Here is an 84,110-nt window from a genome sequence, read left to right as displayed (position 1 = left end):
CGACGTACTGGGCATCGGCCTCGACGCCGACGACGAAGCCGGAGCCCGGGGTGAACTGGTAGTTGTAGCCGATCTGACCACCGCCGACGAAGCCGTCGTTGGTGCTGCCGTTGCTGAAGGCGATCGCCTGGGTGGTGCCCGGACGGACCAGGGTGCTGGCGCCGTTGACGCCGATGACGGTGGGCGCGTTGTTGCTGGAGGCGTCGAAGCCGTAACCGGCGTTGAAACCGGCGTAGAGACCGGCACGAACACCGGCGGGGCGGCGCGGCGCGGAAGGTCGGCGGCCGAGGCGGCGCCCACGAGGAGGGCGGCTGCGGTGCTGGCGAGGAAGAGCGTCTTGAACATCGGGGCGGCTGCCAGAAAAGTGAGACGCACTCTCGGTGCGGTGTGACCTGGACTTAGCAAAGCTTGCCGTAACGCTCCTAGTGTATTTAGGCCACATCGAGACTAGATCGTGCGAACGGTGGATAAGACCGGATTTTTACTTTGCGTTTAGGTTTGATGTTTGGGCGATATCCGTAACGCGCCGCGGGCGCTTTTGTTCCCGAGATATGGTCGATTGCGTCGATGCCGGCGCGACGCGGCACTCCATCACGGTCCTGGACACCGAATGTCCCTCGCAAAACTCCGGCTGCACCGGCGTGCTCAGGGCGGGCGCCGGCAGCGAGCAGGCGTTTTGTGAGGCACTCCGAACCTCACCGGGGCGCGAACACCGTGATGTTGCTGTTGATCTGGTAGGCGGCGGCGGGCGGAGTGTTGACGAACCGCAGGCGAATGGGGCTCTCGCCGAGGATCGCTCCGAAAGCCGGCGTGACGGAGATCGGAAAGCATCGCGATAGGGCTTCGGCAGCGGCGTCCTCGTAGCGCTTGCGGGCATCTCCGTCGCCGTTCAACCGGCGGGCGGTGACGAGGGGCGGACCGCGCAGGGCGCCGGTCTTGTCGAGGCCGAAGCGGAACGCGATCAGCGACCCGTCCGTTTCAGGCGGCACCGACCAGCACGCGGTGAGGGCGGTGCGGAACTCGGCCCAGTTGTCGATGGGCGATGCGGGCTGAGCACGGGCCGCTGCGGACAAGGTCACGCACGCTCCGGCGAGAAGCGCCCGGACGAGGGGGCCGCGCGATGGCAGCCGGAGGATGCATCGGATTCGCATGCCCGGCATCCTATGCCCCGGTTCGCGCCCGTGTAAAATCGCGGACGCTTCGCCCTCAACGGCCCCGATCAAGCGGCGCGACGTCGGCCGGAATCCGTCTCGGGTCGCCGTAGAGGTCGTCGAGGGCGCCGAGCACCGCTTTGGTCCAGCGTCCGGTTCCGTCGTCGCTGGGATGGCCGCCGGCATACGTCTCGATCCAGAAGTCGATCTCCTCGTCGCCGAGATGGATCGTCCTGATCCGCTGGCGAAGGCTGATGAGGTCGGTGCGTGCGCGCAACTCGACTTCGTCCTCGCGCAAGTCGTCCCGCGCCTCCCGGACGGAGACGAGCTGTGTGGCCGAGGACAGGGTCGCGCGGTCGAAGGCCAGGACGGCGCCTTGCCTGGGAACGCTGCCCCGCCGGACATCCAGCGCCACCAGGGCGGGCGGCGCCTGCCGGTCCCATCGATCCTGCATCTCCTGAGCGACGACGCCAGCCAAGGCGCGGTTGCGGAAGAAGCGCAGGCTCGGCCGGTCGCCATCCCCGGTCGGGGCAACGGAGAGCCGATCGAGGACCCAGGCCTCGACCAGGGTCGGCACGATAAGGGGATGATGCAGCTGCATCCCGGACTCAGTCCCGCGTCCAGACCTGCCCGTGATACACGAACACGTCGGGCCGGCTCGCCAGGGCGGCGAGGCCCGACAGGGCCGGATCGTGGATGGCGATGACGCTGGTGGGGATCGCCTCCATCTGCGCCACGAAGGGCGGCTTGTGCTCGAAGGCCACGCGAAAACCGCCTTTGTGGAGCACATCGATGATCCGGGGGGCGATGCCGCCGCCGATATAGACCCCGCCGGTGGCGAGGAAGGTCAGGGCGAGGTCGCCGCAGACCCGGCCGAGCAGCTTGGCGAAGAGCGCGAGAGCGGCGACGGCGTCCGGGTCGGCCCCGGCGAGACCGGCCTCGGTGACGGCGGCGGGATCGAGCTTCGGTCCGCCCTCACCCGTGCGCAGGCGGCGCAGGCCGGCATGCAGCCGCGACAGGCCGGGGCCCGAGAGCAGCGCCTCCACGGTGATCCGCCCCTCGATCCGCTCCAGATGCGGCCACAGGGCGTGCTCTTCGGCGTCGCTCGGGCCGAAATCCACGTGCCCGCTCTCCGTCGAGACGATGGCGAGGCGGTCCCCCACGGGCAGCAGGGCCGCCGCGCCGAACCCCGTGCCGGGGCCGAGGACGAGGCGCGCACCCTGATCACCCTTGATGCCGCCCTCCCGGTGCGGCCCCACCGGGGTCAGCTCGCCGGGGCTGATTTCGGCCGCCCCCGCCGCCACCGGCACGTAGTCGTTGACGATCACCGCCCGCGACAGGCCGAAATCACGGCCGATCCGCGCGCCCTCGATCACCCAATGGGCGTTGGTGAGCTGCACCGCGGGACCGTCGACCCGGGCGGCCACCGCCAGGATGGCCGAGCGTGGTGGGGGGCCGTCGCCCTTGGCCAGCGCCACCCGGATCGCCGCGCTCGGGTCGGCATGGCCGGCGGTCTCGACATGGGCGAGGAGGTTGGGCGACGCGCCGGCCTCTGGCACCAGGGCGAAGCGCGCGTTGGTGCCGCCGATATCGCCGACGAGGACCGGAAATTCGAACATGAACGCACCATCCGTCGAGGAAAGTCGGGTCTGCCGTCAGGCGGGCGGCAGGGCATCGGGGTCGATGGGCGCCCCGTCGGCCCAGGCATAGAGCAGCCGGCGCACCTCCTGCGGGGTCGAAAGCCGTCGCGCGGCGATGGTCTCGGCCGCGCCGATGCGGACGCTGACGCCGCCGGTCTCGTTGACGACCGCGAAGGCCTTCTCGTCGGTGAGGTCGTCGCCCAGGAAGATCGACCGGCGGCCGGCATAGGGCGGGGCGCGCCCGAACGCCCGGATGGCGTGCCCCTTGGTGGCCGAGGCCGGTACGATCTCGCCCACCGCCTTGCCGAGCTGGAGTCGGTAGGCGCCCCCGAGGGCGTCGGCGGTGATCCTGACCGCTGCCTCCGCGCGTGCCGCGTCGGCCGGGGTGGCGAGGCGCCAGTGCACGGCCACCGACGCTCCCTTGTCCTCGATGAGCACGTCGTCGAGGCCGGCGACGGCCGCCGTCAGGCCGGCGACGCGGGCGCGCAGCTCCGGATGGTCCTCCGCCCCGCCGCCGCTCACCACGCCGTCGACCCGCCGCTCGACCCCGTGCAGGCCGGCGACATCGAAGCGGACCGGCGCCAGGAAGTCGTCGATCACCCCGATGGGCCGGCCGGTGACGATGGCGAGCGCCCCGCCGAGGCGCAGGCGCAGGCGCTCCAGGGCCCCGGGCAGCGCCGGATCGACCCGGACCTCGTCGGGCCGGGGCGCGATCTCCACCAGGGTGCCGTCGAAGTCGAGGTAGAGGGCGAAGTCGGTCGGCTCGGTCACGCTGGGCGTCCCTCATCGGATTTCGCCCTGCGCTAGCATGACGCGCGCCAGGGGAAAACGGGGCGCGGCGCACGGCCGTGCCCTAACTCACGATCACTATGCTTTCGCAGGAGCTTCGACGCGCATGTGGCCGACCCCGATCCCGCCCGGTCCCGACGAGGAGAGCGTCTGGGCCTATCCCCGCCCGCCCCGCCTGGAGCGCGTCGCCCTGCGCCTGCGGGTGGTGTTCTCGGGGGAGACCATCGCCGACACCCTGTCGGGCTGGCGCGTCCTCGAGACCAGCCACCCGCCGACCTACTACTTCCCGCCCGCCGACGTGGCTTCCGGCGTGCTCGGCCCCCCGCGCCGGGCCGGCCTCTGCGAGTGGAAGGGCCGCGCCGTGCTCCACGACGTCTCGGTCGGCGGCCGCCGCGCCGAGGGGACGGCCTGGGCTTATCCCGACCCGACGCCGGATTTTCGTGCCATCGCCGGGTATTGCGCCTTCTACGCGGGACCGATGGATGCCTGCTTCGTCGGCGAGGTCCGCGCCACGCCGCAGCCCGGCGGGTTCTACGGCGGCTGGATCACGCCGGGCCTCGTCGGCCCGTTCAAGGGCGGCCCCGGCTCCATGGGCTGGTGAGATGGGCCGGTGAGCCGGAACGGCTTTGCGTCCCCATCCCGCCCCGCTACATGCCGATGGACCATGAAGCGACGGAGTGGATGAGCATGCAGGGTGAGATCGACGCCGCGCCGCGGGCGGTGGGCCTTTGCCCGGACCGCCTGGGGCGCATCGACGGCTGGATGGAGCGCCTCGTCTCCGACGGGAAGCTCGCCGGCCTCTCGGTGATGATCGCACGCGCGGGCAAGACCGCGTATTTCCGCACCCACGGTCGCGCCGACATCGCCCGGGAAAAGCCGTTCGCCCCCGACACCATCGCGCGCATCTACTCCATGACGAAGCCGCTGACCTCCGTGGCGGTGATGATGCTCTACGAGGAGGGCCGCTTCCAGCTCGACGACCCCATCACCCGCTTCCTGCCGGACTTCGCCGACATGCGGGTGCTCACGGGTGGCAATCGGGTGAAGTTCGACAGCGAGCCCGCCCGGCGCGCCATCACGATCCGCGACCTCCTCACGCACACCGCCGGCCTCACCTACGGCTTCATGGAGGCGACCCTCGTCGATGGCCTCTACCGCCAGAACGGCGTCGATTTCGGCGAGGCGCAGACCGACAGCCTCGCCAGCGTGGTGGAGCGCCTCGCGCGCCAGCCCCTGCTGGCCCAGCCCGGCACCGAGTGGAACTACAGCGTCGCCACGGACGTCCTCGGCCACCTCGTCGCCGTGGTCTCGGGGCAGGACTTCGCGGATTTCATGCGGGAGCGCATCATCCGGCCGCTCGGCATGATCGACACGGACTTCTTCGTTCCACCTGAGAAGATCGAGCGGTTCGCGGCCAATTACAGCCTGTTTCGCGAGCGCAGCCTCAAGCTCTACGACGATTGCGTCGGCAGTCGGTTCGCGTCGCCCCCGGTGGTGGCCTCGGGCGGCGGCGGCCTCGTCTCCACGGCGGGGGACTACATGCGCTTCTGCCGCTTCCTGCTCGGACGCGGGGAACTCGACGGCGTGCGGCTCCTGGGGCGCAAGACCGTCGCGCTCATGCTCGCGAACCACCTCGACGGCGATCTTGCCGCCATGGGCCAGCCGCGCTTCTCCGAGACGGCCTACACGGGCATCGGCTTCGGCCTCGGCTTCTCTGTGATGCTCGATCCGGCCCGGGCGCAGATCGTCGGGACACCGGGCGAAGCCGCCTGGGGCGGGCTCGCCAGCACCGCGTTCTGGGTCGACCCGGCCGAGGACCTCGCGGTGGTTCTCCTGGCCCAGCTCATCCCGTCCTCGGCCCTGCCGATCCGGCGCGAATTGCGGGTGCTGACCTACGCGGCCCTGGTGGACTGATCCAGATCCGAAAAAGCCGGCTCCGCGGGGCGAAGCCGGCTCGAATCTGTCCGCCTGACCTTGTCGCCCGATCCGGACGACGCGAGAGCCTACTCCGCGGCGGGCGCCGCGGGCGCGGCGCCGGGGGCTGCGGCCGGCTTTGCTCCGGGCTTCGGAGCCGCGGCCTTGGGGGCCCATTCCGCATCGGACCGGGGTCCGCCCGGCTGGTTCGTCGCCGCCGTGAGCTGGCCCGGAACGACGTCGTTGACCTTGCTCCAGGTCTGCGATCCGCACAAGAAGCCGAGCATGCAGCCGCGCACGGACAGCTCGGTGGGCTGATCGGCCCACATGGTCACGTCGTAGAACTTGCCCTCGTCGGCATTGTAGATCTTGCCGGCGTAGCGCGCATCGGCATCCGGCTTCAGGCCCATGATGAGCTGGTGACCGAGCGACGGGCGGGCCTGCTTCTTGGTGTCGGGATTCTTAAAATCGACGCGGGGCTGGCCCTTGTCGTTCAGGGGCACCTTCAACCAGACGACGTAGCCGCACAGGTTGGTGTTCTGCGGGCCGCACTTCTCGACACGGATGCGGGCACGGCCATCCTCTGTGAGGTAGGTCCCGGTCGCGTCGTTGGGCGTGGCGGCCAGGGCGGACCCGGGCAGCGCGGCCAGGGTCAGGCCGGCCAGAGCGGCGAGGGTCGATCGGTCGATCATGCGTTGGGTATCCTCAAACTTCGAAAACCTGCCGGGGGGCGCCATGAAGCCGATGCCGTGCCGACCCGCCGGAGCCGCCTGAAGGAGCGCCACCGGGCCGCACGCGGTCGTCGCCCCGTGCCGTGATGCTTCGCCATCGGATGCGAAGGTGACCGGATCATGACCGCCGCGCATCACCGCCGCGGGAATCCGGCTCCCGCGACTCCGGCCCGGTCCCGAACGCAAAAAGCCGGTGCTCTCGCACCGGCTCCAGGCTGCGTGAGGGAGAACGCGCCTATTCGGCGGCGGTCATCTCGGCGGTGAAGTGACCGCACCAATCCTTGGAGGCCACCACCGGCCACAGGCCCGGGGACTTCGGCTCGGGCTGGCTCACGGGCGGGTTGAAGCGGCACAGACCCGCGTCGCCGGCCGCCACGCCGCCGTTGAGCTTGTGGTCGTCGAAGAAGCGGCAGCTCTCGCAGGCGGCGCTGTGGTTGCTCGGCATCGTGTCTCTCCCGGTCGGATGGGCAGCCCAGCTGCCCGCTCCGTTCTTAATTAGAATAACTCTAATCAGAGGTCAATCACCGATTCCATGTTCGTTCGGTTCCCATTGCAGGGACCCCCTTCAGGATCGCCGACCGGATGCACGGTGGCAGTCCGAAGCTCATTGATGCCCGTGGGATCGGCCGCAGGCCTGACGATCGCGCAGGCCGATCACATCGTGGTCGTGGCGGACGCCTGCTCGTCGACAGCGGCAGGCCGACGGAGCTTGCGTCGTGGGGTGACCGCTACAACGACCTGTGGTCCGCTTACCGTGACACGACCCATTGGCGCCTCCAGGACCGGCTGGCTGCCGATGCCGGAAACGGTTCCGTCCCCTGAGACCCTGTGCCAACGAGCGCCTTGCGTGGCAGCCGTGTCTCCGAGTCCGTGCAGAGGCCTTGCCGCGCTCGGGTTGACGGGATGTCCGGCCCCGGCCTAGCTTGAGGGCGACGGTTCCTCCCCGGAGGATCAAAAGGGAACGCGGTGAGGGGCTTTGCCCCGATGCCGTGGCTGCCCCCGCAACTGTAAGCGGCGAGCCCATCATCAACACGTCACTGGACCCGCGAGGATCTGGGAAGACGATGAGAGGGCGATGACCCGCGAGCCAGGAGACCTGCCGTCAGTCGTGGTCACACGCGAAACGCATCGGGCGGGGTGTCCTGGTGGGTGTCGAGGCGTCCGCCGTGGGCGGAGTGCATCGGCCCAGTTCGCGGTGACGTGCCACATCGCGCCTTCGCGCGCGCACGCCGTTTCCGCATGTGCCTGCCCGCGCCACCGCCCCAACTGCCCGTCGACCGTGATCGCGTGCCGCTTCCCAGCGGTCATAGCGTTCGCGCGTCGCAGCACGGTCAAGCGATGCCGGGACAAAGCGATTGTAACATTATAACATTCGTTTTAGGTGTCGTCGGAGCGTCGGTGCGAGCGACGCGTACCCTCGGACTGTCCTCACCCTCATGTCGTTCTTCCCGCGTTCCGCCCTGCCCTCCCTCCGTCCCGGTCACGGGGGCATCGGGGCAAGCTTTCTCGTTCTCGCGCCCATTGTCGTTCTTGCGCCCCTCGCCGCTTCGGCACAGGAGCCCGCCGTCACCCTCGACACCCTGTCGGTGGCGGGCTCCGGCGTCGCGCCCACCGGACTGAACCTGCGTAACGTGGATCGCGGCGCCAGCCGCCTCGGCCTCACGCCCCTGGAGACGCCCGCCAGCGTCGATGTGATCTCAGGCGAGACCGCACGCCGACGCGGCCAGAACACCGTCGCCGAGGCCGTGACCGAGAACGCCACGGGCATCACCACCGTGGCGGCCCCCGGCAACGGCAACGGCGCCTTCACGGCCCGCGGGTTCGCCGGCCCGAACTCGATCCAGCAGCTCTACGACGGCACGCGCCTCTACGTGGGGGCCGGCACCGTCACCTTCCCGTTCGACACCTGGAACGTCGAGCGCATCGAGGTCCTGCGCGGCCCGGCCTCGGTGCTCTACGGCGACGGGGCCATCGGCGGCGTCGTCAACGTGGTGACGAAGAAGCCGGTGTTCACGCCCCTCAACGAGGCCCGCGCGGCGGTTGGGTCCGATGGCCTCGCCCGCCTCGCCCTGGATTCCGGCGGTCCCATCGGCGAGGCCCTGGCATACCGCTTCAACATCAGCGGCAACCGCTCCGGCGGCTGGATGCAGCCCGACGGAGACTTTCGCAACCTCGCGGTCTCGGGCGCCCTGACCCTGCAGGCGGCCCCCGACCTCGCTTTCACCCTGAGCCATGACCTCGGCTATCAGGAGCCGGCCCGCTACTGGGGCACGCCGCTCGTCAACGGTCGGATCCTCGATTCCATCCGGTTCAACAACTACAACGTCCGCGACGCCAAGATCTTCTGGACGGACAACTGGACCCAGCTCAAGACCGAGTGGAGCCCGAGCGCTGACATCACCGTGCGCAACACCGCCTACCGGCTCCAGAGCCGGCGCCAGTGGCTCGACGTCGAGCAATATGCGTTCAACCGCTCCACCGGCCGCATCGACCGCTCGGACTACCTCGAGATCTACCACCAGCAGGAGCAGGTCGGGAACCGCCTCGACGCCACGGTCCGGGGCACCGTGTTCGGGTTCCGCAACGAGTTCCTGGCCGGGTTCGACGTCAATCACATCGCCTTCCGGCACACCAACAACTTCTCGTCCGAAGGCGGCGGCCTCACCACGAGCGTGGACCCGTTCACCTACGACCCCGGCCTGTTTCCGGCCAACGGCCGTGCCACCCCCGCCTACGCCACCAGCACGAACCAGGCCTCGGTCTTCGCCGAGAACCGCCTGATCCTGTCGGATCAGGTCTCCCTGCTCACGGGCGTGCGCTTCGACGCCCCGACCCTGAACCGCCGGAACCTCGTCACCGGGGACAGCTTCCAGCGGGATTTCCAGGCCCTGAGCTACCGCTTCGGTGCCGTCTACGCCCCGAGCCCGGACCTCTCCCTCTACGCGCAATACGCCACCGCCACCGATCCGGTGGGCAGCCTCATCACCCTGTCGCAGAGTCTGGCCAACTTCCGGCTCTCCACGGGCGAACAGGTCGAGGTCGGCGCCAAGGGCATCGCCTTCGGCGGCCTCGCCGAGTGGACGCTGGCCGGCTACCGCATCGTCAAGGACAACCTCGTCTCCACCGTGCCGGGCCAGCCCACGGTCTCGACGCAGGTTGGCCGGCAATCCTCGCACGGCGTCGAGGCGGCCGTGTCCCTGCACCTGTTCGACGCCTGGCGGGTGGATGCCAACGTCGCCCTGCTCCATGCCCAGTACGACGACTTCAACCAGACCGTGGCCGGCGCGGTGGTGTCCTATGCCGGGCGCCAGCCCATCGACGTGCCGGAGCGCGTCGCCAACCTCTGGGTGAACTGGGCCTTCGCCCCGGCCTGGGAGGCGCGCATCGGCGTGCAGTATGTCGGCGAGACCTTCAGCGATTTCGGCAACACGGCCCGGCGCCCGGACTACGCCCTGCTCAATGCCGGACTCGACTATCAGGTCGGGCCGGCCTCGCGCCTGTCGCTACGGGCCTACAACCTCGCCGACACGGTCTACGCCATCAGCGGCAACGCCGTGAACGGGGTCGGCACCAACTGGCTTCTCGGCCGGCCGCGCTCCTTCGAGGTCGCCTACAACGTCAGCTTCTGAGCCGGCATGTCCCGTTTCCCAAAGCCCTTGAAGCGGTGGCTGATCCTCGGCCACCGCTGGCTCGGCATCGGCACGGGGCTGTTCTTCGCCACCTGGGTCCTGTCGGGCCTAGTGATGATGTACGTCCCCTTCCCCAATCTCACGGAGGCGGCGCGCCTCGCCGGCCTGCCCGCCATCGCCTGGGAGCGGGTGCGGCTCGGCCCCGACGCGGCGCTCGGGTTCGTGCAGCTGCCCCCGGACCTGTCCCTCGGCATGCGCGGCGACGCGCCGGTCTACCGGGCCACCCTGGATACGGGCGAGCGCCGCGTCGTCTCGGCCGAGACCGGCGCGGTGCTCGGACCCCTGTCGGGCGCGGAAGCCCTGGCGCTGGTCCGCGCCCGGGGTGGGACCGGTCCGAACCCCACCGTGACCACCATCCATCGCGACCAGTGGACGGTGACGGCGCGCTACGATTCCCTTCGCCCGTTCCACGTGGTCGCCCTCGACGATCCCGCCGGCACCGAGCGCTCCGTCTCGCAGGTCACCGGCGCCGTCGCCCTGGAAACGACGCGGTTCGCGCGCGGCTGGAACTGGCTCGGGTCGATCCCGCACTGGATCTACCTCACGCCCCTGCGCGCTCGGGCCGATCTGTGGCGCGACGTGCTCCTGTGGATCTCCGGAATCGCCGTGGCCGGGGTCCTGAGCGGCCTCGTCCTCGGGATCTGGCGCTTGCGCCTGCGTCGGCCCTACGCCGCGGGGGTGACGCCCTATCGCGGGATGGCGCGCTGGCACCACCTGTTCGGGATCGTCGGCGGCGTGGCGCTCCTCACCTTCGTCACCAGCGGCTGGCTGTCGATGAACCCGAACAGGTGGTTTTCGGGGCCATCCGCCACGCCGGCCATGCGGACCGCCCATGCGGGGCAAGCCTCCCTGCCCGGCCTCGACGCCCTGCGCGGCCTCGCCTCGCCCGGTGTCGTCGAGGTCCGGTTCATCGGCCTTGCCGGGCAGGTCCACGCCGTCGCCACCGATGCGGAGGGGCGGCGCAGGGTCGAACCGCCCGTATCGCCGGACTCCTTACGCGCGGCAGCGGCGCGTCTCCTGCCCGAAGCGCGGCTCGTGGCGGCCGAGACCCTGACGGCCTACGACGCCTACTGGTATCCGCACCACGAGATCCGGATGCTGCCGGTGGTGCGCGTTCGGTTCGACGACCCGGCAGCGACCTGGGCCTACCTCGACCCGGAGACGGGCGAGATCCTGATGCGTCTCGACCGCAGCGGCCGGTTGAACCGCTGGCTGTTCTCAGGCCCCCACCGCCTCGACTTCGCGATCCTGACCCGCCACCGCCCGGCCTGGGACCTCGTCCTGTGGACCCTGAACGGCCTCGGCGCCGGTGTTGCGCTGACCGGGATCGTGCTGGGCTGGCGGCGGCTGCGCCGATCCGCACCGTCCCGCTGAAGCGCCTCACACGTCGAGGTTGGCCACGCTGAGCGCGTTGTCCTGAATGAATTCGCGGCGCGGCTCGACCACGTCGCCCATGAGCTTCACGAACAGCTCGTCGGCGTCCTGGGTGTCCTTGACCTTCACCTGCAGGAGCGAGCGCACGTCGCGATCGAGGGTGGTCTCCCAGAGCTGCTGGGCGGTCATCTCGCCGAGACCCTTGTAGCGCTGGAGCTGGAGGCCCTTGCGGCCGAAGGCCATCACCGCCTCGAACAGGCCGACGGGGCCGTGAAGGGTCGTCTCGTCGCCCTTGCGGGCGTAGGTCACGGGCTCGTGGTAGATCTCGCGCAGGGCCTCGGCCCGGTCGGCGAGCCGCGTCGCCTCCTGCGAGGCGATGAGCCCCGCATCCAGGGTCGCGACCTGGCGCACGCCCCGCAGGGTGCGGCTCATGACGTAGCCGCCCTCGCTCACCGCGCCTTCCCAGCCCTGCTCGATGTCGTCGGCGATCCGGTCGAGGCGCCGGGCCACCCGGTCGGCCAGCACCTCGGCCTCCGTCGCGTTCTCGTCGACGTTGACCCGGAAGGCCCCGGCGATCATGGCCTGCTCCACCACGGCGCGGTCGTAGCGGGTGTGGAGCGCCTGCATCAGGCCCCGGAACTGGCGTGCCTCCTCCACCAGCGCCTTCAATTGCGGCCCGCCGAACTCGACGCCGGAGGCGAGGCGCAGGACGGCGCCGTCAACGCCCGCATCAATGAGGTAGTCCTCCAGGGCCCGCTCGTCCTTGAGGTACAGGTCGCGCTTGCCCTTGGAGGCTTTGTAGAGGGGCGGCTGAGCGATGTAGAGGTGCCCGCGCTCGATCACTTCCGGCATCTGCCGGTAGAAGAAGGTCAGCAGCAGGGTGCGGATGTGCGAGCCGTCGACATCCGCGTCGGTCATGATGATGATGCGATGGTAGCGCAGCTTCTCCGGGTTGAAGCCTTCGCGGTCCGTCGACGAGCGGCCGATGCCGGCGCCCAGCGCCGTGATCAGCGTGCCGATTTGGTCCGAGGACAGCATGCGGTCAGCGCGCACCCGCTCGACGTTGAGGATCTTGCCCCGCAGGGGCAGCACCGCCTGGAAGGTCCGGTCGCGGCCCTGCTTGGCCGAGCCGCCGGCGGAATCGCCCTCCACCAGGAGGATCTCGCATTTCGATGGGTCGCGCTCCTGACAATCGGCGAGCTTGCCGGGGAGGGACGCGATGTCGAGGACGCCCTTGCGGGTCACCGTCTCGCGGGCCTTGCGGGCCGCCTCGCGGGCGGACGCCGCCAGGATCACCTTGCCCATGACGGATTTCGCCTGGGTGGGGTTTTCCTCCAGCCAGTTCGACAGGCCCTCGTTGAGGACGTTCTCCACGGCCGGGCGGACCTCCGACGAGACGAGCTTGTCCTTGGTCTGGGACGAGAACTTGGGGTCGGGCACCTGCACCGAGATCACGGCCGTGAGACCCTCGCGACAATCCTCGCCGGTGAGCGAGATCTTCTCGCGCTTGGCGATGCCCGAGGACTCGGCATAGCCGGTGATCTGGCGGGTGAGCGCGGCCCGGAAGCCGGCCATGTGGGTGCCGCCGTCGCGCTGGGGGATGTTGTTGGTGAACGGCAGCACGGTCTCGTTGAACGACTCGTTCCACCACAGGGCGACCTCGACGCGGATGCCCTCGCGTTCGGCCCGGACGAAGACCGGCTTGGTCACGCCGTCGATGGGTTTGCGCGACCGGTCGAGGTAGCGCACGAATGCTTCGATGCCGCCCTCGTAGTAGAGTTCCTCGCGCTTGTGCTCGGCGTGGCGCGCGTCGGTGAGCACGATGCGCACGCCGGAATTGAGGAAGGCGAGCTCGCGCAGGCGCTTTTCCAGCGTCGCGTAATCGAACTCGATCATCGTGAAGGTGTCGGTGGAGGGCAGGAACGACACCTCCGTGCCGCGCCGTCCGTTGCCGTCGCCGACGATGACCAGGGGGGATACCGCGTCGCCGTGGCGGAACTCCATGGCGTGCTCCTTGCCGCCCCGCCAGATGCGCAAGCGCAGCCATTGCGACAGGGCGTTGACCACCGACACGCCGACGCCGTGCAGGCCGCCCGAGACCTTGTAGGAATTCTGGTCGAACTTTCCGCCGGCATGGAGCTGGGTCATGATGACCTCGGCCGCCGAGACGCCCTCCTCCTTGTGGATGTCGGTGGGGATGCCACGCCCGTTGTCGGAGACCGTCACCGAGCCGTCGGCGTTGAGGATCACCGTGACGAGGTCCGCGTGGCCGGCGAGCGCCTCGTCGATGGCGTTGTCCACCACCTCGTAGACCATGTGGTGGAGCCCCGAGCCGTCATCGGTGTCGCCGATATACATGCCCGGCCGCTTGCGCACGGCATCGAGTCCCTTGAGGACCCGGATGGATTCCGCGCCGTAGGCATCGGAGGCGAGGGCATGGGTGGCGTCGGAGCTGTGGGGCGTGTCGGACATGAAGTTCCTCGGGCAGGCGGGTCGTCGCGTGATCCTTCGTGTCCCGGCTCGAGCCCCGGACACGCCTGCGGTGCGTCAAGGGCCTTTATAGGCCCTCCGCCTTCAAAAAGCATTGCTTTCGGCTGTTCCGGGCGGGGACGGACGGCTCTCCGTCCCCTGCGGTGTGAACCGGGCTCAATCCTGCAGGAACGGGTTCGTCATCCGCTCCTCGCCGAGGGTGCTCGTCGGGCCGTGGCCGGGGATGAAGGCGATGTCGTCGCCCAGTGGCAGAACCTTCTCCTTGATGGCGCGGATGAGCTGGTCGTGGCTGCCGCCCGGCAGGTCGGTGCGGCCCACCGAGCCCTTGAACACCACGTCGCCCACCAGAGCGAAGCGCGCATCGCGGCTGACGAACACCACGCTGCCCGGCGAATGGCCCGGCGCGTGCAGGATGTCGAAGGCGAGGCCGCCCACGGTCACGGCGTCGCCCTCCACGAGCCAGCGGTCGGGCGTCACCGCCCGCGCCCCGTCGATCCCGTAATTGGCGCCCGTCTCCGGCAGGCTGTCGAGGAGGTAGCGGTCGGCCTCGTGCGGGCCCTCGATGGGCACGCCGAGCCGTTCACGCAGTTCGTCGGCCCCGCCGGCATGATCGATATGGCCGTGGGTGAGCAGGATCTTCTCGATGGTGATGCCCTGGGCCTGGATCGCCGCCTCGATCCGGTCGAGGTCGCCGCCCGGATCGACCACGGCGCCGACCTTGGTCTCGTCGGACCAGATCAGGGTGCAGTTCTGCTGGAAGGGCGTCACCGGGATGATTCCGGCGCGGGGCGTGCCTGGCATCGCGTCTCTCGTACGAGCGCCTCGACGGCGCGGATTTGCACATGCGCCCCGAAGGCGCGGGAAGCCGCCTGTCTAGCGCGAGACGGGGCGCGGTGCGAATCGCCGCGCGGCGGCGCCCGCCAAACTTCGGCCTCGCCATACCGTTAGCCGAACCTTACCACGCCCAGGCTCGTTGTCCGGGCGCCATCTCCTCCCCAGCCGGGTTCCGATCTCACATGCTGAAAACAGCCTTCGTCGCCGCGCGCGACCGGCAACGCCTCGGCGAGATCGCCTCCGTCCTCATCGGCTACGGGGTCACCAAGGTGGTCGAGCGCCTCGGCATCACCCACGTGGCACGCTTCGCCAAGCGGCGGACGCCCCGGGTCGACATCGCCCGCCTGTCGCAGCCCCAGCGCGTGCGCCGAGCCATCGAGGCCCTCGGCCCGACCTTCGTCAAGCTCGGGCAGATCCTGGCGAGCCGGCCCGATCTCCTGACGCCGGAATGGACCGAGGAGCTGGAGAAGCTCCACAGCCAGGTCGCGCCGATCCCATGGGAACGCATCCAGCCGCAGCTGGAGGAAGACCTCGGGGCGCCGGCTGACGAGGTCTTCGCCGAGTTCGACAAGGTGCCGCTGGCCGCCGCCTCCATCGCCCAGGTCTACCGGGCCCGGCTCCACACCGGCGAGGAGGTGGTGGTCAAGGTCCTGCGTCCCGGCCTGCGCAAGGTCATCGAGGCCGACCTGCGGCTGCTCGGCCACGCCACCCGCATCGTCGTCAACGAGTGGCCGGAATTCGGCCGCTACCAGCCGCAGGAGCAGATGCGGCACCTAGCCAGCGGCCTCTACGGCGAGCTCGACCTCATCAACGAGGCCCGCAACTGCGAGACCATCGCGGCGATCTTCGCCGACCGGTCGGACATCGTGGTGCCCAAGATCCACTGGGAATGGACCTCCGAGCGCGTCCTCGTGCAGGAATTCATCCACGGCATCCCGCCCAACGACCACGCCCGCCTCGACGCGGCCGGCATCGACAAGGTGGTGCTGGCCCAGAAGGGCACCGACGCCTTCCTGCAGATGGCCCTGATCGAGGGCGTGTTCCACGCCGATCCGCACCCGGGCAACATGCTGGTGATGACCGGCGACCGCATCGGCTTCATCGATTTCGGCATCATCGGCCGCCTGTCCGAGCGCCGCCGCACCCAGCTTCTCATGCTCATCGGCTCGATGCTGAAGGAGGATGCCGACGGGCTCATGGCCGTGCTCCTCGACTGGACCGGATCGAGCAACCCGGATCTCACCAAGCTCGAAGCCTCGTCGCAGGCCTTCATCGCGCGCCACACCGGCGCGTCCCTGGATTTCGGGGCCCTGCTCACGGACTTCATGACCATGGCCCGCGAGAACGACCTCGCCATGCCGACCGACCTCGCCATCCTGTTCAAGGGGCTGGTCACGGCGGACGGGGTGATGCGCCAGCTCGATCCGAACTTCGATCTGTTCTCGGCCGCCGGCCCCACGGTGAAGCGCAAGCTTCAGGCGCAGTTCTCCATCAAGGGCCTCACCCGCAAGGTCGAGGCCGTCGGCGCCGGCCTGTTCGGCGCGGCCTCCGAACTGCCGACCCTGATCCACCTCATGCTGGTGCGCCTGAAGCAGGGCCGCGTCACCGTCGAGATCGAGCTGAAGGGCATCGAAAAGCTCACCCGCGGCATCGAGCGCGCTGCCGCCCGCATCGCCGTGGCGCTCATCGTCGCCGCCTTCGCGACCCAGCTGGCGCCCCGGTTCATGGATCTCGGCACCCCGGCCTTCGTCACCGTCGGCGCCATGGTGTGCGTGATCGGGATCGGCTGGCTGGTGCTGCTCGGGCGCAACAAGTAGGGGGCGTCCGTGCGTCCGTCTCCCGCCGCGGCGGGGTCGGAGGATACGGTCGCCACCTTAAATCAGCCGCGTTGTGCGGCGCATCTTCGGGTGCCTTTGCGCCCCGACCGGGGGCGCCTGAAGAACCCCGTTGCCCCGGCCTAAATGAACATCATCCTGATCAAGCTGTTCGCGACGGCGCTGACCCTCAGTCAGGTCACGACGCGGCCGGATGCGGTGAAGACGCAGTTCGATCCCGTGGCCGACAAGGGTCAGGTGGTGCAGATCCTGCGCGACGGCTGCGCCCACATGCGCAAGGCCTTCGACATCGAGGACATCAACCTTGACGAGCTCATCTCCACGGCGATGGAGGACCCCACCGCCATCGCGGGAGCGAGCGCGCCCAAGCTCCTGCACGGCCTCGACATCGGCGAGCTCAACGTCAGCTACCGTCAGTTCTGCAAGGGCGAGAGCCCCAAGGACTCCCCCTTCGACGCGGGCGAGGTCATCGCCTTCTACAACAAGGCCGTCCTCGACCTGCCCTCGGCCGAAGCCCTGAAGGAGCGCAAGCTCCCCGGCGCCAGCCTCATCCTCGACGGGGCGGGCAAGCGCTACGCCGAGGCCTTCGAGGCCAACGGACGGCGCCTCAGCGTACCCATCGCGGAGGTACCGACGATGGTCCAAAAAGCCTTCGTGGCAGCGGAGGACAAGCGCTTCGAGACCCACCACGGCATCGACGAGCGCGGCGTGATCCGCGCCTTCATCGGCAATCTCGCCTCGCCGGGCCGGCCAGCCGGCGGCTCGACCATCACCCAGCAGGTGGTCAAGAACCTGTCGGTCGGCGACGACGTCACCTACGAGCGCAAGATCCGCGAGATGATCGTGGCCTCCCGGCTGGAGCGCATCCTGCCGAAAGCCGGCATCCTCGAACTCTACCTCAACGGCATCTACCTCGGGCGCGGCGCCCACGGCATCGAGATGGCCGCCCGCAGCTACTTCGGCAAATCCGTCGGCCAGCTCACCGTGCCGGAGGCGGCCCTGCTCGCCGGCATGCCGAAGGGGCCGAACTTCTACAATCCCGACAAGTACCCCGACCGGGCGCGCGAGCGTCGCGCCTACGTGCTCGCCCGGATGAAGGAAGAGGGCGTCATCACCGACGCCGAACTCACTCAGGCGGCCAACGCGCCGCTCGGCCTCGCCTCCATCGAGACGGCGCGGCGCGACTCTGGCTTCTACTTCGTCGATCACCTCACCCGCGAGACCCGAACCTTCGCGGGTATCGATTCCCTGACCTCGGCCTCGCACACGGTGCGCTCCACCCTCAATGCCGGCCTCCAGACCGCCACGGAAACGGCGCTTCAGGACGGGCTCGCCAACTACGAGCGCGCCACCGGGCGCCAGCGCTACGAGGGTCCGGAGCTCAACCTCGCCGAGGCCGTGCGCAAGCTCGACGGGGCGGGGGCCGCCCCCGAGGCCTCGTCGCTGTCCGTGCCGCTCCTCGTCGGCGGCGAGACCAAACCCGCCGAGGCCCCCAAACCCGCCGAGGTCCCCAAGCCCGCGCCCACGGGGACGAAGGCCGAGCGCAAGGCGGCACGGGCCGCGGCCGCAGCGGCCGCCAAGGCCGTACCACCGAAACAAGCCGGTCCCAAGCCGACCTGGCAGCGCGCCCTGGAGAACGCCCGGCCCGTCCTCTACGACGTGCACTGGCCCCTCGCCGTGGTGCTCGATCCCGGTCGCGGCGGTACGGCGAAGGCAGGGCTCGCCGATGGCCGCACCGTCAGCCTGGAGCCCGGCCCGGCGCGGGGACGGCTCGCCCTCTACGACGTGGTCCGGGTCAAGCTGCGCGATCCCGCGGCCAAGACCCCGCGCGCCGACCTGCGGGTGCGCCCGAGCGTCCAGGGGGCGGCCCTGGTGCTGGAGAACCGCACCGGGCGCATCCTCGCCATGGCGGGCGGCTTCTCCTACCCGGTGAGCCAGCTCAACCGGGTGACCCAGACCGTGCGCCAGCCGGGCTCGACCCTGAAGCCCGTGACCTATCTCGCCGCCCTCAACGCCGGCCTGCAGCCCAACACCCTGGTGATGGATGCCGCCGTGACGCTCCCGCCCATCGGCGGGGTCGGCGATTCCTGGTCGCCGAAGAACTACGACGGCGGCGGGGCCGGGGCCACGACCCTGCGCCGCGGCCTGGAATTCTCGAAGAACCTCGTCACCGCGCGCCTGCTCCAGGGCGGCATCGCGGACAAGGCGCCGGCGAGCCTGCAGAAGGTCTGCGATCTCGCCCTCGAAGCCCAGCTCTACGCCGAGTGCGAGCGCTACTATCCCTTCGTCCTCGGCGCCCAGCCCGTGCGGATGGTGGATCTCGCCGCCTTCTACGCCGCCATCGCCAACGAGGGCGCCCGGCCCGCCCCCTACGCCCTCGAATCGGTGGAGCGCGACGGCAAGACCCTCTACACCCGCGGCCCCCGCGAGCCCGTGCGGATCGGCTCGGCCGACCGGGTGGCGTTCTACCAGCTCAAGACCATGCTCCAGGGCGTGACCCAGCACGGCACGGCGGCGGCCCTGAGCCGGTTCTCGTCCGCCATCGCCGGCAAGACCGGGACGTCGGAGAACGAGAACGACGCGTGGTTCGCCGGCTTCACCAACGAGATCACCATCGTGGTCTGGGTCGGCTACGACAACGCCGACGGCACGCGGAAGACCCTCGGGCGCGGCCAGACCGGCGGGCATCTCGCGGTGCCCATCGCCGGGTCGATCCTCCAGGCGGCCTGGGCCAACGGCGTGCCGCGCACCCCCCTCGCGCCGCCGTCGGCCGAGGCCCGGCCGTTCCTCGCCGACCTGCCCATCGACGCCCGCAGCGGCGAGCCCGTCCCCGGCGGCGGCTTCGTCGAGCATTTCCGCCTCGCCAACGGACGCATGGCCGACACCCAGTACAAGCTCCTGCCGCGCGAGACCCGGACCGCCCTGCGGCCCGACGCGGAGGATGGCGACCTCGGCGGCGCCGAGGACGGGGCGGACGTGGCCGGCGACCTCTTCGGCTCCGTGCCGGGCCGGCGCGCGGAGCCCGATGTGCTCGACCCGTTCGGAGAATCCCGGAGCCGGACACCGAGCCGTCGGGCCCAGCGCGACCCCGATCCGGTCTGGCCCGGCACCCAGCGCTCGCCCTTCGGCGACGACGAAGTCTATGCCCGTCCGCGCCGCCGCGATCCCGACTACCTGTTCGGCGAAGACTCGCGCTACTGACGCGCCGTTCGACCCGCTCTGCCCGACCGGCGATGCGCGCGCCTCCCTCCTCCCCTGATCGACCAGAGGCTTCGACGTGCCGATGCACCCCTCCGCGCTCCTTCGCTTTTCCGCCCTGCTGGCCCTGTCCCTCCCCGCGCAGGCGCAGGAGGGCATGAGGCAGCAGCCCGCGACCTCCGACCGGATCAAGGACGTGCCCTCCATCGAAGCGGTGGGTCTCGCCACCCTTAAGCCCGGCACCGTCCTGTTCACCGACCACCGCGACGATCCGGCCAAGCCCGAGAACGGCCTCGTGCCCTACCTCGACTGGGGCCGGGTCCGGCCGGCCGAGCGGGCGGCGCTCGCGCCCTACCCGGCCTATGCCGAGCCCGACTACATGCAGACCCTCAACGGGGTGGCCAAGCGCCGGCACGAAACCCTCAAGGTCTACGTGGCGCAGGGGCGCTTCGTCGTGCCGAGGGCGGCCGAATCCATCGATCTGGCGTCCTACGCCACCCTCGGATTCGTGGCGAAGATGGACCCGGTCATCAAGCACAAGACCCTGAATCCCGCCGACGTGGCTCCGACCAAGGACCCGGCCGCCGCCTTCGCCAAGCGCCCCGACCGGCCGTGGTGCGATCTCGGCACCGTCTGCATCGAGTCGCGCTACGACCTCGAGGGCAAGCTGCCCCTCGGGGTGAAGCTCGCCAACAAGCTCGAGGACGGGACGGCGAAGAAGGTGGCCGAGTTCGTCTCGTTCCAGAGCGAGGTGCGCACCCTTCCCCCCGCCGAGACCGCACCGCTCGCCGGACTCACGAAGATCGACGCGCCAGTGACCGGCGGCCTCGAACAGACGATCTTCTGGGTCAACCAGATCCTGCGCTTCGGCAAGTTCCTCGCCGTGTTCCAGCCGATGCCGGGCGATCCCGGAAAGACCGTGGTCACCACCTACATGGCGCTGGCCATCAAGGCCGACGTCCTCGACCGCAAGCAGGAATACGCCCGCGTGCCGGTGCTCAAGAACCTGCTGCCGGCCCAGGTGCTCATGGGCAATTCGTCGTTCAACACCGGCACCTCCATCAGTGCGGGTCTGCCGACCTACGCCCGCAACCGCATGACCGCTTTCGCGGACGCCCTCGCCAAGAACTGAACGGGACCCTCCCCGAGGGTTGCCCGTGCGACGGCTGGACGCCGGGCCTCATGGACGCCGGGCCTCGTGGATACCGGACACGGGTCCGGCTCCACGGGGATCGGGGTCAGTTGCCGCGGCTGGAGATCGAAGGCAGCGAGGGCTGGGTGTAGAGGCGGTTCACGTCGCGGCGGGTCTGTGTGCCGTTGGTGTCAGACGAGCGGCGGTAGTTGCTGGTGTCGAAGGTCTCGGCGATGCCGCTGCGGGAATTCGGGCCCTCGGCACTGTTGCAGGCGCACAGGCCGGCGACGAGGAGGGTGGAGAGGGCGAGGGGAAGAAGGCGCATCGAGAAGTCCGTCCTGAATGATCGCGTGGTCCGGAGGTGGAGCCTCCCCGGGCACCGGCGTCAAGCATCGGATCGGCGAACCGCGCAAGGATAACGAACCGTCGCCGCTTCGCCGCACAGTGATGCGATGGCGCCACGAAAACGCTCACCACCCCGCGCTTTGAGACCCGGACAAGTCGGCCAATCGTGTGAAATCACCCGTCGGACTCCTGGCGTCCGACGGTCCGCCACGCGAAACATCATGGCCATGAGTAACGTCATCCCCTTCCGCAGCCGCCCCTCCCCGCCCGCCCCGGCGGTGCACGACGTGGTGGCCGTCGCCGACGACCTCTTCGCGGTCCTCGAGCACCTCCAGGCCGTGGGCGTCCGCGCGGCGGCCATGAACCGGCCGCGGCGCGAGGTGGAGACCACGGTCCGGAACCTCTTCGACGCCGTCACGGCCGTGGAGCGCGCCCTCGACTGCATCGGCGAGGGCGACGAGGCCGGTCAGGCCTGAGCGGACGCGCGATCCGCCGCGAAGATCTCGACCGCCGGTCGCCGCCGCCGCACCGACGTCCGGTCGCGCTTTTCCCAACAAATGCTGGGAAATACCGATCCGCCCCATCAAAACGACAAAATTACTCGGACTACGTCTACTATTAGACAGACGCGCCGAGGGGCGTGCGCTAGTGGCCGGAAGACAGACCGTGAACGCAGTGCACGTCATGCCCTCGGCCGCCGATGCCCTGTTTCAGGGCAATCTCCTCCTGAAGACCTTGAGGGCCGAGGATCGTGCCCTGCTGGCACCTCACCTCGAACGGGTCACGCACCAGCGCGGCGAGATCCTGTTCGCGGCGGGTTCCGAGGTCACCACCATCGCCTTCCCGTGCGGCCAGACCGTGGCGACCCTGATCATCGCCATGCGGGACGGGCGCAGCGCCGAGACCGCCACCATCGGCCGCGAGGGCGCCGTCGGCGGCGTGGTCAGCCACGGCTATCTTCCCGCCTCCACCCAGGCGGTGGTGCAGATCGGCGGTCCGATCCTGCGGATGGACGCCGGCCGCTTCCAGGAGGCCAAGCGCCGATCCGAGAGCCTGCGCAACCTCTTCACCCGCTACGGCGACTGCCTGCTCGCGCAGGTGCTGCAATCGGTGGCCTGCAACGCCCTCCATCCCATCGAGGCGCGCTGCCTGCGCTGGCTGTTGACCCTGCAGGACCGGATCGCCAGCGAGACCCTGCCCGTCACCCAGGAGCTGCTCGCGGCGATGCTCGGCGTGCAGCGCACCTACCTCACCCGGATCCTGCGCACCCTGCAGCAGCAGGGGCTCATCGAGGTCGGACGCGGCCGCATCACGATTCGGGACCGTGCCAAGGTCGAGGCCGCCGCCTGCGAGTGCCACGGCGTCGTCCGGCACCATTACGAGACGGTGCTGGGCGCGGGCTATGACCGCCGCGGCCATCTCGTCCGGGTCGAGCCCCCCCATGAGGCGGCCTCCGCCGAGCGGATCCCTCAGCGGGAGTCGGCCTGACGGGCGGAGGACCCCGCCGAAGAAGATCATCCCGCCGACCCGCCACACCCGATCCGAGACGGACGCCGCCGCCCCCGACGATGACGAACCCCGCCGCCCATCCTTCGCCGCCGTCGCGCGCGACCGAACACCGGACGGGACCGGTCTCGACCGCCGTGGCGCCGCCGGACGGGACGGTGCCCGAAATGGCGGACCCGACCGAGAGCGCCGTCCTCCTGCGCCTGGCCGTCGAGGCCACGGGCATCGGCATCTTCGACTACGACCTCGCCACCACGACCCTGCGCTGGGATGCCCGCACCCGTGCCCTGTTCGGCGTGGCGCCCGACGGTGCGGTCACCTATGCGGAGACCTTCCTGCAGGGCCTGCATCCCGAGGATCGCGAACGGGTCGACGCCGCCCTGCAGGCCGCCCTCGACCCGGCCGGGACCGGCCTGTTCGACAGCGAGTACCGCGTCCTCCCGGCCGGGGGCGGCCCCTTGCGCTGGATCGCGGCACGGGGCCAGCTCATCGTCAGCGGGGGCTACGCCAGCCGGATGGTCGGCACCGTGCGCGACGTCACGCAGGCCAAGCGGGCCGAGATCGCCCTGCGGGCCACGGAGGAGCGCTATCGCCTCGTCACCCGCGCCACCAACGACGCCATCTGGGACTGGGACCTGACCACCGACACGGTCCTGTGGAACGAGGCCCTGGCCACCGCCTACGGATGGACGCCCGACCGCGTCGTGCCGAGCGGGGCGTGGTGGATCGATCATGTCCACCCGGACGACCGGGCCGCCGTCGAGGCCGACATCCACGCGGTGATCGCGGGCGAGGCCGGCGACTGGGACCACGAGTACCGGTTCCAGCGCGCCGACGGCACCTACGCCGAGGTGCTCGACCGCGGCTACATGGTCCGCGATGCCGCCGGCGCGCCCCAGCGGATGATCGGCGCCATGCTCGACGTGACCGAGCGCAACCGGGCTTCCGCCCAGTTCCGCGCGGTGTTCCAGGGCGCCAATATCGGCATCGTCCAGTTCGATCCGCGCAGCGTCCGGGCCCTCGCGGTCAATGCCAAGCTGTGCGAGATCTGGGGCGCGCCGGAATCCGAGATTCTCGGCCATTCCCTGGCGCGCTGGACACCCCCCGAGGACGATGCCGAGCGCGCCGACCTGCACCGGCGCCTCGCCAAGGGGGAGACCATGCAGGAGCGCCTGGAGAAGCGCTACCGCCGCCTCGACGGGCGCATCATCTGGGCCCGGGTCAACCTCGTGTCGCAGACCCTGGGCGACAGCGTCCATGCCACGGCGATGATCGAGGACATCACCAACGAGAAACTCGCCGACACCCGGCGCGAGGCTCTGATCGCCCTGGGCGACCGCCTGCGCGACCTCAACACCAATGCGGCGGTGGTGCGGGCCACGGCCGAGAGCCTCGGGCGCACCCTGGGGGTGGCTCGGGCCGGCTACGCCCTCGTCGATCCCGCCGGGAACCTGTCGGCGGTCGCGCCGGACTGGATCGCCGCCGGCCTCGGACCGCAGGCCGGAACGCAGACCCTGGCCACCGTGGCGGCGAGCGTCGTCCGCCTGCAGCGCGGCGAGACCCTGGCGGTGGCCGACATCGCCGCGACCCCCGAGCGGGTCGATGACGCGGCCGGCTATGCCCAGATCGGCATGCGGGCCGTGGTCAAGGTGCCGATCCTTCAGCGCGGGCGCCTCGTCGGCATCCTCTACGTCCTCGACGCGGTCGCCCACGACTGGACGCCGGGGGAAATCGCGTTCGCCCGCGAGGTCGCCGAGCGCGCCTGGGGCGGCCTCACCCGGATCGAGGCCGACGAGCAGCAGCGCATTCTCAACCGCGAACTCAGCCACCGGCTCAAGAACACCCTCGCGGTGGTCCAGGCCATCGTGTCGCAGACCCTGAGGAACGTCACCGACGTCGAGGCCGCCAAGGAGGCCCTGGCGGCGCGCCTCATCGCCCTCGGCAAGGCCCACGACATCCTGCTCTCCGGCGAGGGGGAGAGCGCGGATTTCGAGGCGGTGCTCGCCAGCGCCCTCGCCATCCACGACGACCGCCAGCCCGACCGGTTCCGTATTTCCGGGCCCCCCATCGAACTCGGCGCCAAGGCGGCCCTGTCCCTCGCCCTCATGCTGCACGAACTCGCCACCAACGCGGCGAAGTACGGCGCCCTGTCGGTGCCCGACGGCCGCGTCGCCGTGACGTGGGATGTCACCGCCCCGATGGGCGGCGAGCCCATGGTGCGGATGACCTGGCGGGAATCCGGCGGCCCGACGGTCGCGATACCCACGCGAAAGGGATTCGGCTCGCGGCTGATCGAGCGCGGTCTCGTCGGGGCCGTCGGCGGCACCGTCGGTCTCGATTACGATCCCGCCGGCGTGGTCTGCCGCGTCACCGCCCCCCTGGCGGGGTTCCAGGCCGGAAGCGTCTAAGCGGAGCGGTGCCGTGGCGCACCGGGCGCCGCTCCGCGCGCCCTGCCGGATCCTCGGCGAACCCTTCGGGACCCTTCGGAACTCTTCGGGACCCTTGCGCGCAACGCCCGCATTGCCGCTGCACCGCACCCTGGGCTAAATCCCGGCTCATGTGGACACGCCTCGCCCATCCCGGCCACTTCCTGCGCTGGACCGCCCCCCTGATGCCCTGGCTCGCCGGGCTCTCCGGGGTGCTCCTGGCCTTCGGCCTCTACCTGACCTGGTTCACGGTGCCGCCCGACTACCAGCAGGGCGAGACCGTGCGGATCATGTACATCCACGTGCCGGCGGCCTGGCTCGGGGTGTTCTTCTACGGGGCCATGGCGGTCTCGGCCCTCGGCACCCTGGTCTGGCGCCATCCCCTGGCGGATGTCGCCCAGCGCGCCGCCGCCCCCATCGGCGCGGCCTTCACCCTGATCTGCCTCGTCACCGGTTCCCTGTGGGGCAAGCCCATGTGGGGCACCTACTGGGTCTGGGACGCGCGCCTGACCTCCATGCTGGTGCTGTTCCTCATCTACTGCGGCATCATCGCCCTGTGGCGCACCATCGAGGACCCGAACCGGGCCGCGCGCGCCATCGCGATCCTCACCCTGGTCGGCGCCGTGAACCTGCCGATCATCAAGTTCTCGGTGAACTGGTGGTCGACCCTGCACCAGCCGGCCTCGATCATGCGCATGGGCGGCTCGTCCATCGATCCCTCCATGCTCTACCCGCTCCTCGAGATGATTCTCGCCTTCACCGTGCTGGGGATCACCCTGCATCTGACTGCCATGCGCACGGAGATCCTGCGCCGTCGCGTGCGGGCGCTGACGATCCGCGAAGCCGAGCGCCTCGATGCCGGCCTCCCCCTCGGGGCGGTCCAGGGCCTGTGACGATCATGACTCTCGGACCCCATGATCTCGGGCCCCATGCGGGTTTCATCCTCGGCGCCTACGCCTTCACGGCCCTCGTCATCGCCGGCCTGATCGGACATGCGATGCGTGACCGGCGGGCACAGACGCGGGCCCTGGCCGCGCTGCAGGATTCGTCCCAACCGGCGTCCCGGTCTTCGGCGGAACGGCGCGCGTGAGCACCTCCGAGCCGGCCCGGCGCTCCCTCCTCCTCATCGTCCCCCTCGTCGCCTTCGTGGCGCTCGCCGGATTGTTCTTCGTGCGCCTGCGTTCGGGCGCCGACCCGTCGGCCATCCCCTCCGCGCTGATCGGGCGGCCGGCCCCGGCCTTCGATCTGGCCGCCCTCCCCGGCCTCGCGGCCGATGGCGCGCCCCTCCCCGGCCTGTCCCGCGACGACTTCAAGGGGCGGGTCACCCTCGTCAATTTCTGGGCGTCGTGGTGCGCGCCGTGCCAGATCGAGCACCCGCAGCTCATGCGGCTCGCCCGCGAGCCCGGCCTGCGCCTCGTGGGCATCGCCTACAAGGATGCGCCCGAGAACGCCCGCCGCTTCCTGGCCCGCAACGGCGTGCCGTTCCGGGCGGTGGGGATGGATTCCACCGGCCGCACCGCCATCGATTTCGGAGTCTACGGCGTGCCCGAAAGCTTCATCATCGGGCCGGACGGCACCATCCGCGACAAGCTGGTCGGGATCGTCACCCCGGAGAACTACAGGGCCGTCCTCGACAAGATCCGCGCCGCCGGTGCCGTGACGGACGCCGCGCAGTGAGGCCGGGCCGCGTTGTCCAGGCCGCGTCGTTCCTGATTGCCACCATCGCGACCTGCAGGTTCCGAAGGGCGCTTTTCTATCCCTGTGGCCGGCCGAGGCCGGGGTTCCTGTAGGCGCACGTCATCCTGCGAAGCCCGTCCGACCGCGCTGCGTTGCCGATCCGCGTCGGACTCGGGCGCCGCAGGGCCGACCGGCAGCCCCGGTCACACGAGGGCGGCCATACCCGGGGCGGATGGGACTCCCATTCCCGTGTGATCCAAGGACAGCATCCGGGTGGGTCCGTCGGAAGTTTTTCATCCCCATTAAATTTAAGTCGAGTTCATCATTGCAGAGAATGGGACAGGAGGACTTTTTGTAAATAAAAAATCGGAGTCCTTGATGAAGGCTCGATATTCTATAAATTGTACGGTAGCGTACTTAGATGCGCAAAGATATTCCATTCACAGCTTTGTCTATCGGTGATATAGATGTCTGATCGCTCATTGGTGACAATGAGTCTCAGGTGTCGAGTTTCAGTTGCTCATGCCTGCAGATCGGCAGGGTCGTGGCGTCGTTCATCGTTCAACATGGAATTCGCAACCGCATCCTCGGGTTGTTGCCGCCGGATGAGTTCGCTCGCCTTCGGCCAGGACTGGAGCGATGCTCGTTCGAGCAGGGCGTCATCTTGGAGTCGCCCGAAACCGCGATCACGAAGGTCTGCTTTCCCGAGCCCGGAATGATCTCCGTGATGGCGCGCACGGCCGACGGAATGCAGGCCGAGGCCGGCATCATCGGTCCCGAAGGGATGACGGGCATCCCCCTCCTCCATGGAATCGACAGCTGGCCGCACGTGACCATCGTCCAGATCCCGTGCCGGGCCCTGTGCATCGGCGCGGATGCCTTCCGGACCGTGCTGCACGAGTGCCGCCCCCTGCACGACCGCCTGCTGCGCTACGCCCAGGTCTTCGCCGTCCAACTGGCGCAGGGCAGCCTGTGCAGCGGCCGCTTCACCATCGAGCAGCGTCTCGCGCGCTGGCTGCTCATGTGCCACGACCGCACCGACCGCGAAGATCTGCCGCTGACGCACGAGCTCCTGTCGATGATGCTCGGCGTCCGCCGGGCCGGCATCACCACGGCCCTGCGCAGCCTCGAGGATGCGGGGGCCGTCAAGACGCGGCGCGGCGGCATCGGCATCCGCGATCGGGACCGGATGCGCGACATCGCCGGCGATGCCTACGGCGTGCCGGAGGCCGAGTACGCCCGCGTCCTGGCCTGACCTCGGCGTTCGCTCGGGCCGCGCCTGTCAGGCGTGGCCGGCATCCTCGCCCTTGCGCTCGTGGCGCAGGAGCAAGGGCGTCTGCGCCAGGGCGAACAGGATCGTCAGCGGCATGATGCCGAACACCTTGAAGCTCACCCAGAAATCCTCCGTCTGCGTGCGCCAGACCACCTCGTTGATCACCGCGAGGAGGAGGAAGAACATCCCCCAGCGGAAGGTGAGCTTGCGCCAGCCCTCCTCGGTCAGGGTGAACATGCTGTCGAGCACCACCGAGAGCAGGGATTTGCCGAAGGCGAGGCCGCCAAGCAGCACGAGCCCGAACAGGGTGTTCACGATGGTGGGCTTCATCATGATGAAGGTCTTGTCCTGCAGGGCCAGGGTCAGGCCGCCGAACACCACCACCACCACGCCCGAGACCAGGGGCATGATCGGCAGGCGCCGCACCAGGGCGAAGTGGATGGCCAGGGCCACCACCGTCGCGGTGATGAACACGCCGGTGGCCACGAACAGCTTCTGCTCGGGGGCGACCCCGAACCGCTCGGCATAGGCGTTGCCGAGGAAGAAGATCACCAGGGGCCCGAGCTCGAGGGCGAGCTTGAGCAGCGGCGGCAGGTGGCGGCGTGGGGGAACGGCTTCGATCTGCATGGTGTCCGTCATAGAGAGCCGCGCGCGTCGCGTCGCGGTCTTTGAGGGGAGGGCTCGGTTCCGGCGGACGCGCCCCTAGTCCTTGTCCAGGCCCGCGATGGCGCGGGCGAAGTCGCGGGCCTCGAACGGCTCGAGGTCCTCGACGCCCTCGCCGACGCCGATGAAGTGCACCGGCAGGCCGAACTTGGCGGCGAGCGCCACGAGGATGCCGCCGCGCGCGGTGCCGTCGAGCTTGGTCATCACCAGGCCGGTGACCTGGGCGGCCTTCGAGAACAGCTCGACCTGGCTGAGGGCGTTCTGGCCGACGGTGGCGTCGAGGACGAGGAGCACCGCGTGGGGCGCCTCAGGGTCGATCTTGCGGATCACCCGCAGGATCTTCTCCAGCTCGGCCATGAGCCCGGCCTTGTTCTGGAGCCGGCCGGCCGTGTCGATGAGCAGCACGTCGGTGCCCTGCTGCTTCGCCGCCTCGTAGGCGTCGTAGGCGAGGCCCGCCGCGTCGGCGCCCTGCGCCCGGGCGATGACCGGCGTGCCCGTGCGCTGGCCCCAGACCTTGAGCTGCTCGATGGCCGCCGCCCGGAAGGTGTCGCCGGCCGCCAGCATCAGGGAATGGCCCTCCGCCTTCAGCTTCATGGCGAGCTTGCCGATGGTGGTGGTCTTGCCGGCGCCGTTGACGCCGATCATCAGGATGACGAACGGCTTCTTCGTGGTGTCGATGGTGAAGGGGATCGCCACCGGGGCGAGCGCGCGCTCGACTTCCGTCGCCAGGATTTCCCGTACGGCGTCGGGCGAGAGGCCCTTCTCGTAGCGGCCCTTGCCGACGGCCTCCGAGATGCGCGTGGCGGTCTCGATGCCGAAATCGGCCTGGATCAGGGCGTCCTCCAGCTCCTCCAGGGTGTCGGCGTCGAGCTTGCGCTTGGTGAACAGGCCGGTGACGCGCTCGGTGAGCGCCGAGGAGGTGCGCTTCATGCCTCCCGTGAGCCGGCTCCACCAGCCGCGCTTCTCGCCCTCGGGTTCGGCCTCCGGCTCCGGCATGAAGATCTGGGTCGCGACCTCCGGCTCCGGCGCCACGTCGGGCGTGAAGGCCCGGGAGGTGGTGTCGGCCGCCTCGGCGCCGCGCCCCGGATCGTCGCCCGCCGTGCCGGCGGGCGGGCGCTCCTCGGCCCCCTCGACGGGCTGGAGGTCGGCGCCCTCGATCGCGTCCGGGACCGCGTTCTTGCCGGGCGTCCCTTCCCCGGGCTCAGCCGGAGGGGCCGGCACGTGGGACACGTCCGTCGCGGCGGTGGCGAAATCCGGCTGGCCCTCGGAGAACGAGGCCGGGGATTCCGGCGGCGGGGCCACGGGCTCGTTCACCCGAGACTCGACCATCGAAGACTCGACTACCGGAGCCTCGATCACCGGAGACTCGGCCACCGGCCGGGGCGCGGGCGGCACCGGCTTCGGATCGGGCGGCTGCACGGGCACCGGCTCGGGGCGCGGCTCCTCCTTGGTGCCGAACATCTTGCGCAGCAGCCAGCCCGGCCTCTTGTCTTCGCTCATTCCCGCTTGCTCCCCGGACCCGGCATGGTAAGCGCCAAGGCCATGCCCCCAGCCGATGCCCTCGTAACAGACATAGGTGCGCGCCTCCTCTACCGCGATGCCCTCGTCCTCGTCATCGACAAGCCGGCGGGTTTGCCGGTCCATCCCGGCCCGAAGGGCGGCGAGACCCTCACCGATCACCTCGACGCCCTGCGCTTCGGCCTGCCCCGGCGCCCGGAGGCGGCCCACCGCCTCGACCGCGACACCTCGGGCTGCCTCGCGCTGGGGCGCCACGCCAAGGCGCTGGCCCGGCTGAACAAGCTGTTTTCCGCGAGCGGCAGCGTCGGCAAGACCTACTGGGCCCTGGTGGAGGGCGGCCCGGCCGCCGACACCGGCAGCATCGACCTGGCGCTTGCCCGCCGCTCCGACGATCCGCGCTCATGGTGGATGAAGGCCGACCCATCGGGCGATCCGTCCCTGACCCATTGGCAGGTGCTCGGACGCGGCGGCGGCCTCGCCTGGCTCGCCCTCACCCCCGTCACCGGCCGGACCCACCAGCTGCGGGTCCACTGCGCCGAATCCGGGTTTCCGATCCTCGGCGACCCGATCTACGGCTCGGGTCCGCGCAGCGGCGGACCGGGCCTGCAGCTCCATGCGCGGGCGCTCACCCTGCCGCTCTATCCGAAGAAGCCCCCCATCGTCGTGGAGGCGCCGGCACCCGCGCACATGCGGGCGGGTCTCGTGACCTGCGGGTGCGACGGGTCCGAGTAGGGCGGTTCCGTCTCCGTCCAGGACGAAGCGCTCCGCGCGCACGGCTGCGGCCCGCCGCCGGTGGCGCGGGGGATGGCCGGGAAACGGGAGACGCGGGACGCCGCGAAACCACGTTTTTGAAGTTTAAGCCGGTCCCCCGGCGTCCCCCGGCCCGGCCCGTTTCGGGGCCGGTCCGTTTCGTCACGATGTCTTCACGGCGTCGGCGACTCGGCTAGTGGCGGCCCTCCTCCGCTCGACGCGACGCCCCTTGCGGAAGCGCCGGTGCGGCAGCCGACTAATCAGGGCACGAAGCCCCGAGCCCGCCTCGTAGTGGGCGGACCGTCCGTTCTCTCGGTGCGCCCCAGGGTCCCGGAGCCAGCCTCAGCACGGCCTCCCCGTCCAGGGCACCTTGCGTCGCCGGCGCGGCCCGGGGGGGCGATGGCGACCGGGCCATCGACGCGGGGCACCGTCTCCTCCCCCCGAGCCCCCCGACCCGGTCCGCCGGGGGGCCTCCCGTGTGGGAGGCGAGTGAGCGGAGACAACCACGGAATAGGAATATTGTCAAGACATTTCGGCATTCTGACGCTGGCGTCGCGGCGAGAAATCCTTCTCCCCCCTGCGGGAGAAGGTGGCCCGCGTCAGCGGGTCGGATGAGGGGGAGCACTGCCATATCCTGGAAAGTCGCGCTGCCCCTCTCCCGCCTGCTCCGCAGGCACCCTCCCCCGCAAAGGGGGGAGGGTTCGTCAGGCCGCGATCAGCACCTTCCCGTCATGCCCGGCGATGGTGACGTCCCGCAGTTCTCCGGCCGCTGCGTCCGCCGCCAGCCGCACCGGGGTGAACCCCTCCGTGCGGCCGAGGCCGCCGCGCTCGGTCAGCACCCGGTGGGTGCGCCCGACCTGACCCTCGAGATGCCCCTCCAGGGCCGCCGCCCCCGCAGCCCGCAACCGCGCGGCGCGGGCGCGCACCACGTCCCCCGGCACCGGCGGCATCCGCGCGGCCGGGGTGCCGGGGCGGGGCGAGTACGGGAACACGTGGAGATGGGTCAGGCCGCATTCGGCCACGAGGTCGAGGGAGCGGGCGAACTGCGCCTCCGTCTCCGTGGGAAACCCCGCGATGAGGTCGGCGCCGAACACCACCTCCGGCCGCAGGCGGCGCACGGCGGCGCAGAAGCGGATCGCATCGGCGCGGCCGTGGCGGCGCTTCATCCGCTTGAGGATGAGGTCGTCGCCGGCCTGGAGCGAGAGGTGGAGATGCGGCATCAGCCGGGCCGCGCCGGCGATGGCGTCCATGAGGGCGTCGTCGGCCTCGATGGAATCGATGGAGGACAGGCGCAGGCGGGCGAGGTCGGGCACGCCGGACAGGATCGCCTGCGTCAGGCGTCCGAGGCTCGATGGGTCCGAAAAATCGCGGCCGTAGGCGGTGAGATCGACGCCCGTGAGCACCACCTCCCGCCCGCCATGGTCGACGATGCGGCGGACCTGATCGACCACGTCCGCCGGGGGCACGGAGCGCGAGTTGCCGCGCCCGAACGGGATGACGCAGAAGGTGCAGCGGTGGTCGCAGCCGTTCTGCACCGGCACGAAGGCCCGGGTCTGCCCGGCGATGGCGGCGATCCGGGTCGGCGCGGCCGTGCGGACGGCCATGATGTCGTCCACCGCCGCGCGGTCGGGGGGGACGCGGGCGGGTGCCCAGGTCTCTCGACGCGTCTTCGCGTCGTTGCCGACGAGGCGGGCGACCTCCGGCATGGCGGCGTAGAGGTCGGTCTCCACCTGCGCGCCGCAGCCGGTGACGACGATGCGCGCGCCCGGCCGGTCGCGGGCGAGGCGGCGGATCGCCTTGCGGGCCTGACGCCCGGCCTCCTGGGTCACCGCGCAGGTGTTGACGATGACGAGGTCGTCGCCCGCATGGGGCTCGGCGTGGCCGCGCATCACCTCCGCCTCGACGGTGTTGAGCCGGCAGCCGAAGGTGAGGGTCTCGACGGCCATTCAGGCGGCGCCCGCGAACAGGGCGGGATCGAAGGTGCCGTCCCATTCGAGCGCCACGGGGCCGGTCATGAGGACGTGGTCGTCGGCGCGCCACTCGATGACGAGGTCGCCGCCGGGCAGGGTCACGGTGGCGCCCCGGCCGATCATGCGCAGGCGCGAGGCCGCCACCATGGTGGCGCAGGCGGCGGTGCCGCAGGCGAGGGTCAGGCCGGCGCCCCGCTCCCACACCCGCAGGGTGATGGCGTCGGGGCCCGTCACCCGGGCGAGGGAGATGTTGGCGCGGTCGGGAAAGAGCGGATGGTTCTCCAGCATCGGGCCGATGCGGGCGAGGTCGTAGGTCTCCGGATCGCGATCGACGAAGAAGATCGCGTGCGGGTTGCCCATGTTGACCACCGCCGGCGAGTGCAGCACCGGCGCGTCGATGGGGCCGACCTGGAGCTCGATGCGCCGGGTGTCCTGGAACGGCTCGGCCAGGGGGATCTCGTCCCACTTGAGCCTGGGCCGGCCCATGTCGACGGTGAAGGACCGCTCGGCCATGCGCTTGACGCTCACTAGACCGCCCCGCGTCTCCAGGGTCAGGCGCCCGCTCTCGGCGGGGCGGGCCATGGCGGGATCGTCGAGCATGGCGTAGGCGACGCAGCGCGTGCCGTTGCCGCAGGCGCCGGCCTCCGAGCCGTCGGTGTTGTAGATGCGCAGGGCAGCGTCCGTGCCGGGGGTGCGCGCGTCGTGGATCACCATGAGCTGGTCGAAGGCGGACGTCGGATGGGCCGCGATGGCCCGGACCTCCTCGGCGGCGACCCGGATGTCGGTGCCGCGCAGGTCCAGCACCACGATGGCGTTGCCGGCGCCGTTCATCTTCAGGAACCGTCGGTGGGCGAGTGCGCTCATGTCTCTCGGGATGGCTGCCCCGGCGGAAGGGCCCGGGCCCCCGCATATAGGCGAAAGCCTCGGGCCGCGCACGCGGAGCCGCCGGGGGGCTGCGTTGCAGAAGCGCCGCGCCCGCTCACGTTCGTGCGCGCGGACACCCGATGCGCCTCGCGGGCGACCGGCTTCGTCACTACGTTGACATCCCATGCTTCGGCCTCCCCGGGAGGCCGCGATCCTCCGGAGCGCCCGCCGTGATTCGCTTTCGCCTGACGCTGCTCGCCGGATGCCTGGCTGCCGGCCTCGCCCACGCGGAAGAGGCGGTGCCGCCCGCCGTCGCCAATCCGCTGCCAACCACGACGACCCCCGGCCCGGCCGGTCCGGGCAGCCCCGACGTGCCGGTTCCGGCCCAGGCGGGCGCCGCCCCGGCCGCGACCCCCACGGCCGCCCCGCGAAAGACCCTGGTGGAGACGCCGGGCGACGCCAACGACGTCGATACCGTGTCCCTGCCGGCCAAGCCCGCCGCGATCCTGGCGGGGCGGGCGAAGTGGGAGGAAGCGGTGCCGAGCCTGAAGGCGGCGTTCCAGCGCATCGAGGCGGATCTCGCCAAGGCCGGGATCGCGCCCGTGGGCCGGCCGCTGGCGGTCTTCGCCAAGACCGACGACGACGGGTTCCAGTACGACGCGATGATCCCCATCGCGGCGATGCCGGACCCGAAGCCCGCCGAGGTCGACGGCCTGCGCTTCGGCACCACCCCGAGCGGCAAGGCCCTGCGCTTCCCGCACCGGGGCTCCTACGACGAGATCGACGGCACCTACGAGACCCTGACCGCCTACCTCGACGCCAAGGACGTGGTGGTGCAGGACCGGTTCATCGAGGAATACGTCACCGACCTCAACGACAAGGCCGACGAGAAGCTCGACGTGAACATCTACGCGCTGCCGAAGTAGGAGGGCTCCGCCCGGGCCGGGACCCCGCCCGGCGCCTCGGTCATCCGGCCGTCGTCCAGGTGGATCACCCGGTCGGCGGCGTCGAAGTAGCGGTCGTCGTGGCTGATGACGACGAGGGTCCGGCCCTCGCGCTTCAGGGCCGGCAGCAGGTCCGCGTAGAACAGGCGCCGGAAGGTCGGGTCCTGCTCGGCGGCCCACTCGTCGAGGACGAGGACCGGGCGTCCTTCCAGAGAGGCCTGGATCAGGGCGAGGCGCTTGCGCTGCCCCGCCGACAGATCCGTGGTCGAGAACGCGCCGTCCCGGATCGCGACCTTGTGGGCGAGATCGAGTTTTTCGAGGTAGGCGTCCCCCGCCCGTGCGCCCAGGCCGGCGGGCATCACGAGGTCGTCGAACAGGGTGTAGTCGAAGAACACCGCCGAGAAGTGCTGGCGATAGGCGTCGCGGGTCTCCCCCGTCACCGGCACGCCGTCGAGGAGGAGCGTGCCCGTCTGCGGCGGGTAGAGGCCGAGGATCAGCTTGATCAGGGTGGTCTTGCCCGAGCCGTTCTCGCCGACGATGAACAGGATTTCGCCCCGCCGGAGGGTCAGGTCGACGGGGCCGAGGGTGAAGGCCGGCCCGCCGTCCACGGACGGGAAGGTGTGGCTGACGCCACGCAGCTCGATGGTGTCGATGCCGGTGGATGCGGGCGGGATGGCGGGTGTGAGGAGATCGGGCTCGGCCATGTCCCGATCCGCCGAGAATTCGGCGATGCGCCCGTAGGCGACCTGCGCCCGGCCGATCTCGGGCAGGCAGGCGAGGATGTAGCTGACCGGCGTCTCCACGTAGAGCAGCACCAGCACGAAGCCCGACAGGACGGCATTGTCGATCCCGACGAGGGCCTTGTAGGCGATGATCGCCGCGATGGTGGCGAACAGGGCGAGCTTCTTGATCAGGTAGGAGAACTCGAACAGCGTCTGCGTCGTCCAGGCGTTGCGCCGCAGGCTCTCGATGCAGCCGGCCAGGGCCTCGTTGCGCACCCGCAGGCGGCGCACCTTGTTGAGGCGCAGTTCCCGGCAGCCCTCGGTGAGGGTCTGGTAGTGCTTCTGCTGTGTCTCCACGAGGGTGCGGCGCGTCCGGAAATGGACCATCGCCCGGCGGCGCAGGACGGCCTCGCCGTAGCTGCCGAGGCCGAAGCCGATGGCGGTGATCGCGAACAGGGGCGGTGAGAGGGTGAGCAGGTAGGCGAGGCAGCCGGTCAGCACGCCGATCTGGATGATCAGGCCCGACAGGAGCCCGATGACCCGCGAGAGGGTGCCGGCGTCCTCGTTCAGGGAGGCGAGGACGCGGTGGCGGCCGAGCCGTTCGATGCGGGAGAGCGGCGCGGTCAGGATCAGGTCCGCCAGATCCCGGTTCAGGGTCGCGTTGATGCGCCCGCCGGCCAGGCTGCTGCCGAGGCCGGAGACGAGGGACCCGCCGACGCCGAGGACGACGAGGCCGAGGAAGATCGGCAAAAAGTTCTCCGGCAGGCCGCCCTCGGCGTGGATCGCCGTGTTGACCTTGGCCAGGACCGCCGCCGTCGCCAGCCCGCTCGCCGCGCCGATGGCCGAGGAGCCCGCGACCAGCGGCCAGAGCGGACGCAGGAGCCGCACCGCATCCTGGCCGAGGCGTCCCAAACGCGTGTTCGTCTCCGCCATGCCCCCCTCGCGAAATGTCCTGGTCTGCATTACAGTGTCGTGCAGACGGGAAAACCACCATGGCCGCCAACAAGCTGATTCAGGCTCGGATCGACGCCGCCACGAAGGAGGAGGCCACCATCGTTCTCGCGGCCATCGGCCTGACGCCATCCGATGCGATCCGGATGATGCTCACCCGCGTCGCCCGCGAGAAGGCCCTCCCGTTCGAGCCCCTGGTGCCGAACGAGACGACCGTCGCGGCCATGCGCGAGGCCCGCGAAGGCAAACTCACGCGCTTTTCGGGCGTCACGGCGCTGATGGCCGATCTCGCTGCGGACGATTGAACGGACGACGCAGTTCAAGCGCGACTTCAAACGGGAGCAGCGCGGCCGGCATCAAGCGACGCTCCGGGCGGATCTGATTGCCATCCTGGAGGATCTCGTGAACGATCGCGCCCTCGCGCCGAAACTGCGCGACCACGCCCTGACAGGAAACTGGAAGGATCACCGCGATTGTCACGTCAAACCGGATCTCGTTCTGATCTATCGGCTGGTCGATAAAACGACACTTCAACTCGTGCGCCTCGGATCACATTCCGAGCTCGGTCTTTAGGGGAGAACCTGAACGCGCTGGACGGGGGCGTCATCGATCATCGACCGGCTGCCGCAGTCACGATCTGTCACAGCAGACTGAGCTGCCCCGGTCCCGGCACGGCCGGGCCGCCTTCCAAGGCCAGCAGGAAGCGCTTGGTCTCGACGCCGCCGGCAAAGCCCGTGAGCGCGCCGCCGGCGCCGATCACCCGGTGGCAGGGGACGACGATGGGGAGCGGATTGGCGCCGTTGGCCGCGCCCACGGCCCGGCTGGCGTTCGGGCGGCCGATGCGCCGGGCGAGTTCGCCATAGGAGATGGTCTCACCCGGCGGAATGCGGGTGAGTTCCGACCAGACCGCCCGCTGGAACGGCGTGCCGCGCGGCGCGAGGGCGAGGTCGAACCGGGTGAGGCGTCCGTCGAAATAGGCGGCGAACTGCGCCCGCGCCTCGGCGAAAGCCGCATCGTCCCGGTGCCAGTCCACCCCAGGTGTCACCGCGCCCTTGCCGGTGGGAAAGCCGATGCGGGCCAGCCGCTCATCCGTACCCGCGAGGACGAGGGGCCCGATGGGGCTGGCGAGAATCGTGTAGCGCGTTTCGGACATGGCCGTTCCTCCGCAACGGATTCCGGCGTGCGGTGCCGGCGCCCTCGGTCCGTTATGGCTGGAGCAGAAAGCGTAGACGACGTCCGCTCCAACTGGTTCAAGCCGGCGGCTTATCCTGGCAAAAGTGGATGCGGTTGTTGAACGGATCGGTCACGGTCATTACGAGGCCGTGGGGCTCGTCTTTCAAGCCCGGCTTATTGTGCTTGTAGTCCTTCCCCGTCAGTTCCCGCTGATAGGCTTCGACTCCCTGCATCCGCACGAACGCCGACGATCCCGGCGTCGCATCTCCATGATGGCCGCTGAGATGCAGGATCAGCCCGGCCCGCGAGACTTGGGCATAGAGCGGAAAGTTTTCGCCGTAGCGATGCTCCCAATCCAGGTGAAAACCGAGGAAGTCGAGATAGAACGCCCTGGCGACGCCTTCATCGAAGATCCGCATGATCGGGCAGGTCTGGCTGAAACGGATGCCTTCCTCGACGGTCGCACGGCCTTCGGCGGCGAAGACATTCCAGTTTGCAAAGCCGTGCTGGGCTGCGACGATTTCGAGCGCCGCCGCATGGGTGATGGCGACCTGGTGCTCCTGCAGCGCTGCGCGCAGGGCTTTGGCCATGATTTTCGGCTCAGGGTGATGAGAACGCATAGCCTTCCTTCGACCTGGGCAAATCGTCGTCAGGGCTCGCGTTGCTGACGCATTCGCCCTTGGGAAGGAGTGCAATGCGGGAAGACGTGGAACGACGCTTTCACCATCCCCTTGCGGGGGCGAGCGGCAGGCAGCGTCAGCCTGAAGCGGACGATAAGGCCGCCAATCGGCGGTGGCAATCGCGCTCCGCATGGATGGCCTGTCGGTCCACCAACGGACCCGCAGGATCCAATCTCGCCCCTTCGTATCCCAGGCGCTCCCACCCCGAACGGGACGGGAGCGCCTGGGGCGGCCCTACTCCGCCGCCGCGCCGTAGGCCTCGAGCGGCGGGCACGCGCAGACGAGGTTGCGGTCGCCGTAGGCGTTGTCGACCCGGTTGATGGGCGGCCAGTACTTGTCCATCCCGAGGCTGCCGGCGGGAAAGCACGCGGCTTCGCGGGAATAGGGCCGCTCCCACGGGCCGATGAGGTCCCGCACCGTGTGGGGCGCGTGCTTGAGCGGGTTGTCGGCCCGGTCCATCCGCCCGTCCTCGATGGCGCGGATCTCGTCGCGGATCGCCAGCATGGCGTCGCAGAAGCGGTCGATCTCGCCCTGGGTCTCGGATTCCGTGGGCTCGATCATCAGGGTGCCGGCCACGGGCCAGCTCATGGTCGGCGGGTGGAAGCCGCAATCGATGAGGCGCTTGGCGACATCCTCAACGGTGATGCCGGCGCTCTTCTGGAACGGGCGCAGGTCGATGATGCATTCGTGCGCCACCCGGCCGTGCGCGCCGGAATAGAGCACCGGGTAGGCCGGTGCGAGGCGAGCGGCGATGTAGTTGGCGTTGAGGATGGCGACGCGGGTCGCCTGCGTCAGGCCGCGCCCGCCCATGAGCAGGCAGTAGCTCCACGAGATCGGCAGGATCGAGGCCGAGCCGTAGGGGGCGGCCGAGACCGCCCCCTCCTCAGCCGTCCGCGGATCGGAGGGCAGGAACGGGACGAGGTGCGCCTTCACGCCGATGGGCCCCATGCCGGGGCCGCCGCCGCCGTGGGGAATGCAGAAGGTCTTGTGCAGGTTGAGATGGCTGACATCGGCGCCGATGTCGCCCGGCCGCGCGAGGCCCACCATGGCGTTGAGGTTGGCCCCGTCGAGGTACACTTGGCCCCCGTGGAAATGCACGATGGCGCAGAGTTCGCGCACCCGCGCCTCGAACACCCCGTGGGTCGACGGATAGGTGATCATGCAGGCCGCGAGTTTTTCGGAATGCAGCTCGGCTTTGCGGCGAAAATCCTCGACGTCGATGTTGCCGCTGGCGTCCGCCCCCACCACCACGACGCTCATGCCGCACATCTGCGCCGAGGCCGGGTTGGTACCGTGGGCCGAGGACGGGATCAGGCACACGGTGCGGTGCCCGTCGCCCCGCGACAGGTGATAGGCACGGATGGCGAGAAGCCCCGCATATTCCCCCTGCGCGCCGGAATTCGGCTGCATCGAGATCGCGTCGTAGCCGGTGATCGCGCAGAGTTTTTCGGAGAAATCCGCCAGGAGTTCGTGATAGCCGGCCGCCTGATCCGCCGGCACGAACGGGTGGATCTCGGAAAACTCCGGCCAGGAGATCGGCAGCATCTCGGCGGTGGCGTTGAGCTTCATCGTGCAGGAGCCGAGCGGGATCATGGCCCGGTCGAGCGCCAGATCGCGGTCGGCGAGGCGGCGCATGTAGCGCGTCATCTCGCTCTCGGCCCGGTTCATGTGGAAGATCGGGTGGGTGAGGTAGTCGGAAGTGCGGATCGACCCTGCCGGCAGGCGCGGGACGGGCCAAGCGTCGTCGTAGGCAAGGCGGTCGCCGCCGAAGGCGCGCCACACGGCCTGGACGATGTCGGGGCGGGTGCGCTCGTCCACGGTGATGCCGACGCGGTCGGTGCCCACTTTCCGCAGGTTGATCCCGTTGGCGACGGCGTTCGTCAGGATCAGGCCCTGGAACGCGCCGACCCGGACGGTGACCGTGTCGAAGAACGTCGCGGATTCCATCGCGAAGCCGAGGCTTTCCAGGCCCTCCGCCACCCGCACGGCGTCGCGGTGGACCCGGGCGGCGATGGCCTTGAGGCCGCGGGGCCCGTGGAACACGGCGTACATGCCGGCGATGACCGCGAGCAGCACCTGGGCGGTGCAGATGTTCGAGGTCGCCTTCTCGCGGCGGATATGCTGCTCGCGGGTCTGGAGGGCCAGCCGATAGGCGCGGTTGCCGCGGGCATCCACCGAGACGCCGACGAGGCGGCCCGGCAGGGTGCGCTTGTGGGCGTCGCGGGTGGCGAGGTAGGCGGCGTGCGGGCCGCCATAGCCCATGGGCACGCCGTAGCGCTGCATCGAGCCCACCGCGATGTCGGCGCCCATCTCGCCGGGGGGCTTCAGGAGCGTGAGCGCAAGGGGATCGGCCGCCATCACCGCCACGGCGCCGGCCGCGCGCAGGCGCGTGATGATCTCCGACACGTCGTGGATGGCGCCGCAGACGCCGGGATACTGGAAGACCGCGCCGAACACCGCCGACGGGTCGAGGTCGCGGACGGGATCGCCGACGACGATGCGCCAGCCCAGCGGTGCGGCCCGGGTCCTGAGCACCGCGATGGTCTGGGGCAGGCACTCGGCATCGACGAAGAACGCCGTCTGGCCGTTGGTGGCGATGCGGGCGGCCATGCCCATGGCTTCCGCCGCCGCCGTGGCCTCGTCCAGGAGCGAGGCGTTGGCGATGTCGAGGCCGGTGAGGTCGCAGACCAGGGTCTGGAAGTTCAGCAGCGCCTCGAGCCGACCCTGGCTGATCTCGGGCTGGTAGGGCGAGTAGGCCGTGTACCAGGCCGGATTCTCGAAGATGTTGCGCTGGATCACCGGCGGCATCGTCGTGCCGTGGTAGCCCTGGCCGATGAGGGAGACGAGGAGCCGGTTCTTGTCAGCGATGCCGCGCATGTGCTCCAGCACCCGGCGCTCGGTCATCGACACCCCGAAATCGAGGCGCTCGGTTTGGCGGATGCTGGCCGGCAGGGTCTCGTCCACGAGACCGTGCAGGGTGTCGGCGCCCACCACGGCGAGCATGGCCTCGATCTCGTGCGCCGTGGGGCCGATATGGCGGCGGTTGGCGAAATCGTAGGGGTCGTAGCGGTCGCTGTTCATGGCTGGACCTTAAGGTGTGAGTGGCGTTCGCGCCCTCGACCCTCTCCCCTCTGCGGGAGAGGGTGCCTGCGGAGCAGGTGGGAGAGGGGTCGCGCGGACCTTTCCGGAAAGGGCGGTGCTCCCCTCTCCCGGCCCGCATTCGCGGTCCACCCTCCCCCGCGGAGGGGGGAGGGTTCTGCTCCGCCCTACTTCGGGAAGGCCGCGTAGGCGGCCTCGTCCATGAGGCCGTCGAGGGCGGACGGGTCGTCGAGGCGGATGCGGTAGAGCCAGCCGGCGCCCTGCGGGTCGCTGCCGACGCTCGCCGGATCGGCCAAAGCCGCGTCGTTGACCTCCGTGACCTCGCCCGAGACCGGCGCGTAGACGTCGGAAGCGGCTTTGACCGATTCCACCACGGCCGCCGCCTCGCCTTTCACGAGGCGGGCGCCGACCTTCGGCAGTTCGATGAAGACGAGGTCGCCGAGCTGCTCGGCCGCATGGGTGGTGATGCCCACCGTGGCGACGTCGCCCTCGCGGGCCAGCCATTCGTGCTCGTCGGTGAATCGCAGCATGGGTCGCTCCTGTGGGTCAGGTCGGGAAGGTTGGAATCCGGGACGGCGCCGTGGTTCAGGCGCGCTTGAAGCCGGACGGCACGAAGGGCAGGCCGTTCACCACCATGGGCAGGCGCCGGCCGCGCACCTCGGCGAAGACGCGGGTGCCGGGCCGGGCGAGCGCCACGGGCAGGTAGCCCATGGCGACGGGCGCCTGCAGGCTCGGCCCGAACCCACCCGAGGTGACCCGGCCGATGGCCTCGCCCGCCGCCTCTTCGGCGAACAGGGGGGCACCGGCGCGGACGGGGGCGGCGCCCTCGGTGCGCAGGCCGACGCGCGTGCGGGACGGGCCCGTGGCGATGGCATCGAGAATGCGCGCGGCACCCGGAAATCCGCCCTCCCGTGCGCCGCCCCGGCGGCGCACGGGAGGGATTGCCCAGGACAGCCCGGCCTCGACGGGGTCGGTGCCGGTGTCGATGTCCGCCCCGTGCAGGCACAGGCCGGCTTCCAGGCGGAGCGAATCGCGGGCGCCGAGACCGATGGGCTCGACGGTCGCGTCGGCGAGCAGGGCTTCGGCCAGGGCTTCGGCGTAGTCCTCCGGCACGGAGATCTCGAAGCCGTCTTCGCCGGTGTAGCCGGAGCGGGCAACGAGGGCGGAGGTGCCGGCGAGACGGACGGCCCGCACGTCCATGAAGCGCATGGCGGCGACCTCGGGGGCGAGGCGCGCCAGGGCGGCCTCCGCCCCCGGCCCTTGCAGGGCGAGGAGGGCGCGGGGCAGCACCGCGATCTTGCAGATGCCCGTGAGATGCGCCCGCAGGTACGCCTCGTCGGCGGCCTTGTTGGCGGCGTTGACCACGAGGAGGAGGCTGTCGCCGCACTGGGCGACCATCAGGTCGTCGCGGATGCCGCCGGCCCCATCGAGGAGGAGGCCGTAGCGCTGACGGCCGGGCTGGAGCCCGAGCACGTCGATGGGCAGCAGGGTCTCCAGGGCGCGGGCGACGTCCGCGAGGCTGCCCGACCGGGGGACGAGCTGGATCTGGCCCATATGCGACACGTCGAACAGCCCGGCCTGGGCTCGGGTGTGCAGGTGCTCCTTGAGCAGCCCCGCCGGGTACTGCACCGGCATGGCATAGCCGGCGAACGGCACCATCCGGGCGCCGAGGCGCAGGTGCAGGGCGTGGAGCGGTGTGCGAAGGGCGTCGAACGGCATCGGATCATCCCACGACAGAACGGACCCGGACCCTCGGCTGAGTGTCCGGCTGCCCCCATCTGTCGCGGTTACCTGAGAGCTTCTCCCGTGCGCCGAGGCGCTCACGGGATTTCTCCTTCGGTGGACGCCGTCAGGCGCCTCTCTCCAGATTGTCGAAACGATACGGTGATTGTGCCTGAGAGTTTCCGGGGGTGGTTGCTCCGTCGGCGCCATGATCGAAAGGCTTCGCGTGCGAAGCGACTCGACCTGGGCTCTCCCGTATCGCCATTGCTGACGGGACCAAGGTTACATGCGGCCGCGGGCCGCGCAAGCCGCGGCCTGACAAACCCGGAGCTTTCGTCACAGGCAGGAACCGGTGCGAATCTTCGGCGATTCCTGGCTCATGACCATCGCATCCGGACACGACCTCGCCGGCCCCCGCCCCTCGCGGCGTCGCTCCGCCGCTCTCCCGGCCGATCCGGGGCTGGACGAGAAGGCCCTGGAGATCCACCGCCGCCTGTGCCCGGTCTACGGGTGTCCGATCCCGTACTTCCACAGCCTCGACCCGCTGAGCGAACTCGTCTCGTCGCTGCTCTCCCACCGGACCCGCAACGCCGATTCGGGCCGGGCCTTCAAGGCCCTGCGGGCGCGCTATCCCGATTGGGCCGCCATGCTGGCCGCCCCCGTGTCCGAGGTCGAGGCGGCCATCGCCGGGGTGACGTGGCCGGAACTCAAGGCCCCGCGCATCCAGGCCATCCTGCGGGCCGTGGCCGAGCGGCAGGGTGCCCTGTCCCTCGACTTCCTGAAGCACATGGACGTCGACGCGGCCCGCGCCTGGCTCGAGGCGATCCCCGGCGTCGGGCCGAAGACCAGTGCGGCCGTGCTGTCGTTCAGCGTCCTGCGGATGCCCGCCCTGCCCGTGGACAGCCACCATCACCGCGTCGCCCAGCGCACGGGCCTGATCGGGCCGAAGGTGGATGTCGGCCCGTCGCATCCGATCCTGCGGGCGCAGCTGCCCGCCGACTGGAGCGCGCAGGACCTCTACGACAACCACGAGATCCTGATGCTGCACGGGCAGGCCGTCTGCCATCATCGCGGCCCGGCCTGCGGCTCTTGCGTCCTCCTCGACCTGTGCCCGACGGGCCAAGCGCGGCAGGACAGAAGCTCGGCCGCTTGACCGGCCCCGGCGCGGCGTCCAGAAACCGCGCCTTGCGCCGCGAAGACTGACTCTCAGCTAGGCGGGCGATGAAGGACCACGCGCGATGACCGCGTTCAAGGAACTGGTGTTCTCGGGCGTCCAGCCCACGGGCAACCTGCACCTCGGCAACTATCTCGGCGCCATCAAGCGCTTCGTGGAGATGCAGGCGCGCGACGCGCAGTGCCTCTACTGCGTCGTCGACATGCACGCGATCACCCTGTGGCAGGACCCTGCGGCCCTCAAGGGCCAGATCCGCGAAGTCACCGCCGCGTTCCTGGCCGCCGGCATCGACCCGAAGCGCAGCATCGTCTTCAACCAGTCCCAGGTGCCGCAGCACGCCGAGCTCGCCTGGATCTTCAACTGCGTCGCCCGCCTCGGCTGGCTCAACCGCATGACCCAGTTCAAGGACAAGGCCGGCAAGGACCGCGAGAACGCCTCCATCGGGCTCTACGCCTATCCGGTGCTCATGGCCGCCGACATCCTGGCCTACCGCGCCACCCACGTGCCCGTGGGCGAGGACCAGAAGCAGCACCTCGAACTCACCCGCGACATCGCGCAGAAGTTCAACAACGACTTTTCGGAGTCGATCTCGGCCCACGGCCACGATGCGGGCGAAGGGTTCTTCCCGGTCACCGAGCCGCTCATCGGCGGCCCGGCCGCGCGGGTGATGAGCTTGCGCGACGGCACCAAGAAGATGTCGAAGTCGGACGCGTCGGACAATTCGCGCATCAACCTCACGGACGATGCCGATGCCATCGCGGCCAAGGTGCGCAAGGCCAAGACCGACCCGGACGCCCTCCCCTCCGAGGTGGCGGGCCTCTCAGGGCGCCCGGAGGCCGACAACCTCGTGGGCATCTTCGCGGCCCTGAAGGACGTGACCCGCGAGGACGTGCTGCGCGATTACGGCGGCGCGCAATTCTCCCAGTTCAAGGGGGCGCTGGTGGAACTCGCCGTCGAGACCCTGGCGCCCCTCGGCGCCGAGATGAAGCGTCTCGTCTCCGACCCGGCCGAGATCGACGCCGTGCTGGCCGACGGCGCCGAGCGGGCCGAGGCCATCGCGGCTCCGACTCTGGACGCGGTCAAGGACATCGTCGGCTTCGTCCGGCGCGGGCCGCGCCTGCACGCCGTCCGGTGAGGATACGGGCGCTCGTCGATCTCGGCCCCGACGTGCCGTCCCCGGTCTCCCAAGGCTCCTTGAGGCCCCGCTCGCCCATGTCGATGCCCCCGGCGATGGGCGGGGCGGCACCGGTCAGGTCGCCCGGACCACCACCTCCACGAGGTTGGCGCTGCCCGAGCGAATCCCGGCCTCGATCGCCGGGGCGATGTCGGCGGCCCGCGTCACCCGCCGCGCCGGCACCCCCATGGAGGCGGCAAGCGCCGGGAAGTCGACGCGCGGGTCGGTGAGATCCATGGCGATGAAGCGGTTGGCGCGCACCGAGGCATAGTGCGACTGGCTCTTCATGAAGGTCTTGAGGATGTTGTACTCGGCGTTGTTGATCACCACGAAGGTGACCGGCAGCTTCTCGTGCGCGGCGGTCCACAGGGCCTGGGGCGAGTACATGGCCGCCCCGTCGCCCACGACGCAGACCACGGGCGCCCGGTCGATGCCGAGGGAGAAACCGACCGCGGCGGGCATGCCCCAGCCGAGTACGCCGCCGCGCATGGCGGCGTATTGGTGGGCGGACGGACTGTCGAGGAAGGTGCGCAGGTGGGTGAGCGTCGCGGGCGCCTCGTCGATGATCGCGGTCTCGGCGCCCACGGCCCGGGCCACCTCGCGGGCGGCGACCAGGGGGGCGATCACCGGGTCCTCGAACGCGGCGTCGGCCGCGGCGGCGAGTTTGCCCCGTCGTTCGACCCGTGCCGCCGCGGCCGCCGCGCGCAGGCCCGTGAAGGCATCGGCGCGGTCGGCCACACGCGGGGCCAGCAGCGGCAGCAGCGCGTTCAGGGAGGCCTGGATGTCGCCCACCGTCGACAGGCTCGTGGCGTAGGTGCGGCCGAGGTCGCGCACGTCCGCGGAGAGCTGGAACACCCGTGTCCCGGACGGCACCGCCGAAACCTCCGAATAGAGCACCGTGATCAGCGACTTGCCCCCGAGGGCGAACACCGCGTCGTAGCGCCCGAGGATGTCGGCGATGGCATCGGCCCGGGTCGGCAGGTTGCCGGCCCAGAGCGGGTGGGCGGTGGGGAACGGGATGTGGGCCGGCCAGGACGAGCCGTAGACCGGTGCCGCCAGCAGATCGGCCAGAGCCACCATCTGGGCGGAGGCGTCCGAGGCGTCGATCTCGTCTCCGGCGATGAGTGCGAGGCGGCCGGGCGCGATGGCGGCGAGTTCGCTCGCCAGCCGGTCGAGGGAACCCGCCACCGCCCGCTGGTCGATGGTCGATGTCTCGCCCGCCGGCACCTGGGTCATCGCCTCCATCACGTCCATCGGCAGGGAGAGGAAGACCGGGCCGGACGGGGCGGCCCCGCAATCGTGGAAGGCGCGGCGCAGGAGCACCGGGATCTGGTCCGGGCTGGTGACTTCACGGGCCCACTTCACCACCGGATCGGCGATGGCGACGAGGTCGCCCATCAACAGCGGATCGGAGAGCGCGTGGCGCAGGTCCTGCTGCCCGGCGGTGACCACCAGCGGCGTGCCGCTGACCTGCGAGTTCCAGAGGGCGCCCATGCCGTGGCCGAGGCCGCCGGCCGTGTGCAGGTTCAGGAAGGCGGCCCTGCGCGCGCCCTGCGCGTAGCCGTCGGCCATCGCCACCGCGGTCGCCTCCTGCAGGGCGAGGATGTAACCGATGTCCTGGACTTCGGTGAGCGCGTCGATCAGCGGCAATTCGGTGGTGCCGGGATTGCCGAAGATGTAGCGCACGCCCTCCGAGCGCAGCACGTCCAGCACCAGGTCGGCGCCCCTCCGGCTCCCGGCGGCGTCCACGGTCTCGATCGTCATGGGCGCTTCTCCCCGACACCCGGCGGCATCGGGGCGAAGCTAGACCATGGACGGGCTCCCACAAGACCCGGGCATCGCCACGGGTGACGACTCCGCGACGATGCCTCAACCCAAATCCGTCCGATCCCTTCGGAATAGGGGATTTGGGCTTCGCTCAGCTTTCGCCGCGCGCCACCCGGGCCTCGTACTCGGGCAGGGCGAGCTGGCCTTCCTTGGCGACGCGGGCCTTGTCCTCGTCCGAGATTACGTCGCCGACCATGTCGAGGCGCTTCCACAGGGCCAGGGGAGTCTCCTTGTCGGGGGTCGGCACGTACTTGTTCTGGGATACCTTCTGGTACTTGTGGATGTAGCGCGGGCAGTTGACCCAGGCCTTCGTCACCTCGATCCGCACGAGGTACTTGGCCTCCGTGTACTCGGCCATCAGGGGATCGTCGCGCAGCATCCGGGCATGGCCCTGGACGCGGACCCGGTGCGGGGTCTCGAAGTCGATGAACAGCAGGCCGACCTTGGCCTGTCCCTCGATGTTGCCCATGGAGTACCACATGCCGTTGCCGTCGAGGCCCGGGAACACGAGGGTGTTCGCGTCGAGCACCTTCACGAAGCCGGGGCTGCCGCCCTTGTAGGACACGGTGGGCATGCCGTCGGGATCGACGGTGGAGAGGAAGAACATGTCGCGGCTGCCGATGAAGGCCGCTTCGTCGGGGCCGACCTCGTCATGGACCCAGCCGGTATCGAGGCGCTCGGCGAGCTTGACGGTCTTGTACTCTTCCTGAAGCGCGCGATGCGCGTCGTAGTAGAGCGATGCCATGTTTGTCCTCCGGGTTTCGGCTGCTCTCAGGCGGGCGGCCGTTGGCGAAAATCATCGCTGGATTTCATGAAGATCACAACAGCGGGGCGCGTCCTTCTCCCCTCCGCGGGAGAAGGTGGCCCGCGAAGCGGGTCGGATGAGGGGAGCGCGGTGTCCGGAGAGGTCGCCCCCTCTCCCGGTCGCTCCGCGACCACCCTCCCCCGCAGAGGGGGGGATGCGCTCACGAAAAAGCCGGCGCCGCTTTCGCGACACCGGCTCCAGTCCTGACGGGCAGCCGAGCAAAGCACGGCTGCACCATCCCAAAAATCAGTTCTTGGACTTGTCGACCAGGGCCTTCTCGGAGATCCACGGCATCATGCCGCGCAGCTTGGCGCCGACTTCCTCGATGGGGTGACGGGCGAGCTTGGCCCGGGTGGCCTTGAACGAGGTCTGGCCGACCTTGTTCTCCAGCATCCAGTCGCGGGTGAACTTGCCCGACTGGATGTCGTCGAGGACGCGCTTCATCTCAGCCTTGGTCTCGGCGGTCACGATGCGCGGGCCGGTGACGTACTCGCCGTACTCGGCGGTGTTCGAGATCGAGTAGTTCATGTTGGCGATGCCGCCCTCGTAGATGAGGTCGACGATGAGCTTCACCTCGTGGAGGCACTCGAAATACGCCATCTCGGGGGCGTAGCCGCCCTCGACGAGGGTCTCGAATCCGGCCTTGATGAGCTCGACGAGGCCGCCGCAGAGCACGGCCTGCTCACCGAACAGATCCGTCTCGCACTCTTCCTTGAAGGTGGTCTCGATGATGCCGGCGCGGCCGCCACCGTTCGCCGAGGCGTAGGACAGGCCGAGGTCGTGGGCGTTGCCGGACGCGTCCTGCGCGATGGCGATGAGGGTCGGCACGCCGCCGCCCTTGAGGTACTCGCCGCGCACGGTGTGGCCGGGGCCCTTCGGGGCGACCATGAGCACGTCGAGGTCCGCTCTCGGCTCGATGAGATTGAAGTGCACGTTGAGGCCGTGGGCGAACAGGAGGGCGGCGCCCTGCTTCATGTTGCCCTCGAGCGACTCCTTGTAGATGTCGCCCTGCAGCTCGTCGGGGGTGAGCATCATGACGACGTCGGCCTGCTTGGCGGCATCGGCCACGTTCATGACCGTGAAGCCCTCGTGCTCCGCCTTCTTGGCGGTGGCCGAACCCTCGCGGAGCGCGATGACGATGCCCTGCACGCCGGAATCGCGGAGATTCAGCGCGTGGGCATGGCCCTGGCTGCCGTAGCCGACGATGACGACCTTCTTGCCCTTGATCAGGTTGAGGTCGGCGTCACGATCGTAATAGACCCGCATGGCGGTACCTTCTCTTTTCTCTCGATTGAGCATGAGTGCGCTCCGGCGCCCTCATCTGAAACAGCATCCGCGCGGCCGTGCGATCGCCCGGCTTTTAGCGAGACGCATCCCTTGACGAAAGGGGAATCGTCGCATGGGCTTCACGCAGGGAGTCGAAGACCCTCGCGGGCGAAGACGGCCTGCACCGCCGGGCGCTGCGCCATGGCCCGTGCGTGGGCCGTCCAGTGGGGAAAGCGCTCGGCCATGTCGAACCCGAGCGCCGGGCCGCGCCCCCAGGTCCAGAACAGCAGCAGGTAGGGATCGACGACGCTGTAGCGCTCGCCCAGGGCCCAGCCGCCGTCGGCGAGCCGCACGTCGGTCATGGTGAACAGGTCGCCGCAGGTATCCGCCCCCTTGGCCTGGATCGCCGGATAGGCGTCCTCGTCCGTGGTGTAGCGCTCGGCCCGCCGGACATGCGCGTAGGCGATGTGATGGTTCGTCGCCATCCAGGCGAGCCACTCGTCGGCCCGCGCCCGATCGCGCGGTGCCTCCGGCCACAGCCCGGCCTGCGGATGGATGCGGGCGATGTGGCGCAGGATCGCGGTGTTCTCCGTGAGGACCCAGCCGTCCTCCACCAGGGCCGGCACGCGCCCGCGCTCGTTGACGGCGAGGTATTCGGGCGCACGCTGGTCCCCCCTGGCGAGGTCGAGCCGCACGGTCTCGAACGGCGCGCCGGTCTCCTCCAGGGCGATGTGGGCGGCGAGCGAGCAGGCGCCGGGGGCGTAGTAGAGGGTGGTCATGGTGCTGAGCCTTCTTCGGTCGCAGGGCCAAATTGCAAGCCGATCAATGCTGCCACCTTCGCGCGGACTTCCGCGAGTATGGGATCGGGGACTGTCCCGAGTGGGCGGAGGATGCGCGCCCTGCGATCGATCGAGCGCACCTGATCGGCGAGGATTGCGCCGTCGACCCCCAAACCCTCCGGCAGAAAGATCTTGGTCGGCCAGGGATCTCGATTTCGGGTGACCGGGCAGATGATGATCCGCCGGGTCAGCGTGTTCATTTCAGGAGTCGAGATGACGAGGACAGGCCACTTGCCGCGTTGCTCGGTTCCGAGGACGGGGTCGAGATCGACGAGGATCAGGTCGCCCGGCTCGTACGGACGATCAGCGGGGATCGTCATCGTCGATGATCTCGGAACCGACATCCGGCCCCCAATCGACGGTCGGAGGCTCGAAATCCGGTCCGAGTCGTCTCATTTCCGCAGCCATCTCGGCCATCGTGAACACGGGGAACCCGTTGACGTAGCGGCGGGCGGGCGGAGGTGTGAGGGGTGCGGGCACCGGATCGATCTCCACTTCCTGGCCCTCGACGAGACCGAGCTTCCGCACGTCCTCTCGGGTTACCGAGAGGACGAAGTCATCCCCGCTCCGCTTCAGCCTTGCCCTCATCACATCATTCCCGGCACGTCTCCGGCACCTTACCACCGTTGAGAAAAATGCCTCACATCGCCTCCGAACCCCGCCCCATGGCGGCGATGCCGGTCCGGGAAATTTCCACCAGGCCGATCACCGTCATCAGGCCGATGAAGCGGTCGATCTCCTCCGTGGTGCCCGTGACCTCGAACACGAAGGAATTCAGGGTCGCGTCGAGGGTCTTGGCGCCGAAGGCGGCGGCGAGCGTCAGGGATTCCGTGCGGTGCTCGCCGGTGCCCGCCACCTTCACGAGGCAGAGTTCGCGCTCGAGGGACAGACCCTGCAGCGTCAGGTCGACCACGCGGTGGACGGGCACGAGCCGGTCGAGCTGCGCCTTGATCTGCTGGATCACCGCGTCGGTGCCGGTGGTGACGATGGTGATGCGCGAAATGTGCCGCGCCACCTCGGTCTCCGACACCGTGAGGCTCTCGATGTTGTAGCCCCGGCCCGAGAACATGCCCGAGATGCGGGCGAGCACGCCGGGCTCGTTGTCGACGATGACGGCGAGGGTGTGCCGGTTGACGGGCTCGACGCGGCCGGCATCGGGGTAGTGGGTGTTCATCGCGTTCATGGCTTGCCCCAGTTCCTACTCTTCGATTGTCCGCCCGCCCGGCTCCAAGCTGGACCCGTTCCAGGCGTCATGATACCGCGCCGCCCATGGACAGTCGCCAGCGCACGCTCGCCGCCGTGAGGCCCCACGGCCGGACCGGCGTCGAACTCGGCCCCCTCGACCGGCCCCTCGTGCGCCGCAGCGACGGCGACATCCTCTACGCCGACCATCTCTCGACGGAAGGCCTCGCCCGCAAGTACGCCGGTCACGCCGCGGCGGGCCCGCGGGCGCGCGGGGCCCTGGTCGAGGTCGATCTCGTCCTCGAACATCAGACCCTGCACCAAGCCCTCGGGGCCCGTGGTCCCGTGGACTACATCGTCGCCTCGCACGTCATCGAGCACCTGCCCGACGCCATCGGCTGGCTTCGGGACTGTGCCGACGCCCTGCGCGAGGGCGGCCTGCTGTTCCTCGCCGTGCCCGACATGCGCTTCACCTTCGACCGTGGGCGCAGCCTCACCACCGCCGGCGACCTCGTCGGCGCGCACCTGGCCCGCGCCACCCGTCCGAGCCCGGCCCAGGTCTACGAGCACTTTTCCCGGGCGATGCAGGTGGATGCCGGTGCGGTCTGGGCCGGGCGCGAGACCCGCTTCCCCCCGTTCGAGGGGCACGGGCCGGAGGCCGGCCTGGAGCATGCCCGGCGCATCCACGAGACCGGGGCGACGATCGACGTGCATTGCAGTGTCTTCACCCCCGACAGTTTCGTCTCCGCCCTCGGCGAGGCGATCGCCATCGGCCTGGTGCCGTTCGCCTTCGCGGAGGTGACCCCGACGCAGGCCGGCGAGATCGAGTTCTTCGCCCTGCTGCGGAAATGCGAGGCCGCCACCCCGGCCGAGCGGGCCGCTTTCACGCCCCGGCCCGACCGGCATGCCCCGCGCCCGGCGGCGCCGGGCTGGCGCAGCCGGTTGGCCAACGCGCGCCGCCGGGGCGACCCGCGCTAGAGTGCTCTCCGACGAAGTGGATACCGGTTCGTCGCAAGCGAGCACGACAGAACAGGGCGTTAGAGACGTGATCCGATCCAACTGGATCGGGCACGGCTCTAGGGAGCGAGGCACGGGCGGCGCCCGGCGAGGCGCCGGTCAGACCAGCATCTTGCCCTCTTCCGAGATGATGTCGCCGATCTCGGCTCCGGTCTCGCCGAGGTAGTCCGACAGGATCATCTCGTTGTGGGCCTTGCCCGACGGGATCATCGGGAAGCAGTTCTCCTTCTTGTCGACGACGCAGTCGAAGATCACCGGCCCGTCGTAGTCGAGCATCTCCTGGATCGCCGCGTCGAGGTCGCCGGGCTTCTCGCAGCGGATGCCCTTGGCGCCGTAGGCCTCGGCGAGCTTGACGAAGTCCGGCAGGCTCTCGGAGTAGCTCTGCGAGTAGCGCGAGCCGTGCAGCAGCTCCTGCCACTGCCGCACCATGCCCATGTACTCGTTGTTCAGGATGAAGATCTTGACCGGCAGGCGGTACTGCACCGCCGTGGACATCTCCTGGATGTTCATCAGGATCGAGGCCTCGCCGGCGATGTCGATGACGAGCCCGTCCGGATGGGCGAGCTGCGTGCCGATGGCGGCGGGCAGGCCGTAGCCCATGGTGCCGAGGCCGCCGGAGGTCATCCAGCGGTTCGGCTCCTCGAACTTGAAGTACTGCGCCGCCCACATCTGGTGCTGTCCGACCTCCGTGGTGACGTAGGTCTCGCGGTCCTTGCACGCCTCGTAGAGGCGCTGCACGGCGTATTGCGGCTTGATGATCGTGCCCGACGGCCAGTAGGCGAGGCAGTCGCGCGCCTTCCACGTGCGGATCTTGGCCATCCAGGCGTCGAAGCGCTCCGGGTCCGGCCGGGTCGGCAGGGCCTTCCAGGCGGCGAGCATGTCTTCCAGCACCGAGCCGCAATCGCCGACGATCCCGACATCGACCTTGACGACCTTGTTGATCGAGGACGCATCGATATCGACGTGGATCTTCTTCGAGAACGGCGAGAACGCGTCGAGGCGCCCGGTGATGCGGTCGTCGAAGCGCGCACCGATGCAGACCATCACGTCGCATTCGTGCATGGCGAGGTTGGCCTCGTAGGTCCCGTGCATGCCGAGCATGCCGAGGAACGTCTCGTCGGAGGCTGGGAAGGCGCCGAGACCCATCAGGGTCGAGGTCACGGGGAAGCCCGTCTCGGCGGCGAGCTGGCGCAGCAGGGCCGAGGCGTGCGGGCCCGCGTTGATGACGCCGCCGCCGGTGTAGAGGATCGGCCGGCGGGCATTCGCCATGAGCTCGACGGCCGCCTGGATCTGCGCGGCGTCGCCCTTGAAGGCGGGACGGTAGGTCTTGTGGCCGTTCTGGGTGGGGCGCTCGTAGAGACCGCTGGCGAACTGGATGTCTTTCGGCAGATCGACGACGACGGGGCCCGGGCGCCCGTGCGAGGCGACGTAGAACGCCTCGTGCAGGATGCGCGGCAGGTCGGCGATGGATTTGACGAGATAGTTGTGCTTCGTGCAGTGGCGCGTGATGCCGACGGTGTCGCATTCCTGGAACGCGTCGGTGCCGATGAGGTGCGTCGGCACCTGACCGGTGATGCAGACCAGCGGGATCGAGTCGAGCAGCGCGTCAGTCAGGCCGGTGATGATGTTGGTGGCGCCGGGCCCCGAGGTGACGAGGACGCAGCCGACCTTGCCGGACGAGCGGGCGTAGCCCTCCGCGGCGTGGACCGCCCCCTGCTCGTGACGCACGAGAACGTGCTTCAGGGTCTCCTGGTGGTAAAGCGCATCGTAGATCGGCAGCACGGCGCCGCCGGGATACCCGAACAGCGTATCGACACCCTGATCCTGAAACGCCCGGATGACCATTTCGGCCCCGGTCATGACCTCGCCGCCCATCGTCCTGCTCCTCGAACCCTGTCCTGAAATCCGTTTCGTCTCGTCTCGCGGCAACAAAAAAGGGCCCCGAGGGACCCTGCATGCGCCACCATCCGGATCGCGACCCCTGCTGTCAGGGCCGCCCCGTCGGTGGCGCGTTCGTTACGATGAGGATGAAACGCATCGGAAAACCGTTTGCCAGTTCGACCGCCGTCGCGGCGAATCGAAGATCGTGTCGGGTGTGGTAGACGACACGATCCCTCGGGTCAACGGTAGGCCTTCAGGTCGAGGCGGGGCTATTCGGCAGGAATTTCGCCCAGAATCGCCCCGGTGCGGGGATCGGCGTCGAACTTCATCCGGCGGCCGTCCTTGATGCCCTCCCCGTCCCAATGGCCGTCGTCGGCTTCGAGCTTCGTCACCTCCGAATAGCCCGCCGCCTTCAGGGCCTGCCGGGTCTGGGCGGGTGTCAGCCAGTCCGCGCCCGGCGTTCCCGCAAGGGCCGCACCCGCGGCGAGACAGAGAGCGAGGGTGACGGAGAGCGAGACGATCCGTTGCATGACTGGCCGGTCCTCGACGTGAACGCGCGCCCACCCGGCGCCTGGTTGATGATAGGTCGGCGACATCTCTCACCCAACACCGAACTCCCTCGCCCACCCTCTCGGGAAACATGCGATCGCCGGTGCGAGGGGTTTGCCCGCCCGTCCCGCTCTGTCCTAGTCTGGAGGCTCGTGTGTCGGCGAGGACGGGTGTCCGAAAAGGCTTGCCCGGCCGCGCGACAACGGTCACTCCGCTCATCCCCAGACCATCGTTGGATCAGATCCTGTCCGGCACCACAGCCTTCCTCCTCCTCGATGTCGCAGGCGTTCCCTGTGCCTTGGCGCGGACGTCCGTGCGCGAGGTGCTTCCCCTGCCGGACCTGCATGCCCCCCCGGCGGCGGGCGGACCCCTCGTCGGGTTCCTCAACCTCGGCGGCGTGCCGGTGCCCGTCGTCGATCTCGCCCGGCTCCTCGGCCTGCCGGCACGGGAGGGGGCCGAGACCGACGACGATCGCCACATCGTCCTCGACGCGGAGGCCACCACGGCGTTCCTCGTCGACCGGGCCGAAGACCTCGTCGTCGTCCCTGATGCGGCGATCCGACCCGTGTCCGAGGCCCGGACCCTCAACGGTTGCGTCGCGGCCGAGATCGTCCGTGGCGACGGGTTGGTCCACGTGCTGGATCGCGCCCGCCTGCTCACCGTCGAGGAGCGGCAGCGGCTGGACGGCTTCACGCGCGCCGCCGCCGAGCGGCTGGCCGCCTTCGGGCCCTGCCCTGCATGAAGTGGCCCGTCCGGCCCGACTCACAGACCGATCCGGCCTTCCCCGCCCTCAAGGCGCGGATCATCGCGCGCACCGGCCATCACTACTACGTCGACAAGGACGACCTGCTGCTCGATCGTCTGCGCAAGCGCTTCAAGGCGAACGACCTGCCGGGCGCCGCCGCCTATGCCGCACTCCTCGACGACCGGACCCGGGGGGCGGCCGAATGGGCGGCCCTGGAAGCCGAGATCACCATCGGCGAGACGTTCTTCTTCCGCTACGCCGAGCAGTTCGCGGCCCTGCGCGGCACGATCCTGCCCGGCCTGATCGCGGCCCGGTCGCACGAGCGCCGCCTGACGATCTGGAGTGCCGGCTGCTCGACGGGGGCGGAGCCCTACTCCCTCGCCATCCTGCTGCACGAACTCCTCGGGCCCGCCCTGCCCGATTGGCGCATCGCCATCACCGGCACCGACATCAGCACGGCGGCCCTGGCGACCGCCCGGACCGGGCTCTACGGACGCTGGGCCCTGCGGACCCTGCCGCCCGAGGAGCGCCTGCGCTACTTCGCCCCCGGCCCGATCCGGCCGGGCCCCGGCCGCGAGGGCACCTACACCCTGCGTCCGGAGTATCGCCGGATGGTGCGGTTCGAACGCCGCAACCTGATGGAACTCGTCGACGGCACCGCGCCGCCCGAGCTCAACGGGTTCGACCTCATCCTGTGCCGCAACGTGCTGATCTACTTCGAGGCGGAGGTGGTGCTCGGCATGGTCCGGAGCCTCGGCCGGCGCCTGGTGCCGGACGGCTGGCTCCTCATCGGCCATGCCGAGCCCAACCCGGCCTTCGCCCACACCCTGGAGGCGGTGAACCTGCCCGGCACCGTCGCGTACCGTCCGGGCGGTGCCGGGGAACCGGCCGTCCCGGTCGCCGACCCGGCCGTTTGGGAGCCCGCCCACCCGTGGATCGGCGAAGGGCCCGCCGAAGCGGGCGGCCCCGGCGCCGCGGACCCCATCGCCGCGGACGGGCCGCGCGAGTCCGTGCTCGCCGAAACGTCGCGGTCGGAGACGTCGGAGGTCCGATCGCCGGGGGACGATGCGGTCGGGGCCGGCGATCTTGCGCAGATCCGCGCCCTGAGCGACGCCGGTGAGACCGCCGAGGCGTGGCGCCGGGCCCGTGCGGCCCTCGGTGTCGCACCGATGGAGGCGGCCCTGCACTATTACGACGGCCTCCTGGCGCGGACCCTGGGGCGCGAGGCGGAGGCCGAGGGCGCGTTGCGCCGCGCCCTCTACCTCGATCCCGGCTTCGTCATGGCCCATTATCAGCTCGGCCTGCTCCTGATCGCCGTGGCGCGACCGGCGGAAGGCCGCCGCTTCCTCGACAACGCCATCCGCCTCGGCCAGACCCTGCCGGCCGGGGCGCATCTCGCCGAAGCCGATGGGATCGGGCCGCGGGAACTGGCGCAGAGTGCGGCTTTGGCCCGTTCCGCCGTGGAGGAGCCCGCCCGATGAACCGAGCCGCCGAAACCGTCCGCCGGCGGGCCCTGCGCGCCGCCCGAACCCTCGCCTTGGCCGGCCGCGACGGGGGCGTCCAGCGCCAGGCGCCCCTGCGGCCGTTCCTCGTCTGCACCTGCGGCGCGGATCGCTACGGGCTGCCCCTGGCCCAGGTGGCGCAGGTGCTGGCCGCCCGCCCCGTCACCGCCGTGCCGGGCGCACCCGCCGCCCTCCTCGGCGTCATCGCCCTGTCGGGCCGGGTGGTGAGCCTCCTCGGGCTTGCCCGCGCCCTCGGACGGGCCGATGCCGTTCAGTCCGGCGCCGGCCACGTCGTGGTCCTGCGCGGCGGTGCGGCGACGGTGGCCCTCGCCGTCGATCGGGTGGAGGGCGTCGTCGCCGTCGCGTTCGCCGACCCGGACGGTCCCGCCTCCGGCGCCGGTCTCCTCGCCCCGGCCGCCGCCGGGTTGGGCGCCGAGGCGGTTTCGGGCTATGCCCCGGCGCAGGCCGGCGCCGGTGACGGCCCCGGCTTCGTCGTCGTCGATCTGCCGCGCCTCCTCCGGCGCTACCTGTCCTGACGCCGCCCGCCCGGGGCGTGCCGGTTTCGCGGAGCATTGAGCCAGCCTGTGTCGATCTCCATCGGAAAACGCATCCTCCTCGGCTTCGTCGCCATCACGGTGGTGATCCTGGCGCTCGGCCTCTACGCCCTCGACCAGATCAGCGCCGTGCGCGAGAACATGAACACCATCGTCAAGCGCGACCTGACGGTGGCGCGCCAGCTCGACGACCTCGGCAACAAGGCCCGGGACATGGGGCTCCTGCGGCGCAACGCGGTGATGGCGGCGCTCATGCGCAACCGTCCCGAGTCGGAACTGACCCAGACCATCGAGACCTGGCGGCGCATCGGGCAGGAATCGGAGGTGCTGTTCGGCGACATCGTCCGCACGGCCAACGGCTATTCCGCCACGGCGCCCTCTCCGGCCCGGTCCCTGGCCTGGAAGAAGCTCGCCGACACCGCCGGTCTGGCGGCCAATGATTTCCGGCAGTTGCGCGCGGTGAGCGAGCCGCAATTCGCCGCCATCACGGCCCGGGACACCGACGCCATCGAGGCGCGCAACGAACCGATCAACCGGATGCAGGAGCTGCTCCTCGCCGATATCGAGCGCACCCGCGAAGCCCTCGACGAGGGCATCGCCGCCGGCCAGCAGCGCGCGGCCGACATCTACGACCGGAGCCTGTGGTCCATCGTCCTGACCCTGGCCGCGAGCGTGCTGCTCAGCATCCTCGTCACCGCCCTGATCCGGCGGGGCGTGGTCAAGCCCCTGGAGGACGTGATGCGGTTCGCCGAGCGCGTCGGCGACGGCGACCTCTCGGGCACCCTCGATGCCAGGGGCAACGACGAGATCGGCCGCCTCGGGCGCACCCTCAACGGCATGGTGGCGGGGCTGGCCGACCTGGCGCGGACCAACCGCGCCGCCACCGCCGACCTCAACGCCGCGGCGGCGGAGATCCGCGCCTCGGCGCAGGAGCAGGCGGCCTCCGTCGAGGAACAGTTCGCCGCCGTGCAGGAGACGGCGGCCACGGTGGACGAGATCACCCATTCGGGCGCCCAGATCGGCAAGCGCGCCGGCGAGGTCATCGCCACGGCCCAATCCACCGCCCAGACCTCGCGGGCGGGGCTGCGGGCCGTGGCCGACACCGCCAAGGCCATGGAGGCGATTCGCGAGCAGGCGGAGGCGGTTGCGGGCAACATCGTCGCGGTTTCCGAGAAGACCCAGGCCATCGGCGACATCATCACCACCGTCAACGACATCTCGGAGCGCACCCACCTGCTGGCGCTCAACGCCGCCATCGAGGCGGCCGCCGCCGGCGAGAGCGGGCGGAGCTTCGCCGTCGTGGCCTCGGAGATGAAGCTGCTGGCCGATCAGGCCAAGGCGGCGACGGGGCAGGTCCGCACGATCCTCGGCGAGATCCAGCGCGGCATCAACACGTCGGTGATGCTGACGGAGGAGGCGGTCAAGCGCGCCGCCGCCGGCAAGGCCCGCTCGGACACCACCCAGCGGACCATCGAGGAGATCACCGCCAAGGTCGAGGAGAGCGTCCAGACCTTCCAGCAGATCGTGGCCTCGACCAACCAGCAGCAGCTCGGCATCGAGCAGGTGATGGGCGCCCTCCAGAACATCCGGCAGGCGAGCCAGCAGACGGCGGCCGGCACCCGCGAGGTCGAGGCGGCGTCGGCCAACCTCACCGAGCTGGCCCAGGCCCTGATGACCCTCGCCGAGCGCTACCGCCATTGACGGTTTCCGCCGCGGAACCCGGGACTTCATCCATGACGAAGACATGGTTAACGAAGGACTTGCGCCCGGTTCCTCACTTGCGAAAATGGCCTTAAGCGGCGGACGGACACGCACCGGATGGACATCCGCCAGCTTCTTCTCGCGGCCTTCGACGTCGAGCATCGCGAGCACATCGATGCCATCCGCGCCGCCCTGGGCGGCGGGGCGGAAGCGCCCGACTGGAACGATGTGTTCCGCCGGGCGCACAGCCTGAAGGGGGCCTCCCGGGCCGTCGACCTGCCGGCGGTGGAGGCCGTGGCCCATCGCCTGGAGACCCTGTTCGACCGGATCGTCGCGGGGACCGGCGTCCTCGACGGGGCGGCGGCGGCGGCGGTCCACCTCGCCCTGGACCGGATCGAGGCCTATGTCGGCGGCCTCGACGACGGGGTCGGGGCGCCGATGCCGGACGACGCCCTGCGCGCCCTCGACCGCTGCCTCGACCCGAAAACCCCCGTCACGCCCGTGCCGGACGCACCGTTCCATGCCCCCCCCGCGCCGGTGGCGACCGTCGCGCCCCCGGCCCCCGCGCCGGTCCAGCCCCCGCCCGAGCCGGCGCACGAGACCGGTGCGCTCCTGCGCGTCCCGGCCGAGGCCATCGATGCCCTGACCCGGGCCAGCCACGAACTCGCGAGCGCCGTCGGCGGCGAGGCTGCCGTGGCCGAGGGGCTTGCCCGGCTGACCCGGCGGGCGGCCGAGCTCGGCCTCATGGCCGAGCGCCTGCGCGGGACCGCGACGGCCGGCGTGTCGCTCCGGACCCTCGAGACCGACCTCCTGGCCCTCGCCCGCGAGGCGGCGGACCTGTCGCGCCTGCGCCTGACCGTGGCCTCCGCCGTCGAGGCGGCGGTGGCGCGGATCGGCGAGCAGGCCGAGCGCCTCGCCCTGGTGCCGGCCGAGACGGTGTTCGGCGGGTTTCCCCGGGCCCTGCGCGACCTCGCCCGCGAGGGCGGCCAGGACATCGCCGTCCAGACCCTCGGCCTCGACCTGCCCGTGGACCGGGCCATGCTCCAGGCCCTGAAGGACCCGGTGCTGCACGCCCTGCGCAATGCCCTCAGCCATGGCGCCGAGGCGCCGGAGGCGCGCCGGCGGGCGGGCAAGCCGGCGGCCCTCGCCATCGGCCTCGCCGTGGCGGTGCGGGGCGGACGCCTCGTCGTCACCGTCCACGACGACGGGCGCGGGCCGGACCTCGCCGGGATCGCCGGGGCCGCCCGCCGCCGGGGCCTGACTGTTCGGGACGAAGACCCCGAGGCGATCCTCACCCTGGTGTTCGAGCCGGGGCTGTCCACGGCCGCCGAGGTCGATACCCTGTCGGGCCGCGGCATCGGCCTCTCGGTGGTGGCCGATGCCGTGCGGCGCCTCGGCGGCCACGTGCGCCTCGGCCCGCGCGAGCCCTGGGGCACCGACCTCGTCATGAGCCTGCCCCTGCAGGCGGCGCGGCGCCCGATGCTCCTGGTCGAGGCGGCGCGCGCCACCTACGCGGTGCCGAGCGCCGCCGTGGAGCGGGTGGTCCACCTCGACCGGGCCGGCCTCGACCGGGCCATGGGCCGCTCCGTCGCCCGGATCGACGCGAAGGACGGCGGCGGGACCCTGCCGGTGGTCGCCCTGCGCGACCTGTTCGGACAGGATCTTTCGGGGCCGGAGGCCGAACGGGCGGACACCGGCGGGCGCCTCCTCGCCCTGCTGCTGCGGGCCGGCGGGCGCCGCGTCCTCCTCACCGTCGACGCCCTACGCGAGGTCCGCACCCACCTCGTCCTGCCGGCCCCGCCCATCGGGGCCGATCCGCGCCTCATCTCCGGCACGGTGATCCTCGGCGACCGGCCCGTCCTCGTCCTCGAACCGGAGGGCCTCATGGCCCGGGCGGCGGAGGCCGGACCGGATGCCGCGGGGGCCACGGGCGGAACGATCGGCCAAACCCCACGTTCGCCGACACGCGCCCCCGGCCCCGCGACCACCATCCTGGTCGTGGACGATTCCATCACCACCCGCACCCTGGAGAAGGGCATCTTGGAAGCGGCCGGCTACCGCGTCGTGGTCTGCGTGGACGGGCAGGATGCCATCGAGCGCCTGCGCGCCGGCATCGAGCCCATCGCCCTCGTCCTCGCCGACGTCGAGATGCCGCGCCTCGACGGGTTCGGCCTGCTGAAAGCCATCCGGGCCGAGGAATCCCTGGCCCGCCTGCCGGTGATCCTGATGACCTCGCGGGGGGATGCCGGGGACGTGGCGCGCGGCCTCGACCTCGGGGCCGACGCCTACCTGACCAAGCAGAGCTTCGACCAGCGCCGTCTCCTCGACACCATCGGGCAATTGCTGTGACCGCAACCGGACCGCGCGTGCGGGTGATGCTCGTCGAGGATTCCCTCGTCGTGCGCCAGCTCCTCATCCACATCGTCGGGCGCGATGCCCGCCTGGAGGTGGTGGCCGCCGTCGCCTCGGGCGAGGAAGCCCTCGCCACCATCGCGGCCGCCCGGCCCGACGTCATCTCCATGGACATCCGCCTGCCGGGCATCGACGGGCTGGAGACCACCCGGCGGATCATGGCCGAGCACCCGACCCCCATCGTGGTGGTGGCCGATGCCATCGAGGATTCGTCCCTGCGCATCTCCATGAACGCCCTCCGGGCCGGCGCCCTCTCGGTGGTGGAGAAGCCGGTGGCCACCACGCATGCGGGCTACGACGCCGTCGCCACGGAGATCTGCACGCAGCTGCGCATCATGGCCGCCGTGCCGGTGATCCGGCGCCGGCCCATCGGGTCGGAATGGGCCGGGCGGCCCCGCGACCTGCGCGCCCTGATCCCCGCCATCGCCGCCGAGGCGCCGAGCGTCGTCGCCATCGCGGCCTCCACCGGCGGTCCGCCGGCCCTGGCCCGGGTCATCGGGGCGCTCCCCGAAAATTTCCCCCTGCCGGTGCTGGTGGTCCAGCACATGGGGCCGGCCTTCATGGAGGGCTTCGCCGCCTGGCTCAACGGCGTCGTCGCCCTGCCCGTCGCCGTGGCGCGCGACGGCGAGCGCGCGGCCGCCGGCCGGGTCTACGTCGCCCCCGGCGACCGCCACCTCGAACTCGCCCCCGGCGGCGGCCTGCGCATCACCGACGCCGACCCCGTGGGCGGGCAGCGCCCGGCCGCCACCGCCCTGTTCCGATCCCTCGCCCGCCATGCCGGCCCGCGCGGCGTCGGCGTGCTCCTCACCGGCATGGGCGAGGACGGGGCCTCCGGCCTCCTCGACATGCGCCGCGCCGGGGCCGCCACCATCGCGGAGGACGAGAGCACGGCGGTGGTGTTCGGCATGCCGGCCGCCGCCATCCGGATGGGGGGCGCCGGCACGGTGCTGCCCCTCGACCGGGTCGGGGCCCACCTCCTGCGCCTCGCCGCCGGGGAGACCGCGCCGTGACCGGCCCGGCCAGCCTCCTCCTCGTGGAGGATTCCGAGACCCAGGCCCTGGAACTGCGCCTGCTGCTCGAATCCCACGGCTTCTCCGTGGAGCGCTGCGCCACGGCGGAGGCGGCCCTCGACCACCTCAACACCCGCCTGCCCGACCTCGTGGTGGCCGACCACCACCTGCCCGGCATGAACGGCGACGAGTTCGCCCGCCAGCTCCGTCTCTCCCTGCGCACCCGCGCCCTGCCCCTGCTCATGCTGACGGGCGCCCGCGACGGCGAGCGCCAGGGCCTCGAGAGCGGGGCCGACGCCTACGTGGCGAAGTCCGCCGACCGCGACATCCTGATCCTGCGCATCCGCGCCCTCCTGCGCGAGCGCCAGGGCGGCGGCTCCGAGGCGCCCGGCGCCTCGGGCTTCCGGCGCGGGCGCGTCCTCGTCGTCGACGGCAGCGCCACCTACCGCACCTTCCTGGCCGGCCTGCTGACGCATGAGGGCCACCTCGTCAGCGTCGCCGACACCGGGGCGGCGGCCCTGGCCGCCCTCGACGCCGACGGGGCCGCCTTCGACTGCGTCACCATCGACCTTCTGGGCACCGCCTATGACGGCCTGGCCCTGTGCCGGGCCGTGGACGCGCGCCGGGCCGCCGACATCGCCGCCCGCGAGGCCGGGGCCCCGACCTTCCACGTGGTCGGCATCAGTGGCAGCACGCCCGCCAAGGACTTCCTCGTCGCGGCCTTCGCGGCGGGGGCCGACGACGTGGTGTCCAAGGTCGACGGCGACGTGCTGGTGATGCGCGTGCGCAGCCTCGTGCGGCGCAAGCTCCTGGAAGAGGACAACCGCCGCATCGCCGGCGAGTTCGGCGCCCGCGAGCGCGCCCTGGAGCGGGCCCGGGCCGAAGCGGAGGCGGCCGAGGCCCGCGCCGCCCTGGCCGGGGCCCTGGAGCGGGCCAATTCCGATCTCGCCACCGCCAACCGCAAGCTCACGGACGCCCAGGCCAAGCTCGTCCAGGCCGCCAAGATGGCGTCGCTGGGCGAACTCGTCGCCGGCATCGCCCACGAGATCAACAACCCCCTGGCCTTCATCCTCGCCCACCAGGGCACCGTCGAGCGCCTGCTCGGCGAGGTGGTGGCGACGCCCGACACCGCCGACGCCCCGCGCCTCCTGAAGAAGTGCGGCGACCGCGTCAGCGCCATGCGCATGGGCCTGACCCGCATCCAGGACCTCGTCCTGAACCTGCGCAAGTTCTCGCGCCTCGATGAGGGCGAGCGCACCCTCGTCAACGTGCCGGACGCCATCGACACGGTGCTGGCCCTGATCCAGCACAAGCTCGGCGACCGCATCGCCGTGGTGCGCGAACTGTCCGGCCGCCCCGAGATCCACTGCACCCCGGCCCTGCTGAACCAGGTGGTGATGAACATCCTCGGCAACGCCGCCGACGCCATGCCGGAGGCCGGCACCATCACCATCCTGACGGCGAGCACCGAGAGCCTGGACGAGATCCGCATCTCCGACACCGGCCCCGGAATCCCCGAAAGCCTGCGGGAAAAGATCTTCGAGCCGTTCTTCACCACGAAGCCCGTGGGAGCCGGCACCGGCCTCGGCCTCGCGATTGCGTACTCCGTGGTACAGGCGCATAGCGGCTCCCTCACGGTGGAGGCCGCCCCGGGCGGCGGAGCCTGTTTCGTGATCGGCATTCCACGCCAAACGCGGTGAGCATGTCCAAAGGTACGATCCTGGCCGTCGACGACGAGCCCGACATCCTGATCGCCCTCGAAGACCTGTTCGAGGACGAGTACCGGGTGCTCACCACGAGCCGGCCGGCCGAGGCCCTGGAGATCCTGGCGGCCGAGCCCGACATCGCCGTCATCGTCTCCGACCAGCGCATGCCGGGCATGACCGGCGACGCCATGCTGGCCCAGGCGCGGGGCATGCACGACGCCCAGGCGATCCTGCTCACGGGCTACGCCGACATGAGCGCGGTGATCGCCGCCCTCAACCAGGGCGGCATCACCGGCTACGCCACCAAGCCGTGGGATGCGAGCCTCCTGCGCGGCGCCGTGCGCCAGGCCTACGAGCGCCACCGCCTCGGCCGGGAACTCGCCACGGAGCGCGCCCTGCTCATGGGGCTCCTCGACCATTCGGCCGACGCCATCGCGTTCAAGGACGCGGAAGGCCGGTTCGTGCGCCTCAACGCCCGCAAGGCCGAGCGCCTCGGGCGCAGCGTCGCCGACTGCCTCGGGCGGACGGAGGCCGCACTCCACCCCGGTGCCGCGGCGTCGGCGGAGGCCGGTGCGGCCTCGGCGGATGCCGCCGCCATCGCGTCGGGCCGGCCGACGGACATGGAGATCACCGAGGGGCCGGAGGGGGCCGAGCGCTGGAGCCGCGTCGCCCGCGTGCCGATCCGGGACGCGTCGGGCCAGGTCGCCCATCTCGCCATCATCGAGCGCGACGTGACCGACCAGAAGCTCCTGGAATCGCGCCTGCGCCAGTCCGACAAGATGCAGGCCCTCGGCACCCTCGCGGGCGGCATCGCCCACGACTTCAACAACCTGCTCACCGCCATCCTGGGCAGCCTCGAACTCGCCACCCCGAAGATCGCCGACCAGCCGCGGGTGCTGCGCCTCGTCACCAACGCGACCCAGGCGGCCCAGCGCGGCGCGACCCTGACCAAGCGCCTCCTCGGCTTCAGCCGCTCCCGCGACCTCAGGCCCCGGGCCATCGACCTCAACGGGCTCATCGCCGGCATGGGCGAGCTCCTGGGCGGGAGCCTCGGCGGCCTCGTCACCCTGACCACGGACCTCGACGCCGCGGCGCCCGCGGCCCGCGTCGATCCCGACCAGCTCGAACTCGCCATCCTCAACCTGTGCATCAACAGCCGCGACGCCATGCCGGAGGGCGGCGCCATCACCGTCTCGACCCGGATCGTGTCGCTGGCGGGCGACCCGGACCTCGCCGACGGCGACTACGCCGCCCTCGCGGTGGCGGATACCGGCACCGGCATCCCGCCGGCGATCCTGCAGCGGGTGTGCGAGCCGTTCTTCACCACCAAGGCCCTCGGCCAGGGCACGGGACTCGGCCTCGCCATGGTGTTCGGCCTCGCCCAGCAATCGGCCGGGCGCCTGCGCATCACCAGCACGGTCGGCGAGGGCACCCGGGTGGAACTCCTGCTGCCCCGCGCCGAGGCCGAGGCGGAGGGGGACGTCGCGCCCGAACCCGCCGCCGCGGCGCCGGTGCCCGCCGCCCGCATCCTCGTGGTCGACGACGACCCCGAGGTGCGGCACGTGACCGCCTCGTTCCTCAACACCTTCGGCTACCGCGAGAGCGAGGCGCCGGACGGGGCCTCGGCCGTGACCCTGCTGGAGCAGACCCGCTTCGACCTCGTGGTGGCGGATCTCGCCATGCCGGGCATGACCGGGGTGGAGCTCGCCGCGATCGTGCGGACCCGCTGGGCCGACGTGCCGGTGCTCATCCTCACGGGCCACGCCGAGGCGATCCCGATCCCGCCCGACCTGCCGGTCCTGCGCAAGCCGTTCGAGTCCGGCGACCTCGCGGCGGAAGTCTCCCGGCTGCTCACCGCCGCCTGAGTTTTTTCGGGGATGGAGTGCCTTCCCTCTCCGCAAGGACAGGGCGATCGCAGAGGGGTGCATGCGTTTGGGCCGGCCCTTGCCCCTTCGCGCAGAGCGTCTGCGCGCATCCCCCTCTCCCCGCGTGCGGGGAGAGGGCCGCAGGCACCCCGTCGGGCCTGCGGCGAGCGAAGGCGCAGCCGCAGCGAGGGTGAGGGGGCGATTCCGGAAGAGTCTCATCCGGAGTCGCCCCCTCACCGTCGGCTGCCGCCTCGACGCGCTCCCCGGCAGGGGGGAGACGCGTCCCTCTCCCCGCAGGCGGGGCGAGGGGATGCGCACGAGGGGCGGCGCTTCGTCGACAGCCCTTTCGGCGGCGGCCTCAGACCGCGACCATCAGCTGCGATCGCCCTGCCGCAAGGGAACGGTGAGCGCCCCCTATTCCTCCGAGGGTGGCTTGTTGACGGCGACGCACATCTTCACCGCCTCCTCGAGCTTGATGTCGCCCGGGTTGCCGATGTTGGCGGTCTCTTCCAGGCACTTGATGAAGTAGTTGCGGTCGAGGCCCGGCGCGAGGCTGGAGAACGCCTTGCCCATGCGGGTCGCGAACTCGATCTTCTCGTCCGTGGTCGCGCGGGGCCAGCGCGCCACCTTGTCGTCCATGGTCAGCCGGGCCGCCTCGGCGCCCGTGGCGGCGACCAGGGCCGACAATAAGAAGAGTTTTATAATAGTCCGCATGGCTCGACCAATCTCCGGGGGATGTCTCGGCCGGAATGGTAGCGCAGGCGTCGCCCGAGAAAAGAAAAAGGCGGCCCGAACGGCCGCCTTTTCCCGACATCCGAGCTTAGAAAGCTCTCAGGCGGCGTCGACGACCTGCGCCGGGCCGGAATCCTTGCCGCGGGCCTCGACGTCGCGATCGACGAACTCGATGACGGCGAGGGGGGCGTTGTCGCCGTAGCGGAAGCCGGCCTTCATGATGCGGCAATAGCCGCCCGGACGGGCGTTGTAGCGCGGGCCGATGACGGCGAAGAGCTTGCGGACCATGTCGTGGTCGCGGATCTGCGACATGGCGAGGCGGCGCGCGTGCAGGGAGTCGGTCTTGCCGAGGGTGATCAGCTTCTCGATGACCGGACGCAGATCTTTCGCCTTGGGCAGGGTGGTGATGATCTGCTCGTGCTTGATCAGCGCGGCGGACATGTTGGCGAACATCGCCTTGCGGTGCTCGGTGGTGCGGTTGAAGCGACGACCGCGGAATCCATGACGCATGATGGCTGGTCCTTATCTGATGGCCGCCGTGCCACGGTACGGCCAAGCGCCCCATGAGCGGGGCTTTTCATTCCGCATGACCCCGCGGCGGGATTCCTTTGGGAGTCCGCGTCAGCGCGAACCCCCGACGTGTCGGCCAAACAACCGGCGCCGAGACGCGCCGAAACGTTCAGCCCGAGGCGGCTCGCCTCAGTAGTGCTCTTCGAAGCGCTTGGCGAGGTCTTCGATGTTCTCCGGCGGCCAGCCGGGGATGTCCATGCCGAGGTGGAGGCCCATGGCGGCGAGCACTTCCTTGATCTCGTTGAGGGACTTGCGGCCGAAGTTCGGGGTGCGCAGCATCTCGCCCTCGGACTTCTGGATGAGGTCGCCGATGTAGACGATGTTGTCGTTCTTCAGGCAGTTCGCCGAACGCACGGAGAGCTCGAGCTCGTCGACCTTCTTGAGCAGGGCCGGGTTGAAGGGGAGCTGCGGCGCGAGCGGCTGCGCCTCCTCCTTGCGGGGCTCCTCGAAGTTCACGAAGACCTGGAGCTGGTCCTGGATGATGCGCGCGGCGTAGGCGAGCGCGTCCTCCGGCGTGACCGCGCCGTTGGTCTCGATGGTCATCGTCAGCTTGTCCTTGTCGAGATCCTGGCCCTCGCGGGTGGTCTCGATGCGGTAGCTGACCTTGGTGACGGGCGAGAACAGGGCGTCCACGGGGATCAGGCCGATGGGCGCGTCCTCGGGGCGGTTGCGCTCGGCCGGGACGTAGCCCTTGCCGGTGGCGACGGTGAATTCCATCCGGATCTCGGCGCCGTCGTCGAGGGTGCAGATCACGAGCTCGGGGTTGAGGATCTGGACGTCGCCCACGGTGCCGATGTCGCCGGCGGTGACGGTGCCGGGGCCGGTCTTGCGCAGGGTGAGGCGCTTGGGGGCCTCGGTCTGCGAGCGGATGGCGATGGTCTTGATGTTGAGGACGATGTCGGTGACGTCCTCGCGCACGCCGGGGATCGACGAGAATTCGTGCAGCACGCCGTCGATCTGCACCGAGGTCACGGCCGCGCCCTGGAGCGACGACAGCAGCACCCGGCGGAGCGAGTTGCCGAGGGTCGTGCCGAAGCCGCGCTCCAGGGGCTCGGCGACGACGGTGGCGACCCGCTTGGGGTCGTGACCGGTCGAGACCTGGAGCTTGTTCGGCTTGATGAGCTCTTGCCAGTTCTTCTGAATGACCACGATGCTACCTCTCGCGAAGATCGGCGCGGCCCACGAGGGTGGTCCACGCTCGAGGGTCCGATGCTGCGCCTCAGCGCCGGACCCCCTTGAAAATGATGGCGCCTGCCGCTCGCGCGGCGGGCGGTTCAGGCGGCCGCGACCCAGAGTTCGGGGACGAAGCCGTAACCGGCCCCGTCCCGGGCGACGTAGCCCAGGGCGGGAAACTCGAGATGGCCGCCGGCGATGAAGCTGCGATCGGCGGCGACTTCGTCGAGGACGCGGCGGCGGGTCGCCCGCGCCGCGTCGACGTCGACGTCGAACACCATGCCGGCCTCGGGCCGCTTGAACTGGATCGCCGGCAGGTGGACGGTGTCGGCCCACATGAACAGGGATCGGTCGCCCGAGACGATGCGGTAGCCGGAATGACCCGGCGTGTGGCCGGGCAGCGGCACCAGGGTGATCCCCGGCGCGACCTCGCCCCCGGTGACCGTCCGCATCCGGCCGGCGTAGGGCGAGGTCGCCTTGGCGGCGTTCTCGAAATACGGCTTGGCCGCGTCGGGCGCCCGGGACAGGGCGCCGTCGCCGAGCCAGTGCGCGGCCTCGTCGGCGTGCAGCACGAGTTCGGCGTTGGCGAACGCGGCCGATCCGTCGGCGGTGATGAGGCCGCCGGCGTGATCGGGATGGAGGTGGGTCAGCAGCACCGTGCCGATCTCGTCGGCCCGGACGCCCGCGGCGGCCAGGGCCGCCGGGACGCGCCCGAGGGTGTCGCCGCCGAAATGCCCCATGCCGGAATCGATGAGCAGCGGGGTGCGGCCGGGGCCGGTGATGAGGAACGCGTTGAGGGTGATGCGCGGCTCGCGCGCGCGAAAGCCGGCGGCCTGAAGCGCGCCGGCCTCGTCCTTCTCGATGCCGACGACGAGATCGAGCGACCCCGGAAGGTAGCCGTCGTTCAGCACCGTGACCGTCAGGTCACCCAAGGTCCACCGCAGCACACCCGGAAGCGGATTCGAACCATCCAACACACGCGTCTCCGTACACACATCCACAACCGGACGGGCCGGGTCCTCTCGGACCGGCCCGTCCGGGATCGACCGGGTCAGACGCGCCGACGCTTGCGCGGGCGGCAGCCGTTGTGGGGGATCGACGTCACGTCGCGGATCGACGTCACGGTGAAGCCGGCGGCCTGGAGGGCGCGCAGGGCCGATTCACGGCCGGAGCCGGGGCCGGAGACCTCGACCTCGAGGGTGCGCATGCCGTGCTCGGCGGCCTTGCGGGCGGCGTCCTCGGCGGCGACCTGGGCGGCGTAGGGCGTCGACTTGCGCGAACCCTTGAAGCCCATGGCGCCGGCGGACGACCACGAGATGGTGTTGCCCTGGGCGTCGGTGATGGTGACCATCGTGTTGTTGAACGACGCGTTCACGTGCGCGACGCCCGAGACGATGTTCTTGCGTTCGCGGCGACGAACGCGGGTTGCTTCCTTGGCCATCTTGGTTCTCGTCCTTCAAGCGCGCCCGTCATGCCAGGCGCTCGGGATTCTTTTGGGATTTTTCGGGTGTTGCGTGCCTGTGGAGGATCGCTTCACCCAACCGGAGCCCATTGCGGGACACCCGGCTCGACGTTCGGGAGGCCGAGCGCAGCACGGCCTCCCAAATCCAAAAAAACTACTTCTTCTTGCCGGCGATGGGCTTGGACTTGCCCTTGCGGGTGCGGGCGTTGGTGTGCGTGCGCTGGCCGCGGACCGGCAGGTTGCGGCGATGGCGCAGGCCGCGGTAGCAGCCGAGGTCCATCAGGCGCTTGATGTTCATGGAGACTTCGCGGCGCAGGTCGCCCTCGACGAGGTAGTCGCGGTCGATGGTCTCGCGGATCGACAGCACCTCGGCGTCGGTGAGCTGGTTCACGCGGCGCTCGGCCGGGATGCCGACCTTCTCGGCGATCTCCTCGGCCTTCTTGGCGCCGATGCCGTGGATGTACTGGAGCGCGATGACGACGCGCTTGTTGGTCGGGATGTTAACGCCAGCGATACGGGCCAAGGTCTTCTCCATGAGGGCGACGGACCCGATCGGTCCGGCCCGGGTTGTCTTGATACGCGTCCGGTGGAGACCGGCCCCTGCGTACCGTCCAAAACGACAAAGCGGCCCGCAGCAGCCTCTGGCGAGGCGACCCGGACCCGATCCGTCTGAACGAAGACCGGCCCACTAGCGCGGACCGGTCCCGGTGTCAATCCATCGGTGACAAATCGACGGGCGCCCGGGGGCGCCCCGGCGTCAGGACGCCGTCGTCTCGACGTGGCGCTCCAGGGTCTTCATCAGGGCCGCGGTGACGTCGTCGACGGGCTGCATGCCGTCGAGGGTCTCCAGCATGCCGAGGCTGGCATAGTAGGCCGAGAGCGGCGCCGTCTGGGCCCGGTAGGCCTCGAACCGGGTCTTGAACACCTCGGGGGTGTCGTCCTTGCGTACGGGCTCGCCCCGGGCGGCGGTCTCGGCGGCGCGCTTGGCGATGCGGCCGACCAGGGCGTTCTCGTCGACGACGAATTCGATGACGGTGTCGAGGGCGAGGTTCTTGTCCTGCAGCATCCGGTCGAGGGCGGCGGCCTGCTCGACGGTGCGGGGGAAGCCGTCGAGGATGAAGCCGTTGCGGGCATCGGGCTCCTCGATCCGGTCGGCGACGATGCCGACCACCACGGCGTCGGGCACGAGGCCGCCGCTCTCCATGATCGCCTTGGCCTCCAGGCCCACGGGCGTCCCAGCGGCCACGGCCGCGCGCAGCATGTCCCCGGTGGAGAGCTGCGGAATGCCGAAACGCTCGACGATGCGGGCGGACTGCGTTCCCTTACCCGCTCCCGGCGGTCCGAGCAGAATGATCCGCATGGCGTCGTTTCCTCGAGTCCGTTCTTCTTGGGGACCGGCGGCCCCGGGCGGGGCGCCGCTGCTGGTTGGGCTCGGCCGATTCGGGCTGGGCCGAAGCCGGCCTCGCCCGATCCGGACTCAGCGACGCCGGGTGGCGCCGCGCAGCTTGGCCTTCTTGACGAGGCCTTCGTACTGGTGGGCCATCAGGTGTCCGTGGATCTGCGCCACCGTATCCATCGTCACGGAGACGACGATGAGGAGCGAGGTGCCGCCGAACCCGATGCTGGCCGAAGAGTACGACGCCAGGATTTCCGGCACCAGACAGACGAAGGTCAGATACAGGGCGCCGATGAGGGTGATGCGGGTCAGCACCTTGTCGATGAACGCGGCGGTGCGCTCGCCCGGACGGATGCCGGGGATGAAGCCGCCATGCTTCTTGAGGTTGTCCGCCGTCTCCTCGGGGTTGAACACCACCGCCGTGTAGAAGAACGCGAAGAAGATGATCAGGGCCGCGTAGAGCACCATGTAGAGCGGCCGGCCGTGGCCGATATAGGTCGTGATCGTCGCCAGGATGCCGGTGCCGCCGTTGTTGGCGGAGAAGCTCGCCACGGTGGCGGGCAGGAGCAGGAGCGACGAGGCGAAGATCGGCGGGATCACGCCGGCGGTGTTGAGCTTCAGCGGCAGGAACGAGGTCTGGCCCTCGTACATCTTATTCCCGACCTGGCGCTTGGGGTAGTTGATCAGGAGCCGGCGCTGGGCGCGCTCCATGAACACGATGAAGTACACCAGGGCGATGGCGGCGATGCCCATGCCGAGGATGACGGCGGACGAGAGGGCGCCCGTGCGGCTCAGCTCCAGGGCGCCGACGATGGCGACGGGCAGGTGGGCGACGATGCCGGCGAAGATGATGAGCGACGAGCCGTTGCCGATGCCGCGCGAGGTGATCTGCTCGCCGATCCACATGAGGAACAGGGTGCCGCCGGTCAGGGTGATCACCGTGGACAGGATGAAGAACGGGCCGGGCTCGATGGCCGCGCTCGAACTCTGCAGGCCGAAGGCGATGCCCCAGCTCTGGACCAGGGCCAGCACCACCGTGAGGTAGCGGGTGTACTGGTTGATGACCTTGCGGCCGGACTCGCCTTCCTTCTTCAGGGCCTCGAGGGTCGGGATGACCGAGGTCAGAAGCTGGATGATGATGGAGGCCGAGATGTACGGCATGATGTTGAGGGCGAAGATCGCCATGCGCTCGACGGCACCGCCGGAGAACATGTTGAACAGCCCGAGGACGCCGCCGGCCTGTTGCTGGAAGTTGCGGGCGAACTGCTCCGGATCGATGCCGGGGATCGGGATGTAGGTGCCGAGGCGGAACACGATCAGCGCACCCAGGGTGAACCAGATGCGCTTCTTGAGCTCGTCGGCTTTGGCGATGGCCCCGAAGTTGAGGTTCGCGGCAAGCTGCTCGGCGGCTGAGGCCATGGCACCGGTTCCTGAGTATCTTTGTCGTGCGGGAGCGACGGGCTTCCCAAAAAACTGAAACGGCGGCCACGCGCAGGTCGCACGGGCCGCCGCTCAGGGCTTCGACTTAAAGTCGGATCGCCGTCTACGCAACCACGCGGGCGGGCTTGCCACGGGTGGACACGCCGTCGCCGTAGGTCACGGTGACGGTGCCGCCGATCTTCTCGACGGCCTCGATGGCCGACTTCGACGCGCGGGTGACCTCGAAGGAGACCTTCGCGGTCAGCTCGCCGACGCCGAGGAGCTTGACGCCGTCGCGGGCCCGGGCGCAGACGCCGGCCGCGATCAGGGTCTCGACGGTGACGACGGCACCGGCTTCGAGGCGACCGGCATCCAACGCCTGCTGGACGCGGCCGAGGTTCACCTCGTTCAGGTCCGTCGAGTACAGGTTGTTGAAGCCGCGCTTCGGGAGGCGACGATGCAGCGGCATCTGACCGCCCTCGAAGCCCTTGATGGACACGCCGGTCCGGGCCTTCTGGCCCTTGACGCCGCGTCCGGCGGTCTTGCCCTTGCCGGAGCCGATGCCCCGGCCGACGCGCATCCGGTTCTTGGTTGCGCCGGGATTGTCGTGGAGTTCATTCAGTTTCATGATGCCCTCCCTCAGGCCGCGTCGCCAAGGACGCGCACGAGGTGCTGCACCTTGCGGATCATGCCGCGCACGGAGGGGGTATCCTCCAGCTCGGAGACCCGGTGCAGCTTGTTGAGCTTAAGGCCGATCAGCGTCGCACGCTGGTCGCCCTCGCGGCGGATCGGCGAGCCGATCTGCTCGATACGGACGGTCTTCTGTGCCATCTGACCCTCCCTCAAGCCACTGCGGCTTCGGACAAGTCGGACGGATCGGCGTCACGACGGCGGGCCTGGAGCGCCGAGACCTTGAGACCGCGACGGGCCGCGACGGAGCGCGGGCTGTCCTCGTTCTTCAGGGCGTCGAAGGTGGCGCGCACAAGGTTGTAGGGGTTCGACGAACCGAGGCTCTTCGCCACCACGTCCTGCATGCCGAGCGTCTCGAAGACGGCGCGCATGGGGCCGCCGGCGATGATGCCGGTGCCCTGGGGGGCGGCGCGCAGGATGACCTTGCCGGCGCCGTGACGTCCCTGGACGTCGTGGTGCAGGGTCCGGCCCTCGCGGAGCGCCACGCGGACGAGGCCGCGCTTGGCGGCTTCCGTGGCCTTGCGGATGGCTTCCGGCACTTCGCGGGCCTTGCCGTGGCCGAAGCCGACGCGGCCCTTCTGGTCGCCGACGACCACGAGGGCGGCGAAGCCGAAGCGGCGTCCGCCCTTCACGACCTTGGCGACGCGGTTGATGTGGACGAGTTTGTCCACGAACTCGCTGTCGCGCTCCTCGCGGTCGTCGCGGCGGCCGCGGCCCCCGCCTTCACGTTCACGTGCCATGTTTACACTTCCATCTCACTGGCGCGGGCGGCGGGCCCGCTCGCTTGATTCGTCATGAACGAGGGGACGGCGCACCGTCCCCTCCCCGCCGGTCCTAGAACTCGAGGCCACCCTCGCGGGCGGCGTCGGCAAGCGCCTTGACGCGCCCGTGGTAGAGGTAGCCCGAGCGATCGAAGATCACCTTGGTGACGCCGGCGGCCTTGGCGCGCTCGGCGACGAGCTTGCCGACGGCCTGGGCCGCCGCCACGTCCGCGCCGGTCTTGAGACCGCCGCGGAGATCCTTCTCGATGCTGGACGCCGAGGCGAGCGTGGTGCCCGCCGCGTCGTCGATGACCTGAACGTAGATCTGCTTCGAGGAACGGAACACCGAAAGTCTCGGACGTCCGTTGGCCGCCGCCCGCAGCGCGCGGCGCACACGCGCCTTGCGGCGGTCGAGTGCATCGATTTTGCGTGACATGTTGGCCGGCCCTTACTTCTTCTTGCCTTCCTTGCGGAAGATGAACTCACCCGCGTACTTCACGCCCTTGCCCTTGTAGGGCTCGGGGGAGCGGTATTCGCGGATCTCGGCCGCCACCTGACCGACCACCTGCCGGTCGATGCCGGAGACGACGATCTCGGTGGGCTTCGGCACGGCGATGGTGATCCCCGCGGGGATCTCGTATTCCACGTCGTGGCTGTAGCCGAGGGAGAGCTTCAGCGCCTTGCCGGCCATGGCGGCACGATAGCCGACGCCGGTGATCTCGAGCTTCTTCTCGAAGCCCTTGGAGACGCCCTCGACGAGGTTCGCCACCTGGGCACGCGACGTGCCCCACAGCGAGCGAGCCTGCTTGGTCTGGTTCCGGGGCTGCACCGAGACGGCGCCGTCCTCGAACTTCACGTCGACCACGCTGGGGACGACGAACTGGAGCTCACCCTTGGAGCCCTTCATTGTTACCGTTTGACCGGTCACCGTGGCCGTCACACCGGACGGGACGGGAACGGGCTTCTTGCCTACGCGAGACATCGCCTTATTCCTCCAAGTCCGAGATCAGAACACCTTGCAGAGCACTTCACCGCCGACGTTGCGCTCGCGCGCCTCGTGGTCGGCCATGACGCCCTGCGGGGTGGACACGATGGTGACGCCGAGACCGTCGGCGACGCGCGGCAGCTCGCCCACGGACGAGTAGACGCGGCGGCCGGGCTTCGACACGCGCTGGATCGAGCGGATGACGGGCTGGCCGTCGTAGTACTTCAGCTCGATGGCGAACTCGGTGCGGCCGTTGCCGTAATCCGTGGTCGCGTAGTCGCGGATGTAGCCCTCGGACTTCAGAACGTCGAGGACGCTGGCGCGCAGGCGCGAACCGGGCGTCTGGACGACGTTGCGGCGGCGCTGCTGACCGTTGCGGATGCGGGTGAGCATGTCACCCACGGGATCGTTGACCATGGTGGTTGCTCCTTACCAGCTCGACTTGACGAGACCGGGGATCAGACCCTGGTTGCCGAGTTCGCGCAGCGCGATGCGCGAGATGCCCATCTTGCGATAGAAGGCACGCGGACGGCCGGTCATGCCGCAGCGGTTGCGGACGCGGGTGGGCGACGAGTTGCGGGGCAGTTCCGCGAGCTTGAGGCGCGCCTCGAAGCGCTCCTCCATCTCGAGGGACTGATCGTTCGCCGTGGCAAGCAGGGCCTTGCGCTTGGGAGCATAGAGCTTGACCAGCGCTTCGCGGTGCTTGTTCTTCTCGATGGAGCTTTTCTTTGCCATTTCTCTCTCCGGTGTCCGCGTATGAGACCTAGACGGGTCTCACTGCCGGAACGGGAATCGGAACTGCGAGAGGAGCGCGCGCGCCTCCGCGTCGGTGCGGGCCGTCGTCTGGATGACGATGTCCATGCCCCAGGTGGCCTCGGCCTTGTCGTACGAGATCTCCGGGAACACGAGGTGCTCCTTGAGGCCGAGGGCGTAGTTGCCGTTGCCGTCGAACGAGCGCGGGTTCAGGCCGCGGAAGTCACGCACGCGGGGAAGCGCGATGGTGATCAGGCGGTCCATGAACTCGTACATGCGCTGGCGGCGCAGGGTCACCTTGCAGCCGATGGGCATGCCTTCGCGGACCTTGAAGGTCGCGATGGCCTTGCGGGCCTTGGTGATGACGGGCTTCTGGCCGGCGATGAGGGCCAGGTCGCCGGCGGCGATGGAGGCCTTCTTCGAATCGGCGGTGGACTCGCCCACACCCATGTTGATGACGATCTTGGAGACCGTCGGAACCTGCATCGGGTTGGCGTAGCCGAACTCTTCGATCAGCTTCTGACGAACGACCTCGTCATAGTGCTTGCGCAGGCGCGGGACGTAATCGTCCTTGTTTGCCTCAGCCATCGATCTGATCCCCCGTGGTCTTGGCGAAGCGAACCTTGCGTCCGTCTTCGAGGATGCGGAAACCCACGCGAGTCGGCTTGCCGTTCGCGTCCTGCAACGCGAGATTCGAGAGCTGGATCGCAGCTTCCTTGGAGACGATGCCGCCTTCCTGGTTCTGCGTCTGCTTCTGGTGCTTCTTGACCAGGTTGATCCCACGCACGAAGGCGCGGTCTTCCTTGGGGAGCACCTGGGTGACCTCGCCGGAGCGACCCTTGTCGCGACCGGTGAGAACGACGACCGTGTCGCCCTTCTTGACCTTAGCGGCCATTACAGCACCTCCGGCGCGAGCGAGATGATCTTCATGTGGTTGCGGGCGCGAAGCTCGCGCGGCACCGGTCCGAAGATGCGGGTGCCGATGGGCTCCTTCTGATTGTTGATCAGAACGGCGGCGTTCTTGTCGAAGCGGATCACCGAACCGTCGGGACGCTTCACTTCCTTGGCCGTGCGCACCACGACCGCCTTCATGACGTCGCCCTTCTTCACGCGACCCCGGGGAATCGCTTCCTTGACCGAGACCACGATGATGTCGCCGACGCCGGCATACTTACGCTTCGACCCGCCCAGAACCTTGATGCACATCACACGGCGTGCACCCGAGTTGTCGGCGACGTCCAGATTCGTCTGCATCTGGATCACGGGCAGTGACCTTTCTTTGTTTCAGGCGGGTTTCCGCACGCGGACGGTATTGTCCGGCGGACGACGCCTGAGGGGGATCTGATGTCCCCGGCTCATATGAAGCACCGCGCAATCGGTGCTCTCACACCGGCGCGGTCACCGCGTTCGAAGGGCGCGAACACCCTTCTCAACTGTCGCGAAGGCATGCCCACTACACCGGGCGGCGGGGATGCGCAAGGAAAAACGGCCAGGAGGGCGCTCGCGGGGGCCGGGGTCCGGGCGGCTATGCCGTCCGGGACATCCACCGGGTCAGGACGCGGCCCCTCCCCGCTTCGGCCGATTCGGCATGCGGCCGTTCCGAACGCCATATCCCTCAACGGGTCGCTCGGTTCAGCGGACACCGAACCGAGGGGGGCCCCGGCGCAGGCGAGGCCGCGTTGACGATGCCGGGGACAGCGGCAACATATCGTGTGGCACGAATCGGAGGAGGCCGTCATGGCGATGCCTGTGAGGCTGCGGGTGCAACGGCGGCGCGACGCCTTGCGCGCCGCCGGTCTGCGTCCGGTCCAGATCTGGGTCCCCGACACGCGCCGGCCTGGGTTCGCAGAGGAATGCCGCCAGCAGGCTCGCGCCGTCGCAGCCATCGATGCCGCCGACCCGGCGCTCTCCGTCTTCCTGGATGCGGCCCTGATCGACCTCGACGACGACACCGCGGCATGACGCGGGGCGACCTGGTGACGGTGGCCCTGGCCGGTGATTTCGGTAAGCCGCGCCCCGCCCTCGTGATCCAGTCCGATCGATTCACGGACACGGGTACCGTCACCGTCCTCCTCATATCGGGGACGCCCGTGGATGCGCCCCTGATCCGGCTTCCTGTTCAGCCAACACCGGAGAACGGCCTGCGCAAACCGTCGTTCGTGATGATCGACAAGGCCATGTCGGTTCGGCGCGACAGGCTCGGCGCCGGGTTCGGAACCCTTGACGACGCCACCATGCTCTCGGTCACCCGGTCGCTCGCCGTCTTCCTCGGCTTCGCTTGAGTCCGGCTCAAACGAAAAACGGGCGCAGAATCCTGCGCCCGTTTCTCAAGGTTCGTCCCTTTGGAACGCTCACGCCTCGGCGGCGGGAGCCTCCGACGTGGCGCCGGAGACCAGCTGCCAGGTCTTGGTCTTCGAGAACGGACGGCACTCCTCGATCGACACGGTCTGGCCGACCTTGGCGACGTTGGTCTCGTCGTGGGCGTGGTAGTTCTTCGAGCGACGGACGGTCTTCTTCATCACCGGGTGGGTGAAGCGACGCTCCACCTTCACGACGATGGTCTTCTCGCCCTTGTCGCTGACGACGACGCCCTGCAATACGCGCTTCGGCATGGTGTACTCCTCAGGCCTGCGCGGACTTCAGCGTCTTCTGACGCTGGAGCGTACGGACGCGGGCGATATCGCGGCGGACTTCACGGACGCGCGCGACGTTCTCGAGCTGGCCGGTGGCGCCCTGGAAGCGCAGGTTGAACTGCTCCTTCTTCAGGCTGAGCAACTCGTCGGTCAGCTGATCGGGCGACAGGGCGGCGAGATCCGACTGTCTCTGTGACGACTTCATGATCCCCTCCCCTCAGTCAGCGATGCGCTGAACGACGCGCGTGCGGATCGGAAGCTTGGCCGCGCCGAGGCGCAGGGCCTCCTTCGCGACGTCTTCGGCCACGCCGTCGACTTCGAACATGATACGACCGGGATGCACGCGGGCAGCCCAGAATTCGGGAGCACCCTTACCGGAGCCCATGCGGACTTCGGTGGGCTTGGCCGTGACCGGAACGTCCGGAAAGATCCGGATCCAGACGCGGCCCTGGCGCTTCATCTCGCGGGTGATCGCGCGGCGGGCCGCCTCGATCTGCCGCGCGGTGATGCGCTCGGGTTCGATGGCCTTCAGGCCGAAGGTCCCGAAGTTGAGGTCGAAGCCGCCCTTGGCCGCACCGTGGATGCGACCCTTGAACTGCTTACGGAACCTGGTCTTCTTGGGTTGCAACATGGCAGCCTCTCAACACCTTTCTAGGGCGACGGGGTCACGAACACGCCGTCAGGCGTGCTCGCGCCGGCCGCGCTCGCGGCCACCCTCGCCATCGCGCTCGCGACGGCCGCCCGAACGGCCACCCTCTTCCTGCGCCTTCTTATCCTGTGCCATCGGGTCGTGCTCGAGGATCTCGCCCTTGAACACCCAGACCTTGATCCCGCACGTCCCGTAGGTCGTGAAGGCGGTGGCGACACCGTAATCGACATCGGCCCGGAGGGTATGCAGGGGCACGCGGCCCTCGCGGTACCACTCCTGGCGGGCGATCTCGGCACCGCCGAGACGACCGGAGCAGTTGATCCGGATGCCCTCGGCCCCGAGGCGCATGGCCGACTGCACGGCGCGCTTCATGGCGCGACGGAAGGCGACACGGCGCTCGAGCTGCTGGGCGATCGAGTCGGCCACCAGGGTGGCGTCGATCTCGGGCTTGCGCACCTCGACGATGTTGATGGTCACGTCGGCCTTGGTCAGGCTGCCGACGAGCTTGCGCAGCTTCTCGATGTCCGCGCCCTTCTTGCCGATCACCACGCCCGGACGACCCGAGTGGATGGTGACGCGGCACTTCCGGTGCGGACGCTCGATGACGATCTTCGAGACGGCAGCCTGCTTGAGCTGCTTCATGAGGGCGGCGCGGATGGCGACGTCCTCATGCATGAGCTTGGCGTATTCACCCTTCTGGGCGAACCAGCGGGAGTCCCAGGTCCGGTTGATACCGAGCCGCAGACCGATCGGATTGACTTTCTGGCCCATCAGGTCCTCCTCACGCCGCTTCGGCGGTCGGGACTTCGCGCACCACGATGGTGAGGTTCGCGAAGGGCTTCAGGATGCGGGCGCCGCGGCCGCGGGCCCGAGCGTGGAAGCGCTTGAGCACGAGGGCCTTGCCGACGAACGCCTGGGCGACGATGAGGTCATCGACGTCCAGATTGTGGTTGTTCTCGGCGTTGGCGATGGCGCTCTCGAGGCACTTCTTGACCTCGCGGGCGATCCGCTTGCGGGAGAATTCGAGATCGGCGAGGGCCGACTCGACCTTCTTGCCGCGAATGAGCTGCGCGACGAGATTGAGCTTCTGCGGGCTGACGCGCAGCATGCGCGCGACGGCCTGAGCCTCGTTCTCGGGGAGCGCGCGGGGAGTGGCGGGCTTGCCCATGTTCAGCGCCTCTTCGACTTCTTGTCGGCCGCGTGACCGTGGAAGGTCCGCGTCGGCGAGAACTCGCCGAACTTGTGGCCGACCATTTCCTCGGACACGTAGACCGGGATGTGCTTCTGCCCGTTGTGCACACCGAAGGTGAGCCCGACGAACTGCGGCAGGATCGTGGAGCGGCGGCTCCAGATCTTGATGACTTCGTTGCGGCTGGATCCGCGTGCGGTCTCAGCCTTCTTGAGGAGGTAGCCGTCGATGAACGGCCCCTTCCAGAGCGAGCGTGCCATGATGGTTACTTCTTGCGGTTGTGACGGCTGGACAGGATGAAGACGTCGGTCCGCTTGTTCGAGCGGGTCTTCTTCCCCTTCGTGGGAACGCCCCAGGGGGTGACCGGGTTACGGCCGCCCGAGGTGCGTCCCTCACCGCCGCCGTGCGGGTGATCGACCGGGTTCATGGCGACGCCGCGGACGTGCGGGCGCTTGCCGAGCCAGCGATTGCGGCCCGCCTTGCCGAGCGAGATGTTCATGTGGTCCGGGTTCGACACCGCGCCGACGCTGGCGAAGCACTGACCGTGGACCAGGCGCTGCTCGCCCGAGTTCAGGCGCAGGGTGACGTAACCCTGGTCGCGCCCGACGATCTGGGCGTAGTTGCCGGCGGAGCGGGCGATGGCGCCGCCCTTGCCGATCTTCAGCTCGACGTTGTGCACGATGGTGCCGACGGGCATGTTGCCGACGGGACCGGCATTGCCCGGCTTGATGTCGACCTGCTCGGCCGCGATCACCTTGTCACCCGGCGACAGGCGCTGGGGCGCGATGATGTAGCTCTGCGTGCCGTCCGGGAACGCGATCAGCGCGATGAACGCCGTGCGGTTCGGATCGTACTCGATCCGCTCGACGGTGGCGCTCACGCCCATCTGCATGCGACGCTTGAAGTCGACATTGCGCAGGGTGCGCTTGTGACCGCCGCCGCGGAAGCGGACGGTGATGCGGCCGAGGTTGTTGCGGCCGCCCGACGACGACTTGCCCTCGGTGAGCTTCTTGACCGGCTTGCCCTTGTAGAGCTCACGGCGGTCGACGAGCACGAGCTGGCGAAGGCTCGGCGTGACCGGTTTGAATGTCTTCAAGGCCATCGGTGGTAATCCTTAACCCGACTTGTCTCAGAGGCCGGTCGTGACATCGATCGTTTCACCCTCGGCGAGGGTCACGATCGCTTTTTTCACGTCCGAACGCTGTCCGCGAAGCCCGCGGAAAATCTTCTTCTTGCCCTTGGTCACGAGCGTGTTCACGCCCGTCACCTTGACGTCGAACAGCTTCTCGACCGCTTCCTTGATCTGCGGCTTCGTCGCCTTCGGGGCAACCCGGAAAACGACCTTGTTCTGTTCGGTGAGGTTCGTCGCCTTCTCGGTGATGACCGGGGAGACGATGATGTCGTAGTGGCGCGGATCGGCACTCATTTGAAACGCGCCTCCAGCGCATCGATCGCTGCGCGCGTCAGCACGAGCTTGTCGCGGCGCAGGATGTCGTAGACGTTGATGCCCTGGATCGGAAGCACGTCGATCATCGGGATGTTCCGGGCGGCGCGACCGAAGTTCACGTCGACCTCGGACCCGCTGATGAACAGCGCGCTCGACAGACCCATCTTCTCGAAGCGGGCGGCGAGGTTCTTGGTCTTGCCGTCCTCGAGCTTCACGTCGTCGATGACGATGAGGGTGGAATCCTTCACCTTCGCCGACAGGGCGTGCTTGAGGGCCAGCGCGCGGACCTTCTTCGGCAGGTCGTGGGCATGGGAGCGCACGACCGGACCGAAGGCCCGACCACCGCCGCGGAACTGCGGAGCGGAGGCGGCGCCGTGACGGGCGTTGCCGGTGCCCTTCTGCTTGTACAGCTTCTTGCGGGTCCGGTTGACGTCCGAGCGGTTCTTGACCGCGTGGGTGCCGGCCTGGCGCTTGGCGAGCTGCCAGCGCACCATGCGCTGGAGCAGGTCCACGCGGGGCTCGAGGCCGAAGATGGTCTCGTCGAGCTCGACGGAACCGGCTCCGGCGCCGTCGAGGGTGGTGATATCGAGCTTCATCACGCGTTCTCCTCGGAAGCGGGAGCCTCGGGAGCCGGGGCGTCGGAGACGGGCGCGGCGCCCAGCTCACGGAACTTGCCAGGCTGCGGAACGTCCGCGGGGAGCTTGCGCTTCACCGCGTCGCGGATCTGGATCCAGCCGCCGGCGACGCCGGGAACCGCACCTTCGACCAGGATCAGACCGCGCTCGACGTCCGTGCGGACGACGCGCAGGTTCTGGGTCGTGACCCTGTCGACACCCATGTGACCGGGCATCTTCTTGTTCTTGAAGGTCTTGCCCGGGTCCTGACGGCCGCCGGTCGAACCGATGGAGCGGTGCGACACGGACACGCCGTGGGTGGCGCGCAGACCGCCGAAGTTCCAGCGCTTCATGCCGCCGGCGAACCCCTTACCCGTGGTGGTGCCCGTCACGTCGACGAACTGGCCCGGGATGAAGTGGTCGGCGGTGATTTCGGCGCCGACCGGGATCAGCTTGTCTTCCGACACGCGGAACTCGGCGAGCTTCTGCTTGGGCTCGACCTTGGCGACCGCGAACCGGCCGCGCTCGGCAGCCGACACGTTCTTCACCTTGGCCTTGCCGACGCCGACCTGAAGGGCGACGTAGCCGTTCTTCTCGACGGTACGGTGGGCAACCACCTGGCATTGATCGATTTTAAGCACTGTGACCGGGACATGTTCGCCTGCATCCGTAAAGATGCGGGTCATGCCGACCTTCTGTGCGATGACGCCTGAGCGCATAGGTGTCTCCCCTCGCGCGATTTACGGTAAGCTCTAAATCCCCGCGGGACTTAGAGCTTGATCTCCACGTCCACGCCGGCGGCGAGGTCGAGCTTCATCAGCGCGTCCACGGTCTGCGGCGTCGGATCGACAATATCGAGGACGCGCTTGTGGGTGCGCATCTCGAACTGCTCGCGCGACTTCTTGTCGATGTGCGGCGAGCGGTTGACGGTGAACTTCTCGATATGCGTCGGCAGCGGGATCGGACCACGGATGGTGGCGCCGGTGCGCTTGGCCGTCGAGACGATCTCGCGGGTCGATGCATCGAGAATCCGATGATCGAACGCCTTGAGGCGGATGCGAATATTCTGACCGTTCATGACCTGAAACCTTGGCGGGACGAGGATGGGGCGGGCGCGAGGACCCGCCCCTCTGTCGTTCCCTGCAGACGTGACCGTTGACGGAAGACTACTCGTTGATGGCGGCGACGACGCCGGCGCCGACGGTGCGTCCGCCTTCACGGATGGCGAAGCGCAGCTTCTCTTCCATGGCGACGGGCACGATGAGGGTAGGCTACCGGATTCACACAACTGCGAATGGGCCGATTCCGTGCAGCGGCAGGACACCGGACTGCATCCGGATACGGGCGTAAGAGATCGGAAGAGCGTCG

The 84,110-nt window shown here is 69.8% G+C and carries 88 protein-coding genes, 2 pseudogenes and 3 riboswitches; of the genes and pseudogenes, 31 read left to right on the top strand and 59 right to left on the bottom strand.

The window, feature by feature from the left end; translation table 11 throughout:
* From ASF28_RS21740 to otsB, 5 genes and pseudogenes are all read right to left on the bottom strand, one after another.
* A pseudogene (locus ASF28_RS21740) lies at nucleotides 1-345 on the bottom strand (porin family protein); the annotation flags it as partial.
* Nucleotides 346-695: 350 nt separating this feature from the next.
* Nucleotides 696-1,079, bottom strand: coding sequence for a hypothetical protein (locus ASF28_RS21735; RefSeq protein ID WP_244474983.1), 384 nt, complete (start codon nucleotides 1,077-1,079; stop codon nucleotides 696-698).
* Nucleotides 1,080-1,206: 127 nt separating this feature from the next.
* A complete protein-coding gene (locus ASF28_RS10505) occupies nucleotides 1,207-1,752 on the bottom strand; it encodes a hypothetical protein (protein ID WP_056091768.1) in 546 nt (181 codons plus the stop codon).
* Nucleotides 1,753-1,759: 7 nt separating this feature from the next.
* Complete coding sequence (locus tag ASF28_RS10500; RefSeq protein WP_056091766.1) at nucleotides 1,760-2,770, bottom strand: glucokinase; 1,011 nt, start codon at nucleotides 2,768-2,770, stop codon at nucleotides 1,760-1,762.
* A 36-nt stretch (nucleotides 2,771-2,806) separates the two neighbouring features.
* Entirely contained in the window at nucleotides 2,807-3,562 is a 756-nt protein-coding gene (gene otsB / locus ASF28_RS10495; protein WP_056091763.1) for a trehalose-phosphatase, read from the bottom strand.
* Nucleotides 3,563-3,686: 124 nt separating this feature from the next.
* Here otsB and ASF28_RS10490 point away from each other — a divergent pair, with 124 nt between their 5' ends.
* The gene (locus ASF28_RS10490; RefSeq protein WP_056091761.1) at nucleotides 3,687-4,181 is read left to right on the top strand and encodes a DUF427 domain-containing protein; all 495 of its coding nucleotides are present in this window, start codon (nucleotides 3,687-3,689) and stop codon (nucleotides 4,179-4,181) included.
* A gap of 86 nt (nucleotides 4,182-4,267) precedes the next feature.
* Entirely contained in the window at nucleotides 4,268-5,494 is a 1,227-nt protein-coding gene (locus ASF28_RS10485) for a serine hydrolase domain-containing protein (RefSeq protein ID WP_056091801.1), read from the top strand.
* A gap of 89 nt (nucleotides 5,495-5,583) precedes the next feature.
* Here ASF28_RS10485 and ASF28_RS10480 read toward each other — a convergent pair whose 3' ends face one another.
* The gene (locus ASF28_RS10480; RefSeq protein ID WP_056091758.1) at nucleotides 5,584-6,186 is read right to left on the bottom strand and encodes a DUF2147 domain-containing protein; all 603 of its coding nucleotides are present in this window, start codon (nucleotides 6,184-6,186) and stop codon (nucleotides 5,584-5,586) included.
* Nucleotides 6,187-6,460: 274 nt separating this feature from the next.
* Complete coding sequence (locus ASF28_RS10475; protein WP_056091755.1) at nucleotides 6,461-6,670, bottom strand: hypothetical protein; 210 nt, start codon at nucleotides 6,668-6,670, stop codon at nucleotides 6,461-6,463.
* A 471-nt stretch (nucleotides 6,671-7,141) separates the two neighbouring features.
* A riboswitch (cobalamin riboswitch) is annotated at nucleotides 7,142-7,343 on the top strand.
* A gap of 318 nt (nucleotides 7,344-7,661) precedes the next feature.
* Between ASF28_RS10475 and ASF28_RS10470 the strand changes: the two genes are divergently transcribed.
* Together ASF28_RS10470 and ASF28_RS10465 are read left to right on the top strand one after the other, a co-directional pair.
* Nucleotides 7,662-9,854, top strand: a complete 2,193-nt coding sequence (locus tag ASF28_RS10470; RefSeq protein WP_082476455.1) for a TonB-dependent receptor — start codon at nucleotides 7,662-7,664, stop codon at nucleotides 9,852-9,854.
* 6 nt (nucleotides 9,855-9,860) lie between these two features.
* The gene (locus ASF28_RS10465; protein ID WP_056091752.1) at nucleotides 9,861-11,288 is read left to right on the top strand and encodes a peptidase; all 1,428 of its coding nucleotides are present in this window, start codon (nucleotides 9,861-9,863) and stop codon (nucleotides 11,286-11,288) included.
* Between the two features lie 6 nt (nucleotides 11,289-11,294).
* Here the strand turns inward: ASF28_RS10465 and gyrB are convergent, their stop codons facing one another.
* Both gyrB and ASF28_RS10455 read right to left on the bottom strand, forming a co-directional pair.
* A complete protein-coding gene (gene gyrB / locus ASF28_RS10460) occupies nucleotides 11,295-13,760 on the bottom strand; it encodes a DNA topoisomerase (ATP-hydrolyzing) subunit B (RefSeq protein ID WP_056091749.1) in 2,466 nt (821 codons plus the stop codon).
* Between the two features lie 174 nt (nucleotides 13,761-13,934).
* On the bottom strand, nucleotides 13,935-14,579 hold the full coding sequence (locus ASF28_RS10455) for an MBL fold metallo-hydrolase (RefSeq protein WP_056091746.1): 645 nt from the start codon (nucleotides 14,577-14,579) through the stop codon (nucleotides 13,935-13,937).
* 215 nt (nucleotides 14,580-14,794) lie between these two features.
* On the opposite strand from ASF28_RS10455, the gene ASF28_RS10450 reads away from it, so the two are divergent.
* The 3 genes from ASF28_RS10450 to ASF28_RS10440 all read left to right on the top strand — a co-directional run bounded on the left by ASF28_RS10450 (nucleotide 14,795) and on the right by ASF28_RS10440 (nucleotide 20,777).
* Nucleotides 14,795-16,429: an ABC1 kinase family protein gene (locus ASF28_RS10450; protein ID WP_056091744.1), complete on the top strand. Its 1,635-nt coding sequence runs from the start codon at nucleotides 14,795-14,797 to the stop codon at nucleotides 16,427-16,429.
* 144 nt (nucleotides 16,430-16,573) lie between these two features.
* Nucleotides 16,574-19,648, top strand: coding sequence for a penicillin-binding protein 1A (locus tag ASF28_RS10445; protein WP_056091741.1), 3,075 nt, complete (start codon nucleotides 16,574-16,576; stop codon nucleotides 19,646-19,648).
* 82 nt (nucleotides 19,649-19,730) lie between these two features.
* Nucleotides 19,731-20,777: a hypothetical protein gene (locus ASF28_RS10440; protein WP_157085543.1), complete on the top strand. Its 1,047-nt coding sequence runs from the start codon at nucleotides 19,731-19,733 to the stop codon at nucleotides 20,775-20,777.
* 106 nt (nucleotides 20,778-20,883) lie between these two features.
* Here ASF28_RS10440 and ASF28_RS10435 read toward each other — a convergent pair whose 3' ends face one another.
* The gene (locus ASF28_RS10435) at nucleotides 20,884-21,102 is read right to left on the bottom strand and encodes a hypothetical protein (RefSeq protein ID WP_056091735.1); all 219 of its coding nucleotides are present in this window, start codon (nucleotides 21,100-21,102) and stop codon (nucleotides 20,884-20,886) included.
* Between the two features lie 247 nt (nucleotides 21,103-21,349).
* Here ASF28_RS10435 and ASF28_RS10430 point away from each other — a divergent pair, with 247 nt between their 5' ends.
* The 7 genes from ASF28_RS10430 (at nucleotide 21,350) to ASF28_RS10400 (ending at nucleotide 27,986) form a co-directional block, all read left to right on the top strand.
* On the top strand, nucleotides 21,350-21,598 hold the full coding sequence (locus tag ASF28_RS10430) for a hypothetical protein (RefSeq protein ID WP_056091796.1): 249 nt from the start codon (nucleotides 21,350-21,352) through the stop codon (nucleotides 21,596-21,598).
* Between the two features lie 208 nt (nucleotides 21,599-21,806).
* Nucleotides 21,807-22,610: a Crp/Fnr family transcriptional regulator gene (locus tag ASF28_RS10425; protein ID WP_056091732.1), complete on the top strand. Its 804-nt coding sequence runs from the start codon at nucleotides 21,807-21,809 to the stop codon at nucleotides 22,608-22,610.
* A 185-nt stretch (nucleotides 22,611-22,795) separates the two neighbouring features.
* Nucleotides 22,796-25,036 (top strand): PAS domain-containing sensor histidine kinase, encoded by a 2,241-nt coding sequence (locus tag ASF28_RS10420; protein ID WP_056091794.1) that lies wholly within the window; start codon nucleotides 22,796-22,798, stop codon nucleotides 25,034-25,036.
* Between the two features lie 149 nt (nucleotides 25,037-25,185).
* On the top strand, nucleotides 25,186-25,947 hold the full coding sequence (locus ASF28_RS10415) for a heme ABC transporter permease (RefSeq protein WP_056091729.1): 762 nt from the start codon (nucleotides 25,186-25,188) through the stop codon (nucleotides 25,945-25,947).
* Between the two features lie 5 nt (nucleotides 25,948-25,952).
* Nucleotides 25,953-26,144 (top strand): heme exporter protein CcmD, encoded by a 192-nt coding sequence (gene ccmD / locus ASF28_RS10410; RefSeq protein ID WP_056091791.1) that lies wholly within the window; start codon nucleotides 25,953-25,955, stop codon nucleotides 26,142-26,144.
* Nucleotides 26,141-26,731, top strand: coding sequence for a DsbE family thiol:disulfide interchange protein (locus ASF28_RS10405; RefSeq protein WP_056091726.1), 591 nt, complete (start codon nucleotides 26,141-26,143; stop codon nucleotides 26,729-26,731). Before ccmD ends, ASF28_RS10405 begins: the two co-directional genes overlap by 4 nt.
* Before the next feature lie 715 nt (nucleotides 26,732-27,446).
* The gene (locus ASF28_RS10400) at nucleotides 27,447-27,986 is read left to right on the top strand and encodes a Crp/Fnr family transcriptional regulator (RefSeq protein WP_244474982.1); all 540 of its coding nucleotides are present in this window, start codon (nucleotides 27,447-27,449) and stop codon (nucleotides 27,984-27,986) included.
* Nucleotides 27,987-28,013: 27 nt separating this feature from the next.
* Here the strand turns inward: ASF28_RS10400 and ASF28_RS10395 are convergent, their stop codons facing one another.
* The gene (locus ASF28_RS10395) at nucleotides 28,014-28,631 is read right to left on the bottom strand and encodes a septation protein A (protein WP_056091789.1); all 618 of its coding nucleotides are present in this window, start codon (nucleotides 28,629-28,631) and stop codon (nucleotides 28,014-28,016) included.
* Nucleotides 28,632-28,706: 75 nt separating this feature from the next.
* Nucleotides 28,707-30,167, bottom strand: a complete 1,461-nt coding sequence (ftsY, locus tag ASF28_RS10390; RefSeq protein WP_056091721.1) for a signal recognition particle-docking protein FtsY — start codon at nucleotides 30,165-30,167, stop codon at nucleotides 28,707-28,709.
* A 24-nt stretch (nucleotides 30,168-30,191) separates the two neighbouring features.
* Here ftsY and ASF28_RS10385 point away from each other — a divergent pair, with 24 nt between their 5' ends.
* Nucleotides 30,192-30,917 carry an RluA family pseudouridine synthase gene (locus ASF28_RS10385; RefSeq protein ID WP_244474981.1) on the top strand — a complete coding sequence of 242 codons (726 nt, stop codon included), beginning with the start codon at nucleotides 30,192-30,194 and terminating at the stop codon, nucleotides 30,915-30,917.
* 722 nt (nucleotides 30,918-31,639) lie between these two features.
* Here the strand turns inward: ASF28_RS10385 and mtaB are convergent.
* Together mtaB and dapF are read right to left on the bottom strand one after the other, a co-directional pair.
* Nucleotides 31,640-32,881, bottom strand: coding sequence for a tRNA (N(6)-L-threonylcarbamoyladenosine(37)-C(2))-methylthiotransferase MtaB (gene mtaB / locus ASF28_RS10380; protein ID WP_056091718.1), 1,242 nt, complete (start codon nucleotides 32,879-32,881; stop codon nucleotides 31,640-31,642).
* Nucleotides 32,882-33,769 (bottom strand): diaminopimelate epimerase, encoded by an 888-nt coding sequence (dapF, locus tag ASF28_RS10375; RefSeq protein WP_056091715.1) that lies wholly within the window; start codon nucleotides 33,767-33,769, stop codon nucleotides 32,882-32,884. It abuts the gene before it with no gap.
* Between the two features lie 230 nt (nucleotides 33,770-33,999).
* Here dapF and ASF28_RS10370 point away from each other — a divergent pair, with 230 nt between their 5' ends.
* A complete protein-coding gene (locus ASF28_RS10370; protein ID WP_056091713.1) occupies nucleotides 34,000-34,695 on the top strand; it encodes a GyrI-like domain-containing protein in 696 nt (231 codons plus the stop codon).
* Here ASF28_RS10370 and ASF28_RS10365 read toward each other — a convergent pair.
* Nucleotides 34,677-36,368, bottom strand: coding sequence for a cyclic peptide export ABC transporter (locus ASF28_RS10365; protein ID WP_056091710.1), 1,692 nt, complete (start codon nucleotides 36,366-36,368; stop codon nucleotides 34,677-34,679). The two genes, ASF28_RS10370 and ASF28_RS10365, sit on opposite strands and share 19 nt — an antisense overlap.
* 59 nt (nucleotides 36,369-36,427) lie before the next feature.
* On the opposite strand from ASF28_RS10365, the gene ASF28_RS10360 reads away from it, so the two are divergent.
* Both ASF28_RS10360 and ASF28_RS21730 read left to right on the top strand, forming a co-directional pair.
* Entirely contained in the window at nucleotides 36,428-36,691 is a 264-nt protein-coding gene (locus tag ASF28_RS10360) for a type II toxin-antitoxin system RelB/DinJ family antitoxin (RefSeq protein ID WP_056091707.1), read from the top strand.
* Nucleotides 36,678-36,959, top strand: coding sequence for a type II toxin-antitoxin system RelE/ParE family toxin (locus ASF28_RS21730; RefSeq protein WP_082476414.1), 282 nt, complete (start codon nucleotides 36,678-36,680; stop codon nucleotides 36,957-36,959). The genes ASF28_RS10360 and ASF28_RS21730 overlap by 14 nt, the downstream gene beginning before the upstream one ends.
* Before the next feature lie 67 nt (nucleotides 36,960-37,026).
* On the opposite strand, the gene ASF28_RS10355 is transcribed toward ASF28_RS21730, so the two are convergent.
* From ASF28_RS10355 to gcvT, 5 genes are all read right to left on the bottom strand, one after another.
* A complete protein-coding gene (locus ASF28_RS10355) occupies nucleotides 37,027-37,539 on the bottom strand; it encodes a methylated-DNA--[protein]-cysteine S-methyltransferase (protein ID WP_056091705.1) in 513 nt (170 codons plus the stop codon).
* A gap of 97 nt (nucleotides 37,540-37,636) precedes the next feature.
* Nucleotides 37,637-38,149, bottom strand: coding sequence for a glyoxalase superfamily protein (locus ASF28_RS10350; RefSeq protein WP_443189729.1), 513 nt, complete (start codon nucleotides 38,147-38,149; stop codon nucleotides 37,637-37,639).
* Between the two features lie 324 nt (nucleotides 38,150-38,473).
* Nucleotides 38,474-41,320 carry an aminomethyl-transferring glycine dehydrogenase gene (gcvP, locus tag ASF28_RS10345; RefSeq protein ID WP_056091698.1) on the bottom strand — a complete coding sequence of 949 codons (2,847 nt, stop codon included), beginning with the start codon at nucleotides 41,318-41,320 and terminating at the stop codon, nucleotides 38,474-38,476.
* A gap of 185 nt (nucleotides 41,321-41,505) precedes the next feature.
* Nucleotides 41,506-41,868: a glycine cleavage system protein GcvH gene (gcvH, locus tag ASF28_RS10340; RefSeq protein WP_056091695.1), complete on the bottom strand. Its 363-nt coding sequence runs from the start codon at nucleotides 41,866-41,868 to the stop codon at nucleotides 41,506-41,508.
* Between the two features lie 55 nt (nucleotides 41,869-41,923).
* Nucleotides 41,924-43,057, bottom strand: coding sequence for a glycine cleavage system aminomethyltransferase GcvT (gene gcvT, locus ASF28_RS10335; RefSeq protein WP_056091690.1), 1,134 nt, complete (start codon nucleotides 43,055-43,057; stop codon nucleotides 41,924-41,926).
* 55 nt (nucleotides 43,058-43,112) lie between these two features.
* A riboswitch (glycine riboswitch) is annotated at nucleotides 43,113-43,209 on the bottom strand.
* Between the two features lies 1 nt (nucleotide 43,210).
* A riboswitch (glycine riboswitch) is annotated at nucleotides 43,211-43,326 on the bottom strand.
* A gap of 113 nt (nucleotides 43,327-43,439) precedes the next feature.
* Between gcvT and ASF28_RS10330 the strand changes: the two genes are divergently transcribed.
* Nucleotides 43,440-44,213 carry an endonuclease III domain-containing protein gene (locus ASF28_RS10330; protein WP_056091783.1) on the top strand — a complete coding sequence of 258 codons (774 nt, stop codon included), beginning with the start codon at nucleotides 43,440-43,442 and terminating at the stop codon, nucleotides 44,211-44,213.
* An 85-nt stretch (nucleotides 44,214-44,298) separates the two neighbouring features.
* Nucleotides 44,299-45,369, top strand: coding sequence for a tryptophan--tRNA ligase (gene trpS / locus ASF28_RS10325; protein WP_056091689.1), 1,071 nt, complete (start codon nucleotides 44,299-44,301; stop codon nucleotides 45,367-45,369).
* Between the two features lie 114 nt (nucleotides 45,370-45,483).
* Here trpS and ASF28_RS10320 read toward each other — a convergent pair whose 3' ends face one another.
* The 7 genes from ASF28_RS10320 to ilvN form a co-directional block, all read right to left on the bottom strand.
* On the bottom strand, nucleotides 45,484-47,172 hold the full coding sequence (locus ASF28_RS10320; protein ID WP_056091685.1) for a thiamine pyrophosphate-binding protein: 1,689 nt from the start codon (nucleotides 47,170-47,172) through the stop codon (nucleotides 45,484-45,486).
* 154 nt (nucleotides 47,173-47,326) lie between these two features.
* On the bottom strand, nucleotides 47,327-47,980 hold the full coding sequence (locus tag ASF28_RS10315) for a pyridoxamine 5'-phosphate oxidase family protein (protein WP_056091682.1): 654 nt from the start codon (nucleotides 47,978-47,980) through the stop codon (nucleotides 47,327-47,329).
* Between the two features lie 306 nt (nucleotides 47,981-48,286).
* Nucleotides 48,287-49,306, bottom strand: coding sequence for a ketol-acid reductoisomerase (gene ilvC, locus ASF28_RS10310; protein WP_056091680.1), 1,020 nt, complete (start codon nucleotides 49,304-49,306; stop codon nucleotides 48,287-48,289).
* Between the two features lie 140 nt (nucleotides 49,307-49,446).
* Nucleotides 49,447-50,085, bottom strand: coding sequence for a glutathione S-transferase family protein (locus tag ASF28_RS10305; protein ID WP_056091677.1), 639 nt, complete (start codon nucleotides 50,083-50,085; stop codon nucleotides 49,447-49,449).
* Nucleotides 50,082-50,465 (bottom strand): type II toxin-antitoxin system PemK/MazF family toxin, encoded by a 384-nt coding sequence (locus tag ASF28_RS10300; protein WP_056091673.1) that lies wholly within the window; start codon nucleotides 50,463-50,465, stop codon nucleotides 50,082-50,084. Before ASF28_RS10300 ends, ASF28_RS10305 begins: the two co-directional genes overlap by 4 nt.
* The gene (locus ASF28_RS10295; RefSeq protein ID WP_244474980.1) at nucleotides 50,449-50,673 is read right to left on the bottom strand and encodes a MazF family transcriptional regulator; all 225 of its coding nucleotides are present in this window, start codon (nucleotides 50,671-50,673) and stop codon (nucleotides 50,449-50,451) included. Before ASF28_RS10295 ends, ASF28_RS10300 begins: the two co-directional genes overlap by 17 nt.
* A 112-nt stretch (nucleotides 50,674-50,785) precedes the next feature.
* Nucleotides 50,786-51,328 (bottom strand): acetolactate synthase small subunit, encoded by a 543-nt coding sequence (gene ilvN, locus ASF28_RS10290; RefSeq protein WP_056091668.1) that lies wholly within the window; start codon nucleotides 51,326-51,328, stop codon nucleotides 50,786-50,788.
* Nucleotides 51,329-51,414: 86 nt separating this feature from the next.
* Between ilvN and ASF28_RS10285 the strand changes: the two genes are divergently transcribed.
* Nucleotides 51,415-52,305 carry a class I SAM-dependent methyltransferase gene (locus ASF28_RS10285; RefSeq protein WP_056091665.1) on the top strand — a complete coding sequence of 297 codons (891 nt, stop codon included), beginning with the start codon at nucleotides 51,415-51,417 and terminating at the stop codon, nucleotides 52,303-52,305.
* Between the two features lie 138 nt (nucleotides 52,306-52,443).
* Here the strand turns inward: ASF28_RS10285 and ASF28_RS10280 are convergent, their stop codons facing one another.
* Nucleotides 52,444-54,219, bottom strand: coding sequence for an acetolactate synthase 3 large subunit (locus tag ASF28_RS10280; RefSeq protein WP_056091662.1), 1,776 nt, complete (start codon nucleotides 54,217-54,219; stop codon nucleotides 52,444-52,446).
* Nucleotides 54,220-54,494: 275 nt separating this feature from the next.
* Entirely contained in the window at nucleotides 54,495-54,755 is a 261-nt protein-coding gene (locus tag ASF28_RS10275; RefSeq protein WP_056091661.1) for a PepSY domain-containing protein, read from the bottom strand.
* Between the two features lie 260 nt (nucleotides 54,756-55,015).
* On the opposite strand from ASF28_RS10275, the gene ASF28_RS10270 reads away from it, so the two are divergent.
* The 8 genes from ASF28_RS10270 to ASF28_RS10235 all read left to right on the top strand — a co-directional run bounded on the left by ASF28_RS10270 (nucleotide 55,016) and on the right by ASF28_RS10235 (nucleotide 66,269).
* Nucleotides 55,016-55,516, top strand: a complete 501-nt coding sequence (locus tag ASF28_RS10270; protein ID WP_056091781.1) for a chemotaxis protein CheW — start codon at nucleotides 55,016-55,018, stop codon at nucleotides 55,514-55,516.
* Nucleotides 55,513-57,000 carry a CheR family methyltransferase gene (locus ASF28_RS10265; protein WP_056091658.1) on the top strand — a complete coding sequence of 496 codons (1,488 nt, stop codon included), beginning with the start codon at nucleotides 55,513-55,515 and terminating at the stop codon, nucleotides 56,998-57,000. The genes ASF28_RS10270 and ASF28_RS10265 overlap by 4 nt, the downstream gene beginning before the upstream one ends.
* Nucleotides 56,997-57,557 carry a chemotaxis protein CheW gene (locus tag ASF28_RS10260; RefSeq protein WP_056091655.1) on the top strand — a complete coding sequence of 187 codons (561 nt, stop codon included), beginning with the start codon at nucleotides 56,997-56,999 and terminating at the stop codon, nucleotides 57,555-57,557. The genes ASF28_RS10265 and ASF28_RS10260 overlap by 4 nt, the downstream gene beginning before the upstream one ends.
* A 48-nt stretch (nucleotides 57,558-57,605) precedes the next feature.
* Nucleotides 57,606-59,276: a methyl-accepting chemotaxis protein gene (locus ASF28_RS10255; RefSeq protein ID WP_056091653.1), complete on the top strand. Its 1,671-nt coding sequence runs from the start codon at nucleotides 57,606-57,608 to the stop codon at nucleotides 59,274-59,276.
* 117 nt (nucleotides 59,277-59,393) lie between these two features.
* On the top strand, nucleotides 59,394-61,625 hold the full coding sequence (locus tag ASF28_RS10250) for a hybrid sensor histidine kinase/response regulator (protein ID WP_056091651.1): 2,232 nt from the start codon (nucleotides 59,394-59,396) through the stop codon (nucleotides 61,623-61,625).
* A 26-nt stretch (nucleotides 61,626-61,651) separates the two neighbouring features.
* Nucleotides 61,652-62,698 (top strand): chemotaxis-specific protein-glutamate methyltransferase CheB, encoded by a 1,047-nt coding sequence (gene cheB, locus ASF28_RS10245; protein WP_056091648.1) that lies wholly within the window; start codon nucleotides 61,652-61,654, stop codon nucleotides 62,696-62,698.
* A complete protein-coding gene (locus ASF28_RS10240) occupies nucleotides 62,695-64,398 on the top strand; it encodes a response regulator (RefSeq protein WP_056091645.1) in 1,704 nt (567 codons plus the stop codon). Before cheB ends, ASF28_RS10240 begins: the two co-directional genes overlap by 4 nt.
* A 2-nt stretch (nucleotides 64,399-64,400) precedes the next feature.
* Nucleotides 64,401-66,269, top strand: a complete 1,869-nt coding sequence (locus ASF28_RS10235) for a response regulator (RefSeq protein WP_056091642.1) — start codon at nucleotides 64,401-64,403, stop codon at nucleotides 66,267-66,269.
* Nucleotides 66,270-66,683: 414 nt separating this feature from the next.
* Here ASF28_RS10235 and ASF28_RS10230 read toward each other — a convergent pair whose 3' ends face one another.
* From ASF28_RS10230 to rplN, 18 genes are all read right to left on the bottom strand, one after another.
* Nucleotides 66,684-66,956 carry a hypothetical protein gene (locus ASF28_RS10230; RefSeq protein WP_244474979.1) on the bottom strand — a complete coding sequence of 91 codons (273 nt, stop codon included), beginning with the start codon at nucleotides 66,954-66,956 and terminating at the stop codon, nucleotides 66,684-66,686.
* Between the two features lie 144 nt (nucleotides 66,957-67,100).
* Nucleotides 67,101-67,511, bottom strand: coding sequence for a 50S ribosomal protein L17 (rplQ, locus tag ASF28_RS10225; protein ID WP_056091639.1), 411 nt, complete (start codon nucleotides 67,509-67,511; stop codon nucleotides 67,101-67,103).
* 189 nt (nucleotides 67,512-67,700) lie between these two features.
* Nucleotides 67,701-68,720: a DNA-directed RNA polymerase subunit alpha gene (locus ASF28_RS10220; RefSeq protein ID WP_056091636.1), complete on the bottom strand. Its 1,020-nt coding sequence runs from the start codon at nucleotides 68,718-68,720 to the stop codon at nucleotides 67,701-67,703.
* Nucleotides 68,721-68,845: 125 nt separating this feature from the next.
* The gene (locus tag ASF28_RS10215) at nucleotides 68,846-69,721 is read right to left on the bottom strand and encodes an MBL fold metallo-hydrolase (protein WP_082476398.1); all 876 of its coding nucleotides are present in this window, start codon (nucleotides 69,719-69,721) and stop codon (nucleotides 68,846-68,848) included.
* 74 nt (nucleotides 69,722-69,795) lie between these two features.
* Nucleotides 69,796-70,185, bottom strand: coding sequence for a 30S ribosomal protein S11 (gene rpsK / locus ASF28_RS10210; protein WP_056091630.1), 390 nt, complete (start codon nucleotides 70,183-70,185; stop codon nucleotides 69,796-69,798).
* Nucleotides 70,186-70,360: 175 nt separating this feature from the next.
* Nucleotides 70,361-70,729: a 30S ribosomal protein S13 gene (rpsM, locus tag ASF28_RS10205; RefSeq protein WP_056091776.1), complete on the bottom strand. Its 369-nt coding sequence runs from the start codon at nucleotides 70,727-70,729 to the stop codon at nucleotides 70,361-70,363.
* Between the two features lie 234 nt (nucleotides 70,730-70,963).
* Nucleotides 70,964-71,566 (bottom strand): adenylate kinase, encoded by a 603-nt coding sequence (locus ASF28_RS10200; RefSeq protein ID WP_056091627.1) that lies wholly within the window; start codon nucleotides 71,564-71,566, stop codon nucleotides 70,964-70,966.
* Between the two features lie 117 nt (nucleotides 71,567-71,683).
* A complete protein-coding gene (secY, locus tag ASF28_RS10195) occupies nucleotides 71,684-73,021 on the bottom strand; it encodes a preprotein translocase subunit SecY (RefSeq protein ID WP_056091623.1) in 1,338 nt (445 codons plus the stop codon).
* A 124-nt stretch (nucleotides 73,022-73,145) separates the two neighbouring features.
* The gene (rplO, locus tag ASF28_RS10190) at nucleotides 73,146-73,649 is read right to left on the bottom strand and encodes a 50S ribosomal protein L15 (RefSeq protein WP_056091620.1); all 504 of its coding nucleotides are present in this window, start codon (nucleotides 73,647-73,649) and stop codon (nucleotides 73,146-73,148) included.
* A gap of 11 nt (nucleotides 73,650-73,660) precedes the next feature.
* Nucleotides 73,661-73,852: a 50S ribosomal protein L30 gene (rpmD, locus tag ASF28_RS10185; protein ID WP_056091618.1), complete on the bottom strand. Its 192-nt coding sequence runs from the start codon at nucleotides 73,850-73,852 to the stop codon at nucleotides 73,661-73,663.
* 11 nt (nucleotides 73,853-73,863) lie between these two features.
* Nucleotides 73,864-74,451, bottom strand: a complete 588-nt coding sequence (gene rpsE, locus ASF28_RS10180) for a 30S ribosomal protein S5 (RefSeq protein ID WP_056091615.1) — start codon at nucleotides 74,449-74,451, stop codon at nucleotides 73,864-73,866.
* A 94-nt stretch (nucleotides 74,452-74,545) separates the two neighbouring features.
* Complete coding sequence (gene rplR / locus ASF28_RS10175) at nucleotides 74,546-74,908, bottom strand: 50S ribosomal protein L18 (protein WP_056091611.1); 363 nt, start codon at nucleotides 74,906-74,908, stop codon at nucleotides 74,546-74,548.
* Between the two features lie 12 nt (nucleotides 74,909-74,920).
* Complete coding sequence (gene rplF, locus ASF28_RS10170) at nucleotides 74,921-75,454, bottom strand: 50S ribosomal protein L6 (protein WP_056091609.1); 534 nt, start codon at nucleotides 75,452-75,454, stop codon at nucleotides 74,921-74,923.
* A 24-nt stretch (nucleotides 75,455-75,478) separates the two neighbouring features.
* Entirely contained in the window at nucleotides 75,479-75,874 is a 396-nt protein-coding gene (gene rpsH / locus ASF28_RS10165) for a 30S ribosomal protein S8 (RefSeq protein ID WP_055881679.1), read from the bottom strand.
* A gap of 12 nt (nucleotides 75,875-75,886) precedes the next feature.
* Nucleotides 75,887-76,192 (bottom strand): 30S ribosomal protein S14, encoded by a 306-nt coding sequence (gene rpsN, locus ASF28_RS10160; protein ID WP_056091606.1) that lies wholly within the window; start codon nucleotides 76,190-76,192, stop codon nucleotides 75,887-75,889.
* A gap of 39 nt (nucleotides 76,193-76,231) precedes the next feature.
* Complete coding sequence (rplE, locus tag ASF28_RS10155) at nucleotides 76,232-76,798, bottom strand: 50S ribosomal protein L5 (protein ID WP_056091603.1); 567 nt, start codon at nucleotides 76,796-76,798, stop codon at nucleotides 76,232-76,234.
* Nucleotides 76,791-77,105 (bottom strand): 50S ribosomal protein L24, encoded by a 315-nt coding sequence (gene rplX / locus ASF28_RS10150; RefSeq protein WP_056091601.1) that lies wholly within the window; start codon nucleotides 77,103-77,105, stop codon nucleotides 76,791-76,793. The genes rplE and rplX overlap by 8 nt, the downstream gene beginning before the upstream one ends.
* Nucleotides 77,105-77,473, bottom strand: a complete 369-nt coding sequence (gene rplN, locus ASF28_RS10145; RefSeq protein ID WP_055949294.1) for a 50S ribosomal protein L14 — start codon at nucleotides 77,471-77,473, stop codon at nucleotides 77,105-77,107. Before rplN ends, rplX begins: the two co-directional genes overlap by 1 nt.
* Before the next feature lie 474 nt (nucleotides 77,474-77,947).
* Between rplN and ASF28_RS10140 the strand changes: the two genes are divergently transcribed.
* Both ASF28_RS10140 and ASF28_RS10135 read left to right on the top strand, forming a co-directional pair.
* Nucleotides 77,948-78,172 (top strand): antitoxin MazE family protein, encoded by a 225-nt coding sequence (locus tag ASF28_RS10140; RefSeq protein WP_056091773.1) that lies wholly within the window; start codon nucleotides 77,948-77,950, stop codon nucleotides 78,170-78,172.
* Nucleotides 78,169-78,492 (top strand): type II toxin-antitoxin system PemK/MazF family toxin, encoded by a 324-nt coding sequence (locus ASF28_RS10135; RefSeq protein WP_056091599.1) that lies wholly within the window; start codon nucleotides 78,169-78,171, stop codon nucleotides 78,490-78,492. Before ASF28_RS10140 ends, ASF28_RS10135 begins: the two co-directional genes overlap by 4 nt.
* A 69-nt stretch (nucleotides 78,493-78,561) precedes the next feature.
* Here ASF28_RS10135 and rpsQ read toward each other — a convergent pair whose 3' ends face one another.
* From rpsQ to ASF28_RS21715, 12 genes and pseudogenes are all read right to left on the bottom strand, one after another.
* Entirely contained in the window at nucleotides 78,562-78,822 is a 261-nt protein-coding gene (rpsQ, locus tag ASF28_RS10130) for a 30S ribosomal protein S17 (protein ID WP_056091596.1), read from the bottom strand.
* Nucleotides 78,823-78,832: 10 nt separating this feature from the next.
* On the bottom strand, nucleotides 78,833-79,048 hold the full coding sequence (rpmC, locus tag ASF28_RS10125) for a 50S ribosomal protein L29 (RefSeq protein WP_056091594.1): 216 nt from the start codon (nucleotides 79,046-79,048) through the stop codon (nucleotides 78,833-78,835).
* A 12-nt stretch (nucleotides 79,049-79,060) separates the two neighbouring features.
* Nucleotides 79,061-79,474, bottom strand: a complete 414-nt coding sequence (gene rplP, locus ASF28_RS10120) for a 50S ribosomal protein L16 (RefSeq protein WP_056091591.1) — start codon at nucleotides 79,472-79,474, stop codon at nucleotides 79,061-79,063.
* Between the two features lie 48 nt (nucleotides 79,475-79,522).
* The gene (rpsC, locus tag ASF28_RS10115; RefSeq protein ID WP_056091589.1) at nucleotides 79,523-80,263 is read right to left on the bottom strand and encodes a 30S ribosomal protein S3; all 741 of its coding nucleotides are present in this window, start codon (nucleotides 80,261-80,263) and stop codon (nucleotides 79,523-79,525) included.
* 10 nt (nucleotides 80,264-80,273) lie between these two features.
* The gene (rplV, locus tag ASF28_RS10110; RefSeq protein ID WP_056091586.1) at nucleotides 80,274-80,660 is read right to left on the bottom strand and encodes a 50S ribosomal protein L22; all 387 of its coding nucleotides are present in this window, start codon (nucleotides 80,658-80,660) and stop codon (nucleotides 80,274-80,276) included.
* 2 nt (nucleotides 80,661-80,662) lie between these two features.
* The gene (gene rpsS, locus ASF28_RS10105; RefSeq protein ID WP_056091583.1) at nucleotides 80,663-80,941 is read right to left on the bottom strand and encodes a 30S ribosomal protein S19; all 279 of its coding nucleotides are present in this window, start codon (nucleotides 80,939-80,941) and stop codon (nucleotides 80,663-80,665) included.
* A gap of 5 nt (nucleotides 80,942-80,946) precedes the next feature.
* On the bottom strand, nucleotides 80,947-81,783 hold the full coding sequence (gene rplB / locus ASF28_RS10100; protein ID WP_056091580.1) for a 50S ribosomal protein L2: 837 nt from the start codon (nucleotides 81,781-81,783) through the stop codon (nucleotides 80,947-80,949).
* A 27-nt stretch (nucleotides 81,784-81,810) separates the two neighbouring features.
* Nucleotides 81,811-82,107, bottom strand: coding sequence for a 50S ribosomal protein L23 (locus ASF28_RS10095; protein ID WP_056091577.1), 297 nt, complete (start codon nucleotides 82,105-82,107; stop codon nucleotides 81,811-81,813).
* Nucleotides 82,104-82,724, bottom strand: a complete 621-nt coding sequence (gene rplD / locus ASF28_RS10090; protein ID WP_056091573.1) for a 50S ribosomal protein L4 — start codon at nucleotides 82,722-82,724, stop codon at nucleotides 82,104-82,106. The genes ASF28_RS10095 and rplD overlap by 4 nt, the downstream gene beginning before the upstream one ends.
* The gene (gene rplC / locus ASF28_RS10085) at nucleotides 82,724-83,461 is read right to left on the bottom strand and encodes a 50S ribosomal protein L3 (RefSeq protein ID WP_056091572.1); all 738 of its coding nucleotides are present in this window, start codon (nucleotides 83,459-83,461) and stop codon (nucleotides 82,724-82,726) included. Before rplC ends, rplD begins: the two co-directional genes overlap by 1 nt.
* A gap of 50 nt (nucleotides 83,462-83,511) precedes the next feature.
* Nucleotides 83,512-83,820 (bottom strand): 30S ribosomal protein S10, encoded by a 309-nt coding sequence (gene rpsJ, locus ASF28_RS10080; protein ID WP_018044230.1) that lies wholly within the window; start codon nucleotides 83,818-83,820, stop codon nucleotides 83,512-83,514.
* 88 nt (nucleotides 83,821-83,908) lie between these two features.
* A pseudogene (locus ASF28_RS21715) lies at nucleotides 83,909-84,010 on the bottom strand (EF-Tu/IF-2/RF-3 family GTPase); the annotation flags it as partial.
* Between the last annotated feature and the right edge of the window lie 100 nt (nucleotides 84,011-84,110).

This window comes from Methylobacterium sp. Leaf99, from assembly GCF_001422375.1.
In the GTDB taxonomy this organism is placed as follows: domain Bacteria; phylum Pseudomonadota; class Alphaproteobacteria; order Rhizobiales; family Beijerinckiaceae; genus Methylobacterium.
This window is presented reverse-complemented; position numbering and strand designations above follow the sequence as displayed.

Coding starts and splice junctions, on each gene's coding strand:
- ASF28_RS10505 (WP_056091768.1), bottom strand. CDS start 1,752: ATGCAGCTGCATCATCCCCTTATCGTGCCGACCCTGGTCGAGGCCTGG.
- ASF28_RS10500 (WP_056091766.1), bottom strand. CDS start 2,770: ATGTTCGAATTTCCGGTCCTCGTCGGCGATATCGGCGGCACCAACGCG.
- ASF28_RS10490 (WP_056091761.1), top strand. CDS start 3,687: ATGTGGCCGACCCCGATCCCGCCCGGTCCCGACGAGGAGAGCGTCTGG.
- ASF28_RS10485 (WP_056091801.1), top strand. CDS start 4,268: ATGCAGGGTGAGATCGACGCCGCGCCGCGGGCGGTGGGCCTTTGCCCG.
- ASF28_RS10480 (WP_056091758.1), bottom strand. CDS start 6,186: ATGATCGACCGATCGACCCTCGCCGCTCTGGCCGGCCTGACCCTGGCC.
- ASF28_RS10475 (WP_056091755.1), bottom strand. CDS start 6,670: ATGCCGAGCAACCACAGCGCCGCCTGCGAGAGCTGCCGCTTCTTCGAC.
- ASF28_RS10470 (WP_082476455.1), top strand. CDS start 7,662: ATGTCGTTCTTCCCGCGTTCCGCCCTGCCCTCCCTCCGTCCCGGTCAC.
- ASF28_RS10465 (WP_056091752.1), top strand. CDS start 9,861: ATGTCCCGTTTCCCAAAGCCCTTGAAGCGGTGGCTGATCCTCGGCCAC.
- gyrB (WP_056091749.1), bottom strand. CDS start 13,760: ATGTCCGACACGCCCCACAGCTCCGACGCCACCCATGCCCTCGCCTCC.
- ASF28_RS10455 (WP_056091746.1), bottom strand. CDS start 14,579: ATGCCAGGCACGCCCCGCGCCGGAATCATCCCGGTGACGCCCTTCCAG.
- ASF28_RS10450 (WP_056091744.1), top strand. CDS start 14,795: ATGCTGAAAACAGCCTTCGTCGCCGCGCGCGACCGGCAACGCCTCGGC.
- ASF28_RS10445 (WP_056091741.1), top strand. CDS start 16,574: ATGAACATCATCCTGATCAAGCTGTTCGCGACGGCGCTGACCCTCAGT.
- ASF28_RS10440 (WP_157085543.1), top strand. CDS start 19,731: ATGCACCCCTCCGCGCTCCTTCGCTTTTCCGCCCTGCTGGCCCTGTCC.
- ASF28_RS10435 (WP_056091735.1), bottom strand. CDS start 21,102: ATGCGCCTTCTTCCCCTCGCCCTCTCCACCCTCCTCGTCGCCGGCCTG.
- ASF28_RS10430 (WP_056091796.1), top strand. CDS start 21,350: ATGAGTAACGTCATCCCCTTCCGCAGCCGCCCCTCCCCGCCCGCCCCG.
- ASF28_RS10425 (WP_056091732.1), top strand. CDS start 21,807: ATGCCCTCGGCCGCCGATGCCCTGTTTCAGGGCAATCTCCTCCTGAAG.
- ASF28_RS10420 (WP_056091794.1), top strand. CDS start 22,796: ATGGCGGACCCGACCGAGAGCGCCGTCCTCCTGCGCCTGGCCGTCGAG.
- ASF28_RS10415 (WP_056091729.1), top strand. CDS start 25,186: ATGTGGACACGCCTCGCCCATCCCGGCCACTTCCTGCGCTGGACCGCC.
- ccmD (WP_056091791.1), top strand. CDS start 25,953: ATGACTCTCGGACCCCATGATCTCGGGCCCCATGCGGGTTTCATCCTC.
- ASF28_RS10400 (WP_244474982.1), top strand. CDS start 27,447: ATGATCTCCGTGATGGCGCGCACGGCCGACGGAATGCAGGCCGAGGCC.
- ASF28_RS10395 (WP_056091789.1), bottom strand. CDS start 28,631: ATGCAGATCGAAGCCGTTCCCCCACGCCGCCACCTGCCGCCGCTGCTC.
- ftsY (WP_056091721.1), bottom strand. CDS start 30,167: ATGAGCGAAGACAAGAGGCCGGGCTGGCTGCTGCGCAAGATGTTCGGC.
- ASF28_RS10385 (WP_244474981.1), top strand. CDS start 30,192: ATGGTAAGCGCCAAGGCCATGCCCCCAGCCGATGCCCTCGTAACAGAC.
- mtaB (WP_056091718.1), bottom strand. CDS start 32,881: ATGGCCGTCGAGACCCTCACCTTCGGCTGCCGGCTCAACACCGTCGAG.
- dapF (WP_056091715.1), bottom strand. CDS start 33,769: ATGAGCGCACTCGCCCACCGACGGTTCCTGAAGATGAACGGCGCCGGC.
- ASF28_RS10365 (WP_056091710.1), bottom strand. CDS start 36,368: ATGGCGGAGACGAACACGCGTTTGGGACGCCTCGGCCAGGATGCGGTG.
- ASF28_RS10360 (WP_056091707.1), top strand. CDS start 36,428: ATGGCCGCCAACAAGCTGATTCAGGCTCGGATCGACGCCGCCACGAAG.
- ASF28_RS10355 (WP_056091705.1), bottom strand. CDS start 37,539: ATGTCCGAAACGCGCTACACGATTCTCGCCAGCCCCATCGGGCCCCTC.
- ASF28_RS10350 (WP_443189729.1), bottom strand. CDS start 38,149: ATGGCCAAAGCCCTGCGCGCAGCGCTGCAGGAGCACCAGGTCGCCATC.
- gcvP (WP_056091698.1), bottom strand. CDS start 41,320: ATGAACAGCGACCGCTACGACCCCTACGATTTCGCCAACCGCCGCCAT.
- gcvH (WP_056091695.1), bottom strand. CDS start 41,868: ATGCTGCGATTCACCGACGAGCACGAATGGCTGGCCCGCGAGGGCGAC.
- gcvT (WP_056091690.1), bottom strand. CDS start 43,057: ATGCCGTTCGACGCCCTTCGCACACCGCTCCACGCCCTGCACCTGCGC.
- ASF28_RS10330 (WP_056091783.1), top strand. CDS start 43,440: ATGACCATCGCATCCGGACACGACCTCGCCGGCCCCCGCCCCTCGCGG.
- trpS (WP_056091689.1), top strand. CDS start 44,299: ATGACCGCGTTCAAGGAACTGGTGTTCTCGGGCGTCCAGCCCACGGGC.
- ASF28_RS10320 (WP_056091685.1), bottom strand. CDS start 47,172: ATGACGATCGAGACCGTGGACGCCGCCGGGAGCCGGAGGGGCGCCGAC.
- ASF28_RS10315 (WP_056091682.1), bottom strand. CDS start 47,980: ATGGCATCGCTCTACTACGACGCGCATCGCGCGCTTCAGGAAGAGTAC.
- ilvC (WP_056091680.1), bottom strand. CDS start 49,306: ATGCGGGTCTATTACGATCGTGACGCCGACCTCAACCTGATCAAGGGC.
- ASF28_RS10305 (WP_056091677.1), bottom strand. CDS start 50,085: ATGACCACCCTCTACTACGCCCCCGGCGCCTGCTCGCTCGCCGCCCAC.
- ASF28_RS10300 (WP_056091673.1), bottom strand. CDS start 50,465: ATGACGATCCCCGCTGATCGTCCGTACGAGCCGGGCGACCTGATCCTC.
- ilvN (WP_056091668.1), bottom strand. CDS start 51,328: ATGAACGCGATGAACACCCACTACCCCGATGCCGGCCGCGTCGAGCCC.
- ASF28_RS10285 (WP_056091665.1), top strand. CDS start 51,415: ATGGACAGTCGCCAGCGCACGCTCGCCGCCGTGAGGCCCCACGGCCGG.
- ASF28_RS10280 (WP_056091662.1), bottom strand. CDS start 54,219: ATGGGCGGCGAGGTCATGACCGGGGCCGAAATGGTCATCCGGGCGTTT.
- ASF28_RS10275 (WP_056091661.1), bottom strand. CDS start 54,755: ATGCAACGGATCGTCTCGCTCTCCGTCACCCTCGCTCTCTGTCTCGCC.
- ASF28_RS10265 (WP_056091658.1), top strand. CDS start 55,513: ATGAAGTGGCCCGTCCGGCCCGACTCACAGACCGATCCGGCCTTCCCC.
- ASF28_RS10260 (WP_056091655.1), top strand. CDS start 56,997: ATGAACCGAGCCGCCGAAACCGTCCGCCGGCGGGCCCTGCGCGCCGCC.
- ASF28_RS10250 (WP_056091651.1), top strand. CDS start 59,394: ATGGACATCCGCCAGCTTCTTCTCGCGGCCTTCGACGTCGAGCATCGC.
- cheB (WP_056091648.1), top strand. CDS start 61,652: ATGCTCGTCGAGGATTCCCTCGTCGTGCGCCAGCTCCTCATCCACATC.
- ASF28_RS10235 (WP_056091642.1), top strand. CDS start 64,401: ATGTCCAAAGGTACGATCCTGGCCGTCGACGACGAGCCCGACATCCTG.
- rplQ (WP_056091639.1), bottom strand. CDS start 67,511: ATGCGTCATGGATTCCGCGGTCGTCGCTTCAACCGCACCACCGAGCAC.
- rpsK (WP_056091630.1), bottom strand. CDS start 70,185: ATGGCCAAGGAAGCAACCCGCGTTCGTCGCCGCGAACGCAAGAACATC.
- ASF28_RS10200 (WP_056091627.1), bottom strand. CDS start 71,566: ATGCGGATCATTCTGCTCGGACCGCCGGGAGCGGGTAAGGGAACGCAG.
- secY (WP_056091623.1), bottom strand. CDS start 73,021: ATGGCCTCAGCCGCCGAGCAGCTTGCCGCGAACCTCAACTTCGGGGCC.
- rplO (WP_056091620.1), bottom strand. CDS start 73,649: ATGAAACTGAATGAACTCCACGACAATCCCGGCGCAACCAAGAACCGG.
- rpmD (WP_056091618.1), bottom strand. CDS start 73,852: ATGGCACAGAAGACCGTCCGTATCGAGCAGATCGGCTCGCCGATCCGC.
- rpsE (WP_056091615.1), bottom strand. CDS start 74,451: ATGGCACGTGAACGTGAAGGCGGGGGCCGCGGCCGCCGCGACGACCGC.
- rplR (WP_056091611.1), bottom strand. CDS start 74,908: ATGTCACGCAAAATCGATGCACTCGACCGCCGCAAGGCGCGTGTGCGC.
- rplF (WP_056091609.1), bottom strand. CDS start 75,454: ATGTCTCGCGTAGGCAAGAAGCCCGTTCCCGTCCCGTCCGGTGTGACG.
- rpsH (WP_055881679.1), bottom strand. CDS start 75,874: ATGGTCAACGATCCCGTGGGTGACATGCTCACCCGCATCCGCAACGGT.
- rpsN (WP_056091606.1), bottom strand. CDS start 76,192: ATGGCAAAGAAAAGCTCCATCGAGAAGAACAAGCACCGCGAAGCGCTG.
- rplE (WP_056091603.1), bottom strand. CDS start 76,798: ATGGCTGAGGCAAACAAGGACGATTACGTCCCGCGCCTGCGCAAGCAC.
- rplX (WP_056091601.1), bottom strand. CDS start 77,105: ATGGCCGCTAAGGTCAAGAAGGGCGACACGGTCGTCGTTCTCACCGGT.
- ASF28_RS10140 (WP_056091773.1), top strand. CDS start 77,948: ATGGCGATGCCTGTGAGGCTGCGGGTGCAACGGCGGCGCGACGCCTTG.
- ASF28_RS10135 (WP_056091599.1), top strand. CDS start 78,169: ATGACGCGGGGCGACCTGGTGACGGTGGCCCTGGCCGGTGATTTCGGT.
- rpsQ (WP_056091596.1), bottom strand. CDS start 78,822: ATGCCGAAGCGCGTATTGCAGGGCGTCGTCGTCAGCGACAAGGGCGAG.
- rpmC (WP_056091594.1), bottom strand. CDS start 79,048: ATGAAGTCGTCACAGAGACAGTCGGATCTCGCCGCCCTGTCGCCCGAT.
- rplP (WP_056091591.1), bottom strand. CDS start 79,474: ATGTTGCAACCCAAGAAGACCAGGTTCCGTAAGCAGTTCAAGGGTCGC.
- rpsC (WP_056091589.1), bottom strand. CDS start 80,263: ATGGGCCAGAAAGTCAATCCGATCGGTCTGCGGCTCGGTATCAACCGG.
- rplV (WP_056091586.1), bottom strand. CDS start 80,660: ATGGGCAAGCCCGCCACTCCCCGCGCGCTCCCCGAGAACGAGGCTCAG.
- rpsS (WP_056091583.1), bottom strand. CDS start 80,941: ATGGCACGCTCGCTCTGGAAGGGGCCGTTCATCGACGGCTACCTCCTC.
- rplB (WP_056091580.1), bottom strand. CDS start 81,783: ATGGCCTTGAAGACATTCAAACCGGTCACGCCGAGCCTTCGCCAGCTC.
- ASF28_RS10095 (WP_056091577.1), bottom strand. CDS start 82,107: ATGAGTGCCGATCCGCGCCACTACGACATCATCGTCTCCCCGGTCATC.
- rplD (WP_056091573.1), bottom strand. CDS start 82,724: ATGAAGCTCGATATCACCACCCTCGACGGCGCCGGAGCCGGTTCCGTC.
- rplC (WP_056091572.1), bottom strand. CDS start 83,461: ATGCGCTCAGGCGTCATCGCACAGAAGGTCGGCATGACCCGCATCTTT.
- rpsJ (WP_018044230.1), bottom strand. CDS start 83,820: ATGAACGGTCAGAATATTCGCATCCGCCTCAAGGCGTTCGATCATCGG.